Source organism: Pseudomonas sp. microsymbiont 2 (assembly GCF_054788395.1).
Genome location: NZ_CM139112.1, coordinates 5,141,827 through 5,256,463, shown reverse-complemented (window position 1 = coordinate 5,256,463; position 114,637 = coordinate 5,141,827). Strand labels below are relative to the sequence as shown.

Sequence of the window (114,637 nt, the reverse complement as noted above, 5' to 3'; positions counted from 1 at the left end):
GATCGTCGAGCGCGCCGAGGCCAAGGCCCTGTCGGAAAACGAGCTGATGCCGACCGAGCCGGTCACCGTGGTGCTGTCCGAGAAGGGCTGGGTGCGCTGCGCCAAGGGCCACGACATCGATGCCACGGGGCTGTCGTACAAGGCCGGTGACGGCTTCAAGGCCGCCGCCGCGGGGCGCTCCAACCAATTTGCCGTGCTCATCGACTCCACTGGCCGCAGCTATTCGCTGGCCGCCCACAGCCTGCCGTCGGCCCGTGGCCAGGGTGAGCCGTTGACCGGCCGGCTGACGCCGCCGCCGGGCGCCAGCTTCGAATGCGTGCTGTTGCCTGAGGACGATGCCCTGTACGTGATCGCCTCCGACGCCGGCTACGGTTTCGTGGTCAAGGGCGAGGACCTGCAGGCCAAGAACAAGGCCGGCAAGGGCCTGCTCAGCCTGCCCAACGGGGCCAAGGTCATGACCCCGCGTCCGGTGGCCGATCGTGAGCAGGACTGGCTGGCCGCGGTGACCACCGAAGGTCGCCTGCTGGTGTTCAAGGTGGCCGACCTGCCACAGCTGGGCAAGGGCAAGGGCAACAAGATCATCGGCGTGCCGGGGGACCGGGTGGCCAGCCGTGAAGAGTACGTCACCGACCTGGCGGTGATCAGCGAAGGGGCGACCCTTGTATTGCAGGCTGGCAAGCGTACCCTGTCTCTCAAGCCGGACGATCTGGAGCATTACAAGGGTGAGCGCGGTCGTCGTGGTAGCAAATTGCCACGCGGCTTCCAGCGCGTGGATGCCTTGCTGGTGGAGCCTGTCGCCTGAGGCGCTGGGCCGTCTGTCGCGGCGCTTTCGGCGCCGCTTCGGGCGGAAATGCTGGAGTCTGGCGGTTTTTTCGCGGATGATATCGCCCTTGCGGCGCCGGCGTGGCCGAGTGCCCGGACGAATCTACACGAGTATCACTGCGGTCAGTCTTGTGACGACCGCTTGGATGGGATGAATGAAATTTCTGCGCCTTCCATTTGCGCTGTTGATGACTGGCCTGCTGGGACTGAGCGGATGCAGCATGCATCAGCCGGTGGCCCTGTATCAGCTCGACAGCGGTGATCCCGGCCAGCCTAGCCAGGCTGCGGGCATGGCGGTGGTGCTTGGCCCGGTATCGGTGGCCGACTACCTGCAACGCGAAACCTTCCTGCAACGGCAGGCCGATGGCAGCCTGACCGCGGCGACCGACGGTCGTTGGGCCGGTAGCCTTTCGTCGGATATCGATCAGTTGCTGGTACGGCAGCTCGCCTGGCGCCTGGATAGCCAGCGCGTCGTGCTCGCCCCGGCCAGCGCCGGCTTCACGCCGGACGTGCAGGTGCTGCTGTCGATCACCCGCCTGGACTCGGGCAAGGACCAGCCCGCGATCCTGGATGCCCAATGGCGTGTGCTGGACCGTCGTGGCCAGGTGCGCGACAACCGCATCGTCCACCTCGAGCAGCCTCACGCAGGCAGCGAGTCGGCTCAGGTCCAGGCCCAGGGGCAGTTGCTGCAGAAGCTGGCCGAACAGCTGAGCTCCGCGGTAAAGCCGCTGGCCAACCAGCCGGCCATCGCCGAGGAGACACCGCGCAAGCCGGCGGCGCCGGTCCAGGTCAAGAAAGAGCCGGAGAAACCGAAGATTCCGATGGCTTCGCCGATCCGTACCGATATGGAAGTGTTCCGCTTCTGATGCTGTAGATGCGAAAAGGCCCGCGCAGACGCGGGCTTTTTTGTGTCTGCTGCCGGTGCTATCCAGTGGTTCTCTTCCTCGGCAGCCTATCGGACCGGCAGGCGTTATTTACTTACCGCAGGACACTTCCGACGCAGCACTACCTTGGTCTCTCACAGCCGAGATATAAGGATCCTGCGCATGAGCTACCACTTCGCTACACCGAAGTCCCCCAACTCTGGTGAGCCCTCCAGCCCTGAACCGGCCACGCACCCCGATAGCACCTTCGAGCTTGGCCAATACCATTTCGCATCAGTTGTCCCCGCCACCTCAGAACAGGATGAAGGCGTTGTACTGTCGATCCAGCAAGTCTTCGGGCGTGAGCAGATCAGTCTGCCGACGCCTCATGACTATGCGAGCGTCGTACTGCGCGAGTACCTGGCACAGCAGGGCATCGAGGACGACCCCGACGACCTCGTTCTCAGCACGCTGTTCCTGGAGCATGTCCATGTGACGGACGGCCCATGGGCTGCCCAGGTGGCACATTCGATGACCCTGACCCAGGCAATGGTCGCCAACTGGCAGCAGCAGGGCAGTGGTCAGTGGCAGGATCACCTGGGGCATCCGATGGATTGGCGTCGGGAGGGCTACGAAGTGAGCCGGACGGTGCAGCTATCGGCTGCTCAACTGGCCGACAGCGAGGCCTACGATGGCATCTACCGGCGCACCCAGCCGCAGACCTACGGAGCGGCCACCCAGGTCAATCTGGACCCCGCCGCTTTTCGCCAGCATGTCTGGGATGCGCAATTGCAGGGGCGCTACCTGGAATACTTGCGTCAGTTCTGGAGCAGCCAGGCGCATGACTACCATTTGCTGCTCAAGGGCAACCTGGTGCATGCGGCCTTGCTGCAGCGTGATGAGGGATCGCTCAGCGAAGAGCATGCGGCATTGGTGCTCGAGAGCCTGATGCTCAGCCGCGACACCCGTTGGGCGGGTACCTCGTTCCGTTACTTCGCCGACACTCCGGTATCCCGTACACGTACGATTTCGGCGTTCAGGATCCATGGGTACGAAGCCACCGACATCATGGTCTTCCAGGCGCATGGCCATGACGCCATCGTGCTTTACATTCCTGGCAATTCCTCGCCACTGCATGGCTTCAACGCTGCCAGGGAGCTGCGAGACTGGGTCGCCCAGCAATGCCGCGATCCACGCAAACGGGCATCCCTGGCCAGTCATTTCAGCAGCAAGGACAGGGGGGACGGGGTCATCTACAGTGGCGTCGATACGGCCCTGGCAGGCCTCGGCGCGCACCCTAGGCGGCTGAACGATGCCACGGGTCACTGGTACCCAGGCAGCACCATTACCTTCAGCGAAGCGATATACCCTTACCCCATGAGCTACTTCCGTGATCAGACCCGCTCCCGGTTGTTCTCGGATGCTGACTACGACATCGGTACACAAGGCCGGTATTACGCGAAGTTGACGGCTTACGGTGTGGAAGTGACGGCCAATGTCGTTGGTGCCATTGCCCTGGCGGTACCTGCGCTGGCACCCGTGGCGGTCGCACTTGGCGTCGGCCTGCTGGCAGTGGGGGCGGGCGAGATGATCACGGCCCACAACCAGGAGGAAGAGGCTGAAGGCGCGCAGCGCATCGTGTTCGGGCTGCTCAATGCCCTGCCGCTTGCCGGGGAGGTGTCGCAGCTTGGCAGGGTCACTGCGGCGCTCGGCGAAACGGAGCGCAGCGTCGCTGTCGCTGCGCAGGCCGAGCATGCGGCCCAGCAGGCGCTGGAGGATGCGGCGGTTGCAGGCGACGTTCCGGTGTCGCCCGAAGAGCTCAAGGCCGTGCGCCCTGTCCACGACAGCTTGCAGCACGATCTGCGGGCGCGCCTGCAAGACCTTGCCGTTACGCGGCCGCTACGGGTATTGGGTGGTGGCAAGGGAACGTTTCTCGATGAGGGCAAGCTGTATGTGAGGATCCGCCCACGGGTGTATCGGGTGCAGTGGCTGGAGCACGAGCAGCAATTGCGTATCCGCTCCGAGGCCGAGCCGGTGGCATGGGGGCCATTCCTGAGCAGCATGGAAGATGGCTACTGGGATCTGGATCTGCGCTTCGGCCTGCGAGGCGGGGCCCCGTTGCCGACCGTGCTGGAGCACCCCAGGCTGCCACTGGAGCTCATCGACTCGATCGAATGCCAGCCCATGGTGCCCAAGGTGGAAGTGAGTTTTGCCGTCGATGACCTGATCTGGAACCACGAGGCGTCTTGCTATGAGGCCGACATCGTTTTTCGTCATGACGATTTCGGCGAGAAGCTCGACGTCAAGCAGGTCTCCCGGCAGCCGGTCTGGTATGACGCCGATGCCGCTGCCTGGCGCCGCGGCCAGCAATACATTTGGCGGGAGCGGCATGGTGGCAAGAACAGCTACCGTTGGCGGGCCGGCGAGGCGCGAGATTTCGAGCGCGTGCGACACAAGCTGCCGCACGAGCAGAACATCACGACCTATCGCTTTCCAGACCTGCCGCAACTGCCGGTCGGCATGTCGCCGATCACCCAGCAGGTCCATATGATCTGGGTGGGAGAGCGCGAGCTGGATTTCATGATCAAGCGCACCATCGTCAAGAACCTGCGCAACAAAGGCTATCGCTTCATCCTGCACCTGGACAACGACAGCGCAGCGCTGACGGCTAACCAAGCCTGGTGCGGGCAGGTGGGCATCGAGGCGAGAAACCTGCGAGAGCAGGCGTTTTTCCAGCGGTTCACCGCAGGCCGCGAGGGTATTGCCTACAACTATTTCCGCAATCCGGCCGCAGAGTCGCGCAACTATGCGGCGGCGTCGGATTTTCTGCGCCTGCGTCTGCTCGATGAGTACGGCGGCTTCTACATGGACATCGATGACACATTGTATTCACCGGATGCCAGGCCGCTGCCAGCCGCACCCAACGATGTGCTGGTCGGTGGACTGTACAAGATGCCGTGGAACAGGAAGGAACTGGTGAATACCTCGCACTTTGCCAGTCACCCTGGCAACCCAGTGCTCAAGCGCTTGCTGCAGCGCGCCAATGCGCGTTTCGAGGCGCTCCCCGAGGCATTCAAGTCAACGCCGCGGCCGGTGGTCACAGCATTCAAGGACAAGGCCGAGGCCGAGCGGACGATGAATGCCTACATGCAGACCATCGCCAGCCTGGCGGGGCCCGATGCCTTCAACAAGGACCTGCGAGCGCTTCGGCCTGACTACTTCGGGTTGATTGGCAACAAGCCATCGGACTCGTGGGTCGTGTCGACGGTGTATGAAGCATTCTACGACGAAGCCATCGCGCACTGGTTCCCAATGCGCATGGGGGGCGCGGTGTCGATGCAGCCAGGTAGCGCACACACCTGGATGAGAACCTGAGGGGCGCGGCCCCGCCTGGGCGGGGCCTTCGCAGGAGAAACTCGCTTCAGGCCCTGCGCTCGTGCATCCGCGCCAGTTGGCGCTCCAGCATCGATGGGTACGGCTCCATCAACCGCTCCACGCAGCAGGCGCCTTCAGGGCTGGCGATCGGGCGGATACGCGCGCGCTGGCGCACCAGCGCATCATCGCTGATGCGGCGCTCGACCAGCAGCAGGTTGCGGCTGTGCTGCGACAGGGCCAGGGCGTCCTGGGCCTGCTCGGTCATCAGCAGGTCCGCTTGGTCCATGCCATGCAGGTCGTCGGCCAGCACCAGGCCCAGCTGCAGTTGCAGGGTGATGCCGCTGTCGGCGACCTCGATCTGCAGGGCGTGGCCCAGGGCGCGCAGCAGCTCGCCACAGCAGATGGCGTTGGTCAGGTAGTCCTCGCCGCTGTCGCGGCTGTGGAACAGCAGCAGGGTGCTGCCGTCGTTCAGCGTATGGACTTCACCTTCGTACAGCGATGCGGCTTGATCCAGGCAGTCGCGGTAGCGTTCCAGCAGCTCGGTAAGACGGCTGCGTGGGAGGCGTCGCAGCTGCTCCTGGGAGCCCAGTTGCACGGCCAGCACGGCACTGCTGCGAGGCTCGTCGGATTCGACGGCGAGGGCTTTGGCCGGGGCGCTTTCCTCGTCCATCAGGCCGGCGAAGGCGTCGTCGTCCTCGTCATGCTGCTCCTGCGCGTGCGCAGCCACTTTCGGCCGTGCGGCAGCCTTGGGGATGGGAGCTTCTTCGAAATCGTCCGCCTCGTCCTCTTCCTCAGGTTCCGGTGGCGGTGGCGGAGCCAGGCGGGCGTGCAGCTGGCGCGCCAGGTCACCGATCTCGTCCTGGCGGTCGGTGGCTGGGGTATAGGGGTGCGGGTCGCGCAGCCATACACGCAGTTGCAGCAGCGGCAAGGAGATGAACCGCCCCAGGCGCAGGCTGAGGGTCAGAGCCAGGGCCAGCAGGATCGCCGCGAGGATGCCCATGCTCTGCAGGCTGATCAGCATCGGCTGCTGGAACTGGTTCATGTCCAGGCTGATGCGCAACTGGCCGGCGGTCACGTCCTGGAAGGTGATCTTGGTCTGGTAAACCCCTTCGGCTTCGCCCAGCAGGCTGTTGCGCGGGCGCTGGCCGGCCTCGGCGAGGATGCGGTTGTCCACGCTGTAGATCGCCGCGTGGGCCACCAGCGGGTTCTTCACCAGGTTGCCCAGCAGCACGTTGAGGCTGAGGATGTCGTTGGACACCAGCAGCTCGGTCGCCGACGTGGCTGTCTGCGTGGTCAGGCTCTGGCCGACGGCATCGGCCTGCTCGTGCATGGCCTGCTTGAACTGCAGGCCCATCACGCAGGCATAGATCACCAGGGCCAGGGCTACCAGGAAAATGTTGTAGCTGGCGATGCGCAGGGCCAGTGGAATCCGGCGCTGGCTCAGGGCTCGGTAGATCATCAGGAAGAAGTTATCGGATTTTACGGGCGTGGGCCGGTTCACAGAGCGCGGCTCTTCATGGCGAGAAAGTTGCTGCGCAGTATAGCGATCCGTGTTTTGTCGGCAAAGTATCGTTGGCGCCCGATGGTCATGGAAAATCGGTAGAATGCGCATTTTTCATCGAGTTGGAGCCCCGGTCTTGCGCGAAATCGTCCTGATCAACATCACTGGTGAAGACCGTCCAGGTCTCACCGCGGCCATCACCGGCGTCCTGCTCCAGGGCGGTGTGAACATTCTCGACATCGGCCTGGCGGTGATGCACGGTACCCTGTCGTTCGGCATCCTGGTCGACATTCCCGACAACGAAGTGGCCACCGCGCTGCTGCAGAGCGTGCAGTCCAAGGCTCACGAGCTGAACCTGCAGGCGCGCTACACGCCGATCTCCGAAACCGATTATCAGCACTGGGCCGACAGCCAGGGCGAGGCGCGCCATATCGTCACCCTGCTCAGCCGTCGGATCACCCCGGAGCAGTTGCAGCGGGTCAGCGCGATCATCAGCCAGGCCGGCCTGACCATCGAGCGCATCGAGCGCCTGTCGGCCCGCGTGGTGCTGGACGCGCCGAGCGAAAAGGGCAAGTCTGCCCTGGAGATCTCCGTGCGCGGCGAGCCGAGCGATGCCCAGGCCCTGCGCGCGGCGTTCTTCGCGCTGTCCGAGGAACAGAACATCGACATCGCCTTCCAGCGTGACGACCTGTTCCGCCGCAACCGCCGCCTGGCGGTGTTCGACATGGACTCGACGCTGATCGAGGCCGAAGTGATCGATGAGCTGGCCAAGGCCGCCGGTGTCGGCGAGCAGGTGGCGGCGATTACCGAGCGCGCCATGCGCGGCGAACTGGATTTTCGTGCCAGCTTCAAGGAACGCATGGCGCTGCTCAAGGGCCTGGATGTGGGCGTGCTCGACCAGATCGGTGCCTCGCTGCGCCTGACCGAAGGCGCCGAGCATCTGTTCGCCGAGCTCAAGCGCCTGGGTTACAAGACCGCGATCCTGTCTGGCGGTTTCACTTACTTCGCCAAGCAGGTCCAGGCGCGCCTGGGCATCGACTACGTGTTCGCCAACGAACTGGAGGTGGTCGACGGCAAGGTGACCGGTGTGGCCGTCGAGCCTATCGTCGATGCCCAGCGCAAGGCCGAGTTGCTGCAGAAGCTGGCCAATGACGAGGGCCTTCAGCTGGAGCAGACCATCGCGGTCGGTGATGGCGCCAACGACCTGCCGATGCTGTCCCTGGCCGGCCTGGGCGTGGCCTTCCGTGCCAAGCCGCTGGTGCGCCAGTCGGCCAAGCAGGCGATTTCCACCCTGGGGCTTGATGGTGTGTTGTACCTGCTGGGCCTGCGTGACCGCGACGCGCGCGGTTGATCTTGAGCCCTAGCGACCCTTCGCGGCGCAAGGAGGGCGAAGCCCTCCCTGCAACCTCAAGGCAAAAAAAAGGCCCTGCATGACGTTAACCATGCAGGGCCTTTTGCTTACCGGGTGGTCAGGCCTGGTTCGGCTGCGCCAGCAGCTCACCCATGCGCACCGCGGAGCCGGCGCCCAGGCTCTCGGCCCACTTCACCTGCTCCGGCCCGAATAGCACGATGGCGGTGGAGCCCAGCTTGAAGCGGCCCAGCTCGGCGCCTTTTTCCAGGTGGATCGGCGCACGGCTGGCTTCGTCGTAGCGGAAGGTCTTCAGCTCGCGCTTCGGCGGCGTGACCAGGCCGGCCCAGACGGTCTCGATCGAGGCGACGATCATCGCGCCGACCAGCACCACGGCCATCGGCCCACGCTCGGTGTCGAACAGACAGACCACACGCTCGTTGCGGGCGAACAGCTCAGGCACGTTTTCCGCGGTGGTCTGGTTGACCGAGAACAGCCGACCCGGCACATAGACCATCTCGCGCAGGGTGCCGGCCAACGGCATGTGCACGCGGTGGTAGTCCTTGGGCGACAGGTAGATGGTGGCGAACTCGCCGCCCATGAACGGTGCGGCCAGGGCCGGATCGCCGCCCAGCAGTTCCAGGGCGCTGTAGCCGTGGCCCTTGGCCTGGAAGATGCGACCGTGCTCGATCGGGCCGAGCTGGCTGACCGCGCCGTCGGCCGGGCAGAGGATCGCGCCGGGTGTTTCGTCCAGCGGGCGGGCGCCAGGCTTGAGGGCGCGGGTGAAGAATGCGTTGAAGTGCTCGTAGGCGCTGAGGTCTTCGACCAGGGCCTCGGACATGTTCACCTGGTAGCGCTTGGCGAACCAGGCGGTGAAGGCATTCTTGAACCAGCGCGCGCGGCACTCGGCGACGCAGCCGGCCAGCCGCGAGAGCAGGTGGTGCGGCAGCAGGTACTGGCTGATGATGAACAAGCGGGATTTCATTGAGCGTCCTTAAACTTCGACGGGCGTATCGGGGTGGTTGCCCCATTCGCCCCAGGAACCGGCATAGCCCTTCACTCGTGGATAGCCGAGGGCCTTGGCCACGAGGTAGGTGAAGCCGGAGCGGTGGTGGGTCTGGCAGTGGGTGATCACTTCCTTGTCCGGGGTGATGCCCAGGTTCTGCAGGACCTCCTTGATATCCTTGCGGATGCGCAGGTGGTCGTTGAGGTCCATGCCGGCGGTCCACTCGAAGTTGATCGCGCCGGGAATATGCCCGCCTTTGGCGGCCAGTACTTTCTCGCCACTGTATTCCAGTGGCCCGCGGGCGTCCCAGATGACCAGGTCGGCGGCGCCCAGGCGGCTTTGCAGGTACTCGCGGGTGGCGGTGGGTTCACCATGCAGCTGCAGGCTCACCGGGCCGCCGGCGACTTCAGGCGTTGCGGTGGACAGCTTGTCCGCCGGCCAGGCCTGGATGCCGCCATTCAAGTAGTGGTAGCCCTTGTGACCGATCACGTCGAGCAGCCAGATGAACCGTCCGGCCCAGCCTCCACCCTCGTCGTCGTAGACCACGTAGACCGCATCGTCGCGGTGACCGAGCTCACCGAACAGTTTCTCCAGGTCGGCACGGGCCGGCAGCAGGCCGGGTGCCGGGGGCTGGCCCAACTGGGTTCGCTTCGGGTCGACGAAACGGGCCCCGGGAATATGCCCACTGCCATAACGGTTGGCGCTGGTCAGGTCGACCAGGATCAGCCTTGGCGAATCCAGGCGCGGCTGCAGGTCCTCGGCTTCGATCACCAGGGGCAGGCCGGAAAAGTCAGTCATCCACGTTCTCCAGGGTGGAAAGAGGGGCGATTGTAGCGCAAGGGTCAGGCATTGCGGGTGGCAAACACGGCCAGGGCGCGCTCCACGCATTGCGCGGTCTTGCCGAACGCCTGCACGCTGACATCGGCCAGTGGTTTGCCGCTCTGGTCGGCCACCGCCAGCATCAGCACCTGGTCGCCTACCGCCAGCGAGCGCAGCAGCAGGTGCTCGCTGCGGAAGAAGGCGCGCAGCGGTGCTGGCAGCAGGGCGCTGAACTGGGCGTGGTTGTCGGGCGTCAGGCGCAGTTGCCCGGCTTTTGCCATCAACTTTTGCAACAATTTGTTCTGTACGACGGGCAATGCCATCGCGGCGGCCTCTCGCGGCAGGCCGGCGGTCTGCTGCACGCGCAGGTAGTCGGTGGCCTTGTCCAGGCTCAGCAGCATGATGCGCTGCATGCCGCAGGCCAGCAGGGCGTCGCGGGCCTGGGTGGCCAGGTGCACGGCGTTGCTGAACGGGCTGGGCTGTACCAGCAACTCCTGGCACAGCGCGCGCCAGCGACCGAGGTCTTCGGTGCTGGGGGGGGGCGGCGTGAGCATGTCCGGGTGCGGTCGGCGCTGGTGCCAGGGCCAGATCAATGCCTCGGCCGGGTGGAACAGCGCATGGCGGGCGTGGTGGCGGGCACTGGCCGCGGCCTGCTGGTGGACCTGTTGCTGGACGTCGTCCAGGGTGGTCTGCAGGTACAGCGCAGTGAGCAATTGCCAGCGCAGCAGGTGCGGGTTGTCCCAGCCCACCTGGGCGGCCAGGGCCAGGCCGTTGGCCAGCAGCACGGTGTTGGGGGGCTGGTTGAACCAGCGGCGCAGGGCCGGTGCGTCGTCCAGGCGCTGCTGCTGGACCAGCGGGTCCTGTTCACGGGCAATGCTCAATACCTGGGCCAGTTGCTCGCGTTCGTCCATCAGCAGTCGGTAGCCTTGGGTCACCCACTCGGGCAAGCGCCAGTGCTCGGCCATGGCCTGGCACAGTTGCATGAGGCGCACGCCGAACAGTTCCCGTTCGACCTCGGCGGCTTCCTCGCCCTTGTGGATGACCCGCAGCTCCCAGGTGTCCAGCAGCCTGGGGTAGGCCAGGGCCAGCGGCCACAGCGGCGAGAGGAACAGCAGGCTCCCCCAGTGGATTTCCTGCCACAGCCGCGCCAGGCGGTTGGCGAACAGACCGTTGGCCTGCTGGGTGGCGTGCTGGCTGATCAGCAGGAACTGGCGCAGCACCGGTGGGATCTCGTCGGCGGGTATCGACGGCAGGCGCGCCAGCAACTGGCTGGTGCGGGTCAGCCCCAGACGGTTGAGGGCGATTTCCAGGCTTTCGGCAGGCTCCGCCAGGCTGGCGTTGGCCGGGTGGTTGGCCTCGCGCAGCACACAGAGCACCAGCGCAGGGCTGTCCTGCATCAGTTCGGCGATGTCGCGCAGGGAGCGGCGGCTGTCGTTGATGGCCTGTAGAACACGGTCGTGGCTGTCTTTCGGCACGGGTACTCGAATCCCGTCGAGCAGCTTTACCCAGGCCTCTAGACTCGACGGAACCTGACTTGGCACCTTGGTTTCAATTGGCATATTGACATCAGTCCGAACTGGCTTTTCGCAATGAGTGGCTATAGTCTGGCGCAGTTCTGCCGATAAGTAGAAGAAGAGTTTAAAGGCTCTCGTTCCCTACCCTGACCACGACAGCAAGTGCTTCCAACTTATGGCTAAAATTATCGGCATCATCGTCGTATTCGCGAGCGTGCTCGGCGGCTACGTGCTTTCCCACGGCAAGATCGCGGCACTGATCCAGCCGTTCGAAGTGCTGATCATCGGTGGTGCGGCCTTCGGTGCGTTCCTCCAGGCCAACCCTGGCTACATGACCATGCATGTGGTCAAGAAGTCGCTGAAGATGTTCGGCACCCGCTTCACCCACACCTTCTACCTGGAAGTGCTGGGTCTGGTCTACGAGATCCTCAACAAGAGCCGTCGCGAAGGCATGATGGCCATCGAGGGCGACATCGAGGACGCCGCGGCCAGCCCGATCTTCGCCAAATATCCCGCGGTGCTGAACGACGAGCGCATGACCGCGTTCATCTGCGACTACCTGCGCATCATGTCCACCGGCAACATGGCGCCCCATGAGCTCGAAGGCCTGTTCGACATGGAGCTGCTGAGCATGAAGGAAGAGCTGGAGCACCCTTCCCATGCGGTGACCGGCATCGCCGACGGCATGCCCGGGTTCGGTATCGTCGCGGCGGTGCTGGGCATCGTGGTGACCATGGCCTCGCTGGGCGACGGCGACCAGAAGTCCATCGGCCTGCACGTGGGTGCGGCACTGGTCGGCACCTTCTTCGGTATTCTTGCCGCCTATGGCTTCTTTGGCCCGCTGGCCAACGCCCTGCGCCATGACGCCAAGGAAGAGCTGAACGTCTACGAGGCCATCAAGGCGTCGCTGGTGGCCTCGGCCTCGGGCATGCCGCCATCGCTGGCGGTGGAGTTCGGTCGCAAGGTGCTGTATCCGAAGCACCGTCCGAGCTTCGCCGAGCTGGAACAAGCAGTACGCGGTCGCTAAGCCATGGAGAACAATCAGCCCATCATCGTCAAGCGCGTCAAGCGCTTTGGCGACGGCCACCATGGCGGGGCCTGGAAGATCGCCTTCGCCGACTTCGCCACGGCGATGATGGCGTTCTTCCTCGTGCTGTGGCTGCTTTCCACCGCCACGCCCGAGCAGAAGATCGCCATCGCCGGCTATTTCAAGGACCCGATCGGTTTCTCCGAGAGCGGCACGCCCTACATCATCGACCTTGGCGGCTCGCCTGAGCTGGCGCCAGAGAAGACCATCAACCCGGAAGTGAAGTCCGAACCGACCCCTGACACCAGCATTCAGCTGGACAAGGACAAGGTCGAGACCATGGCCGAGCAGGTCGAGCGCGAGCGCCTGGAGCTGCTGTTGCAGGAACTGCAGAACAAGGTCGAGGAAAACCCGCAGCTGCAGAAGTTCAAGGACCAGATCCTGTTCGAGATCACCCAGGACGGCCTGCGCATCCAGATCATGGACGCCGAGAACCGGCCGATGTTCGACCTCGGCAGCGCGCGCCTGCAGCCGTACTTCGAGGACATCCTGCTGGCCATGGCCGACACCATCAAGGCGGTGCCGAACAAGATCAGCATCAGCGGCCACACCGATGCCAAGCCGTACTCCGGCACTGGCGACTTCGGCAACTGGGAGCTGTCGGCCAACCGCGCCAACGCCGCGCGCCGGGCCCTGGTCGCCGGTGGCTACCCGGACGAGCAGGTGGCGCGGGTGGTCGGTTATGCCTCGTCGTCGCTGTTCGACCGGGCGAATCCGTTCAATCCGGTCAACCGCCGCATCGACATCATCGTCCTGACCAAGAAGGCGCAGCGCACCATCGAAGGTGAGCAAGGCACGCCGGAGCAGGCGCCGCCGGCCGAGTCCACGCCGCCTGCGGGTGCCGCGCCCGGTGCTGGCGCGGCGCCGGCCGATACGCCGATGCAGCCGCGCGAGCTGCGCCAGAAGCTGAATATCTTCGAGGATGGCGTGCTGAAGATGGACGAGGCCAAGGACCAGTAAGCGCCAGGGGCCGCCCTGCGGCCCTTTCGCCGGGCCTATGGCCGCTGGCTTGCCGGCGAAAGGCATTCAGAAGCCCCGTCGGATCTTGGCCTTGAGGTCGGCGTGGAAGAAGTCGGCGTTGTCCCTGTCCGATACCGTCCCGCGTCTGCTCATCGAGGCCATGGCCCGGCCAAAGGTCTGCTCGTCATGATAGGCCCGCACGAACAGGTCGATATGCTCACGCTTGCTCATCGTCGGCCATTTGCCCAGGTATCCCGGCAATTCGCCGGGGCCTGCGTGATAGAAACTCACCCGTCGATGCGCCATGGCCGCGGCCCCCAGCAGCCAGGCGGTCCACCAGTCGTCGCCATGGTTGCGTGGCAGTATCCCGACCCAGTGGGTGGCGTCGGTCATCTGCTGGCAGAAGCTGCCGTGCAGGTCGTCGAAGGTCTGTCCTTCGTCGTCGAAGCGCACCAGTTGCGTGGGAATGCCCTCGAGCAGCAGACGCTCGTTGAGAATGAAGGCGTCGAGTCGCTCGTCGTGGCGGTAACTGATGAAAACCGGCATGTGCATTGTCCTCCCTGATCCTCGCCGGCAGGACCTGCCAGGCTGAAGCACGACCTTCGAGGAAAGCCGAGGGTGGGGCAATGGGCGACCGAAAAACCAGATGGTTCCTACTTGAGCGGGTTAGGCATTCCTACAGCCATATCTGGTCAATAGGTGTCTTCCGGCAGGCTGGCGATGATCGAGCGATAGCTGTTCATCCGCTGCTGGGTGACGCTGCCATCTTCCAGCGCCTTGAGCAATGCGCAGCCGGGCTCGCGGTCGTGCTTGCAGTCGCGGAAGCGGCAGTTGCCGATCAGCTCGCGAAACTCGATGAAACCGTCTTCGACATCGTCGCGGCTGACATGCACCAGGCCGAACTCGCGAATGCCCGGCGAGTCGATCAGGTCGCCGCCATTGGGGAAGTGGTACAGGCGGGCGGTGGTGGTGGTGTGCGTGCCCTGGCCGGACCATTCCGACAGGCCGCCGACGCGGGTGTCTGCCTCCGGCAACAGGCTGTTGACCAGCGAGGACTTGCCCACGCCCGACTGGCCGACGAACACGCTGATATGGCCATCGAGCGTCTGCTGCAGACGTTGCATGCCATCGCCGTGGTGGGCGGATACTTCCAGCAGTGGATAACCCAGGCCGCGGTACACCTCCAGCATCGCCTGGAGGGTCGGGCCATTCTCGTCATCGATCAGGTCGGCCTTGTTCAGTAACAGCAGCGGTCGGATGCCGGCATGCTCGGCGGCGACCAGGTAGCGGTCGATCAGGTTGGGGTGCGGTTCGGGGGCAGGGGCGAAGACGATGACGATCAGATCGACGTTGGCCGCCACCGGCTTGAGCTGGCCGTGGTTATTCGGGCGGCACAGCTCGGTGCTGCGCGGCATCTGCGCGACGATCACGCCGATCCCCTGGTTGCCGGCGCGCCAGACCACTCGATCGCCGGTGACCAGGGCCGGCAGGTTGGCCCGCAAGTGGCAGCGGAACACCTGGCCGGCCACCTCGCCGTCCTGGGCTTCGACTTCGACCTGAACGCCGAAGTGGGCGATCACCAGGCCCAGTTGTTCCGGCCCCAGGTCGCCGCCCTCCAGCTCTTGCAGGACGTGCTGCTCGCGTTTGGCGGCGCGGGCGGCGCGTTCGCCCTGGATCTTTTCGATGCGCCAGTTCTGGCGGCGGTTGAGCTGGCGTTTGGCCATGAGGGTTCCGTGTCGGCGGGGCAGAAGGAAAACGGCGGGCAGTTTAGCACGGCGCGCCCACGAGCCGCCCCGCTAGGCTAATATGACGGGCTATTCGAGGAGCCTTTTCATGCAGAACCCACAGAACCTGATCTGGATCGATCTGGAAATGACCGGCCTGGATCCGGACAACGACGTCATCATCGAGATGGCCACCATCGTCACCGACAGCGAGCTGAACACTCTGGCCGAAGGCCCGGTGATCGCTATTCATCACAGCGACGAGGTGCTGGCGCGGATGGACGAGTGGAACACTCGCACCCACGGCGCCTCGGGCCTGACCCAGCGCGTGCGCGAGAGCAAGGTGAGCATGGCCGAGGCGGAGGCGCAGACCATCGCTTTCCTCGAGCAGTGGGTGCCGAAGGGCAAGTCGCCGATCTGTGGCAATAGCATCTGCCAGGATCGCCGTTTCCTCTATCGCCATATGCGCGAGCTGGAAAACTATTTCCACTATCGCAACCTCGATGTCTCGACCCTCAAGGAGCTGGCTGCACGCTGGGCGCCGGACGTGCGTGACAGTTTCAAGAAGGGCAGCACTCACCTGGCCCTGGACGACATCCGCGAGTCGATTGGCGAGCTGCGTCACTACCGCGAGCATTTCATCAAGGTCTGACCTTGCCGTGCGCCGACGATCGTCGGCGCGCCCCCTTTTGGCGCCCGGCGCGACTGGGTAGACTGCGCGCCTTTCCCGCACGGACCTGCGCCATGTTGCTGATGCTCTATCTCGTCGCCATTACCGCCGAAGCCATGACCGGCGCCCTGTCTGCCGGCCGTCGCGGCATGGACTGGTTCGGCGTGGTGCTGATCGCCTGTGTCACCGCGCTGGGTGGCGGCTCGGTGCGCGACGTGCTGCTTGGGCACTATCCGCTGACGTGGGTGAAGCATCCGGAGTACCTGGTGCTCACCAGCTTCGCGGCGCTGCTGACCATCTTCATCGCGCCCTTGATGCGTCACTTGCGTTCGCTGTTCCTGGTACTCGATGCGCTGGGGTTGGTGGCGTTTACCCTGATTGGCTGCATGACAGCGCTGGAAATGGGGCAAGGATTCCTGGTCGCTTCGATCAGTGGCGTGATCACCGGGGTGTTTGGTGGCATCTTGCGGGATATCTTCTGCAACGACATTCCATTGGTGTTTCGGCGTGAGTTGTATGCCAGTGTTTCGTTCGCGGCGGCGTGGTTCTACCTGGGGTGTGTTTACTTCAAGGTGCCTGCGGAGCAGGCGATGCTGTTGACCTTGTTCGGTGGTTTTCTGGTGCGGTTGTTGGCGATTCGGTTTCATTGGGAGATGCCGAAGTTTCACTACAACGATCAACACTGAGTATAACGCTGCGCTTTGAGGTATTTAGTTATTCCTGTGAGAGCCGATTTTCCGGCGAGAGCATATAACTAGAGCTACACTGCCAGTGGCCCGATAATCTGCTCATGTCTGTTGATCTTGATCTTGATCTTGATCTTGATCTTGATCTTGATCTTGATCTTGATCTTGCTTCTAGGTGCGCGATAGTTCAGGCGCCGCCAATTGCGACTTCAGGAGGCCGAGCGGAGTTCTTGCGAAGGGAGGTGACGGGCATGGATGCCCGTCAAGCGCTGCGCCCCAGGATGGGGCGTTCAGCGCGGTCCTCCCGGGAGCAAGAACGGAGCGAGGGAACCCCGGAGCGAAGCGTAGGGGCCGGATGAATGGAGCGAGGATTTTTTGGTGACTTTTTGATCCTTCAAAAAGTTACCCGCCGTAAGGGCGGAAAGGTGACTATGCGTCGGCATCGCAAATGAATGCGCATATAACTTTCAAAACGCACGACTCTAAAAGTCAAAGTCAAAGTCAAAGTCAAAGTCAAAGTCAAAGACGGTCGGCGTCGGTTTCTATAGTTGTAAGCGCATTCATTTACGATGTCGACGCATAGTCACCTTTCCGCCCTTACGGCGGGTCACTTTTTGTCAAACGCGACAAAAAGTAACCAAAAAACGCTGCGCTCCATTCATCCGGCCCTCCGCTTCGCTCCGGGTCCCCTCACTCCGGCCTTGCTCCCGGGAGGACCGCGCTGAACGGCCCATCCTGGGCCGCAGCGCTTGACGGGCATCCATGCCCGTCACCTCCCTCCGCAAGGCCTGCGTTCGGCCTCCTGAAGTCGCGAAGTTACGGGCGGCGCCTGGGCTGACGCAGCTGTCGCTAGTGGGCTATGGGGGTAGACTTCTGATCGCCAAAGACAAAGACAAAGACAAAGCCGGAGGCGGCAAGCGTCAGAGGGCGTCGTGGCGAGCCAGCGCCCACTCCACGTGCTCGCGTACCAGCTCCGAAGGATCATCCCGCCGCGCGTTGAGCGCTTCCAGCACGGGAATGGTCGAAGGGGCATTCCCCAGCCCCACCGCCAGGTTACGCAAAAACCGCTCATACCCCGCCCGCCGCAGGGGCGACCCCTCGGTGCAGCCGAGAAAACGCTTTTCATCCCACAGGAACAGCTCGGCCAGCTCGATATTGTCCAGCCCCCGGCGGGGCATGAAGTCGTCTTCGCTAGTGGTCTTGGCGAAACGGTTCCAAGGACAGACGATCTGGCAATCGTCGCAACCGAACACCCGGTTACCGATCAATGGACGCAGTTCCAGTGGAATGGCGCCGCGCAATTCGATGGTCAGGTACGAGATGCAGCGTCGGGCATCAAGCTGGTAGGCCCCGACGAATGCCTGGGTCGGGCAGATGTCCAGGCATGCCTGGCAGCGCCCGCAATGATCGCTGCCCTGCACACCGTCGATCGGCAGCGGCAGGTCGACGAACAGCTCGGCCAGGAAGAAGTAGCTGCCGGCCTTGCGATTGAGCAGCAAGGTGTTCTTGCCGATCCAGCCCAGGCCGGCCTCCTGCGCCAGGGCCTTCTCCAGCACCGGGGCGCTGTCGACGAAGGCGCGGTAGCCAAAGGGGCCGATGGCCTCCTGGATGCGGTCGGCGAAGTGCTGCACGCGCTTGCGCACCAGCTTGTGGTAATCGCGACCCAGGGCATAACGCGAGATATAGGCCTTTTCCGGCTCAGCCAGGCGCTTGGCCATCTGCGTGTCGCCGGGCAGGTAGTCCATGCGCAACGAGATCACCCGCAGCGTGCCGGGGATCAGCTCGGCCGGGCGCGAGCGCTTGTGGCCATGGTCGCCCATGTACTCCATCTCGCCGTTGTAGCCAGCGGCCAGCCAGCGCTGCAGGTGCTGTTCGTGCTCGCCAAGGTCGACGCCGGCGATGCCGACATGGGCAAAACCGAGTTCGCGGCCCCAATCCTTGATCGATTGGGCCAGTGTGGCGATGTCTGGAGTCGTGGCGGGCATGGACGGATAAGGCATTACAGGCACAGGTGCGTATAATTCTGCCAGACATCAGAGCCTTTGACCCCATGCCTCAGACCAAACACCTCCCATTACCGCTCAGCAGCCTGACATTGGCCAGGCTGCCGCCGCGTGCCGCCGATGCCCACAAGGGCGACTTCGGCCATGTGCTGGTGATCGGCGGTGACCTGGGTACCGGCGGCGCGGTGATGCTCAGCGGCGAGGCCGCGCTGCGTTGCGGCGCCGGCCTGGTCAGCGTGGCGACCCGCCCCGAACATGTCGTCGCCGGCCTGGCGCGGCTGCCGGAGATCATGTGGCTGGGCATGAGTTCGGCCAACCAATTGATCGGCCCGCTCGCCCGCGCCTCGGTGCTGGTGGTCGGGCCAGGTCTGGGCCAGGCGGCCTGGGGACGCAGCCTGCTGTCGGCGGTCACGCATGCGCACCTGCCGCAGGTCTGGGACGCCGACGCCCTCAACCTGCTGGCCGGTGCGCCATTGGCCTTGCCCAGTGGCAGCATCCTTACCCCGCATCCGGGGGAGGCCGCTCGGCTGCTGGGCATCTCCACCGAGGCGGTGCAGGCCGACCGACAAGGCGCCGCGCGCAAGCTCGCCCGTCGCTACGCCAGTGTCTGCGTGCTCAAGGGCGCCGGCACGCTGGTGGCTGACCCGCTTGGCCAACTGGCGCTGTGCGGGCGCGGGCATCCGGCCATGGCCGGGGCGGGACTGGGTGACGTGCTGACCGGTGTGCTGGCGGCGTTGCTGGCCCAGGGGCTGGATGCCTGGCAGGCTGCGTGCCTGGGGGTATGGCTGCACGCCTGCGCGGGCGAGCACCTGGGCGTTCAAGGTAGAGGGCTGGCGGCCAGCGATCTGGTTCCGGTCATAAGAAAGTTGTTGGAGGAGCATTCAGCGTGTCAGGCATAACCCTGTTTCTGGCCGACGAGCCAGCCACCGTCGCCTTTGGCGCCAAGCTGGCCGAAGTGACCAAAGGTCACGGCGTGATCTTTCTCGAAGGCGACCTGGGCGCCGGCAAGACCACGCTGTCGCGTGGCCTGATCCGCGGCCTGGGCCATGAAGGGCCGGTGAAAAGCCCGACCTTCACCGTGGTCGAGCCCTACGAAATCGGCGAGATCCGCGCCTTCCATTTCGACCTGTACCGCCTGGTCGATCCGGAGGAACTCGAGTTCATGGGCATTCGCGACTATTTCGAGGGCGATGCCCTGTGCCTGTTCGAATGGCCGGACAACGGCGCAGGCGTTTTGCCAAAGCCCGACCTGACCATTACCATAAGCCCGCAAGCGGGCGGACGTTCGCTGAACCTGTCGCCGCAGGGGGCACGCGGCGAAGCCTGGTGTGCCGTTCTGGCCAAAGAATTCAAACAGTAAGTGGGGAAAGGTATGCGCATACGCGCACTGGTCGCCGTCGTTGGGCTGCTGCTGACCGCGGTGACCGTTGACGCTCTGGCCGTCACTCAAGTCAAGAGCATGCGCCTGTGGCGCGCTCCGGACAACACGCGGCTGGTCTTCGACCTGTCCGGGCCTGTGCAGCACAGCGTCTTCACCCTGACCGCACCCGATCGCCTGGTGATCGACATCAACGGCGCGACCCTGGGCGCGCCGCTGAACGTTTCCACCTCGAACACACCGATCACCAGCGTGCGCTCGGCGCAGCGCACGCCTACCGACCTGCGTGTGGTGGTCGATCTGAAAAAGGCCGTCTCGCCCAAGAGTTTCACCTTGGCGCCGAACGCCCAGTACGGCAACCGCCTGGTGGTTGACCTGTACGACCAGGAAGCCGACGCCATCGCGGCCAGCAACCCGACGCCGCCCCCTGTCCCGCAGCCACCGGCCACCACCCCGGCGGTGCCGGTGACCCCGGCGCAACCGGCGATCAAGCTGCCGCCTGCGCCGTCCGGCAAGCGCGACATCGTCATCGCCATCGACGCCGGTCACGGCGGCGAAGACCCAGGTGCATCGGGCTCGCGTGGCCAGCACGAGAAAGACATCGTGCTGGATATCGCCAAGGAGCTGCAGCGTCAGATCAACTCCGAGAAGGGCTACCGCGCCGAGCTGACCCGCACCGGCGACTACTTCATCCCGTTGCGCAAGCGCACCGAGATCGCCCGCAAGAAAGGCGCCGACCTGTTCGTCTCGATCCATGCCGACGCCGCGCCGTCCAAGGCTGCCTTCGGCGCCTCGGTGTTCGCCCTGTCCGACCGTGGCGCCACCTCCGAAACCGCGCGCTGGCTGGCTGATACCGAGAACCGCTCCGACCTGATCGGCGGCGCCGGCAATGTCAGCCTCGACGACAAGGACCGCATGCTGGCCGGCGTGCTGCTTGACCTGTCGATGACCGCCACGCTCAGTTCCAGCCTCAATGTCGGGCAGAAGGTGCTGGGCAACATGGGCCGGGTCACGCCGCTGCACAAGCGACGGGTGGAGCAAGCTGGCTTCATGGTGCTGAAATCGCCGGACATCCCGTCGATCCTGGTCGAAACCGGATTCATCTCCAATGCCAACGAAGCCGCCAAGCTGGCCACGCGCAGCCACCAGCAAGCCCTGGCGCGCTCGATCCATACCGGTGTGCGCCAGTTCTTCCAGCAGAATCCGCCACCGGGCACCTACATCGCCTGGCTGCGCGACAGCGGCAAGATCGCCCAGGGGCCGCGTGAGCACTCGGTGCGCCCCGGTGAGACACTGGCCATGATCGCGGTGCGCTACCAGGTCAGCGTCGCCAGCCTGCGCAGCAGCAACAACCTGAAGACCGATGAGCTGAAGGTTGGCCAGCACCTGGACATCCCCACCACCGCCCTGGCGTCCCAGCAATGAGTGGCGGTTCGCGTATCGAGCTGCTCAGCCCGCGGCTGGCCAACCAGATCGCCGCGGGCGAGGTGGTCGAGCGTCCCGCGTCGGTGGCCAAGGAATTGCTGGAGAACAGCCTCGATTCCGGTGCCCGGCGCATCGAGGTCGAGGTTGAGCAGGGCGGTGTGAAGCTGTTGCGGGTGCGTGACAACGGCGGCGGCATCGCTGCGGACGACCTGCCCCTGGCCCTGGCGCGTCACGCCACCAGCAAGATCCGTGAGCTGGAAGACCTCGAAGGCGTGCTCAGCCTGGGGTTTCGCGGCGAGGCCTTGGCGTCGATCAGCTCGGTGGCGCGGCTGACCCTGACGTCGCGCACCGCCGAAGCCGGCGAGGCCTGGCAGGTGGAGACCGAGGGTCGCGACATGACCCCGCGGGTGCAGCCGGCGGCGCACCCGGTCGGTACTTCCGTCGAAGTGCGCGACCTGTTCTTCAACACCCCGGCCCGACGCAAGTTCCTCAAGGCCGAGAAGACCGAATTCGATCACCTGCAGGAAGTCATCCGGCGCCTGGCGCTGGCGCGCTTCGACGTGGCCTTCCATCTGCGCCACAACGGCAAGACCATCTTCAGCTTGCACGAGGCCGCCGACGAGATGGCTCGGGCTCGGCGTGTCGGCACCATCTGCGGCCCGGGTTTCCTGGAGCAGGCGCTGCCGATCGATGTCGAGCGCAACGGCCTGCGCCTGTGGGGCTGGGTCGGCCTGCCGACCTTCTCGCGCAGCCAGGCCGACCTGCAGTACTTCTTCGTCAACGGCCGCGCCGTGCGCGACAAGCTGGTCGCCCACGCGGTGCGCCAGGCCTATCGCGACGTGCTGTTCAACGGCCGGCACCCGACCTTCGTGCTGTTCCTGGAGTGCGACCCGACCGGCGTGGACGTCAACGTGCATCCGACCAAACACGAAGTGCGCTTCCGTGAAGGGCGGATGGTCCACGACTTCCTGTATGGCACCTTGCACCGTGCCCTGGCCGATGTGCGCCCGGAGGATCAGCTCGCCGCGCCCGCCGCGACCAGCGAACTGGTGCGCCCGAGCGGGATCCAGGCGGGGGAGTTCGGCCCGCAGGGCGAGATGCGCCTGGCTTCGCCGGTGCTGGAGCAACCCCAGGGCGAGGCGCGCCAGTCGTTCTCCGCGGGCGGTTCCGGCGCGGGCTATCAGTATCAGTACACGCCTCGGCCGTCGCAGCCGCTGAATGTCGGCGAGACGCAAGCGGTCTACCGCGAGTTCTATGCGCCGCTGGACAATGCCCCCGCCGCGCCTGCCGCCCTGCCGGAAAGCCAGGGGGACATCCCGCCGCTCGGTTACGCGCTGGCCCAGCTCAAAGGCATCTATATCCTGGCCGAGAACGCTGTCGGCCTGGTGTTGGTGGACATGCACGCGGCCCATGAGCGGATCATGTACGAACGGCTCAAGGTGGCCATGGCCAGCGAAGGTCTCAGCGGCCAGCCGCTGCTGGTGCCCGAGTCGCTGGCGCTGAGCCAGCGCGAGGCCGATTGCGCCGAGGAGCACGCCCAGTGGTTCCAGCGCCTGGGCTTCGAACTGCAGCGCCTGGGTCCGGAGACCCTGGCGATTCGCCAGATCCCGGCGCTGCTCAAGCAGGCCGAGGCCAATCGCCTGGTACAGGATGTGCTCGCCGATCTCATGGAGTACGGCACCAGCGATCGTATCCAGGCACACCTGAACGAACTGCTCGGGACCATGGCCTGCCACGGTGCGGTGCGCGCCAATCGGCGCCTGGCCATCCCCGAGATGAATGCGCTGCTGCGCGACATGGAGAACACCGAGCGTAGCGGCCAGTGCAACCATGGCCGGCCGACCTGGACCCAGATGGGGCTGGACGACCTGGACAAGCTGTTCCTGCGGGGGCGATGACATGCCTGGCAAGCCTCCGGCGATATTCCTCATGGGCCCGACCGCGGCCGGCAAGACCGATCTGGCCATCGAGCTGACCAAGGTGCTGCCGTGCGAACTGATCAGCGTCGATTCGGCGCTGGTCTATCGCGGCATGGACATCGGCACCGCGAAGCCCTCCAAAGAGGTGCTGGCCGCCCACCCGCACCGTTTGATCGACATCCTCGACCCTGCCGAAAGCTACTCGGCCAAGCGGTTCTGCACCGATGCCCTCGAGGCCATGGCCGAGATCACCGCGCGCGGCAAGGTCCCGCTGCTGGTCGGCGGCACCATGCTCTATTACAAGGCGCTGATCGATGGCCTGGCCGACATGCCGGCGGCCGACCCGGCGGTGCGCGCCGAACTCGAGGCCCAGGCCGCCACGCTGGGCCTGGCCGAGCTGCACCGGCAGCTGGCTGAGGTGGACCCGGAATCAGCGGCGCGCATCCATCCGAATGACCCGCAACGGCTGATCCGTGCGCTCGAAGTGTATCGGGTCAGCGGTCAGACCATGACCGCCCACCGTCAGCGTCAATTCGCGGAAAGTAGCGCTGCAGACGCAGGCGCGGGCGGGCATTTGCCCTATACTGTCGCGAGTTTGGCGATTGCTCCTACAGATCGTCACATTTTGCATCAGCGAATTGCGTTACGATTTTCGCAGATGCTGGAACAGGGCTTCGTCGACGAGGTCCGATCGCTGCGGGCCAGAAGTGACTTGCACGCGGAACTGCCGTCTATACGGGCAGTGGGCTATCGACAGGTCTGGGATTATCTCGACGGTCAGCTGACTGAGAATGAGATGCGTGAACGCGGTATCATTGCCACGCGTCAGCTGGCCAAGCGGCAGTTCACCTGGTTGCGCGGCTGGGAAGGCGTGCACTGGCTGGATAGCCTGGCCTGCGACAATCTGTCCCGCACCTTGAAATACCTGGGGGCCGTCTCCATATTGAGCTGAGTCCCTGCCAAATGCCGTCTATTCTTGCGGACGGGCGGCATAATTTATCGATTTTCTTGATTTTCTACTATTGATCCTTACAGGAGTGCGGCATATGTCAAAAGGGCATTCGCTACAAGACCCTTACTTGAACACCTTGAGAAAAGAAAAAGTCCCGGTTTCGATCTATCTGGTCAACGGGATCAAGCTGCAGGGCCAGATCGAATCCTTCGACCAGTTCGTTGTGCTGCTGAAGAACACCGTCAGCCAGATGGTCTACAAGCACGCCATTTCGACTGTCGTACCTGCCCGTCCGGTTCGCCTGCCAAGCCCGTCCGATGCCGATCACGGCGACAGCGAGCCAGGCAACGCTTGAAAAAAGTAGGAGCCTGCATTGTTCTTTGAGCGCCACGGTGGTGGTGAGCGAGCGCTGCTCGTTCACTTGGAAGGTCAGAACCCTGAGGCGCGCGAAGACCCGCAGGAGTTTCAGGAGCTGGCGCTGTCGGCCGGCGCCGATATCGTCTCGCTGGTAACAGTGGCGCGGCATCAGCCCACCGCCAAGTTTCTGATCGGCAGTGGCAAGGTCGAGGAATTGCGCGACCTGGTCCAATCGGCCGAAGCCGACCTGGTGATTTTCAATCACACCCTCACGCCCAGCCAGGAACGCAACCTCGAGCGCGTCTTCGAGTGTCGCGTGCTGGACCGTACCGGGCTGATTCTCGATATCTTCGCCCAGCGGGCGCGTACTCACGAAGGCAAGCTGCAGGTCGAACTGGCCCAGCTCGAGCACATGAGCACGCGGCTGGTGCGCGGCTGGACCCACCTTGAGCGGCAAAAAGGCGGTATCGGCCTGCGCGGCCCGGGCGAGACCCAGCTGGAAACCGACCGCCGTCTGCTGCGGGTGCGCCTGCGCCAGATCAAGGCGCGCCTGGAGAAGGTACGCAGCCAGCGCGAGCAGGCCCGCCGCGGGCGCAAGCGCGCGGACATCCCGTCGGTGTCGCTGGTCGGCTACACCAACGCCGGCAAGTCGACCCTGTTCAACGCCTTGACGCAATCGGAGGTGTACGCCGCGGACCAGCTGTTCGCCACCCTCGATCCCACGCTGCGCCGGCTCGAGCTGGCCGACCTGGGGCCGATCGTGCTGGCCGACACCGTGGGCTTCATCCGCCACCTGCCGCACAAGCTGGTCGAGGCATTTCGGGCTACGCTCGAAGAGTCGAGCAACTCCGACCTGCTGCTGCACGTGATCGACGCCCATGAGCCCGAGCGCATGGAGCAGATCGAGCAGGTGCTGGCGGTATTGGGCGAGATCGGGGCCGAGAGCTTGCCGATCCTCGAGGTCTATAACAAACTCGACCTGCTTGAAGATGTCGAGCCGCAGATCCAGCGTGATGCCGATGGCAAGCCGCAGCGGGTCTGGGTATCGGCACGTGATGGACGCGGCCTGGAGCTGGTTGGCCAGGCGATTGCCGAGTTGCTGGGGGACGACCTGTATGTCGGAACCCTGTGCCTGGAGCAACGGTTTGCCCGCCTGCGCGCGCAATTCTTTGCCCTGGGTGCCGTGCAGAGTGAAGAGCATGATGAAGAAGGGCGCAGCCTGCTGAGTGTGCGACTGCCCAGGGTCGAGCTGAATCGCCTGGTCAGCCGTGAAGGCATGGAGCCGCAAGTGTTTGTCGAGCAACACACTTTGCAATAAATGCTCGACGAGGTCGTCGGGCAGCGGTGACAGGCATTCTGTAGCATTGGACGGCGCGCCGTGGGCGCGTCTTTGCTTTATCAGATGGAGAGCGCTATGGCTTGGAACGAGCCGGGTGGCAACTCGAACAATCAGGATCCCTGGGGCGGTCGTCGTAACGGCGGCGGCGGTGGTGGCGACAAGAAAGGTCCACCGGATCTGGACGAGGCCTTCCGCAAGCTGCAGGACAGCCTGAACGGCATGTTCGGCAGTGGCAAGAAACGCGGTGGCAGTGGCGACCGCAATATCGGCAAGGGTGGCGGCTATGGGCTGCTGGGCATCGGCCTGGCGGTGCTGGCGGCGATCTGGCTGTACAACGCCGTGTACGTGGTGGACGAGCAGGAGCAGGCCGTGGTGCTGCGCTTCGGCAAGTACTACGAGACCGTCGGTCCCGGCCTGAACATCTACTTCCCGCCGATCGACCGCAAGTACATGGAAAACGTGACCCGCGAGCGGGCCTACACCAAGCAGGGCCAGATGCTCACCGAAGACGAGAACATCGTCGAGGTGCCGCTGACCGTGCAGTACCGCATCAGCAACCTGCAGGACTTCGTGCTCAACGTCGACCAGCCGGAAGTCAGCCTGCAGCATGCCACCGACAGCGCCCTGCGCCACGTGGTGGGCTCCACCTCGATGGACCAGGTGCTGACCGAAGGTCGTGAGCAGATGGCCGTGGATATCCGCGAGCGCCTGCAGCGTTTCCTCGACACCTACCGCACCGGTATCACCGTCACCCAGGTCAACGTGCAGAGCGCGGCAGCCCCGCGTGAAGTGCAAGAGGCCTTCGACGACGTGATCCGTGCCCGTGAAGACGAGCAGCGTGCGCGCAACCAGGCCGAATCCTACGCCAACGGTGTGGTGCCCGAGGCCCGTGGTCAGGCGCAACGCATCATCGAGGACGCCAACGGCTACCGCGATGAAGTCATCGCCCGCGCCAAGGGTGAGGCCGACCGCTTCGGCAAGCTGGTCGTCGAGTACCGCAAGGCGCCGGAAGTCACTCGCCAGCGTCTGTACATCGACACCATGCAGGAGGTGTACAGCAACTCCAGCAAGGTCCTGGTGGCGACCAAGGATGGGCAGAACAACCTGCTCTACCTGCCACTGGACAAGATGGTCGAAGGCAGCCGCAACAACAGCGCAGCTCCGGTCAGCGTATCGCCGTCGGTCAATGACGCCGCAGCGCGCGCCGCGCAGGACCTGCAACAGCAACAACCGCCGCTGCGTTCCAGGGAGAGCCGCTGATGAGCAATAAATCGCTGTTCGCCCTGATCGGCGCCGTGGTACTGGCGATCGTCGCCTGGAACTGCTTCTACATCGTTGCGCAAACCGAACGCGCGGTACTGCTGCAGTTCGGCCGTGTGGTCAAGGCGGATGTCCAGCCTGGCCTGCACGTGAAGGTGCCGTACGTGAACCAGGTGCGCAAGTTCGACGCCCGCCTGATGACCCTCGACGCCCCGACCCAGCGTTTCCTGACGCTGGAGAAGAAAGCGGTGATGGTCGATGCCTACGCCAAGTGGCGGGTCAAGGACGCCGAGCGCTTCTACACCGCGACCTCGGGCATGAAGCAGATCGCCGACGAGCGCTTGTCGCGTCGTCTGGAAAGTGGCCTGCGTGACCAGTTCGGTAAACGTACCCTGCACGAAGTGGTGTCCGGTGAGCGTGACGCGCTGATGGCCGACATCACCGCCTCGCTGAACCGCATGGCCAGCAAGGAGCTGGGTATCGAAGTGGTCGACGTTCGCGTCAAGGCCATCGACCTGCCCAAGGAAGTCAACCGCAGTGTGTTCGACCGCATGAGCACCGAGCGTGAGCGTGAAGCTCGCGAGCACCGCGCCAAGGGTAACGAGCTGGCCGAAGGTATTCGTGCCGACGCCGACCGTCAGCGCCGCGTGCTGCTGGCCGAGGCGTATCGTGAAGCGGAGGAGACCCGCGGTGACGGCGACGCCCAGGCGGCTGCCATCTACGCCAAGGCCTACACCCAGGACGCCGATTTCTATGCGTTCTACCGTAGCTTGCAGGCGTACCGCGAAAGCTTCTCCAGCAAGAGCGATGTACTGGTCCTGGACCCGAAGAACGAGTTCTTCCGCTTCCTGGACAAGAGCAAGCCCTGATGTCGCTCTCATGAAGGATGCACCCCGTCTGGCAGCTAAAATGCCAGGCGGGGTGCATCCTGAATGAAAAGGGGTGTATGATGCGGCAGCCGGGAAATTCCCGGCTTTTTTGCGTCTGCAAGGTTGGTTGGCCGAACGCCAGTTGACGGTTTGGTCAGGACGCAAGGCAATTCGAGGGTGTTGGCTACGGTGGTTGCGCTGGGATCGGTGCTGCCCGCTATTGTGCGCCAATGCCTGCTTTACTCACGGCTCGCCTGCGGGCAGGCCGCCCGGACCAGAGGGGAAATGGCGTAATGGCAACGGTAGACCGCTGGCTGCTGCCAGATGGCATCGAGGAAGTACTGCCACCTGAGGCGGCGCGCATCGAGATCGCGCGGCGTCAGGTGTTGGACCTGTTCCAGAGTTGGGGTTACGAACTGGTCGTCACGCCGCATATCGAGTACCTGGAGTCGCTGCTCACCGGCGCCGGCCAGGACCTGGACCAGCGCACCTTCAAGGTGGTCGACCCGCAGTCCGGCCGCCTGATGGGCTTCCGTGCCGACTTCACCCCGCAGGTGGCGCGCATCGACGCCCACACCCTGCGCCGTGAGGGCCCGAGCCGCCTGTGCTACGCCGGCAGCGTGCTGCACGCGCAACCGCGTGCCCTGTCCACCTCGCGCAGCCCGATCCAGCTGGGCGCCGAGTTGTACGGCGACGCCAGCCCCACCAGCGATGTCGAGATCATCAGCCTGATGCTCGCCACGCTGCAGCTGACCGATGTGCCGGATGTGCACATGGACCTTGGCCATGTCGGTATCTACCGCGGCCTGGCCCGTGCCGCCAACCTGTCCGGCGACGTGGAGCAGCAGCTGTTCGACGCCCTGCAGCGCAAGGCGGTCGACGAAGTGCAGGCGCTCACCGCCGACCTGCCTAAGGACCTGGGCAACATGCTGCGCGCCCTGGTCGAGCTGTGCGGTGGCCGCGAAGTGCTGGCTGAAGCCCGCGTGCGCCTGGGTCGTGCCCCGGCCAGCGTGCTGGCGGCGCTGGACGACCTGCTGGCGATCGCCGATCGCCTGGCGGCGCGTTACCCGGACTTGCCGTTGTACTTCGACCTCGGCGAGTTGCGCGGCTACAACTATCACACCGGCGTGGTGTTCGCGGTGTTCGTGCCGGGCGAAGGTCAGTCGATCGCCCAGGGCGGCCGCTACGACGACATCGGCGCCGATTTCGGCCGGGCACGCCCGGCCACCGGATTCTCCACGGATTTGAAGACCCTGGTCACACTGGGGCGAGCGGAGGTCGTATTGCCTGCTGGCGGCATCTGGATGCCCGACAGCAGCGATGCGGCCCTCTGGCAGCAAGTCTGCCAGTTGCGCAACGAAGGCCAGCGTGTGGTCCAGGCCCTGCCTGGCCAGCCGTTGAGTGCTGCCTTCGAAGCGGATTGTGATCGGCAATTGATTCAGCAAGACGGGCGCTGGCAGGTTCTGCCGCTGACCCATTGAGATTCTTCGCCGGCAATGGGCCGGCAACCAAGTTTGCGTGAATGAGGACAAGTGTTATGGGTAAGAATGTCGTCGTCCTGGGCACCCAGTGGGGTGATGAGGGCAAAGGCAAGATCGTCGATCTGCTGACCGAACATGCTGCCGCCGTAGTGCGCTACCAAGGTGGCCACAACGCGGGCCACACCCTGGTGATCAACGGTGAGAAGACCGTTCTGCACCTGATTCCCTCGGGCATCCTGCGTGAAGGCGTGCAGTGCCTGATCGGCAACGGCGTGGTCGTTGCTCCCGACGCGCTGATGCGTGAAATCACCAAGCTGGAAGAGAAGGGCGTGCCAGTGCGCGAGCGCCTGCGCATCAGCCCGGCCGCCCCGCTGATCCTGTCGTACCACGTGGCCCTCGACCAGGCCCGTGAGAAGGCCCGTGGCGAAGCCAAGATCGGCACCACTGGTCGTGGCATCGGCCCGGCCTACGAAGACAAGGTGGCCCGTCGCGGCCTGCGCGTCGGCGACCTGTTCCACCGCGAGCGTTTCGCCGCCAAGCTCGGTGAGCTGCTGGACTACCACAACTTCCAGCTGGTGAACTACTACAAAGAGCCGGCCATCGACTTCCAGCAGACCCTGGACGAGTGCATGGCCTACGCCGAGCAGCTCAAGCCGATGATGCTCGACGTCACCGCCGAACTGCACAACCTGCGCCGCGCCGGCAAGGACATCATGTTCGAAGGCGCCCAGGGCTCGCTGCTGGACATCGACCACGGTACCTATCCGTACGTCACCAGCTCCAACACCACCGCTGGCGGCATCTCCACCGGCTCCGGCGTTGGCCCGATGTACCTGGACTACATCCTCGGCATCACCAAGGCGTACACCACTCGCGTCGGTTCCGGTCCGTTCCCGACCGAGCTGTTCGACGAGACCGGTGCCACCCTGGCCAAGCGTGGCCACGAGTTCGGCTCGACCACCGGTCGTGCCCGTCGTTGCGGCTGGTTCGACGCCGTCATCCTGCGTCGCGCCATCGACGTCAACAGCATCTCGGGCATCTGCCTGACCAAGCTGGACGTGCTGGACGGCCTGGAAACCATCAACATCTGCGTTGGCTACAAGAACGAGAACGGTGCCGTCATCGACGCGCCGTCCGATGCCGACAGCTACATCGGCCTGGAGCCGGTGTACGAAGAGATGCCGGGCTGGAGCGAGTCGACCCTGGGCGTGAAAACCCTGGAAGAGCTGCCGCAAGCCGCGCGCAACTACATCAAGCGCATCGAGGAGCTGGTCGGCGCGCCGATCGACATCATCTCGACTGGCCCGGACCGCAACGAGACCATCGTGCTGCGTCATCCGTTCGCCTGATCCGCAGCTTCGCTAGCTGATCGAACGCCGCGCTCCTGCAAGGGAGCGCGGCGTTTCTGTTTCTGTGTGGCATCCCTGTGGGAGCGGGTTCACCCGCGAATGCGATGCTGGACTCACCGCCTTGTTCGCGGGTAAACCCGCTCCCACAGACGTGGTGCATTCTTGCAACTCTGCCGCAGGTACGGATGCCGCTCGACCTGGCATTTTTACCTGCTGCCTCCGGCACAACCCTTGCTGTAAGAAGTTTCTGTAGATGCCATCAAAGTAATGGCGCCAGAAACACGAGGGTTACAACGTGTCTGCCATCCTTTCACTGTTACGAAGCCGCCTCTTGCGGCCTGTGTTTGTTGCGCTTGGTATCGCTCTTCTGGTGCAGGTGCTGGTTGCCGTTGCACTGACTCGGAGCACGGTTACCGCCCTGGAAGCCGATCTGGGGGCGCGTCTGGGTCACGACAGCCAGCAGCTGGCCGCCGAACTGGAGCAGGCCGGGCAGGATGTTCGCGCCGGGCTCGACAGCCTGTCGGCCAGTACCCGCCAGCGCCTCAGCGCTGGGCTTTCCGAGCGGTTGCAGGACGAGCAGCAGCAACTGCGCGCCACCTTGGAGAAGAACCTCAAGGACTCGGCCAACGACATGGCCGAGCTGCTGGCATCCGTTGCGCCTCGGGCGATCTGGGACAACGACGTGCCGACGCTGTCGGATTTCGCTCGGCGTGCCCAGCGCAACCCCAACGTGCTGTTCGTGATCTACGACGATGCCCAGGGTCAGCACCTGACTCGCTATCTCAACCGGCAGAACCCGATCAACCAGGCGTTGATCGAGAAGGGGCAGGGCGAGCGAGCGCTGGACAAGGTGCTGGACGCGGCGCGCAAGGATCCGTCGGTGTACTTTGTCGAAGCCTCGATCAGCCCCAACGGGGCCGAGATCGGCAAGGTGCTGATGGGAGTCTCCACGGCCGGTGTCGATCACGAGCTCAAGGCCTTGGACCAGCGCTTCGCGGCACTGATCGCCAGCGGTGAACAGCTGGTCGGCGACAGCCTGGTGGCCGCCGCTGCCGACAGCGGCAAGGCGTTGCGGGCGCGTCTTGAAACCGCGCAGAACAGCGCCACGGCCATGCAGGCCAACACGGCGCAGACCGTGCGCGACGCTGCTGCCGAGCTGCGCTGGCGCATCGGCCTTGGCCTGGTGCTGGTGGGCCTGGGCGTGTTGCTGGTGGTCGCGGTAGTGCTCGGGCGTCGTGTGGTGAACAAGCTCCGACTGCTGATCGGCGCGCTGAACGATCTCGCCGCCGGGGATGGCGACCTGACCAAGCGCGTCACCCTGGACAGTCGCGACGAGATCGGCGACATGGCCTCGGCGGTCAATCGCTTTGTCGACAAGCTGCAGCCGATCGTGCGTGAAGCTGGCGAAGTGGCGCAGCGCACTGGCGTCGAGATCGATGCGATGGCCCGGCGCAATGCCGGTGCCGATGCCGCCGCCGCCCTGCAGCGTGACGAAGTGGCCGCCAGCCTGCGCGACCTGTCGGGCATGGCCGACGAGGCTCAGGCCGAGAGTCATGCCATGCAGGCGGCATTGCAGCAGGTGGTGGACATCCGTCAGGCCACCGACGAGAACAGTCGTGCCTCGACGCAGCTGGCGCGGTTGATCGAGAACCTGGCGGGCGAGGTGCAGGCCGGCTCCCAGGTGATCGAGCGGCTGGCCATGCAGAGCGAACAGATCGAAGTGGTGCTGACGGTGATCCATGGTATTGCCGAGCAGACCAACCTGTTGGCGCTCAATGCCGCCATCGAGGCGGCGCGGGCAGGGGAGACTGGCCGTGGTTTCGCCGTGGTGGCCGACGAAGTGCGGGCACTGGCGAGCAAGACGCAGAGCTCGACCGGGGATATCCAGTCGCATATCGCGGCGTTGCAGCAGGGGGCCAAGGAGGCCGTGGCGACCATCAGCCAGGCCGGGCGCCAGGCCAGCGAAGGCTTGCTGGTGCTGCGTGACAACGAACGGCGTCAGCAGTCGGTGCAGGCGGCGGTGGAGCAGGTGCATGCGGCGATCGGCCTGGCTACCCGCGCAGCAGAACAGCAGGCCAATGGCGCGCAGGCGGTACGTGGGCGGGTGGAGAACATCCATGCCCAGGCCGAGCGCTCGGCCGAGGTGGTGATGCAGACCACCGCCAGCAGCAAGGTGCTGGATGACCTGGCGGCGCAGTTGCGCGCCAGCCTGGGCCAGTTCAGGGCCTGAAACGCATCGCGGGGCAAGTCGGGTCGCCGCACCGCCGCTCCCATGCGGCCTGCAAACGGCGGCGTGGGAGCGGGCTTGCCCCGCGATAGGGCCTCAAGCCTTGTTCAGATACATCCGCGTGGTCAGCAGATACACCGGCAACCCCGATACCAGAATCAACAGCGCCGCATAAGGCGCCGCCGCCGCAAACTCGACGTTGGCGGTATGCGCCCACACCTCGGTTGCCAGCGTGGTCATCCCGGTCGGGCTGAGCAGCAAGGTTGCGGTCAGCTCCTTCATGGCATCCAGGAATACCAGCGCAAACGCCGCTGCCATGGCTGGGAAGATGATGGGCAAGGTCACCCGGCAGAACGCCGCGAAGCTGCTCGCGCCCAGGGTCCGCGCGGCCTCTTCCAGGGTCGGCGAGGCCTTGTTCAGTGCCGTGCGCACCGGCGATTGCGCCAGGGGCAGGAACAGCAGGGCGTAGGCCAGGATCAGCAGTGCCGTGGTCTGGTACAGCGCCGGCACGTAGTGCAAGGCGAAGAACACCAGGGTCAGGGCGATGACCAGGCCCGGCAGGGCATGCAGCAGATACGGCAGGCGCTCGGCCCAGATCGCCAGGCGCCCCTTGTAGCGCACCACCAGGAAGCTGATCGGCAGCGCCAGCAATACGCAGAAGCCCGCGCCGCCCAGGGACACCGACAGCGAGGTGGCCAGGGCCTTGCCGATCGCCGCGACCGGGAATGCCGCCGACGAGCCGACGCTCAGCCAGTAGCCGAGCATGGCCAGCGGAATGCCACTGCCCAAAACCGCCAAGGCCAGGCAGAGCAGTTGCCCCAGCGGCATCCAGGCGCGTAGGCGCACTGGTTGCGCGCGGCGCGCCACGCCCTGGCCGATACGTACATGGCGAGCCTTGCCGCGTACCCGCAGTTCCAGCCACAGCATCATCAGGCACAGCGCCAGCAGTACCGCCGAGAGCATGGCGGCGTTGGCGTTGCTGAATTCCAGCTCGAACTGCTGGTAGATCGCCGTGGTGAACGTCTGCAGGCCGAGGATCGACAGGGCGCCGAACTCCACCAGCATGTGCAGGGCGATCAGCAGCGCGCCGCCGAGCATCGACGGCCACAGCAGCGGCAGGGTGATCTTGCCGAACACGCCCCAGCGGCTGCAGCCCAGGGTGCGGGCCGACTCTTCCAGCGACGTGTCGAGGTTACGCAGGGTGGCGGCCACCGGCAGGAACACCAGTGGGTACTTGGACAGCGCCATGACCAGGATCGCCCCGCCCAGCCCTTCGAAGTCGGAACTCAGCGACACCCAGGTGAAGCTGCTGACGAACGACGGCACGGCGAAGGGCAGGCACAGCACCACGCCCCACAGGCGCCGTCCGGGCAGGTCGCTACGCTCCAGCAGCCAGGCCAGTGCCACGCCGACCACCAGGCACAGCACGGTGACGCCGACCATCAGCAGCAGGGTGTTGCGCAGCAAGCCCCAGACGAACGGGCGCCAGAGCAGGCGCAAGGCCTCGTGCCAACCGGCTTCCCAGGCCTTGAGCCCGACGTACAGCAGTGGCAGCAGGCTCATCGCCACCAGGAACAGCACCGGCAGTACCACCCAGATGGACGGGCGCTTGGCTTTCGGGATGAAGCGCGACAAGGCGGGCGAGGGCAGGGCGGCAGTCATCAGAGCAGGCCAACCTCACGCTCGAGCTCGATGGCTTCCTCGGCATTGCCCAGGTCGGCTGGCGAGATCTTCGGCGGGCGCAGTTCGTCGAACGGCTTCAGGCCACGGTCGGAGACCATGCCCTTGTGCAGTGGATACTCGGCGGTGGTCTGGGTGATCACGCGCTGGCCTTCTTCGCTGGCCATCCAGTTGAGCAGGGCCTGGGCTTCCTTGGGATGCTTGCTGGCCTTGACCACCGCGGCACCGGAAATGGTGACCAGGTTGCCGGCATCGCCATCGGCCAGGTAGTAAAGCTTGGAGTCGAGCTTGCCGCGTTCACGCTCGAGCGCATACCAGTAGTAGTTGTTCACCAGTACCGCGGCCACTTCGCCTTTTTCCACGGCCTTGAGGGCGACCATGTTGTTGGTGTAGGTCTTGCCGAAGGCTTTCAGGCCGGTCAGCCATTCTTCGGTGGCTTCACGCCCGTGCATCTTCAGGATGGCCACGGCCTGTTCCTGGAAGGCGCCGCTGGTGGGGACATAGCCGACGCGCCCTTCCCATTCGGGGTTGGCGAAGTCCATTACCGTGGTCGGCAGGTCCTTCTCGTCGATCTTCTTCGGGTTGAACACCACGATGCGGGTGCGGGCGGTGATGCCCATCCAGGTGCCGTTGGCGCCTACGTACTCCTTGGGCATCATGTTCGCGGTGGCGTCGTCGATCTTCGCCAGCAGGCCCAGTTCGCCGAGGTTGTTCAGCGGCGGGGATTCTTCGGTGTAGATGATGTCGGCCGGCGAGCGCGCGCCTTCTTCGATGATCTGGCTGGCCAGTTGGTTGCTGCTGCCCTTGCGGATATTGATATGGATGCCGGTCTTGGCCTCGTAGGCCTTGGCGATGGCATCGCCGATTTCCTTGTGCTGGCCGTTGTACATGGTCAGCGTGACCGGTTCGTCTGCCAGGGCGGCCGGAGCGCCGATCACCAGGCTCAGAACTGCGGCGGCCAGGGTGCGCATCAGCGGTTGCGGGCGGATCGTCATGCGGGTATTTCCTCGCTTACGGCTACATATTTGGAAACAATGGTAAACGAAATCGTTTCTCAAGTGGCCGCATGACGGGAAATTCATGAGGTCGCGCAGGGCACTATTCGCCTGCGGGAGCGGCCTTGCCGAGGCGTCGGACCGGTCGGAAAGGGCTGCGCAGCAGCCCCGGCAATTTCGATGGTGGCTCGCAATCTGGGGCCGCTGCGTTCACGCCAAGATCGCCGGGGTCGCTGTGCGACCCTTTCGCGACACAAGGCCGCTCCTACAGGGGGGCGTCGGGTGGCTGCAAAAATCACAGGCAAGAAAAAACCCACTAGCAAGCTAGTGGGTTTTTGTATGGTGCCCAGGAGAAGACTCGAACTTCCACGACCGTTAAGTCACTGATACCTGAAACCAGCGCGTCTACCAATTCCGCCACCTGGGCAAAGCTTTGCATCATCTGTCGAAAACGACCATCGTTCGCTTTCACACAGTGGTAATAGATCCTTGGTCATCTATTACCGGAAAATCTTGGTGCCCAGGAGAAGACTCGAACTTCCACGACCGTTAAGTCACTGATACCTGAAACCAGCGCGTCTACCAATTCCGCCACCTGGGCACACATTCGAGATTAAAAGATGCTTTACAGCGCCGTTCATCTCTACTACAACTTCGGGGTTGTCCGTCGTTGTGGTGCGCACTATACGGACGCTCCCGCAGGCTGTAAAGCCCCCGATCGAAAAAAAATTCAAAAAATTCAACTTGTTGATTCTGCAGGGCGATTGCCGTTCACCGGACACGCCGTCAGGGCTGTCCAAGGCTGACATTTCCGGTTTCAATACGCCTATGCCAGAATTCCACTCTATATACCCCAAGGTGAATCCTTTCTGATGGCCGATTGGCAATCCCTCGATCCCGAGGCCGCTCGCGAAGCGGAAAAATACGACAACCCCATCCCCAGCCGTGAGCTGATCCTGCAGCGCCTCGCCGACCGTGGCGAGCCGGCTGCCCGTGAACAGTTGGCCGAGGAGTTCGGTCTTTACGAAGAAGACCAGATCGAAGCCCTGCGTCGCCGTCTGCGTGCTATGGAGCGCGATGGTCAGCTTATCTATACCCGGCGCGGCACCTATGCCCCGGTGGACAAGCTCGACCTGATCTGCGGCCGCGTATCCGGTCACCGTGATGGTTTCGGCTTCCTGATCCCCGACGACGGCAGCGAGGACCTGTTCCTCAGCCCGGCGCAGATGCGCCTGGTGTTCGACGGCGACCGCGGCCTGGCCCGGGTGTCCGGCGTCGACCGCCGTGGCCGCCGCGAAGGCGTGCTGGTCGAAGTCATTTCCCGCGCCCATGAAAGCGTGGTCGGCCGCTACTTCGAAGAAGGCGGCATCGGCTACGTGACCCCGGACAACCCGAAGATCCAGCAGGAAGTGCTGGTCACCGCCGGGCGCAACGGCGGCGCCAAGATTGGCCAGTTCGTCTCGATCAAGATCACCCACTGGCCGACCCCGCGCTTCCAGCCCCAGGGTGATGTGGTCGAGGTGATCGGCAACTACATGGCGCCGGGCATGGAGATCGACATTGCCCTGCGCAGCTATGACATCCCGCATGTCTGGCCGCAGGACGTGATCAAGGAAGCGCGCAAGTTCCGCTCCGAAGTCGAGGAGAAGGACAAGGAGAAGCGCGTCGACCTGCGCCATCTGCCGTTCGTCACCATCGACGGTGAGGATGCCCGCGACTTCGACGACGCCGTCTATTGCGAACCGCTGGGCAAGCTGCGCCTGTTCTCTGGCGGCTGGCGCCTGTACGTGGCGATCGCCGACGTCTCCAGCTATGTGCGCCTGGGTTCGGCCCTGGACGTCGAGGCCCAGCAGCGCGGTAACTCGGTGTACTTCCCCGAGCGCGTGGTGCCGATGCTCCCCGAGGAGCTGTCCAACGGCCTGTGCTCGCTGAACCCGCACGTCGATCGCCTGGCCATGGTCTGCGAAATGACCATGAACAAGGCCGGCCAGATGGTCGACTACCAGTTCTACGAAGGGGTGATCCACTCCCATGCGCGCCTGACCTACAACAAGGTCAGCAGCATGCTCGAGCATGCCCGCACCCGCGAGGGCAAGGCGCTGCGCGAGGAGTACAAGGAAGTCCTGCCGGACCTGAAGAACCTGTACAACCTGTACAAGGTGCTGGTCGATGCCCGTCACACCCGCGGCGCGATCGACTTCGAAACCCAGGAAACCCGGATTATCTTCGGCGAAGACCGCAAGATCGACGAAATTCGTCCGACCGTGCGCAACGATGCCCACAAGCTGATCGAGGAATGCATGCTGGCGGCCAACGTCGCCACCGCCGAGTTCCTGCAGAAGCACAACGTGCCTGCGCTGTACCGCGTGCACGACGGTCCGCCGCCGGAGCGCCTGGAAAAACTGCGCGCCTTCCTCGGCGAACTGGGCCTGACCCTGCACAAGGGCAAGGACCCATCGCCCAAGGACTACCAGCAACTGCTGGCGAGCATCGCCGGGCGCCCGGATTTCCACCTGATCCAGACCGTCATGCTGCGCTCGCTGAGCCAGGCGGTGTACAGCGTCGAGAACAACGGCCACTTCGGCCTGAACTACGAGGCCTACACTCACTTCACCTCGCCGATCCGCCGCTACCCGGACCTGTTGGTGCACCGTGCCATTCGCAGTGTGATCCGCTCGAAAGTCGATACCCCGCACGTCAAACGTGCCGGTGCCATGAGCATTCCCAAGGCGCGCATCTACCCGTACGACGAGAACACCCTCGATCAGATGGGCGAGCAGTGCTCGATGACCGAGCGTCGTGCCGACGAGGCCACCCGCGACGTGGTCAACTGGCTCAAGTGCGAGTACATGCGTGATCGTGTCGGCGAGACCTTCCCGGGCGTGATCACCGCGGTGACCGGCTTCGGTCTGTTCATCGAGCTGACCGACATCTATGTCGAGGGGCTGGTGCACGTCAGCGCGCTGCCGGGTGACTACTACCACTTCGACCCGGTGCACCACCGCCTGTCGGGCGAGCGCAGCGGTCGCAGCTTCCGCCTGGGCGACACGGTCGAGGTCAAGGTCATGCGCGTCGATCTCGAACAGCGCAAGATCGATTTCGAGATGTCCGAGGCCACCGTCAACGCCCCGGTAGGCCGCAAGTCTGCCGCCGCCGCGGGTAAAGGCACGACGGAGCCGGCGCCGGCGCCCGAGGCGAAGATCTCGCCCAAGCCGCGCAGCCGCAAGAGCGAGACCGCCGAGGCGTACTTCCCGAAAGACGCCGTGCAGCGCAACGCCGAGGTGCGCAAGAGCCGCGAGATGAAAAAGGCGCTGATGAGCGACGCCAAGCACAGCGCTCACGCTGGCGGCAAGGCGGAGAAGGGCGCCAAGGCGTCGGGCAAGACCAAGCATCGCAAGGGGCCGTCGAAGTCCGGCGCGCCACGTAAGGGCAAGAGCAAGTCATGAGCCAGCTGGAAAAGATCTACGGCGTGCATGCCGTCCAGGCGCTGCTGCAACACCACCCCAAGCGGGTCAAGCAGATCTGGCTGTCGGAAGGGCGCAGCGAGCCGCGTATTCAGGCCCTGCTGGAGCTGGCCGCGCAGAATCGCGTGCAGGTCGGCCAGGCCGAGCGTCGCGAGCTCGATTGCTGGGTCGAGGGCGTGCACCAGGGCGTGGTCGCCGAGGTGAGCCCGAGCCAGGTGTGGGGTGAATTGATGCTCGAGGAGTTGCTCGAGCGCACCGAAACGCCGCCACTGATCCTGGTGCTGGACGGTGTCACCGACCCGCACAACCTGGGCGCCTGCCTGCGCACCGCCGATGCCGCCGGCGCCACGGCGGTGGTGGTACCCAAGGACAAGTCGGCGACCCTCACACCGGTCGTGCGCAAGGTGGCTTGCGGCGCCGCGGAAGTGATTCCCCTGGTGGCCGTGACCAACCTGGCCCGGACCCTGGAGAAGCTCCAGCAGCGCGGGTTGTGGGTGGTCGGCACGGCTGGCGAGGCCGAGCAGGAGGTCTACCAGCAGGACCTGACCGGGCCGCTGGTGATGATCATGGGCGCCGAAGGCAAGGGCATGCGCCGGCTGACTCGCGAGCACTGCGATTTCCTGGTCAAGCTGCCGATGGCCGGCAGCGTCAGCAGCCTGAACGTCTCGGTGGCGACCGGAGTGTGCCTGTTCGAGGCCGTGAGGCAGCGTCAGGCCAAGCGCTGATGGCTTGATATCGGGTGGCGTGGGAGCGGGCTTGCCCCGCGATGGTGGTGGATTCGACATCGCATCGCGGGGCAAGCCCGCTCCCACGTTCCATGATTGCCCGCGAAATATGTTTCCGGCTGTTCAAATATTCGCCAACCGCCTTGCTTGTCCCCCCGGCCTTCTCTACAATTGCGCCCCTTGCCAGCTGGCCGGTGCGCATGCGCCTACACGCCGGGGCAAGACTTACAGTGTCATTCACTCCTTGTCTGACCAGATTCGCTGGCAGACTACTAACCCGTAAGGAGCATTCATGCGTCATTACGAAATCATCTTCCTGGTTCACCCGGACCAGAGCGAGCAAGTCGGCGGCATGGTTGAGCGTTACACCAAGCTGATCGAAGAAGATGGTGGCAAGATCCACCGCCTGGAAGACTGGGGCCGTCGTCAGCTGGCCTATGCAATCAACAATGTTCACAAGGCTCACTACGTGATGCTGAACGTTGAGTGCACCGGCAAGGCCCTGGCCGAGCTGGAAGACAACTTCCGCTACAACGATGCCGTGATCCGTAACCTGGTCATCCGTCGTGACGAAGCCGTTACCGGCCCGTCCGAGATGCTCAAGGCCGAAGAGAACCGCAGCGAGCGCCGTGAGCGTCGTGAACGTCCTGAGCATGCTGATGGCGCCGAAGGCGACGACAGCAATGACAGCGACAACAGCGATAACGCTGACGAGTAATCCACGGACCTTTTGAGGAGCCAATCACATGGCACGTTTCTTCCGTCGTCGTAAATTCTGCCGCTTCACTGCTGAAGACGTGAAAGAGATCGACTTCAAAGATCTCAACACCCTGAAAGCTTACGTATCCGAAACCGGCAAGATCGTTCCAAGCCGCATCACCGGTACCAAAGCTCGTTATCAGCGTCAGCTGGCTACCGCTATCAAGCGCGCCCGCTTCCTGGCCCTGCTGCCCTACACCGACAGCCACGGCCGCTGAGACCGGGTCGTCGACTAAGTAGCAAGGGATACGCATGCGAGCGTTGGCAAGTTTCATCATGCGCGGTCGTGTGCAGGCCACCCTGGTGGTGGTCATCAGCGCGGTGTTGCCGCTGCTGTTCTGGTTGAGTGCCGCCGCCGGGAGCCTGGTGTTCCTGCGGCGCGGGTTCAAGGATGCGTCATCGGTCATCGCCTGGGGCTTGCTGCCTGGCGTGGCCATGTGGGCATTCGGCGAGCCGAGCACCTTGCTGGTGTTCCTGGGGACGCTGGGGCTGGCCGCGCTGTTGCGCGCCGAGCACAGCTGGACCCGGGTGCTGCTGTCGAGCATCGTGCTGGGCCTGCTGTACAGCCTGATCCTTGATGCGGTGCTGCGCGAAACCTTCGAGGTGCTGGCCAAGGCGCTTGAAAAAGCCCTGCCGCAGTTCGAAGGCAAGCCGGTACTGCCCGGTGAGCTGATCGGCCCGCTGCTGATCGCTTCCAGTGCGGTGATGCTGCAGTTGTTCAGCCTGCTGGCGTTGATGCTGGCGCGCTATTGGCAGGCTGCGTTGTACAACCCCGGTGGTTTCGGTCGCGAATTCCGCGAGCTGAGGCTGCCGAAGGTACCGATGCTGGTACTGGTGTCGCTGATGGTGCTGGGTCCGTTCCTCGGGCCACAGTCCGTCGTGCTGGCATCGGCGTCCAGCCTGGTACTGCTGCTGTGCGGCATCGCCCTGGTTCATGGGCTGGTGGCACAGGGGCGACTGGCCGGGTTCTGGCTGGTGGGGATGTACGTGACGCTGCCGTTGCTGATGCAGTTGATGTATCCGTTGCTCGTGGTCCTGGCCATAGTCGACAGCCTGATTGATTTTCGCGGTCGCAAGTCCCCTTCACAGGGTGACGATTCCGCGAACGGTGAAGGTTAAAAGTTAAGAGGTTTTACCAAATGGAACTGATCCTGCTGGAAAAAGTCGCTAACCTGGGCAACCTGGGCGACAAAGTAAATGTTAAGGCTGGTTACGGCCGTAACTACCTGCTGCCGTTCGGCAAGGCCACCGTTGCCAACGCCGCCAACCTGGCCGCGTTCGAAGAGCGCCGCGCCGAGCTGGAAAAAGCTGCTGCAGACAAGAAAGCTTCGGCTGAAAGCCGCGCTGCCCAACTGGCCGAGCTGGAAGTGACCATCACTGCCACCGCTGGCGACGAAGGCAAGCTGTTCGGTTCGATCGGCACCCACGACATCGCTGACGCCCTGACCGCCTCCGGCGTCGAAGTGGCCAAGGCTGAAGTTCGTCTGCCGAACGGCACCATCCGTCAGGTTGGCGAATACGACGTAGCCGTGCACCTGCACAGCGACGTTGAAGCCACCGTACGTGTGGTCGTCGTAGCTGCCTAAGCTGCGCTGACCGGCTGGCTCCCTGTGGGTCAGACGGTTAACATCGGGCACGGTCCTGTGTTGAACAGGCCGTGCCCTTTGTCTTTTTCATCCCCCAGAATTCTTTCGTGGCCATGAACGAGATCACCACTCCCGAACAGCTCGACCTGCAAACCGCCGCCCTGAAGGTGCCGCCGCATTCCATCGAGGCCGAACAGGCCGTGCTCGGTGGCCTGATGCTGGACAACAACGCCTGGGAGCGAGTGCTGGACCAGGTGTCGGACGGCGATTTCTACCGGCATGACCACCGCCTGATCTTCCGCGCCATCCACAAGCTGGTGGATGCGAACCAGCCGTTCGATGTGGTGACCCTGCATGAGCAGCTGGACAAGGAAGGCGTATCCACCCAGGTCGGCGGCCTGGCGTATCTGGCCGAGCTGGCCAAGAACACCCCGTCGGTGGCCAACATCAAGGCCTACGCCGCGATCATCCGCGAGCGCGCGACGCTGCGTCAGCTGATCAGCATCAGCACCGACATCGCCGACAACGCCTTCAACCCGCAGGGGCGCAACGCCGAGGAGATCCTCGACGACGCCGAACGGCAGATCTTCCAGATCGCCGAGGCGCGTCCGAAGACCGGTGGCCCGGTGGGCGTCAACGAGCTGTTGACCATGGCCATCGACCGCATCGACACGCTGTTCAACTCCGACAGCGACATCACCGGTGTCTCCACCGGCTTCACCGACCTGGACGAGAAGACCAGCGGCCTGCAGGCCGCCGACCTGATCATCGTTGCCGGCCGTCCGTCGATGGGCAAGACCACCTTCGCCATGAACCTGGTGGAAAACGCCGTGTTGCGCAGCGACAAGGTGGTGCTGGTGTTCTCCCTCGAGATGCCTGGTGAATCGCTGATCATGCGTATGCTCTCGTCGCTCGGGCGGATCGACCAGACCAAGGTGCGTTCCGGTCAGCTGGACGACGACGACTGGCCGCGGCTGACCTCGGCGGTCAACCTGCTCAACGACCGCAAGCTGTTCATCGACGATACCGCGGGTATCAGCCCCTCGGAGATGCGTGCGCGTACTCGCCGGTTGGCGCGCGAGCATGGCGAGATCGCCATGATCATGGTCGACTACCTGCAGCTGATGCAGATTCCCGGTTCGGCCGGTGACAACCGGACCAACGAGATTTCCGAGATCTCCCGCTCGCTCAAGGCGCTGGCCAAGGAATTCAACTGCCCGGTGATTGCCCTGTCGCAGCTCAACCGCTCCCTGGAGCAGCGCCCCAACAAGCGCCCGGTCAACTCCGACCTTCGTGAATCGGGTGCGATCGAGCAGGACGCCGACGTGATCATGTTCGTCTACCGCGACGAGGTGTATCACCCCGAGACCGAGCACAAGGGCGTGGCCGAGATCATCATCGGCAAGCAGCGTAACGGCCCCATCGGCTTCGTGCGCCTGGCGTTCATCGGCAAGTACACGCGCTTCGAGAACCTCGCGCCGGGCATGTACAACTTCGACGACGACGAATAAATCTCCTGGGATCTGACTGGCCCCTGTGGGAGCGGATCGTGGGAGCGGGCTTGCCCCGCGATGGCGATGGTGAATTCACCGATGTCATCGCGAGGCAAGCTCGCTCCCACAGTGATATTTGTTCGCACGCTGGAATCCGACCACTACCGTCGGATTTGGTCAAAATTTGTGCTATATTCCGCGCCCGCGATTTTCCTGCACATTAGAACCGGTCACTGACATGCAAGCAGCCAAACCACTCTACGACTATCCCAAGTACTGGGCCGAATGCTTCGGGCCAGCGCCTTTCCTGCCGATGAGCAGGGAGGAGATGGATCAGCTCGGCTGGGACTCCTGCGACATCATCATCGTGACCGGTGACGCCTACGTCGACCATGCGTCGTTCGGCATGGCCATCATTGGCCGCCTGCTCGAGGCCCAGGGCTTCCGGGTGGGCATCATCGCCCAGCCGAATTGGCAGTCGAAGGACGACTTCATGAAGCTCGGCGAGCCGAACCTGTTCTTCGGCGTCGCGGCGGGCAACATGGACTCGATGATCAACCGCTACACCGCGGACAAGAAGATCCGTTCCGACGACGCCTATACCCCAGGCGGCCTGGCCGGCAAACGTCCGGACCGCGCCAGCCTGGTGTACAGCCAGCGCTGCAAGGAAGCCTACAAGCACGTGCCGATCGTGCTCGGCGGCATCGAGGCCTCGCTGCGCCGCATCGCCCACTACGACTACTGGCAGGACAAGGTCCGCCATTCGATCCTGGTCGATGCCAGCGCCGACATCCTGCTGTACGGCAACGCCGAGCGGGCGATCGTCGAGGTCGCCCAGCGCCTGTCCCAGGGTGAAAGCATCGAGCACATCACCGACGTGCGTGGCACCGCGTTCATTCGCCGCGACACCCCGCAGGGCTGGTTCGAGATCGACTCCACCCGCATCGACCGTCCGGGCCGGGTCGACAAGATCATCAACCCGTACGTCAATACCCAGGACACCCAGGCCTGCGCCATCGAGCAGGCCAAGGGCGAGCAGGAAGATCCGAACGAAGCCAAGGTGGTGCAGATCCTCGACAGTCCGAGCGTCACCCGCGAGAAGTCGGTGATCCGCCTGCCGTCGTTCGAAAAGGTGCGCAACGACCCGGTGCTCTATGCCCACGCCAACCGCGTGCTGCACCTGGAGACCAACCCGGGCAACGCCCGCGCCCTGGTGCAGAAGCATGGCGAGGTGGATGTGTGGTTCAACCCGCCACCCATCCCCATGACTACCGAGGAAATGGACTATGTGTTCGGCATGCCCTATGCGCGCATTCCGCACCCGGCCTATGGCAAGGAGCGCATCCCGGCCTACGAGATGATCCGTTTCTCGGTGAACATCATGCGTGGCTGCTTCGGCGGCTGTACCTTCTGCTCGATCACCGAGCACGAAGGCCGGATCATCCAGAACCGCTCCCACGAATCGATCCTGCACGAGATCGAGGAGATGCGTGACAAGGTGCCGGGCTTCACCGGCGTGGTCTCCGACCTCGGCGGCCCGACCGCCAACATGTACCGCATCGCTTGCAAGAGCCACGACATCGAGAAGCACTGCCGCAAGCCGTCGTGCGTGTTCCCGGGTATCTGCGAGAACCTCAACACCGACCACAGCTCGCTGATCGAGTTGTACCGCAAGGCTCGCGCCCTGCCGGGGGTGAAGAAGATCCTGATCGCCTCGGGCCTGCGCTACGACCTGGCGGTCGAGTCGCCGGAATACGTGCGCGAACTGGTGACCCACCACGTCGGCGGCTACCTGAAGATCGCGCCGGAGCATACCGAGCGTGGTCCGCTGGACAAGATGATGAAGCCGGGCATCGGCACCTACGACCGCTTCAAGCGCATGTTCGAGAAGTTCTCGAAGGAAGCGGGCAAGGAGCAGTACCTGATCCCGTACTTCATCGCCGCGCACCCGGGCACCACCGACGAAGACATGATGAACCTGGCCCTGTGGCTCAAAGGCAATGGCTTCCGCGCCGACCAGGTGCAGGCGTTCTACCCCTCGCCGATGGCCTCGGCCACCGCGATGTACCACTCGGGCAAGAACCCGCTGCGCAAGGTCACCTACAAGAGCGAAGGCGTGGAGATCGTCAAGAGCGAGGAGCAGCGCCGGTTGCACAAGGCGTTCCTGCGCTACCACGATCCGAAGGGCTGGCCGATGCTGCGTGAAGCGCTGCAGCGCATGGGCCGCGCCGACCTGATCGGGCCGGGCAAGCACCAGCTGATCCCGCTGCACCAGCCGCAGACCGACACCTACCAGAGCGCCCGGCGCAAGAACTCGACCCCGGCCGGCAGCCACAAGGTGGGCAAGGAGCAGAAGATCCTGACCCAGCACACCGGCCTGCCACCGCGCGCCAGCGACGGCAGCAAGCCGTGGGACAAGCGCGAGAAGGCCAAGGCCGAGGCATTCGCCCGCAACCAGCAAGCGGCCAAGGAGCGCAAGGAAGCGGCCAAGGGCGGCAAGGGCAAGAAGCCGCGCCAGCCGGTCATTCCGCGCTAACGCCAGTGGCAGGATAGTCCTTTGTGGGAGCGGGCTTGCCCCGCGATTGCAATGTTGGATTCACCATCGCAATCGCGGGGCAAGCCCGCTCCCACAAGGTCGATGATTGCCGGGGTCAATCCGGCTGCTTGTCGACCCACTTCGGCAACACCGGCGATTCGAACCGATCCATCCCGTCCAGCAGCTCATCCGGCTGCTGTCCAAGCAACAGCATCGCCCGGTGCTGCGGCCGTACGAAGCCCTCTTCGACGATATGGTCGAGGAACCCGCCCAGTTTTTCATAGAAGCCGTTCACATCCAGCAGCCCCAGCGGCTTGGCGTGATAGCCCAGTTGCCCCCAGGTCCACACCTCGAACAGCTCCTCCAGCGTGCCCAGCCCGCCCGGCAGGGCGATGAAGGCGTCGCTGAGCTCGGCCATGCGCGCCTTGCGGGCATGCATGCCGTCCACCACTTCCAGGCGGCTCAGGCCCTTGTGGCCGATTTCGGCGTTCATCAGGCTCTGGGGAATGATGCCGACCACTTCGCCACCGGCGGCCAGGGCGGCGTCGGCGACGGTGCCCATCAGGCCGACCGCACCGCCGCCGTAGACCAGGGTCAGGCCACGGCGGGCGATGGCCTGGCCGAGGGCCACGGCGGCTTCGCGATAGGCAGGGTTGGCGCCGATGCTGGCACCGCAGAAGACACAAACGGAACGTACAGGCATTGCTTATCTCCCTTTACATGCGCGCACAGGGTAAGGCGCATGCCTGTCGCTTCCAAGGGGATTCATTCCGGGCGGGAGAACTCGCGGACTGAACCGCTGGCGCCATGGGCGTAGGCGGCGAGCAGGCTGTTCATGAAACTGGACAGGGACATTTCATTCGACTCCTAAATGAGAGGTTGTCCCATCGTCTATCAAGAGGGCATGATGTGCACTTTGATTGGTTGTATACAATCCATTGAACAAATCTACTGGCTGGCCACTTGACACCCCTTGACCCACATCAGGTACGGGCGTCCTGTTTTCAGGCAGTCTCGCAATTGATAAAACCCTGCCAAGGAGATTCATGATGTTTGCGAAAGCTGTAGCGGTATCCCTGCTGACCCTCGCCAGCGCCTCTGTCTTCGCTGCCGACAAGTGCTCGGTGACTGTCGACTCGACCGACCAGATGTCCTTCAACACCAAGGAAATCACCGTCGACAAGAGCTGCAAGGAGTTCACCGTCAAACTGACCCACTCCGGCAGCCTGCCGAAGAACGTCATGGGCCACAACCTGGTGATCAGCAAGACCGCCGACATGCAGGGCATCGCCACCGAGGGCATGTCGCAAGGTCTGGAGAAGGACTACATCAAGGCTGACAACGCCGCGATCATCGCTCACACCAAGATGATCGGCGCGCCTGAGAAGGAAACCGAGGTCAAGTTCGATGCGACCAAGCTGGAAGCCGGCGGCGACTACAGCTTCTTCTGCACCTTCCCGGGCCACATCTCGATGATGAAGGGCAAGGTCATCGTCAAGTAATCAAAGCCTGACGCCGTACCCTGTGGGAGCGGGTTCACCCGCGAATGCAATGGTGAAGCCACCGCCGCATTCGCGGGTGAACCCGCTCCCACAGGTCCTTCTATGGCCTGCTCAAGGCGCGAACGGCAGCTCGCGCTTGTGCTGGGTCTTGCTGTAGGTGGCGACGATGATGTCGAACGCTGCCTGATCGACCGGTTGCCCGTGCAGGAACGCATCGATCTGCTGGTAGGTCACGCCATGTGATGCCTCGTCCGGCTTGCCCGGCTCAAGGTCCTCGAGGTCCGCGGTCGGCACCTTCTCCACCAGCGACTCTGGCGCGCCGAAGCTGCGCGCGATGGCCCGCACCTGGTTCTTCACCAGCCCGCTCAGCGGCGCCAGGTCGCACGCCCCGTCACCGAACTTGGTGAAGAAGCCCATCACCGCCTCGGCGGCGTGGTCGGTGCCGATCACCAGGCCCGCGCGGGCGCCGGCGATGGTGTACTGGGCAACCATGCGCATGCGCGCCTTGGTGTTGCCGACGACGAAGTCCACCAGGCTCGGCGAGCCACCTTCCAATGCTTTCACTTCAGTGGCTAGCGCGCGTACCGCCGGGGCGATGTCGACGGTATGCACCTCGTCGGCCTTGATCACGTCCAGGCAGGCCTGGGCGTCGTGCTCGTCGTGCTGCACCTGGTACGGCAGGCGCACGGCGATGAAGGTGTACGCCTTGTCGCCGGTCTCGGCGCGCAGCTCGTTGATGGCGCGTTGGGCGAGCAGGGCGGCGGTCAGCGAGTCGACACCGCCGCTGATGCCCAGCACCAGGGTCTTGAGCCGGGCATTGGCCAGACAGTCCTTGATGAAGGCCACGCGCCGGGCGACTTCCTGCTCGAGCGCGGCGGCGTCTGCGAACGGCGGCTGCACCTTGAGCGCCTGGGCAATCTCTTGCTGGACGGCTTGCATGGGTTACTCCTTGCTGGGGACTTTGAATACGTGACGCAGGTAGGCGACGAAGTTCGCGTCGCGGCATTGGGTCTTGGCGGCCTCGTCGGAGATTTTCGCCACCGGCGAGCCGTTGCAGTCGGTCATTTTAAGCACGATGTTCATCGGTGCCACGCCTGGGATATCGCAGGTCAGGTTGGTGCCGATGCCAAAGCTGACGTTGATGCGCCCGCGCAGCGCGCGGAAGATCTCCAGCGAACGGGTCAGGTTCAGGCCATCGGAGAACACCAGGGTCTTGGTCATCGGGTCGATTCCCAGCTTCTGATAGTGAGCGATGGCCTTTTCGGCCCATTGCACCGGGTCGCCCGAGTCGTGGCGCAGGCCATCGAACAGCTTGGCGAAATACAGATCGAAGTCGTTGAGGAAGGCATCCATGGTGATGCAGTCCGTCAGGGCGATGCCCAGCAGGCCACGGTACTCACGGACCCAGCAATCCAGCGCGGCGATCTGGCTGTCGATCAGCCGTGGGCCTAGCTGCTGGTGGGCCATGATCCACTCGTGGGCCATGGTGCCCAAGGGCTTGATATCCAGTTTCCATGCCAGGTCGACGTTGCTGGTGCCGACGAAGCGGGCCGGGAAGTCATCGCGCAGCACCCGCACCACTTCCTCCTGCACGCGACCGGAGAAGCGCCGCCGGGTGCCGAAATCGGCGACCTGCAAGTGGGCCAGCTCGTCGTCGCTGGCATGGGCGCGCAGCCAGTCGAACTTGCGGTACAGCTGGTCGCGGGCCTCGGCCAGGCGCATGCGGGGGTGCAGGTGGCGATTGCGCACCTCGCTGATGATGGCCAGCACTGGCACCTCGAAGAGAATCACGTGCAGCCAGGGGCCGCGCAGGCGCAGGCACAGCTGGTCGTGCTCGATGCCCAGATGCACGTAGCGCAGGTTGAAGCGGAACAGGCGCAGGAAGCGCAGGAAGTCCGGCTTGAGGAAGCTGATGCGCTCGAGGAACGCCAGCTGCCCGTCGTCCAGGGTGAGCTCGCTGAGCAGTTCGAGCTGACGGCGAATCTCGCCCAGGTAAGGGCGCAGGTCCTCGCCGTTGCGACAGCGGAATTCCCATTCGACGTCGGCGTCCGGGTAGTTGTGCAGTACCGCCTGCATCATCGTCAGCTTGTAGAAGTCGGTGTCGAGCAGGTTATGCACGATGCGCTCGGCGAATGCGCTTTCGCTCATCAGGGAAGGCTCCAGGGCGGGCAATGACGGCTATTGTGCCAGTCTTTACGCTGTTGTTGCGCCTGTGCTGGCCGCTTCGCGGGCAAGCCCGCTCCCACAGGGACCGCGGCGCGCCCGCGAAGAGGTCGTTCCAGACAAAACAGGTGTTTTTTCGCACACCGGCTAGCCTTCAGACAGTGCCGCCTGTAGCAGTCACGCACCAGCGGTGTGCAGTTCGGTGACGTCGGCTGTTACAGGGTGGTTGCACGTAAACACTTGCAAGGGTTGCAATGATGGCGCTCGATGGTTGCTCCTTGTCTAGGCGTGTCGGTGGCGCTTGCCTTATGGCAGACGGTTGCACGCTCAATAAAGAAAAGGCCGTCGGTCGCCTCGTCACAACCTCCACAGTGTGTTTTCCCGGAAGACAAAACCAATGGCACGGCCCTTGCTCGGAGCACAGGGCTGAGAAGTTGTAGTGCCAACCAAAAAAATACTCTAGGAGCACCACCTCATGTCGCAGACGTTTTACAAGAAAGGTTTCCTGGCACTGGCCGTAGCCACGGCACTGGGTGTTTCTTCGTATGTTCAGGCCGACATCAAGATCGGCGTCGCGGGCCCGATGACCGGGGCCAACGCAGCGTTTGGCGAGCAGTACATGAAAGGTGCCCAGGCGGCGGCCGACAAGATCAACGCCGCCGGTGGGGTGAACGGCGAGAAGATCGTCCTGGTAAAGGGTGACGATGCCTGCGAACCCAAGCAGGCCGTGGCCGTGGCCAACCGCCTGGTCGACCAGGACAAGGTCATTGGCGTGGTCGGCCACTTCTGCTCCTCCAACACCATTCCGGCCTCCGAGGTCTACGACGAGGCCGGGGTGATCGCCATCACCCCGGGCTCGACCAACCCGCAGGTCACCGAGCGCGGCCTGGGCGCGATGTTCCGCATGTGCGGCCGTGACGACCAGCAGGGCATCGTCGCCGGCAATTACATCGTCGATGTGCTCAAGGGCAAGAAGGTGGTCGTGCTGCACGACAAGGACACCTACGGCCAGGGCCTGGCCGACGCGACCAAGGCGCAGCTGATCAAGCGTGGCGTCACCCCGGTGCTGTACGAGGGGCTGACCCGTGGCGAGAAGGACTTCAGCGCCGTGGTCACCAAGATCCGCGCCGCTGGCGCCGATGTCGTCTACTTCGGCGGCCTGCATCCGGAGGCCGGCCCGCTGGTACGCCAGTTGCGCGAGCAGGGTCTGAAGGACGTGGCGTTCATGTCCGATGACGGCATCGTCACCGACGAGCTGGTGGCCACCGCGGGCGGTGCGCAATACACCAATGGCGTGTACATGACCTTCGGCGCCGACCCGCGCCTGCTGCCCGACAGCAAGGTCGTGGTCGAGGAGTTCCGCAAGGCTGGCACCGAGCCTGAAGGCTACACCCTGTACGCCTACGCTTCGGTCCAGGCACTGGCAGCCGCCTTCAACGGCGCCAAGTCCAACAAGGGCGAAGACGCCGCCAAATGGCTCAAGGCCAACCCGGTGCAGACCGTCATGGGCGAGAAGAAGTGGGACAGCAAGGGTGACCTGACCGTCTCCGACTATGTGGTCTACCAGTGGGATGCCAACGGCAAGTACCACCAGCTGGAAAAACAAAAATAACAACGGCCAACGGCCCGGGTGCGTTTCGCACCGGGCCGTAGCCCCGCTGTACCTGTCCTTGTCCGTAGATATGCACAGTTCTGCGCTGCGAAGGCCGCTTCATCCGTGGCCCTGCGTGGTCGGCGCTCGTGCAATCTCAATCAGGTGAGATTGCGTTATGGATGGTATTTTCCTGCAGCAACTGGTCAACGGCCTGACCCTAGGGTCGGTCTATGGCCTGATCGCCATCGGCTACACAATGGTCTATGGCATTATCGGCATGATCAACTTCGCGCACGGCGAGGTGTACATGATCTCCGCGTACCTCGCGGCGATCAGCCTGGCATTGCTGGCCTACTTCGGTATCGAATCCTTCCCGCTGCTGATGCTGGGCACGTTGTTGTTCACCATCGTCGTCACCGGCGTCTATGGCTTCACCATCGAACGCATCGCCTACAAACCCCTGCGCAACTCCACCCGCCTGGCCCCGCTGATCAGCGCCATCGGCATCTCGCTGATCCTGCAGAACTACGCGCAGATCAGCCAGGGCGCCCGCCAGCAAGGCGTGCCGACCCTGCTCGAAGGCGCCGTGCGTGTCGAAGTAGGCACGGGCTTCGTGCAGCTGACCTACACCAAGATCTTCATCCTGGTGGCCGCCTTCCTCGGCATGGCGCTGCTCACCTACGTCATCAAGTACACCAAGCTCGGCCGCATGTGCCGCGCCACCCAGCAAGACCGCAAGATGGCTTCGATCCTGGGCATCAACACCGACCGGGTGATCTCCTACGTGTTCGTCATCGGTGCGGTGATGGCCGCGCTGGCCGGCGTGCTGATCACCATGAACTACGGCACCTTCGACTTCTACGCCGGCTTCATCATCGGCATCAAGGCGTTCACCGCCGCGGTGCTCGGCGGCATCGGCTCGCTGCCGGGGGCCATGCTCGGCGGGATCATCCTGGGGATTTCCGAGTCGTTGTTCTCCGGCCTGATCAACTCCGACTACAAGGACGTGTTCAGCTTCTCGCTGCTGGTGATGATCCTCATCTTCCGTCCCCAGGGCCTGCTGGGCCGCCCGCTCGTGGCTAAGGTGTGAACATGTCCGCTGCCAATACTGCCTCAGTTGTTCAGTCCAAAGGTTTCGATTTCAAACGCAGCTTGCTGGAGACGATCGTCGCCGGGCTGCTGGCCCTTATCGTCTTCGGTCCGGTCGTCGGCGTGGTGCTCGACGGCTACAGTTTCAACGCCGAGCCCAAACGCGTCGCCTGGCTGGTCGGCGGGGTGATGGTCGGGCGCTTCATCCTCAGCCTGTTCCTGCAGACGGCCACCGGCCAGCGCATGCTCCAGGGCTTCGACAGCGGTGGCTCGGGCGTGCATGTGCTGGCGCCGGACTACAAGTCGCGACTGCGCTACATCATCCCGGCGCTGATCGTCATCGCCATCGTGTTTCCGATCTTCGCCAACAAGTACCTGCTGACCGTGGTCATTCTCGGCCTGATCTACGTGCTGCTGGGGTTGGGCCTGAACATCGTGGTCGGCCTGGCCGGCCTGCTCGACCTGGGCTACGTGGCGTTCTACGCCATTGGCGCCTACGGCCTGGCGCTGGGCTACCAGTACCTGGGCCTGGGCTTCTGGAGCGTGCTGCCGCTGGCGGCGATCGCTGCCGCGCTGGCCGGGTGCATCCTCGGCTTCCCGGTGTTGCGAATGCACGGTGACTACCTGGCCATCGTCACCCTGGGCTTCGGCGAGATCATTCGCCTGGTGCTGAACAACTGGCTGTCGTTCACCGGCGGCCCGAACGGCATGCCGGCGCCGTCGCCGACCTTCCTGGGGCTGGAGTTCGGCCGTCGGGCGAAGGACGGCGGAGTGCCGATCCATGAGTTCTTCGGCTTCGATTACAACCCCAACCTGAAGTTCGTGTTCATCTACGCCGTGCTGTTCCTGGTGGTGCTGGCGGTGCTGTACATCAAGCACCGGCTGACCCGCATGCCGGTCGGGCGCGCCTGGGAGGCCCTGCGCGAGGACGAGATCGCCTGCCGCTCCATGGGCCTGAACCATGTGCTGGTCAAGCTCTCGGCGTTCACCCTGGGCGCTTCCACCGCCGGCTTGGCCGGGGTGTTCTTCGCCACCTACCAGGGCTTCGTCAACCCGTCGTCGTTCACCTTCTTCGAGTCGGCGCTGATCCTGGCCATCGTCGTGCTGGGTGGCATGGGCTCGACCGTGGGCGTGGTGATCGCCGCCTTCGTGCTGACCGTGGCACCGGAGCTGCTGCGCAGCTTCTCCGAGTATCGGGTACTGCTGTTCGGTGTGCTGATGGTGCTGATGATGATCTGGCGACCGCGAGGACTGATCCGCATCAGCCGAACCGGTGTGGTCCCGCGTAAAGGAGTGGCGCCATGAGCGACGAAATCATTCTGTCGGTCGACAACCTGATGATGCAGTTCGGCGGCATCAAGGCGCTCAGCGATGTCAGCCTGAAGGTCAAGCGCAACCAGATCTTCGCCCTGATCGGCCCCAACGGCGCCGGCAAGACCACCGTGTTCAACTGCCTCACCGGCTTCTACAAGGCCAGCGGCGGACGTATCGAGCTGAACGTGCGCGGCAGCCACACCAACGTCATCCAGCTGCTCGGCGAGCGCTTCCAGGCGGCGGACTTCGTCTCGCCGGCGCGCTTCGCCAACCGCCTGTACTACAAGATGTTCGGCGGTACCCACCTGGTCAACCGCGCCGGGCTGGCGCGCACCTTCCAGAACATTCGCCTGTTCAAGGAAATGTCGGTGGTGGAAAACCTGCTGGTGGCCCAGCACATGTGGGTCAACCGCAATCTGCTGGCCGGCGTGCTCAATACCCCGGGCTACCGCAAGGCCGAGAGCGACGCGCTGGACCATGCGTTCTACTGGCTGGAGGTGGTCGACCTGGTCGATTGCGCCAACCGCCTGGCTGGCGAACTGTCGTACGGGCAGCAGCGGCGCCTGGAAATCGCCCGGGCCATGTGCACGCGGCCGAAGATCATCTGCCTGGACGAGCCGGCCGCCGGTCTCAACCCCCAGGAGACCGAGGCCCTGAGCCGCATGATCCGCGTGCTGCGCGACGAGCACGACATCACCGTGGTGCTGATCGAGCACGACATGGGCATGGTGATGAGCATCTCCGACCATATCGTCGTGCTCGACCATGGCAACGTGATCGCCGAGGGCACCCCGCAGGACATCCGCCACAACCCGACGGTGATCGCCGCCTACCTGGGTGCAGACGAAGAGGAGCTGATATGAGTGCGCCCATTCTCGAGTTGAAGGACCTGGATGTGTTCTACGGGCCGATCCAGGCCCTGAAGAAAGTCTCGATGCACATCAACGAAGGCGAGACGGTGAGCCTGATCGGCGCCAACGGCGCGGGCAAGTCGACGTTGCTGATGTCGATCTTCGGCCAGCCGCGGGCGGCCTCGGGGCAGATCGTCTATCGCGGCACCGACATCACCCGCAAGTCGTCTCACTTCATCGCCTCCAACGGCATCGCCCAGTCCCCGGAAGGGCGCCGGGTGTTCCCCGACATGACCGTCGAGGAGAACCTGATGATGGGCACCATCCCGATTGGCGACAAGCATGCCAACGAGGATATGCAGCGCATGTACGAGCTGTTTCCACGGCTCAAGGAGCGGCGCAACCAGCGGGCGATGACCATGTCCGGCGGCGAACAGCAGATGCTGGCGATTGCCCGGGCGCTGATGAGCCGGCCCAAGCTGCTGCTGCTCGACGAGCCATCGCTGGGGCTGGCGCCGATCGTGGTCAAGCAGATCTTCGCGACCTTGCGCGAGCTGGCGCAGACCGGCATGACCATCTTCCTCGTCGAGCAGAATGCCAACCATGCGCTGAAGCTGTCGGACCGGGCCTATGTAATGGTCAACGGGCAGATCCGCATGAGCGGGACGGGGCAGGAGTTGCTGGTCAACGAGGAGGTGCGCAACGCCTATCTGGGCGGGCACTGATTTACGTTCCACAGATCGCGGGGCAAGCCCGCTCCCACAAATGCCATTTAGGTCTGTGGGAGCGGGCTTGCCCCGCGATGCGTTTTATGCCAGACAGCAGATGTGGACAACTTGTCGCATATCTTTCTTGAAACACTCCACAACCCCACTGCAAACCCTTGTTTCCACAAGTGGAAAACTTTCCACGGATTATGTGGAACCGCCTGTGGAAAACATGGTGGCACCTCGCTCCAGCCCAGATAAATCAGTACGTGCAAGTATTTGGTCGTTTTTTGATCAAGTGCTGCTTGTGCATGATTTTGCGTGGGTTTTACCCAGCCAATGGATCCGCCTACAGCGTGGGATTTTCTGTGGATAACTCTGTGGGAAAACCTTGGACAGACCGCCGCAGGCGGCATGGTTGAAAGCGTTGCGCCATCATGCGCGAATGTCCACAGCCGCAATGGGTTGCTCCGACCCGACGAGTTGCCCCCAATCCGTGGGGAAAGCCTTGTGGATAAGGTGCGCATAGCCTTGCCAAACCCACCTATCACAGGGGTTTGACGCTGTTGTTCGTTTTTTGAACAGTCGTTGAAACAGTTGTCGGCGAGCCGTGTGCCGGGCATGCTGCTAAGCCTGCAAACGGCAATCCACTGCTAAGGAGAAGAGCATGACGTCCACCGTATTCATCACTGGCGCGACTTCCGGTTTCGGTGAGGCTACCGCCCGCCGTTTCGCCGATGCGGGTTGGAAGCTGGTGCTCACCGGTCGGCGCAAGGAGCGCCTGGACGCGCTGTGCCAGGAACTGTCGGCCAAGACCGAAGTGCACGGTCTGGTGGTCGATGTGCGTGACCGCCAGGCGATGGAAGCTGCCATTGCCAGCTTGCCGCCGAGCTTCGACAAGCTTCAGGGCCTGGTCAACAACGCTGGGTTGGCGCTGGGTGTGGACGCCGCGCAGAACTGCAGCCTGGACGACTGGGAAACCATGGTCGACACCAACATCAAGGGGCTGATGTACACCACCCGCCTGTTGTTGCCTCGCCTGATTGCCCATGGCCGCGGGGCGTCGATCCTCAACGTCGGTTCGGTGGCGGGCAACTACCCGTACCCAGGCGCCAACGTGTATGGCGGTACCAAGGCGTTCGTCGGTCAGTTCTCGCTGAGCTTGCGTTGCGACCTGCGAGGCACCGGCGTGCGGGTGAGCAATATCGAACCGGGGCTATGCGAAAGCGAGTTCTCGCTGGTGCGCTTCGGCGGTGACCAGGCCAAGTATGACGCCACCTATGCCGGCGCCGAGCCAATCCAGCCGCAGGACATCGCCGAGACTATCTTCTGGATTCTGAACCAGCCGGCGCATATCAACATCAACAGCCTTGAGCTGATGCCAGTGAGCCAGGACTGGGCAGGGTTCTCGATCGATCGGTCGGCCAAGGGCTGATACGCCAATGATCGCGGGGCAAGCCCGCTCCCACGATGGCGTGGGAGCGGGCTTGCCCCGCGATTGCGTCAGATCAGGCGCTGCAAGCCTTCCAGGCAGGTTGCCAGGTGATACGGCGTAGTCGATGGCATGTCGTGGCGGCTGACCGCGCCATTACCATCACGGCACTCATGCCAGCCACCGTCATGCAGGAATCGCGACTCCAGCGCCTGTAGCTGCGCCAGCAACCTCGCCTCGCTTCCTGGCCGCAAGGCCAGCGCCCGCAGGTACTCGGCCTGGGCCCAGATCCGTTGGGTCGCATCGATGACCTTGCCGTCCACATCGAGCATCGCCAGCACCGCCGTATCTTTCACACCGCACTGCTCGGCGTAGTCGAAGGCGCGGGTGATGGAGGCGTGCAGCGCTGTCCCGCGCAGCAGCGGCGAGGTATCCAGCAGATAGAACCATTCGAACTGATGGCCTGGCTCGAACCAGTTATCCACAGCCCCGCGCGGCTTCTCCAGCATCAGGCCATGGCTCGGTTCGATGAACTGCGCCTGCAGCGCTTCGCACAGCTGCAGCAGCGAATGACGTACCTCGTCGTCCTCGCGCACGGCCAGCACCTGGAGGAAGGCCTCGGCCAGGTGCATCTGCGGGTTCTGCAGCGGGCCGCTGCCCAGGTCCGACCAGTCCTCGCCGAGGCTGGCCTCGTACAGGCCATCGTCGCGGGCGAACTGCTCGGCAACGACTTCGAGGGCGCCGTTGAGCGTGGCCTCGACCAGGCCTTCGCCGACCTTGCCCCAGTAATGGGCGCAGGCGAACACGATGAAGGCGTGGGTGTAGAGGTCCTTGCGCCGGTCCAGCGGCTTGCCCTGGGCGTCGATGCTGTAGAACCAGCCGCCGTGTTCGGCGTCGTGGAAGTGCTTCTGCAACGAGCGGAACAGCGCGGCGGCGCGCTCGGCGGCGCCTGGCTGGTCGATGCGGCTGCTGAACAGGTACAACTGGCGGGCGCAGGCCATGGCCCGGTAGCGCTGCACCGGCAGTGGATGGTGCTGGGCGTCGAGGGCTTCGTACGGCAGGGCCATGTCGGCGTTCCAGCCCGGGCCTTGCCACAGCGGCACGATGCGTTCGGCGAAGTGCTGTTGGAAACGGGTCAATGCAGGACGGGGGTCGGACATGGTGGCGCTCGTGGACGGTCGGGCAGGGCGCCATGGTAGCAGAAGTGGCAAGTGCTTCGTGCGCGCGGGCAGCGTGGGAGCGGGCTTGCCCCGCGATAGCGCCATCGCGGGGCAAGCCCGCTCCCACGCTGCCCGCGCACACGATCCGATCTGGGCGAAAGCGTCAGCCTGGATTGCCCAACCCTTGCCAGTGCCGCGCGCCGACGAAGATGAAGCGCAGTTGCTGGGTGATCTTTTCCTGTGGCGTCAGCGCCTGTGGATGACCGGGCTCGGGGCTGTCGATAAGCTCGGGCAGGGTGGCGAACACGGTCTTGACCACCAGGTCGGCCATCACCGCCAGGGCGGCGCCGTCCAGATGCTGCCAGCGCGGCATGCGCGCAAGATCAGTGGCCAGGTCGCTGCTGATGTCCTGGCGCAGCCTGGCAATGGCCTGACGCACCGGCTGCGAGCCGCCGTATTGTTCGCGAGCAAGGAACAGGAACTGTGCCCGGTGGGCGATGACCACGTCGAGGAAGATGCGTACCGAGGCGTCGGTGATACCGCCCAGCTCGAATTCGTTGTGGCGCACCAGGCGGATGGTCTGGCGGAAGGTGGTATCGACCTCGGCGACCAAGGCCAGGCCCAGGGCGTCCATGTCGGGGAAATGGCGATAGAAGCCGGTGGGCACGATGCCCGCGGCCTTGGCTACCTCGCGCAGGCTGATGCTGCCGAAGCCACGGCCGCTCTCCATGAGCAGGCAGGCGGCATCCAGCAGGGCCTGGCGGGTCTGTAGCTTCTGTTCGGCGCGCGGCAGCATGGGGCAGGATTCTGTGACTGGACGGCTGGGGATTGTGGATAAAAAAACGAAGCCCGGTCAATGGACCGGGCTTGGAGGGGAGCAGGTGCAGCGGGTCGGCTTGTTGTGTATGGCCATGGCGATCAGCTCACGCGGCTGAGTTCGACCAGACGATCCGAGCCACCTTCGGCCACACGGTTGTTGCGTTCATTCAGGCGATCGGAGCCACCTTCGGCGACGCGGTCGTTGCGCTGGATCAGGCGATCGGAGCCACCTTCGGCGACGCGGTCGTTGCGTTGGATCAGGCGGTCGGAGCCACCTTCGGCGACGCGGTCGTTGCGTTGGATCAGGCGATCGGAACCACCTTCGGCAACGCGGTTGTTGCGTTCGAGCAGGCGATCGGAGCCACCTTCGGCGACGCGACCGGCGCGCTCTTGCAGACGTTCGGCGCCACCTTCGGCCAGAGTGTTCAGTGGCTGGCTGACGGTCACGGCGCCAGAGCGCGATTCGGCGGTCAGGTGCTGGTCGTCGGCCGGCAGGGCGAAGGCGTTGGCGGCAAGTACGGACAGGGTCAGGCTCAGCAGCAGATGGCGTTTCATGATTCGGTGCTCCTCTCGGGGGCTGGAAAGTGGTTACGGAGCCAATGCTACGCTCGGTAACTTCAGAGAGAAGTTCATCAGGATAATGGTAACAATCGATGCAATTGATACTGAGTGGCGGCGGCTCTGGCTCAGTGTTTTCAGGGGCTACTGCAAAAGAAGTGGCACGTTGTTCCCCCGGTAACATCTCGCCCCCGATCGACGAAAAGCTGAGAAAGGTGTCAGGAAAAACTTCGCTATCATGCCGTCCGGATTAAACCCGGCGACGTTTCATCAGTCCGACATAATGAGTGCCATCGCCGCCACGCAGTCAGGAGAATCACGCATGACGCGCCCCGCCAGAATCCTCATCTGGACCTTCGCCACCCTCGCCACGCTGCTGGCGATCCTGGTAGTGGTGATCGCCACCTTCGACTGGAACCGCGTCAAGCCACTGCTCAACGAGAAAGTCTCCGAGGCCCTGCACCGCCCCTTCGCGATCAACGGCAACCTTGCCGTGCATTGGCGCACCGAGCCTGAGGAAGGCGGCTGGCGGGCCTTCGTGCCCTGGCCGCATTTCACCGCCGAAGACCTCACCCTGGGCAACCCTGAGTGGCTCAAGGAGCCGCGCATGGTCGGGCTGGAGCGTGTGGATTTCCGTCTGGCGCCGCTGCCGCTGATCGTCCAGCGCATCAGCATCCCGCGCATCGACCTGGTCAAGCCCAGCGCCAGCCTCACCCGCCTGGCCGATGGCCGGGCCAACTGGGTGTTCGACTTCGCGCCCAAGGATGAGAACGAGGCCCCTTCGAAGTGGGTGCTGGACATCGGCGCCATCGGTTTCGACCAGGGCAGCGTCAGCTTCGATGATCAGACCCTGAAAACCAGCATGAAGGTGCAAGTCGATCCGCTGGGCAAGCCGATCCCGTTCAGCGACATCGTCGGCAAGGCCCGCGCCGAAAAGGCCGGCAATGCCCAGGACTATGCGTTCGCCTTCAAGGCCCAGGGCCGCTACAAAGGCCAGGCCGTGGCCGGCAGCGGCAAGATCGGCGGCCTGCTGGCGCTGCAGGATGCCAGCCAGCCGTTCCCGCTGCAGGCCGACGTGCGCATCGGCGACACCCAGGTCGCGCTCGCCGGTACCCTGACCGATCCGCGCAACCTGGGCGCCCTCGACCTGCGCCTGAAGCTTTCCGGCAGCAGCCTGGGCAACCTCTACCCGCTGACCGGCGTGACCCTGCCCGACACCCCGGCCTACGCCACCGATGGTCGCCTGAACGCCAACCTGCATGACCCCCTGGGCGCGCAATTCCGTTACGAGGGCTTCAACGGCAAGATCGGCGACAGCGATATCCACGGCGACCTGGCCTTCGTCGCCAGCCAGCCTCGGCCCAGACTGTCGGGCAACCTGGTGTCCAACCAGCTGCTGTTCAAGGACCTGGCACCGCTGATCGGCGCCGATTCCAACAGCGCGCAGAAGGCCCGCGGCGGCGCCAGCAAACAGCCGGCCGGCAAGGTCCTGCCGGTCGAGGAGTTTCGCACCGAGCGCTGGCGGGCCATGGATGCCGACGTGACCTTCGCCGGCAAACGCATCGTGCACAGCGAGAAGCTGCCGTTCAACGACCTGTCCGCCCATGTGATCCTCGAGGACGGCCTGCTGCGTCTGGAGCCGCTGCGCTTCGGCGTGGCCGGCGGCAACCTCGATTCCAATATCCGCCTGGACGGGCGCAGCACGCCGATGCAGGGCCGCGCCCGGCTGACCGCGCGTGGCTTCAAGCTCAAGCAGCTGTTCCCCAGCTTCGCGCCGATGCAGACCAGCTTCGGCGAACTCAATGGCGATGCCGATATCAGTGGCCGGGGCAACTCGGTGGCGGCACTGCTGGGTACTTCCAGCGGGGATCTGCGCCTGCTGATCAACGATGGCGCGATCAGCCGCAGCCTGATGGAGATCGCCGGGCTCAATGTAGGTAACTACGTGGTAGGCAAGTTGTTCGGTGATGAAGATGTAAAGATCAACTGCGCCGCGGCGGATGTCGGGATCAAGAATGGCCTGGCCACTACCCGGTTGTTCGTCTTCGACACCGAGAACGCGATCATCTACATCAACGGCACGGCCAACTTCGCCAGCGAGCAACTGGACCTGAAGATCACCCCGGAGTCCAAGGGCCTGCGCCTGTTCTCGCTACGTTCACCGTTGTATGTGCGCGGACCGTTCGCCAAGCCGAGTGCCGGCGTGCAGGCGGTGCCGCTGGCGCTGCGTGGTGCGGGGATGGTGGCGCTTGGCGTGGTGGCCGGGCCGGCGGCGGGGCTGCTGGCGCTGATCGCGCCGAGCAGCGGGGATGAACCGAACCAGTGCACGCCGTTATTGCAGCAGATGCGTGCCGGCAAGGCGCCAGCAGCGGCCGGCAAAGGTCATTGAGGTTCGTGGGAGCGGGCTTGCCCCGCGATGGCATCGACGCCATCGCGGGGCAAGCCCGCTCCCACGTAAACCTTGGGATCAGAGGCCTTTCAACAGATCGGACATATCGTCCGCGTGCTCTTCTTCCTGCGCCAGGATGTCCTCGAAGATGCGTCGGGTGGTCGGGTCCTTGTCGCCAATGTACTGGATGATCTCGCGGTAGCTGTCGATGGCGATGCGTTCTGCCACCAGGTCCTCCAGCACCATCTCCTTCAACGAACTGCCCGCCACGTACTGGGCGTGGGAATTCTTTGTCAGGTTGTCCGGGTCGAAGTCGGGCTCGCCGCCCAGCTGCACGATGCGCTCGGCCAGCCTGTCGGCATGCTCGGCTTCCTGGGTGGCGTGCTCGAGGAACTCGGCGGCGGCGACGCTGGCCTTGATGCCGCTGGCCATGAAGTAGTGACGCTTGTAGCGCAGGACGCAGACCAGCTCGGTGGCCAGCGACTCGTTGAGCAGGCGCAGGATTTTCTCGCGGTCGGCCTGGTAGCCCTCGGTCACCGCGCCTTGCTCGACATGCTGGCGGGCACGTTCGCGCAGGGTCTGCACATCGGTCAGTTCAACGCTCATGTTCATCTCCGTAACGGTCAGGGTGGTCATGCGCCGGGTACGGCATCACTGTCTTCCTGGCGCTGCTTGCAGGTCTTGAAGCCCTTGGCGTCGACGTGGCCGGTGGCGTCGAAGCGCACGTAGTAGGGCTGCTGGTGGCCATCGCGGTTGAGGATGTAGTCGTTGCAGGTGCCGCCGTGGGGCAGGTCGATGGCATTCGATGGGCGACCGCCGATGGCGATGACCTTCTGCATGGTCATGCCGTGTTCCACCTGCTTGACCAGCGGCTCGTCGCGGTAGGTGACGTAGTCCACCGGGTTTTCCGGGCGACTGCCGCAGGCGGCGAGGGTGGCGCTTGCCAGAAGGATGGCCAGGGTTCGCTTGTGCATGGTCCCGCTCCTTGCTCAGGGTCTGTTCTGCTTGGAACCGCAGCGCGCGCCGGGAGTTCGATTGCGCTTGTCTTCGATCGCGCTGTAGGGTGGACCGGTCTGTTCACGGATGAGGGCAAGGGTGATGAGTCAGGAGCTGGCCACGCGCTATCCACTGGTGCTGGTGCCGGGCATGCTCGGGTTCGTGCGGGCGCTGGTGTATCCCTACTGGTTCGGCATCGTTCCGGCATTGCGCCGGGGCGGCGCGCAAGTGTTCCCGGTGCAGGTGTCGCCGCTGCATTCCAGCGAGGTGCGGGGCGAGCAATTGCTGTTGATCATCGAGGACATCTGCCAGCGCACGGGGGCCGAGAGGGTCAACTTGGTCGGCCATAGCCAGGGCGCCCTCAGTGCCCGCTATGCGGCGGCGAAGTGGCCTGATCGGGTGGCTTCGGTGACGTCGGTGGCCGGCCCCAACCAGGGTTCGGAACTGGCCGATCACCTTGAGCGCACGGCACCGGGCGACTCAGCCCGGGGGCGCATCCTCAAGGCCGTACTGTATGGCTTTGCCGTATTGCTGGGTTGGCTGGAGACCGGCTGGCGCCGCGATCCTCTGCCGATCGATGTGCACGCCTCGCACCAGTCGCTGACCAGCGCCGGGGTAGCGCTGTTCAACCAGGCTTATCCACAGGGGCTGCCCGAGGCCTGGGGTGGCGAGGGGCCACCGGAAGTGAACGGGGTGCGCTATTACTCATGGTCCGGAACCCTGCAACCTGGGCGTACCGACCAGGGCCTGAACCGTTTTGACGGCAGCAACCGATTTTGCCGGCTGTTCGCCCGTAGTTTCGTCAGGGAGAAGGGGCAATGCGACGGCATGGTCGGGCGGTTCAGTTCGCACCTTGGGCAGGTGATCGGTGATGACTATCCGCTCGATCACCTGGATATCGTCAACCAGTCGCTGGGCGCGGTAGGCAAGGGGGCCGAGCCGGTGCGGCTGTTTACCGAGCATGCCGCACGGCTCAAGGCTGCGGGGTTGTGAGAAGCCTGGGGCTGCTTCGCAGCCCTTTCGCGACACAAGGCCGCTCCTACAGGGGATTGCGTTCGTCTGTAGGAGCGGCCTTGCGTCGCGAAAGGAGCGCGCAGCGCTCCCCAGCAGTCAACGCCGTACTGGCGTGGTCCAACGCTCGGCCAGCAGCACGCCAACCAGTGTCAGCATACCGCCGACCAGGTGATAACTGGCCAGTTGCTCATCCAGCACTACCGCAGCGATCACCGCCGTGACCACCGGCAGCAGGTTGAAGAACAGCGTGGTACGGCTTGGCCCCAGACGGTGCACAGCCTGCATCCACACCCGCGGCGCAACCATCGAGGCCAGCAGGCCGGCATACAGCACCAGGCCAATGTTGTGACCGTTCAGGCCGGTCTTGGGCGACAGCAGGAACAGCGGCAGCAACACCAGGATCGCCACCAGCACCTGCAGGTACAGCAGCTGCAGCGGTGGCAGGCGCAGCTGCCATTTCTTCAGCAGGAAGCTGTACAGCGCATAGGCGAGCGTGGCCACCAGCATCATCAGGTCGCCACTGTTCAGTCCCTGGTGCAGCAGCACGCCGGGTTGCCCGGCCGAGACCACCTCCAGCACGCCGAAGAACGACACCAGCGCGCCCAGCAGCGCGCCATAGCTCAGGCGCTGGCCGAGCCAGGCGATGGACAGGGCCAGCGACATCAGCGGCATCAGCGAGAGGATGATGCCCATGTTGGTGGCGCTGGTGATGGCCGCGGCGAAGTACGCCAGGCTTTGGTAGATGGCCATGCCCAGCACGCCCAGCACGAAGATCTTGCCCAGGTGCGGGCGGATGGCCGCGCGGTTGCGCCAGACCTGCGGCAGCAGGAAGGGGGTGAACAGCAGGCCGGCCAGCAGCCAGCGGTAGAAGCCGATCTCGGCGGGGAAGATGGCCCCGGCGGACATCTTGGTGACCACGGTGTTGCCGGCCCAGATGAGGATGGCGATAAGGGGGAATAGGTAGTTCATGAGGTATCTCGGATAACAGTGAAACGCTGTGGGAGCGGGCTTGCCCCGCGATGGCGTCAGTCGGGCCGACATCGTTGCCTGGTCGGTCGCCATCGCGGGGCAAGCCCGCTCCCACAGGGAGGGTGTGATGCCTGCCATTATCGCTTGTCTGTTCAAATGCCTATACTCCCATCCAGACAACCCGTCCCGTGAAGCAGACAGCATGGCCCGCAAATACCTCGACATCCCCCAATTCGACCAACTCCCCGCGCCGGTCTACTTCCGCTACGACGAGTTCGGCGCCGATACCCACAGCCCACCGCACCGCCACCCCTGGGGCCAGCTCAACTATGCCTCCCACGGCCTGATGCACCTGGACGTCGAGGGCCAGCGCTTCATCTCGCCGCCGCACTACGCCGTCTGGGTGCCGCCGGACACCGAGCACGGCTGCTACAACCCCCAGGCCATCATCTACCGTTCGGTCTACCTGGAGCGCCGCCTGTGCGCCGAACTGCCCGCGCAGCCCTGCAGCCTGGTGATCAGCGACATCCTCAAGGCGATCCTCGGCGACTTCGCCCGCCGTGACCTGCACATCGCCCAGGACGAGCGCGACCAGCGCCTGGTCCAAGTACTGGTCGACCAGCTGCACCTGGCGCCGGCCCAGACCTGCTACCTGCCGTTCGCTCGCAGCGACGGCCTGCGCCAGGTGCTCGAGACCCTGCACGCCGAGCCGGGCGACAACCAGCCGCTCGCCCATTGGGCGGCGCAGGTGCATGTCAGCGAGCGCACCCTGGCCCGGCAGTTCCTGCGCGAGCTGGGCATGAGCTTCGGCGAATGGCGCCTGCGCCTGCGTTTTCTGCGGGCGATCGAGGCGCTCGAAGCAGGCTCGTCGATCCAGGCGATTGCCTTCGATCTCGGCTACAGCAGCGCGTCGGCCTTCATCGCCATGTTCCAGCGCCAGGCCCACTGCACGCCGGAACAGTACCGGCGGCGGGCGCGCACGGAGATGTAAGAAAACTTGTCTACACTCTGCTCGACGAGCGCGCATCCGGCGCGCGGACAAGGAGACCACTCCATGAAGCTGCTGCACGTACCCCTGCTGGTGTTGGGCATGTTGATCGCAGGGCAAGGATTCGCCGCCACCGCGCAACAGGAAAAGATGAAGACCTGCAACGCCGACGCCACTGCCAAGGCGCTCAAGGGCGATGAGCGCAAGGCCTTCATGAGCACCTGCCTGAAGAAGGACGTGCCGCAGACCCAGCAGGAGAAGATGAAGACCTGCAACGCCGACGCCACCACCAAGGCGCTCAAGGGCGACGAACGCAAGAGCTTCATGAGCGACTGCCTGAAGAAGAAATGACCTGTGCCTATGCCTCTGTCGTGAACGCTGGCAGACTGCGGGACTTTCCGCTGTCTGCCGTTGAGGCTGTATGACTTTCACTCCCCGCCAGGTCACCCTGGCCAGCTGGATCATCGTCATGGCGGGCCTGTTGCTGGCGCTGCCGTTGAAGCTGCTGCCGAGCCTGCTGGCCGGCCTGCTGGTCTACGAGTTGGTCAATATGCTCACCCCCAGGTTGCAGCCGCTGATCGCCGGGCAGCGCGCGCGCTGGCTGGCGGTGGCGCTGCTCGGCACGCTGGTGGTGAGCACGCTGACGTTGCTGATCGCTGGTGCCTTCAGCTTCCTGTTGCACGAGGCCGAGAACCCCGGCGCCTCGTTGGACAAGTTCATGGGCCTGGTCGAGCGCGCCCGTGGTCAGCTGCCGCCGTTCATCGAAGGCTACCTGCCGGCCAGCGCGGCGGAGTTCAAGGTGGCCATCGGCGACTGGATCAAGAGCCACCTGAGCGACCTGCAACTGGTGGGCAAGGGCATGGCGCACATGTTCGTGACCCTGCTGATCGGCATGATCCTCGGTGCCATCGTCGCCCTGCAGCGTCTGCCCGACCTGTCCCGGCGCAAGCCCCTGGCGGCGGCGCTGTTCGAGCGCCTGAGCCTGCTGGTGCAGGCGTTTCGCAACATCGTTTTTGCGCAGATCAAGATCTCCCTGCTCAACACCGTGTTCACCGGGATCTTCCTGGCGGTGGTGCTGCCGCTGTTCGGCGTGCACCTGCCGCTGACCAAGACGCTGATCGTGCTGACCTTCCTGCTTGGGCTGCTGCCGGTGATCGGCAACCTGATGTCCAACACCCTGATCACCATCGTCGGCTTGTCGCTGTCGATCTGGGTGGCGGCGGCGGCGCTGGGGTACCTGATCGTGATCCACAAGGTCGAGTACTTCCTCAACGCGCGGATCGTCGGCGGGCAGATCAGTGCCAAGGCCTGGGAGCTGTTGCTGGCGATGCTGGTGTTCGAGGCGGCGTTCGGGTTGCCGGGGGTGGTGGCGGGGCCGATCTATTACGCCTACCTGAAGAGTGAGTTGAAGCGGGCGGAGTTGGTCTGATCATCGCGGGGCAAGCCCGCTCCCACAAAGCAGTCATGAATCTGGCGTGGGAGCGGGCTTGCCCCGCGATGAGGCCTTCGAATCAAACCGCGCCGTAACGCTTGCGCGCCTCGATCGCCAGGCCGCTGCCGATGCTGCCGAAGATGTTGCCTTCCACATGCCGCGCATTGGGCAGCATCGCCGCCACGCTGTTGCGCAGCGCCGGGATGCCGCTGGAACCGCCGGTGAAGAAAACCGTGTCCACCTGGCCTTCGCTGACGCCGGCCTTGGCCAGCAATTCGGTCACGCTGCCGCGCACCCGCTCCAGCAGCCCGCCGATGGCGTCTTCGAACAGCGCCCGGGTCAGCTCCACCGACAGTTCAGGCTCGATGCGGCCAAAGTCGATACGGCGGCTGTCGCGCTCGGTCAGCTCGATCTTGCTGGCCTCCACCTCCATCGCCAGCCAGTGCCCGGCGCGCTGCTCGATCAGGTTGAACAGGCGATCGATGCCCAGCGTGTCCTCGATGTCATAACGCATGCTGCCCAGGGCCAGCTGCGACTTCTGCGAGTAGAGGGCGTTGATGGTGTGCCAGGTGGCCAGGTTGAGGTGGTAGCTGGTGGGCATCAGCGCGCCGCTCTTCATCCGGCTGCCGTAGCCGAACAGCGGCATCACACCCTGCAGGCTCAGCTGCTTGTCGAAGTCGGTACCGCCGATATGCACGCCGCCGGTGGCAAGGATGTCGTCCTGGCGCTCGGCCACCAGGTGGCGCTCCGGCGACAGGCGGATCAGGGTAAAGTCCGAGGTACCACCGCCGATATCGACGATCAGTACCAGCTCTTCACGGCTGATGCCCGACTCGTAGTCGAATGCAGCGGCGATCGGTTCGTACTGGAACGACACGTCCTTGAAGCCGATCTTGCGCGCAACCTCCGCCAGGGTGTCTTCGGCCTCCTGGTCGGCGGCTGGGTCTTCGTCGACGAAGAATACCGGGCGGCCCAGCACCACCTGGTCGAATTCACGGCCGGCATCGGCTTCGGCGCGCTTTTTCAACTCGCCGATGTACATGCCCAGCAGGTCCTTGAACGGCAGGGCGCTGCCCAGCACGCTGGTGTCGTGCTTGATCAGCTTGGAACCCAGCAGGCTCTTGAGCGAGCGCATCAGGCGGCCTTCGTAGCCCTCCAGGTACTCGTGCAGCGCCAGGCGGCCATACACCGGGCGACGCTCCTCGATGTTGAAGAAGACCACCGACGGCAGGGTGATCTTGCCGTCTTCCAGGGCGATCAGCGATTCGACGCCCGGGCGGTGCCAGCCGACCGTGGAGTTGGAGGTGCCGAAGTCGATGCCGAGGGCGCGGGCCGGGGATACGTCAGACATGGGGGAGAGCTTCCGGAGGCAAAACGGCCGCGCAGTTTATGCCAGTCTGCGGCTAAATCAAGACCGGCCGTCTGCGATAGCGCAACCCCGGGTGAACCTTGAAAGGCTATGCTTGACCCCAATCTTCAGTAGCAATACGTACATTCACATCGGTGACCCCCAGATGGACTTCAAAGACTACTACAAGATACTCGGCGTCGAGGCGAGCGCGGACGAGAAGGCGATCAAGGCCGCGTACCGCAAGCTCGCGCGCAAGTATCACCCCGACGTCAGCAAGGAGCGCGACGCCGAGGACAAATTCAAGGAGGCCAACGAGGCCTACGAAGTGCTGGGCGACAAGGAAAAACGCGCCGAGTACGACGAGATCCGCAAGTACGGTGGCCAGCATGGCCGGCCCTTCCAGGCGCCGCCTGGCTGGGAGTCCCGCGGCGGTGGCGGCGGTGGCTTCGAGGGCGGCGACTTTTCCGATTTCTTCAGCTCGATCTTCGGCGCCCGGGGCGGCAATCCCTTCGGTGGCGGTGGCCGGCAACAACACAGCGCTGGCAGGCGAGGGCAGGACGTGGAACTGGAACTGGCGGTCTTCCTTGAGGAAACCCTCAACAAGGAATCCAAGCAGATCAGCTTCCAGGTGCCGCAGACCAACGGTGCCGGGCAGCGCACCGGGTTTACCACCAAGACTCTGAACGTGAAGATCCCCGCCGGGGTGACCGACGGCGAGCGCATTCGCCTCAAGGGCCAGGGCGCGCCGGGCGTGGGCGGTGGTGCCAATGGCGACCTGTTCCTGACCATCCGCATGGCACCGCACCCGCTGTTCGATGTTGAAGGCCATGACCTGATCATCACCGTGCCCCTGGCACCGTGGGAAGCGGCGCTCGGCGCCAAGGTGGCCGTGCCGACCCTGACCGGCAAGATCAACCTGACCATCCGCCCCGACAGCCAGAGCGGCCAGCGCCTGCGGGTCAAGGGCATGGGCCTGTTGAACAAGCAGGGCGAGCGCGGCGACCTGTACGCCCAGCTCAAGGTAGTGATGCCTGCCCAATCCGATGACGCAGCTCGCGCATTGTGGACCCAGCTCTCCGAGAAAGCCGCGTTCAACCCGAGGACTCAATGGAGTAAGTGATCATGAGCAGCACCCTGATCGTTCAACTGGACATGCGTACCCTGTGCCAGGAAGCCGATGTATCGGCCGACTGGGTGATCGAGATCGTCGAACACGGCATTGTCGAACCGTCGGGGCGAACGCCCGAAGAGTGGGTGTTCGACGACCGCGCGCCGGTGACGTTGAAGCGCGCGGTGAAGCTGCATCAGGAGCTGGAACTGGAGTGGGAAGGGGTGGCGCTGGCGTTGGAACTGTTGGAAGAGGTGCAGCAGCTGCGCAGTGAGAACAGCATGTTGAAGCAGCGGTTGGGCAGGTTTACCCAGATGTGATGGGTATGACCTGTTAGATCCTGGGGCTGCTGCGCAGCCCTATCGCGACACAAGGCCGCTCCTACAAGGGATCGCGGTCGCCTGTAGGAGCGGCCTTGTGTCGCGAAAGGGGCGCAAAGCGCCCCCAGGTTCACGAGACTTTCGCGATGACTTTGAAGTACAGCACTGTTGCCCGGTACACGCCTTCAGGCCCGCAGGCATAATCCGGAATCTCCCCCGCCTTGCTGTACCCCAGCGCCCGATAGAACGCTTCAGCTCCAGACCCGGCCTCGGTATCAAGAAACAGCATCCCCCGCCCGATCCGCCGCGCCTCGGCCTCCAGCGCGTTCATCAACTGCTGCCCCAGCCCACGCCGCCGAGCATCGCTGTGCACCAGCAGCTTCTGCACCTCGGCCCGGTTCAAACCATTGGGTTTCAGGCACAAGCCCAGTTGCACGCTACCCAGCACTTCCTGCCCCTGGGCAATGACCCAGAGCAGTTGCTCGCCACCGGCCAGCTTTGCCTTCACCTCATCGAAGTAGGCCTTGGCCTGCGGCTCGTCGATATCGGCCAGAAACCCCACCGACGCACCCTGGCGCACCGCATCGAGCAAAAGGGCCACCAGCCCGTCGCGGTAGTACGCCAGGCCTTCGTGGGTGACGCGGTGCAACTGGGCGGTATTCATGGGCTTCAGGTCCTTGAAGGGGGAAGGGTGTTGTCATCCAGGTAAAGCTGCATGAAGGTCAGGTCCAGCCAGCGCCCGAACTTCACCCCCACCTGCGGCATCTGCCCGGTGATGCTGAAACCCAGGCGTTCGTGCAGGCGAATCGACGCGGCATTGCCGCTCTCGATGGCGGCGACCATCACATGCTTGTCGCAGTGGCGCGCGCGCTCGATCAGCGCTTCCATCAATACAGGCCCCAGGCCCTTGCCTCGTTGGTCGCCACGTACATACACCGAATGCTCGACGGTATGCCGGAAGCCTTCGAACGGCCGCCAGTCGCCAAATGAGGCATAGCCCAGCACGCCGCTGTCGTCCACCGCCACCAGGATCGGATAGCCCTGCTGCGCGCGGGCCTCGAACCAGGCCAGGCGGTTGCCCAGGTCCACCGGGGTTTCGTTCCAGATCGCCGTGGTATTGGCCACGGCGTCGTTGTAGATGTCGAGGATGCCCGGTACGTCGTCGATCAGGGCGTCGCGGATCTGGTAACTCATGACAGCGTCTCGCAAGGGAAGTGGTTGCAGATTAAATGGTAACCAGGCCGCGCACACCTTCGGCCTGCATGTTTTCACCCCGGCCGCGCTGGACGATCTCGCCGCGGGCCATGACCAGGTACTGGTCGGCCAGCTCCTCGGCGAAGTCGTAGAACTGCTCCACCAGCAGGATGGCCATGTCGCCCCGGTCGGCCAGCTTGCGGATCACCGCGCCGATCTCCTTGATCACCGACGGCTGGATGCCTTCGGTGGGTTCGTCGAGGATCAGCAGGCGCGGGCGGCTGGCCAGGGCGCGGCCGATGGCCAGCTGTTGCTGCTGGCCACCGGAGAGGTCGCCGCCACGGCGTTGCTTCATCTGCTCCAGCACCGGGAACAGTTCGTAGATGAAGGCCGGCACTTCCCGTGCCTCGCGGGCGGGGAAGCGCGACAGGCCCATCAGCAGGTTTTCCTCGACGGTCAGGCGCGGGAAGATCTCGCGGCCCTGGGGCACGTAGGCGATGCCGGCGTGGACCCGTTGCTGGGGCTTGAGCGTGGTGATCGGCTTGCCTTCCCATTCCACGCGGCCCTCGCGGGCCGGCAGCAGGCCCATCAGGCAGCGCAGCAGGGTGGTCTTGCCCACGCCGTTGCGACCGAGCAGGCAGGTGACCTCGCCGACCTTGGCCTCGAAGGACAGGCCGCGCAGGATGTGGCTGCCGCCGTAGTATTGGTGCAGGGTGTCGATTTTCAGCATGTTCTGCCCTTGAGTCGTTCAATTCGTGGGAGCGGGCTTGCCCCGCGATAGCGTCAGGCCTGGGAATGATGTTGGCCGGGCTGGTGCAATCGCGGGGCAAGCCCGCTCCCACGCCACCCTCACAGGCCTATCTACCGAGATACACCTCGACCACCCGCTCATCCTCCTGCACCTGCGCCAGCGATCCTTCCGCCAGCACACTCCCCTGGTGCAGCACCGTCACATGGTCGGCAATGCTGCCGACGAAGCCCATGTCATGCTCCACCACCATCAGCGAATGCCTGCCCGCCAATGAGCGGAACAGCTCGGCGGTGAACTCGGTCTCGGCATCGGTCATCCCCGCCACCGGCTCGTCGAGCAGCAGCAACCTCGGCTCCTGCACCAGCAGCATGCCGATCTCCAGGAACTGCTTTTGCCCATGGGACAACAACCCCGCCTGGCGCTGTGCCAGGGGCAGCAGGCGCAGGGTGGTCAGCACCTCCTCGATGCGCTGGCGTTGCTCGCCGGACAACCGCGCCACCAAACTGGCCCACACCGACTTGTCGGCCTTGAGCGCCAGCTCCAGGTTTTCGAACACCGTCAGCGCCTCGAACACCGTGGGTTTCTGGAACTTGCGGCCGATGCCGGCCTGGGCGATCTGGTACTCGCTCATGCGGGTCAGGTCGAGGGTGTCGCCGAAAAACGCGGTACCCGTATCGGGGCGGGTCTTGCCGGTGATCACGTCCATCATCGTGGTCTTGCCGGCGCCGTTGGGGCCGATGATGCAGCGCAGCTCGCCGACGCCGATGTACAGGTTAAGGTCGTTGAGCGCCCTGAAACCATCGAAGCTGACGCTGATGCCCTCCAGGCTCAGCACCGTGCCGTGGCGGGTGTCGAGCCCGGCCTCGCGGCGCCGACCGAGGCCGATGGCCTCGCGACCGCTGCCGATCTGGTCGAAGATCGGTTCCAGCATGAATTCCGGATGCACCGGGGGTACGCTTCTCATGGCTGGCTCCTTTTCTTCACAAGGCCGACCACGCCCTTGGGCAGGTACAGGGTGACGAGGATGAACAGCGCGCCGAGGAAGAACAGCCAGAACTCGGGGAACGCCACGGTGAACCAGCTCTTCATGCCATTGACCAGCCCGGCACCGAGCAGCGGCCCGATGAGTGTGCCGCGCCCGCCCAGCGCCACCCACACGGCGGCCTCGATGGAGTTGGTCGGCGACATCTCGCTGGGGTTGATGATGCCCACCTGCGGCACGTACAGCGCCCCGGCCAGGCCGCACAGCACGGCGCTGAGCACCCACACCAGCAGCTTGAAGCCGCGCGGGTCGTAGCCGCAGAACATCAGGCGATTCTCGGCGTCACGCACGGCAGTGAGCAGGCGCCCGAACTTGCTCTGGGTCAGGCGCCAGCATAGGAACAGGCTGCCCAGCAGCAGGCCCACGGTGAGCAGGAACAGCACGGCCCGGGTGCCTTGGGAGGCGATGTCGAAGCCGAGGATGGTGCGAAAACTGGTGAAACCGTTGTTGCCGCCAAAGCCAGTCTCGTTGCGGAAGAACAGCAGCATCCCGGCGAAGGTCAGGGCCTGGGTCATGATCGAGAAGTACACGCCCTTGATCCGTGAGCGGAAGGCGAAGAAGCCGAACACCAGGGCCAGCAGCCCCGGCGCCAGCACCACCAGGCACAGCGCCCAGGCGAAGTGCTGGGTGCCGGCCCAGTACCAGGGCAGCTCGCTCCACGACAGGAAGGTCATGAACCCCGGCAAGCCATCGCCGGCCGCCTGGCGCATCAGGTACATGCCCATGGCATAGCCGCCCAGGGCGAAGAACAGGCCGTGGCCCAAAGACAGTAACCCTGCGTAGCCCCACACCAGGTCCAGGGCCAGGGCGACGATGGCGTAGCAGAGGATCTTGCCGACCAGGGTCAGGGTATAGGCCGAGACCTGCAAGGCATGCCCGTCGGGCAGCAGCGACAGCAGCGGCAGGGCCAGCAGCACCAGGACGACAACGGCGCCGATGGCCAGCGACACTCGTGTGCCGACCTTGCGCGAGGCAGTGACAATCAATGGCTGGTTCATCAGTCGATTACCCGTCCCTTGAGGGCGAACAGGCCTTGCGGGCGCTTCTGGATGAACAGAATGATCAGCGCAAGGATGAGTATCTTGCCCAGCACCGCACCGATCTGCGGCTCCAGCAGTTTGTTGGCGATGCCCAGCCCGAAGGCCGCCCACAGGCTACCGGCCAACTGGCCGACGCCGCCGAGCACCACCACCAGGAACGAGTCGATGATGTAGCTCTGGCCCAGGTCAGGCCCCACGTTGCCGACCTGGCTCAGGGCCACGCCGCCGAGCCCTGCAATGCCTGAGCCGAGGCCGAAGGCGAGCATGTCGACGCGACCGGTGGACACCCCGCAGCAGGCCGCCATGTTGCGGTTCTGGGTGACGGCGCGCACGTTCAGGCCCAGCCGGGTGCGGTTGAGCAGCAGCCAGGTGAGCAGCACCACCGCCAGGGCGAAGCCGATGATCACCAGGCGGTTGTACGGCAGCACCAGGTTGGGCAGCACCTGGATGCCGCCGGACAGCCAGGCCGGGTTGCTCACCTCGACGTTCTGCGCGCCGAAGATCAGGCGCACGGCCTGGATCAGGATCAGGCTGATGCCCCAGGTGGCCAGCAGGGTTTCCAGCGGGCGGCCATACAAGTGGCGGATCACTGTGCGCTCCAGGGCCATGCCGACCCCGGCGCTGACGGCGAAGGCCACCGGCAGGGCTATCAGCGGGTAGAACTCGATGGCGCTGGGGGCATAGCGTTGCAGCAGCACCTGGACCATGTAGGTGCTGTAGGCGCCGAGCATCAACATTTCGCCGTGAGCCATGTTGATCACCCCGAGCAGGCCGAAGGTGATCGCCAGACCCAGCGCCGCCAGCAGCAGGATCGAACCCAGCGACAGGCCGCTGAAGGCTTGGCCGAGCAATTCACCGACCAGCAGCTTGCGCTGTACCTGGGCCAGGCTGGTTTCGGCGGCGGTGCGCACGGCGGCGTCGGTCTCGGCGTCGGGTTGTAGTAGCGCTTCGAGGCGGGTGCGGGCCAGCGGGTCGCCGGTTTCGCCGAGCAGGCGCACGGCGGCCAGGCGTACCGCGGGCTCGCTGGCGCCCAGTTGCAGGTTGGCCAGGGCCAGGCCGAGAGCCGCGTGCACGGCGGCGTCCGGTTCGCTGGCGAAGCGGCGGTCGAGGAAGGCCATCTGCGCCGGTTGCGCGGTTTTCTGCAGTTGCTGAGCTGCGGCCAGGCGCACGTTGGCTTGGTCGCTGAGTAATTGATGGCTAGCCAATGCGTTGTCGATCAGGCCGCGCAGGCGGTTGTTCAGGCGCAGTTTGCGGGTGTCGCCTTCGGCGATGCGGCCTTGGCGCAGGTTTTCCAGCAGCGGCAGGCGGGCCGGGTCCGGTTGCGCGGCCCAGGTTTCGAGCAGGTTGGCCTGTTCGGCGGGTTTGGCGCTGAGGAAGAATTCGCCCTCGCTGGCTTGGGTGGCCAGGGGTAGAAGCAGCAATAGTGTGAGCAGGAGTCTGAGCATGCGGGCCATCCTGGAAATCGGCGGTGGATTCATCGCGGGGCAAGCCCGCTCCCACGCCGCCCCCCATCCAGAGGTGAGTGCAGCGTGGGAGCGGGCTTGCCCCGCGATGGCGTCAGTTGCCCTTCACTGCATAGTCAGGCCGCTTGTCATTCCCCGGAATGAACGGGCTCCAAGGCTGCGCCCGCAGCGGCTCCTCGGTCTGCCACACCACGCTGAACTGCCCGTCATCCTGGATCTCGCCGATCATCACCGGCTTGTGCAGGTGGTGGTTGCTCTTGTCCATGGTCAGGGTGAAGCCCGACGGCGCCTTGAAGCTCTGCCCGGCCAGCGCCTCGCGCACTTTGTCCACATCGGTGCTGCCGGCCTTCTGCGCCGCCTGCGCCCACATGTGAATGCCTACGTAGGTGGCCTCCATCGGGTCGTTGGTCACCGCCTTGTCGGCCCCCGGCAGGTTCTTGGCCTTGGCGTAGGCCTTCCAGTCGGCGACGAACTTCTGGTTCACCGGGTTATCCACCGACTCGAAGTAGTTCCACGCGGCCAGGTGCCCCACCAACGGCTTGGTGTCGATGCCGCGCAGCTCCTCTTCGCCCACCGAGAACGCCACCACCGGCACGTCGGTAGCCTTCAGCCCCTGGTTGGCCAGCTCCTTGTAGAACGGCACGTTGGAGTCGCCGTTGACGGTGGATATGACCGCCGTCTTGCCGCCGGCCGAGAACTTCTTGATGTTGGCGACGATGGTCTGGTAATCGCTGTGGCCGAACGGCGTGTAGACCTCTTCGATGTCCTTGTCGGCCACGCCCTTGCTGTGCAGGAAGGCGCGCAGGATCTTGTTGGTGGTGCGCGGGTAGACGTAGTCGGTGCCCAGCAGGAAGAAGCGCTTGGCGCCGCCGCCGTCCTCGCTCATCAGGTATTCCACTGCCGGGATTGCCTGCTGGTTAGGCGCGGCGCCGGTGTAGAACACGTTCGGCGACATCTCTTCACCCTCGTATTGCACCGGGTAGAACAGCAGGCCATTGAGCTCCTCGAACACCGGCAGCACCGACTTGCGCGACACCGAGGTCCAGCAGCCGAACACCACCGCCACCTTGTCCTGGGTCAGCAACTGGCGGCTTTTTTCGGCGAACAGCGGCCAGTTGGACGCCGGGTCCACCACCACCGCCTCGAGCTGCTTGCCGTTGACCCCGCCCTTGGCGTTGATCTCGTCGATGGTCATCAGCGCCATGTCCTTGAGCGAGGTCTCGGAAATCGCCATGGTCCCCGACAGCGAATGCAGGATGCCGACCTTGATGGTCTCGGCGGCCTGGATGCTCCAGCTCAGGCCCATCGCGGCGATCGATGCGCTGAGGGTGAAGGCCTTGATCAGACTGCGTCGCTTCATGTGCTCACTCCGATGTGATGGTGGGTGTTGGCCTAGTCGGAGAGTGCAAAGGCTGTGCCGAGCGATGGAAGGTGCGCGATAGAGCGGTTGTGCGACGAATCGGGGCGCGGGGTGGGGCCAGGATGGTGCTTGCAGGTTGGGCCTGCACAGGATTGGGGCCGAGGGCGATGAACACTTTTGACACATAAGCACTACTTGAGTACCGTGCCGCACCGCAGTAGTTTCTGCGGTTCGGGATTGGCGTCCCGCTGTCAGAACCGGGCACATCGCACCTGCGATAGCGTGTCCTGCATGGTTGCACCCGTTATGGGCGGAGCCGTGTGTGGGAGCCTTCGGGCTCACCGGACCTTCTGACCGGCAACGCCAACCCGCACGGCTCCGTCCACCCATATTGGCGTATGGGCACGGAGATACACTTCAGAAGGCTGCAAGGAGTCGCACCATGCTCAAGAAGATCGTTCCAGATCCACCGTTCGCATTTGTCGAGATCGCCACCTTTCATCGAGAGGTGCAGCCATGAACCAGGAATCGCTGGTCAACCACAGTCCCCGCAAATCCCGTCCCGTCACCGCTTGTTCCCACTTCGGCACCTGCAATCACGCCCATGATCCGATTCTCTCGGTACGTGCTGGCGTTGATAGCGAGGATGCGCTGGTGTGCGCGGTGGCGGCGTTGAAGGCGGCGTATGAGACCAATGCTGCCGCGTTGGAGAAGGCGGGGGAGCCGTTGCGCAGCTTGCTGACGGCGACGGAGAACTCGCTGGAGAAAGGCCTGGCGCTGGCCGAAGCCGTGCTTGAAGGGTTGGAGCAAGGCTAGCGGGCCTCATCGCGGGGCAAGCCCGCTCCCACGCCGACCTCACACGGCAGGCGTGGGAGCGGGCTTGCCCCGCGATGGGTTCAGGATCAGTTGTTCGACGCCCCACGCACGGCGGTACGCGGCTGGCGCCTGCTGCGCACGAACTGATAGGTCACCGCCAGAATCACGAACCAGATCGGCGTCACCACCAGCGCCGAGCGGGTATCCGCCTCCAGGCTCAACAGCACCAGAATGCCGGCAAAGAACACCAGGCACACATAGCACATGAAACGCCCGCCGGGCATCTTGTAGGTGGACTGCTCATGCAGCGCCGCGCGCTGTTTGCGGTAGCTCAGGTACGACAGCAGGATCAGCGTCCACACGAACATGAACAGCACCGCCGACACCGTCGTCACCAGGGTGAAAGCTTCGATCACATTGGGTACCAGGTAGATCAGCACCGCGCCCAGCAGCAGGCAGGTGCAGGAGAAGTACAGGCCGTTGGCCGGCACCGCGCGGCGCGAGAGTTTCTCGAACGCCTTGGGCGCATCGCCCTCCTGGGCCAGGCCGAACAGCATGCGGCTGGTGGAGAACACGCCGCTGTTGGCCGACGAGGCCGCCGAGGTGAGCACCACGAAGTTGATGATGCTCGCCGCCGCCGGCAGGCCGGCCAGCACGAACAGCTCGACGAACGGGCTCTTGCCCGGCACCACGTCGCGCCAAGGGGTGACCGCCATGATGGCGATCAGCGCCAGCACGTAGAACACGATGATGCGGACCGGGATTGAGTTGATCGCCCGCGACAGAGTGCGCTCGGGGTTCTTCGCCTCGGCGGCGGTGGTGCCTACCAGCTCGATACCGACGAAGGCGAACACGGCGATCTGGAAGCCGGCGAAGAAACCCAGCAGGCCGTTGGGGAACATGCCGCCGTCATTCCACAGGTTGGCCAGGGTGGCGGTGTGGCCGCTCGGCGACTGGAAGCCGGTGATGACCATGTACAGGCCGGTGGCGACCAGGCCCATGATGGCGATGATCTTGATCAGGGCGAACCAGAACTCCATCTCGCCGAACATCTTCACCGTGACCAGGTTCAGCGACAGCAGCAGGGCCACGCAGCTCAGCGCCGGTATCCACTGCGGAAGGTCCGGGAACCAGAATTGCGTGTAGGCGGCGATCGCCACCACGTCGGCGATGCCGGTGACCACCCAGCAGAACCAGTAGGTCCAGCCGGTGAAGTAGCCGGCCCAGGGGCCGAGCAGGTCGGCGGAGAAGTCGATGAACGACTTGTAGTTGAGGTTCGACAGCAGCAGCTCGCCCATGGCGCGCATGACGAAGAACAGCATGAAGCCGATGATCATGTAGACGAAGATGATCGACGGGCCGGCCAGGCTGATGGTCTTGCCCGAGCCCATGAACAGGCCGGTGCCGATGGCGCCGCCAATGGCGATGAGCTGGATGTGGCGGTTGGTCAGGTTGCGTTGCAGGTGCTGCTCTTCAGAGGGTGTCTGGGAGGTCCGGGTCATGGGCTGCATTCCATTGAGGGTCAGTCTTTTTGTGAGCGAAAGCCGGTTAGGCTATCACGTCGCGTTCCGATCGCGGGTGCGGCAGATCGGCACGATCTTGGCGGTGCAGCGCGGTGCTCGACATGACGGGAATCAATGGTTGTTGGTGCCGGCCTCATCGCGGGGCAAGCCCGCTCCCACGCTGATCTCACAGGGCAGGCGTGGGAGCGGGCTTGCCCCGCGATTGCGATATCAGGCCCTGACCATGATCTGGCGTCTCATCACCAGGCTATCCACCCCCCACATCACCACCATCGAAATCCCCACCAGCGGGAAGGCAACGCCCAGCACCACCATCACCCCCACCGCCATCTTCCAGCGCGGCAGGTCATGACGCAGCGGCGGCACCCCCAGCCCACCGGCCGGCTTGCGCTTCCACCACATCACCAGCCCGCTCACCGAGCCCAGCAGGATCATCAGGCACACCAGCAGGATGACGATCTGGTTCAACGGCCCGAACATCTTGCCCTCATGCAGCATCACCCCCAGCTCCGTGGCACGCGCCACTGGGCTGTAGTCCTGCCAGCGCACATCGGCCAGCACCTGCCCGGTGTACTGGTCCACATGCAGGGTGGCATCGTTGCGCGGATCGTCGGCGAATACCGCGATGGTGAACACGCCGTCGGCACTGGTCGGCAGGGTGATGCTGTAGCCCGGCTCGACCTCGCGCAGATCGGCGATGTTCTCGACCTGCTGCAGGCTGACCTGCGGCGCGGCGGGGGCGTGATCCATCATGTGATGCCCGGCATGCTCGGCATGGGCACCGGACACCGGCATCGGGGTGTTCTCCATGGCCCACGGCACGGTCTGGCGATGAGCACTGTTGAGGTCGCGTGCTTCTTCATCGGACTTGGGCACGTCATTCCACATGGCCGCCGGGAAGCGGTTCCACAGGTCGGCGTACTGCTTGCCCCACAGCCCGGTCCAGGTCATGCCGCTGATCAGCATCAACAGCAGCAATGCCGAACCCCAGAAGCCGGTGACGGCATGCAGGTCGCGCCACAGCACACGGCCGCGTGCGCTCAGGCGTGGCCACAGCACCCCGGCGCTGCTGCGCCCGCGTGGCCACCATAAATAGAGGCCGGACACGACCAGGACGATGCCCCAGCCGGCCGCCAGTTCCACCAGCCGGTCGCCGACCGTGCCGACCATCAGTTCGCCATGCAGGGCACGGGCGATGGCTTGCAGGTTCTGCTTGCCGTCCTGTTCGCCCAGCACCTTGCCGCTGTACGGATCGACGAACACGTTCAGCTCGCGCCCGCCGTCATGCACGACGAACTGCGCGCTGCGTTCGGCATTCAGCGGCGGTAGGTACTGGCCTACGTGGCCCTGTGGATAAGCCTGGCGCACGTTGGCCAGCAGCGTATCGGCACTCTGTCGGTGATGGCCGGCCTCGACCACCATCAGCTCGCGGTACATCAACGGATCGAGCTGCGGCTTGAACAGGTAGATGATCCCGGTGATTGCCAGCAGGATCATGAACGGCGCCACGAACAGCCCGGCATAGAAATGCCAGCGCCACGCAAGGTTGTAGAAGGAAACGTTTGGTTTGCTCATTAGAGCCTCCCGTAGACCTTAAGTGGGCGCGGTCAGGCCCCGCGCCCGTTTGTTGTTGTCAGAAGCTGAAGTCGACCTTGGTCCAGAAGGTCCTGCCTGGCTCGTTCACCGGGTCCGTGGCGTTGGCCGGGTAGCCGAACCCGGCGTTCCCGGCCAGGTTCAGGTGCTCGGCGTAGGCCTTGTCGAACAGGTTGTCGACGCCCGCGCTGAGCTTGAGGTTGTTGTTGACCTTGTAGGCGCCGTTGAGCGAGAACACGCCGAAGCCTGAGCTGGTGTCATAGTCCTTGCCGACCACATTGCCTTGGTTCTGGGCGATGCGGTTCTGCTCGGCCACCAGGCGCCACAGGGCGCCGACGCTCCAGGTGTCGCGGCTGTAGGTCAGGCCCAGGCGGCTTTCCAGCGGTGGCATCTGTGGCAGGGCCTTGCCGTCGCTGCTGTTCTTGCCCCAGGCGTAGGCCAGGGTGGCGTCGGCCTTCCAGTTTTCGGTCAGTTTGTAGGCCGCGCCCAGTTCGCCGCCCATGATGCGCGCATCGATGTTCTGTGCCTGGGAGGTGAGCGAACCCATCATGTTGCGCTGGTAGTCGAACAGGATGTAGTCGCGGACCTGACCGACGTAACCCGAGGCCCAGGCTTCCAGGCGCTCGTCACGGTACTGGATGCCAAAGTCGAGCTGGGTGGTCTTCTCTGGCTTGATGCCGTCGAAGGCGTTGACCGAGCCGGCCGGGGCGCGCTTGGGCGAGAACAGCTCCCAGTAGTCGGGGAAGCGTTGGGTGTGGCCGAGGCCGATGTAGGTGGTGGCCGGAATCGCCGCCAGGTCGTGCTCGTAGCGCACGAAGCCGCTGGGCAGGGTGTCGGCGCGGGTGTCGCCTTCGGTGGCGCTGCCCTTGCGGAAGTCGCGGGCCGAGGCACGGTCCAGGCGGGCGCCGGTGACCAGGCGGTCCTCGCCGGTCGCATACCAGGTGAGCTCGCCGAAGGCGCCGTAGTTGTGGAAGTCGGCGTCCTTGGTCCAAGGCTGGCCCTTGTGTGCGTTGACGCCCATGCCGCCGCGCTGGCGATGCTCGTTGGTCTGCGCGTCGATGCCGCTGATCAGTTGCACGTCGGCCCAGCGCCAGGTGGCCTTGATCCGCGCGCCCATGGTGCGGCGGTCGACGTTACTGACCATGGGCATGCCCATCATGCCGGTGCCCGACGGGGTGCGCAGGGTGTAGTTGTCCATTACATGGTCGGCGTAGTTGTAGTAGAGCTGCGCCTCGACCTTGTCGAGCACCTCGCCGAGGTTGGACTTCTCGAAGCGCAGGCCCAGGCTTTCGCGCTTGAACTGCGAGCCGTCCATGCCGCGCCCGGCGGAGCGGGCTTCGCCATCGCCCTTGCCGGCGGTCAGTTCCAGCAGGGTGTCGGCGTCCGGGGTCCAGCCGAGGCTGACGTCGCCGTTCCACTTGTCCCAGCGCGAAGGCACGGTGTCGCCGTTGCCGTCCTCGAAGTCGTCGGAGTGCGACTGGTTGCCGATGAAGCGCACGTAGCCGAGCTGGTTGCCGGCCGCGGCGTCGAGCACCTTGTCGAAGCGGCCGTTGGAGCCGGCCAGCACGCTGCCGTTGACCCGGCTGCCCAGCTCGCCGAACTTCTCCGGCTCACGCTCGAACAGGATGGTGCCAGCGGAGCCGCCCGGGCCCCAGATCACGCTCTGCGGGCCTTTGATCACGGTGAGGCGGTCGTAGGTCTCCGGCGAGATGTACGAGGTCGGGGCGTCCATGCGGCCAGGGCAGGCACCGAGCATCATGCCGCCGTTGGTGAGGATGTTCAGGCGCGAGCCGAACATGCCGCGCAGCACGGGGTCGCCGTTGGTGCCGCCGGCGCGGATCACCGAGAAGCCGGGGATGGTCTTGAGATAGTCGCCGCCGTCGCTGGCCGGCACGGGCTGGCGCGGGTCCTTGGGGTTGGTGACCACGGTCAGCGGCGAGCTGGGGGCGATGGCGGTGATCACCGTCGGGCTCAGCTCGGCCGGGTCGTGCACATGGCCTTCATGGCCGGTTTCGGCGGCAAGGGCCAGTGGCGCGAGCAGCGAGCCGCAGAGCACGGCGACGGTGCCGCGCAGGGAAAGGGCAAAAACAGGGGTGCAGCCGGACATAATGATTCCAGTCGATCAGTCATGAGTCAGCGCGAAGCCTCCTGGCTTCGGGCGTTTAGCGTGTGGTGTTCAGGCGACGATCGAACGGGGCGGCGCGCGGCTGCGGGCGCCGGGGAATACAGCCTGCCGGGCATGGCCCTGGCGCGTGGCGACGGTGAGGTGGCTGGGTGGGGTGATGCTATCCGCGCTGAGCGGGCTGAGGGTCTGGGGCAGGGCTGGGCAGTTGAACAGCAGGCTGCAGTAGCCGCACTTCTCCCACATCACATGCAGTTGGCCGTCGTTGCCGTGGCCGTGGTGCTCGTCGTGACCGTGCGCCATGGGCATGCTCATCGACATGTCCATGGGCATGGACATGCCGGCGTGGTGCTCCATCGGCATCGACTGGGAAACCAGCGGGCCGATGAAGATCATCCACATGGCGAACAGGCTCAGCCAGCCGCCACCGACGCGCCTGCGATCAGGGCGGGTAGTGCGGACGGAGCTGTAGCGCGGCAGGCTCATGGTGAGCGCCAGTCAGTCGATCAGGTCAGTGCGCGTGCTCGTGCGCGGCCTGCTCGGCCGGTGGCTGCTTCTGCACGGCGACTTCGACGGTGATGTCACCGGCCTTCTCGAAGTGCAGGGTCAGCGGGAAGCGCTTGCCGTCGGTCAGCAGGCTGCGGTCCTTGGGCTGCATGATCATCACGTGGTAGGCGCTGGGGGCGAAGGTCAGGTCCTTGCCGGCGGGCACCACCACGCTTTGCACCTGCTGCATCTTCATGGCGCCGGCGGCGCTCATCGCATGCTCGTGCAGCTGGGCGTCGGCGCTGATCGGCGTGTCCGCCGAGAGCAGGCGGTCGTCGGTCTTGCCGTTGTTGTGCACGACGAAATAGGCCGCGACGTTGGGCGCATTCGGCGGCAGCTCCAGCGACCAGGGGTGGGCGATGTGCAGGTCGCCTTTGCTGTATTCGTGGGCGTTGGCATAGGCGCCGGGCAGCAGCAGGGCGGCCAGGACGAGGGCTTGCTTGAGCATGGGTGAGTCTCCGATCTGTTGAGGTTCAGGCAGACAGCGTAGTGAACTCAGGCCAGGGGAGAGGCACGGGGGTTGAGCGCGGGCCATAGCTGGCGCGGCGTGGGTTGGTAGTCGGCGAGTTGCGGCGAGTACCCCGCCGGCAGCACGGGCGGGTTGTGCAACTGCGGCGGGTAGCCTGGCAGGGCCAGCAAGGGCGCGGCGCCCAGGCAGCACCAGCAGTTCATCATGCTGGCGCTGTCGTCGCTTTGCGTCCCTAGGTCGATCTTGGCCAGGGCCTGGACATCGACCTTGGCCTTGCCGGCCATGCTGGAACAGAAAGCCCCCCACAGCAGCTGCTCGGCCGGGCCTTTCGGCGCGGCGGAGGACAGCGGCATGGCCAGCAGGTTGAACAGCACTGCGAAGCAGGCTATCCAGGCAATGTGCCGACGTGGGGGCATGGAGAGATCCGGTCAGGAATCGTGATGGCTATTGTACGGCGGAGTATAGGTAAAAATGCCAGGGTGCGGTGAAGTGCCGCACCTGAAGTAGAGCATGTCGCGCCAGAGACGCGGGTTCGTGGGAGCGGGCTTGCCCCGCGATAGGGCCAGGCCTGGGAATGATTTTGCTTGGGCGGGCCTCATCGCGGGGCAAGCCCGCTCCCACGAACCCGCTCCCGCAGCGCTGGTGATATCAGACCTTGCCACGCCCCAGCAGCCCGCGCACGGTCTCCTGCAGGTCGGCCGGCAGCACCACGACCTTGGCGTTGTCGCTACCCGCCAGATTCTCCATCGCCCCAATGTAACGCTCACCCAGCAGGTACATGGCCGGCACAGTTTCGCTGCCTACCGCTTCCTTGACCAGGGTGATCGCCCGCGCCGACGCCTCGGCCAGGTTGACCTGGGCTTCTGCGTCGAGCTTGGCCGCCTGCAGGCGCGCCTCGGCTTCGAGAATCGCCGCCTGCTTGTTGCCTTCGGCGCGGGTCACATCAGCTTTACGCTCACGTTCGGCGGCGGCCTGGCGCTCCATGGCCGTCTGCATGCTTGGCGAGGGCTTGATGTCCTGGATCTCCACCGAGCGCACGGTCACGCCCCAGTCTTCGGTCTGCTCGGACATCGCTTCGCGCAGGCGCGCCTTGATCTGCTCGCGGCTGGACAGCGCTTCGTCCAGGTCCATGGCACCGACGATGGCGCGCAGCGAGGTCATGGTCAGGCTGGTGACGGCGAACGAGAAGTTCTGCACGCCATACGAGGCCTTCTGCGGGTCGACCACCTTGGCGAAGCACAGGGCGTTGGCGACGATCACCGCGTTGTCCTTGGTGATGATCTCCTGCTGCTGCACGTCGAGGATGATGTCCTTGGTCGGCAGGCGGTAGGCGACCACGTCCATGTACGGGATGACGATGTTCAGGCCCGGCTTGAGGGTGCTGTGGTAGCGGCCCAGGCGCTCGACGATCCACTCCTCGCCCTGGGGCACGATGCGCACCCCCTTGAACACGGTGATAAGAACGAATGCGGCGAGGGTGCCGACGACGATGAGGCTGGTCATGCTGCGAACTTCCTTTTAGTGCGGATTCAGGCCCGGGTGACCCGGGCGGTGTTGCCTTCGATGGCGGCCAGGCGCACGCGCTCGCCGGCGGGGATGTCGTTGTCGGCGACGCAGGTCCATTCCTCGTTGCCGAGGATGGGCTTCTGAAAGCGCACCCGGCCTTTCTGGAACTGCGAGACATTGGCGGTCAGCAGGCCGACCTCGCCGATCACGCTGTCGGCGGTCCAGCGCACGTCCGGCTTCTTGCGGCGGAACACCTTGAACCAGAGCACGGTGGTGATCGATGAGAACACCACCCACAGCAGGCCCTGCATATCGAGTTGCAGGCTGGGGGCGAGCAGCGAGACGAGCGACACCAGCACGGCACCGACGCCGAACCAGAGGATGAAGAAGGTGGGGAGCACCAGTTCCAGCAGGATCAGGGCCACGCCGAAGACGAGCCAGATCCACCATTGCATTTCCATATGGGTGGAGCCTTCCAGAAGGGGAGAGGTGATTCTACGGCAGGATCAAGGCACAGGGCCATCTCGTGACCGTCAGCGTGGGTATGTTACCCAGTCTTCCACACGCAGCCCCGGCACACGCTGGAACTCGCGCAGGTTGTTGGTCACCAGTGTGAGGCCGCGAGCGCGGGCGTGGCCGGCAATCATTCTGTCGTAGGGGCCGATGGGCGTGCCGGCCTTGGCCAGCTCCGCACGTAGCTGTGCGGTGTGAGCGGCGCCCTGAATGTCGTAGTCAAGCACATCGAGCCGTGCGGCGAACCCCTCGACAATGGCCAGGTTGCGTTCCGGCGCGGCGGATTTTTCCGCACCGTAGATCAACTCCATCAGGGTTACCGTGCTGATGGCCAGCTGGCCGTGATGGCGATTGAATGCCTCGCGCACTACCTGTGGCTTGTTCTTGATGGTGAAAATGCAGATGTTGGTATCGAGCATGTACCTGAGCATCAGAATCCTTCGCGCTCCTGGTCGGCTGGCTGTTCCCTGCTTGCCATGAAGTCCGCACTCACATCGTCACCCTCGAACCAGCTGTCCCAGCTTTCGCCGGCAGGCGAGATGATACGGGAACGGCCCACCGCAACGATGTCCACGCGGGTGACGTCTTCTGGAAGGGCGAGGGCTTTTGGCATGCGGATAGCCTGGCTGCGGTTACTTTTGAAGACTGCACCTTGCTCCATGATGGGCCTCCTTGAAAGCGCAAATGTATGACCGGAGTTTAATTCCGGAGATGGATATGTCAATGGGATATACAGGGTGCCGATCAGGCCTTGGGCAGGTGGAGCGCCTCCAGCAGCCGCCTCGCATCCTGGAATTCCCGATCCACTTCCGGCAGTACTGGCCGCTTGAGTACCAGCACCGGCACCCTGCGCGCCCGTGCCACCTCCAGCTTCGGCTCGGTGGCCGTGCTGCCGCTGTTCTTGCTCACCAGCACGTCGATCTGCCGACGTTCGAACAGGGCACGTTCATCGTCGATGAGGAAGGGCCCGCGAGCACCGATCACCTCGCAGCGTTCATTACCGGGGCACGCCTCGAGGGCGCGCAGGGTCCAGAACTGGTGTGGTGGGATTTCGTCCAGATGTTGCAGGGGTTCGCGACCAAGGGTGAACAAGGGACGTTGGAACGGGGCCAGCGCCTCGATCAGCCCGGCCCAGTCCTCGACTTCGCGCCAGTCATCGCCGGGCTGCACCTGCCACGCCGGGCGGCGCAGGGCCCAGCAGGGAATGCCGGCGCTGCGTGCGGCGAGGGCGGCGTTGCGGCTGATCTGCGCGGCATAGGGATGGGTGGCGTCGATCAGCAGGTCGATGCCTGCTTCGCGCAGGTACTCGGCCAGGCCTTCGGCGCCGCCATAGCCGCCGACCCGCACCTGGCAGGCCAGGTCCTGGGGAATGCGGCCGATACCGGCGAGGCTGTAGACATGTTGCGGACCCAGCTGGCGAGCGATGGCCAGGGCTTCGGTGACGCCGCCGAGCAGCAGGATGCGGCCATTCATGCCACGCCCGCCTTGCCGACGATGCCGCCCTGGCGGTCGATGGCGAACACTTCCACTTGCACCTGGGCCGGCACCACGCTGCGGGCGAAGTCCAGGGCATGGCGGCACACCTCATCGCCCAGGGCGATGCCGGCGGCATGCGCGAGGGCGAGGGCCTGCTGGCTGGTGTTGGCGGCGATGATCGCCTGTTGCAGCGCCGTATCCGCGCCAATGGCCGCCGCCCAGCCCGCCAACTGCGGCAGGTCGATGCTCGAATGGCGGCTGTGCAGGTCCATGTGCCCGGCGGCCAGTTTGCTGATCTTGCCGAAGCCGCCGCACAGCGTGAGGCGCGGCACGGGTACCTTGCGCAGGTGCTTGAGCACGGCGCCGACGAAGTCGCCCATCTCGATCAGGGCGATCTCCGGCAGGTCGTAGACCCGGCGCATGGTGTCTTCGCTGGCGTTGCCGGTGCAAGCGGCGATGTGGGTGTAGCCATTGGTGTGGGCGACGTCGATGCCCTGGTGGATCGAGGCGATGTAGGCCGAGCAGGAAAACGGCCGGACGATACCGCTGGTGCCCAGGATCGACAGCCCGCCGAGGATGCCCAGGCGTGGGTTCATGGTCTTGAGGGCCAGCTGTTCGCCGCCCTGCACGTTGACCGTCACCTCGAAACCGCCGTGGTAGCCGCTATCGCCCGCCAGTTGCAGCAGATGGTCGCTGATCATCTTGCGTGGCACCGGGTTGATGGCCGGTTCACCGACTGCCAGCACCAGCCCCGGGCGAGTCACGGTCCCCACGCCCGCGCCCGCGACGAAGCGAACGCCAGGTTCGGCGCACAAGCGCACCTGGCTGAAGAGCAGGGCGCCGTGGGTGACATCGGGATCGTCGCCGGCATCCTTCAAGGTGCCGGCCTCGGCCATGTCGCCCTTGAGGTGGCAGAACTCCAGGCGCATCTGCACCACCTTGCCCTTGGGCAGGGTAATTTCCACCGCGTCGTGCCGTTGCCCGGTCAGCAGCAGGCGTGCTGCGGCCAGGCTGGTGGCGGTGGCGCAGCTGCCGGTGGTCAGGCCGCTGCGCAGTGGCGCGGCCTGTTCGCGGGTTTCTTCACGCATCGAGAGGCTTCACCACGTCGAGCAGGGTGATCGGCAGGGCCTGGCGCCAGGTGTCGAAGCTGCCCAGGGGCTGGGTGTGGGCGATGTGGATGCGGGTCAGCTCGCCGCCGTGCTGCTCGCGGAACTGTGCCAGGGCGACCTCGCTTTGCAGCGTGACCGCATTGGCAACAAGGCGTCCGCCTGGCAGCAGGCGCTCCCAGCACAGATCAAGCACACCTTCGCGGGTGACGCCACCGCCGATGAAGATCGCATCCGGACGTTCCAGCCCGGCCAACGCTTCGGGGGCCTTGCCGCGAATCAGTTGCAGGCCGGGCACGCCGAGGGTGTCGCGGTTGTGTTCGATGAAGCCCTGGCGGCCTTCGTCAGCCTCGATCGCAAGCGTGCGGCAGCTGGGGTGGGCGCGCATCCATTCGATGCCGATGGAACCGCAACCGGCACCTACATCCCACAGCAGCTCGCCGGGTTGTGGTGCCAGGCGGGCCAGGGTGATGGCGCGCACGTCGCGCTTGGTCAGTTGGCCGTCATGACGGAAGGCGCTGTCGGGCAGGCCGGCCACGCGAGGCAGGCGCGGGGTGTCAGGCGAGGCCTGGCATTCGATGGCGACCAGGTTGAGCGTGGCGATATCGGCGTGTGGCCAGTCATCGGCGGTGCCGCTCAGCGTTCGCTCCTGCGGGCCACCGAGGTGTTCGAACACCTGGAGACGGCTGGGGCCGAAGCCACGTTCGCGCAGCTGCGCGGCAATGGCCGCCGGGCTGCTTTCGTCGTTGCTCAGCACCAGCAGGCGCACGCCACTGTGCAGATGGCCATTGAGCGCGGCCAGCGGGCGGGCGACCACCGAGACCACCTGCACATCCTGCAACGGCCAGCCCAGGCGGGCGGCAGCGAGGGCGCAGGAGGAGGGCATCGACAGCACCCGCAGTTCTTCGGCGGGCAGCTGGCGCGCCAGGCTGGCGCCGACGCCATAGAACATCGGGTCGCCGCTGGCCAGCACGCATACCGGCTCGCCGCGCAAGGCCATGACCGGGGCCAGGGAGAACGGGCTGGGCCAGTGCAATTGCTCGGCGGTCACGCAGCGGGGCAGCAGCGCCAGCTGGCGTGGGGCGCCGATGATTCGCGTGGCCGACAGCAGGGCGCGGCGGGCCTGTTTGCCCAGGCCGCTGAAGCCGTCTTCGCCGATGCCTATTACTGTCAGCCAGGGGGCCATCTGTTCCTCGTACCAATCATTGATCGCGGGGCAAGCCCGCTCCCACGTGGGCGCGTGGGAGCGGGCTTGCCCCGCGATTCGTCTAAACGTTCGACCACCGGTTTTTCATGCCGCCGGACAAAGCAGGCATAATACCGCGCCTTCTACACTGAAGCGCACTTTCACGATTGCCGGATGCCCCCTTGACGCAGCCCCCGCCCCCCGAAGTTTCGCCCCGCCCCTCGGCCTGTCCGGGGTTGTGGCGCATCGTTACCGCGCGCGACGGCGGCATTTGCCGGATCAAGCTGCCCGGCGGCCTGCTGCTGGCCGACCAGGCCGATGCCGTGGCCGATGCCGCCGAGCGTTTCGCTGGTGGAGTGATCGAGGCTACCAATCGGGCCAACCTGCAGATCCGTGGCATCGGTGACGACCATCTGGGCCTGGTCGAGCATCTGCTGGCCGCAGGGCTCGGCCCGCGTGACGCGGCGGGCGATGATGTACGCAACCTCATGCTCAGCCCACTGGCCGGGCTCGATCCGGCCATGCTGTTCGACACCCGGCCATTGGCAGGGCAGATCCTCGACCTGCTGGAGAGCACACCCAGGTTCCACAAGCTCTCGGCCAAGTTCGCCGTGCAGCTCGATGGCGGCGAAGCGCTGGCGATGCGCGAACACGCCCATGATCTGTGGCTGTCCGCGATGCAAGGCGAAGGACGCATCTGGTTGCGGTTCGGCCTCGCGAGCAGCCTGTCGAATGGCCAGGCGCTGGGTGCGGTACCGATGGAGCAGGGGCTGGTGCTGGTGCGCGCGGTGTTGGAGCGCTTCCTTGATCTGGCGACGCCCGAGCAGTCGCGCATGCGTCAATTGCTGCAGGTGTGCCCGGTGAGGCACTTCCTTGAAGGGCTGCCCCTGCAGATCGACACAGTATCGATGGCCTGGCAGCTCCCGGTGGTGACAAGCCCCTGGCTGGGCGTGCTGCCACAGCGCCAGGGCGTGGCCCTGGGCGTCGCACCACCCCTCGGGCGCCTGACGCCCGCAATGCTCCGCTGTGCCGCGCATATCGCCCGGCAATCGGGTGATGGCAGCTTACGCCTGACGCCTTGGCAGAGCCTGGTGCTGACCTCCCTCGAACCGACCGAGCTGGAAAACGCACGCGCGCAACTGACGGCATCCGGCATGCTCTGTCACAACGAGCATCCGCTGGCGCGGGTCGTCGCCTGCACCGGCTCCAGTGGTTGCGCCAAGGCCCAGGCCGACACCAAGGCCGACGCCATTGCCCTGGCCGCCCTGCTGCACCACGGTGCCCCGGGCAGCGTGCACCTTTCCGCCTGCCCACGTTCCTGCGCCATGGCCCACGTCGCCCCGGCTACCCTGCTGGCCCGTGCCCCGGGCCGCTATGACCTTTACTTGCGCGATGCGCGCCTGCCGGGATTCGGCAGGCTGCGCGGCGCCGACCTTACCCCAGAAGAAGCAGGCGCCATGCTCGACCTGCCGACGGAGCACCTTGATGATTGACTACATCCGCGATGGTCAGGAGATCTATCGCAATTCCTTCCGGATCATCCGCGAGGAAGCCCGGCTCGAGCGGATCCCCGCCGATCTTGAAAAGCTCGCCGTGCGCGTGATCCATGCCTGCGGCATGGTCGAGGCCATCGATGGCCTGCAGTTCTCCGAAGGCGCCGGCACCGCCGGCCGCGAGGCCCTGGCCAAGGGCGCGCCGATCCTCTGTGACGCGCACATGGTCGCCGAAGGCATCACCCGCGCCCGCCTGCCAGCCAACAACCCGGTGATCTGCACCCTGCGCGACCCGAGCGTGCCGGACCTGGCCAAGGCCGAGGGCAACACCCGCTCCGCGGTGGCCCTGGAACTGTGGCGCCCGCACCTGGAAGGCAGCGTGGTGGTGATCGGTAACGCGCCGACCGCATTGTTCTACCTGCTGGAAATGCTCGATGCCGGCGCGCCGAAACCGGCGCTGATCCTCGGTTTCCCGGTCGGCTTCGTCGGCGCCGCCGAATCCAAGGCCATGCTCGCCGCCGACAGCCGCGGCGTGCCGTTCGTGATCATGCAGGGCCGCCTGGGCGGCAGCGCGATGGCCGCCGCCGCGGTCAACGCGCTGGCCACGGAGGTGGAATGATGCACGCACGCGGACGACTGCTGGGCCTGGGCGTGGGCCCGGGCGATCCCGAGCTGATCACGGTCAAGGCCCTGCGCCTGCTGCGCGAGGCACCGGTGGTGGCGTACTTCGTGGCCAAGGGCAAGCGCGGCAACGCCTTCGGTATCATCGAAGCGCACCTGCAATCCGAACAGACCCTGCTGCCGCTGGTGTATCCGGTAACCACCGAGGCGCTGCCCGCGCCGCTCTCCTACGAGCAGGTGATCAGCGACTTCTACGACGAGGCGAGCGTACAGGTGGCCGAACACCTCGACGCCGGGCGCGACGTGGCGGTGATCTGCGAGGGCGACCCGTTCTTCTACGGCTCCTACATGTACTTGCATGATCGCCTCGCGTCGCGTTACGAGGCCCAGGTGATCCCCGGTGTGTGCTCGATGCTCGGCGGCGCCTCGGTGCTCGGTGCGCCGCTGGTGTATCGCAACCAGACCCTCACCGTACTGTCCGGTGTATTGCCTCATGAAGAGCTCAAGCAGCGCCTGGCCGCCGCCGACGCGGCAGTGATCATGAAGCTGGGGCGCAACTTCCCCAAGGTGCGCCAGGTGCTCGGCGAACTGGGCCTGGATAGCCGTGCGCTGTACGTGGAGCGGGCAACCATGGCCAACCAGAAGATCGTCGCGCTGGATGAGGTCGACCCACAGTCCTCGCCTTACTTCTCGCTGATCATCGTGCCGGGTGAGAAATGGCAGGGATGATCAAGGCACCGGCAATCGTCATTCTCGGCCCAGGCAGCCTGGTCACCGCGCAGCGTATCCAGCAGCGTTATCCACAGGCCGTGATTCATGGCCTGCAAGGGCGAGTGGAGGGGGCCGACCGTTACTACGCGGCCTTCGGCGACACCCTGCGCGAGCTGTATCAACAAGACGCGCCGATCATTGCTTTGTGCGCGGCGGGTATCGTCATTCGCACCTTGGCGCCGCTGTTGAGCGAAAAAGGCGTCGAGCCGCCGGTGCTGGCCGTGGCCGAGGATGGCAGCGCCGTGGTGCCGCTGCTCGGTGGCCTGGGCGGGGTCAACGTCATGGCCCGAGACATTGGTGAAGCGTTGGGTGTAAGCGCGGCGATCACCACCAGTGGCGAGCTGCGCTTCGGCACCTGTCTGCTGAACCCGCCCGAGGGGTACGCGCTGGCAGACCTGGAACAGGGCAAGCGCTTCGTCTCCGACCTGCTGGCGGGCGAAACCGTGCGTGTCGAAGGCGAGGCGCCGTGGCTCGAGCACGTGCAGTTGCCCGCCAGTGACGATGCGCAACGCATCATCCACGTGGGCAGCGCACTGCGTCCGGCCAGCCGTGACGAACTGGTGATCCATGCGCGTTGCGTGGTGGTGGCGGTCACCGCCGGTTGCGCTGACCTGGTGCAACAGGTGCGCGAGGAACTGCTGCAAGCGAACATCGCCGAGCCCGCGCTGGCCTGCCTGCTGGCGAGCGAAACCGAGATGGCGGAGCCGGCCCTGCACGAGGCTGCACAGGCACTGAATGTCGCCCTGCGCTTTGCCCCGGCTGCCGAGAGCCTGGAGCGGATGCTGGCTGATGCATTGCCGCAAGCGCGTGTGGGGTCGTCCGTGGGGCTCGCCCACGCGGTTGCCGCGGCACCGGTCGACATCGACCGGGTTGGCCGTCGCCGGGGTCGCCTGGCCGTGATCGGCCTGGGGCCTGGTGCCGCCGAGCTGATGGTGCCGGCGGTCAAGGCGGAATTGGCGCGTGCGCAGGATGTGCTCGGCTACGAAACCTACGTGCGCATGGCCGGCCCCTTCCGCGACGATCAAGTGCTGCACTGCACCGACAACCGCGAAGAGATGCAGCGCGCCCGCCATGCCTTCGAGCTGGCGGCCCAGGGCCGTTCGGTGGTGGTGGTGTCGTCCGGTGATCCGGGCGTATTCGCCATGGCCGCCGCAGTGCTCGAAGCGTTGCACGAGTCCAGCGACCCGGCCTGGCAACGCGTCGAGTTGCAGATCCTGCCCGGTGTCTCGGCCTCGCTGGCCACCGCCGCGCAAGCGGGGGCGCCGCTGGGGCATGATTTCTGCGTGATGTCGCTGTCGGACAACCTCAAGCCCTGGTCGATCATCGAAAAACGCCTCGACCTGGCGGCCCAGGCGGATCTGGTGTTGGCGTTCTACAACCCGATCTCCAAGGCCCGGCCTCATCAGTTGGGCGTGGCGCTGGAGGTGGTACGTCGTCATCGCGACGCAGGCACCCCCGTGGTGCTGGGCCGTGATATCGGCCGGCCGGGGCAGACCCTGCGGGTGGTGACCCTGGGCGAGCTGCTGCCGGAGATGGTCGACATGCGCACCATGGTGCTGGTCGGCTCCTCGACCACCTGCGCCTTCCCCCGTGCCGATGGCGGCCAGTGGGTGTACACGCCGCGCTGGTACCCCGCCAAGCCCTGAGCGCAGCCGGGGTCAGGGCAGCAGGTAGCCCTTGATCCCGGTGAAGATGATCTGCGCCGCCAGGGCGCAGACGAACAGCCCCATCAGGCGGCTGACGATCTGCAGGCCCTGGTCGCCGAGCAGCCGCTCGATACGGTGCGAGAGGTACAGCACCAGGCCGACAGTGAAGCTGGCCAGGGCGATGCTGACGATGGCCAGCAGCTTGTCGTCCCAGTGCGGCTGGCCCACCCCCATCACCAGCAGCGCACCGATGGTGCCGGGGCCGACCGTCAGCGGAATGGTCAGCGGCACGATGGTCACGTCCTGCTGCACGTTGTCGGTCTGCACCGCCGACTTGCCCTGGGCCATGCCCAGCGCCGAGATGAACAGCACCGAGCCCGCGCCGATGCGGAAGGCGTCGGCGGTGATGCCGAACACGCCGAAGATCACTCGCCCGAACAGATACAGCAGCACGCTGGCGATCAGCGTGGCGATGGCCACGCGCCAGGCCAGTTGCTTGCGCTCCTTGCTGGAGTGACCGCGGGTCAGCCCGATGAAGCACGACAGGACGAAGAACGGGCTGTAGAGCACGAGCATTTTCAGATAGACACTGAACAACTCATGGAGCATGGGGGCGGGTCCAGGCGGAGAAGAGTGGCATCTGTATAGCACGGAACCTGTAGGAGCGGCCTTGCCGAGGCGTCGGACCGGTCGGAAAGGGCCGCAGAGCGGCCCCAGGATCTCAGCTATAGCAGAAATGGTCGGGGGCTGCTGTGCAGCCCATTCGCGACGCAAGGCCGCTCCTACACCGATAGCGCTGCCCGCGGCGTTTCAGTCGAGGGGCGCGGTGACCACCTGCCGCTGCCCCGCCCAGAACTGCACCAGATCGCGCAGTTGCGACAGCTCCACTGGCTTGGCCATGTGCCCGTCCATGCCTGCCAGGCGCGCGCGCTCCTTGTGCTCGCTGAGAATATGCGCGGTCAGTGCCACCACCGGCGTGCGCGGGCGCTGGTTTGCGGTTTCCCAGGCGCGCAGCTGCTGGGTCGCGGAGAAACCGTCGAGCACCGGCATCTCGCAGTCCATCAGCACCAGGTCGTACTGTTTGGCCTTCATCGCCTGCAGGGCTTCTTCGCCGTTGCTGGCGGTGTCCGGCTCGAGGTTGAGCTTGCCGAGCATGCCGCGGATGACCTTGGTGGAGATGCTGTTGTCCTCGGCTACCAGGATGCGGAAGTCGCCGGGCAGGTCGAGCGGTGGCGGCGTGCCGACCGGCTGCGGCGGTGTCGCCTGTTCACGGCCGCGCAAGGCGAGCTCTTCGGCCAGGGTGGTCTTGAGGGTATAGCCGGCCACCGGCTTGGCAAGGATGCGCTTGACCCCGGCATTGCGGGCGATGACCTTGCTCGGCGCGTTGCTGATGCCGGTGAGCATGACCACCAGGATGTCGTGGTTCAGGCTCGGGTCTTCCTTGATCTTGGCCGCCAGTTGCATGCCGGTCATGCCAGGCATGTTCTGGTCCAGCAACACGGCGTCGAAGTAGTCGCGCAGGTGTGCCTTGGTGCGCAGCAGGGCCAGGGCTTCCTTGCCGGACGGCACCGCGCTGACATTCATGCCCCAGGCACTGCACTGTTGCACCAGTACCTTGCGACAGGTGTCGTTGTCGTCCACCACGAGCACCCGCGCGTCGCGCAGCGGGCCATCGAGGTCGGTCGGCGGCTGCTCGAGGCGCTGCGGGTCCAGCGGCAGGGTGAGCCACAGGGTGTTGCCCAGGCTGGTGCTGGTCTTGATCCCGAATTCGCCCTGCATCAGGCCGATCAGCTGCTTGGCGATCACCAGCCCCAGGTGGCCGCCGAGCTTGTTGCTGGAGAGGAAATGGCGGCTGTGCAGTTCGGCCTGCAGCAGGGCGTCGCGCTCGGCGGGGGGCATGGGCTCGCCGCTGTCCTGCACGGCGATGCGCAGGCGCGGTCCAGCGCCGCGCTGCTCCAGCGCCACCACCAGCAGGATCTCGCCCTGTGTGGTGTTTTTCAGGGCGTTGTCCAGCAGGCTCGACAGCGCCTGGCGCAGGCGTGTCGGGTCGCCACTGATCACCCGCGGCACCTGGGGCTGGGTGAAGCTGATCAGTTCGATGTTCTGCTGTTCGGCCTTGGCCCGGAAGATGTTCAGGCAGTCCTCGATCAGTGCATTGAGGTCGAACTGTACGTCGTCCAGCTCGATCTGTCGGGACTCGAGCTTGGAGATGTCGAGGATCTCGTTGATCAGGGTGAGCAGTTCGTTGCCGGCACTGTGGATGGTCTGCACATAGTCACGCTGCTTGACCGACAACGGCGTGCCCAGCAGCAGTTCGGTCATGCCCAGCACGCCGTTCATCGGGGTGCGGATCTCGTGGCTGATCTTGGCCAGGAACTCGGCCTTGGCGTTGATCTCGGCGTCGCTGGCGGCCAGGGCGCGACTGGCGCGGAAACGTTCCTCGCTGATCCGCCGCAGGCGTTCGCTGACGGCGAGGTTGAGCAACAGGCCGCTGACCACGGTCAGCGTCATGAGAATGCACAGCAGCCAGGGGGTGGCGGTCCGTGTCAGGCCGAGCAGGGCCGGGAGCAGTACCAGGCCGCCGAGGTTGAACACCAGCATGGCCAGGGTGAACAGGCGCGCTGGGGTGTAGCCCTTGTACCAGTGATAGCTGCTGACCAGCAGCATGCTTACGCTACCCAGGGCGAGCAGGGCGTAGGTCATCAGGTTCAGCGGGAGCGTGTCGACGAACAGCACCACCAGGCCGCTGACGGCGGCTACCAGCATCTCCATGTGCAGCAGTCGGTTGAGTCGCGCCGAGCTGCAAGGGGAGAAGAAGTGCAGGGTGAAATACAGCCCGGCCAGGCCGGCCAGCACCAGGGTGAGGTAGGCGGCCGGGGTCTGGGCGCTGTACCACAGGTGCCACCAGGGGCCGCTGAGGTTGAGGAGAATCAGGGCGCTGAGCAGCATCAGGGCGTGATACAGCGCCAGGGACAATGTGGTGTAGGAGCGGGTGTAGGCGAAGCGAATCAGGTTGTGCAGGATCAGCATCACCAGGCCGCCGAACAGCAAGCCGAACAGCAGGGGCTGGCGCTGATCGGCGGCGGCTTGAGCCGAGGGCTCCAGGCTGATGGCCGGGCGCAACTGATGCTCCGAGATCAGGCGCAGGTAGATATCCACCGGCTGGCTGCTGCGTGGCAGAGGCAGTACATGGTCGCTGCCGTGCAGGCTGGAGTCGTTGCTTTCGTTCTGGCCACCATGGTGCAGTTGGCGCAGCAACTTGTCGCCTTCGAGGGCGTAGAGGTCGATGCGTGAGAGGTCGGGGGCGAAGATGCGGACCAGTTGTTCCTGCTCGTCAGGGGCGAGGCGATAGTGCAGCCACAGGGCCTGGTCGGGCAGGGCGGCATCGAGCTGGTCGAGGGCCAGAGGGCTGAACTGGTTGCGGTAGCGCTCGGAGCGTACGTCGGAAAGCTGCAGGTTGGCTTGCTCGTCGAGCAGCGCGGACCAGCCCGCGCTCGGTTCGGCATGGGCTGGAACCAGGCAGAGCAGGGTCAGCAGGCTGACGATCTGGACAATGGCAATCCGAAGCCGACGCACGACGAAATCCCTTCTTAGCTGATGTGCCGAGTACCCACTATGCGCGGCGGGCCAAGGCGAAGGCAAGGCCCCGAGGGGCCTTGGCGACGAGGCGAGGACCGCACGCGCGAGGCGTGGCGGTCATGCGCTGCGTTTACTGCTGATGTTCACCGCGCTCGCGGGCGATGGCCCGGTAGCCAATGTCGGTACGGTAGAAGCTGCCATCCCACTTGACCTGCTCGGCCAGGCGATAGGCCTGCTGCTGGGCGGCCTCGACGGTGTCGCCCATGGCGGTGGCGCAGAGCACGCGGCCGCCAGCGGTGAGCACCTGGCCGTCCTTCAGCGCGGTGCCGGCATGGAAGACCTTGCCCTCGAGCTTGGCGGCGGCGTCCAGGCCGCTGATTGCCGCGCCCTTGGCATAGTCGCCGGGGTAGCCGCCGGCAGCCAGCACCACGCCCAGGCTCGGGCGCGGATCCCACTGCGCCTCGACCTTGTCCAGGGCCTTGGCGAAGGCGGCTTCGATCAACAGCACCAGGCTCGATTCCAGACGCAGCATGACCGGCTGGGTTTCCGGGTCGCCGAAGCGGCAGTTGAATTCGATGACCTTGGGGTTGCCGGCCTTGTCGATCATCAGGCCCGCATAGAGGAAGCCGGTGTAGACGTTGCCTTCCTCGGCCATGCCGCGCACGGTCGGCCAGATCACCTGATCCATCACGCGCTGGTGAACCTCGGCGGTCACCACCGGGGCGGGCGAGTAGGCGCCCATGCCGCCGGTGTTCGGGCCGGTGTCTTTGTCGCCGACGCGCTTGTGGTCCTGGCTGGTGGCCATTGGCAACACGTTGTGGCCGTCGACCATGACGATGAAGCTGGCTTCCTCGCCGTCGAGGAACTCTTCGATCACCACGCGCGAGCCCGCGTCGCCGAAGGCGTTGCCGGCGAGCATGTCGCGCACCGCGTCTTCGGCTTCCTGCAGGGTCATGGCGACGATCACGCCCTTGCCCGCTGCCAGGCCATCGGCCTTGATCACGATCGGCGCGCCTTTTTCACGCAGATAGGCCAGGGCCGGCTCGATCTCGGTGAAGTTCTGGTAGTCGGCGGTAGGGATCTTGTGGCGGGCCAGGAAGTCCTTGGTGAAGGCCTTGGAGCCTTCCAGCTGGGCCGCGCCCTTGGTCGGGCCGAAGCAGTCCAGGCCACGGCTGTGGAACAGGTCGACCACGCCGATGACCAGCGGCGCCTCGGGGCCGACGATGGTCAAGTCGACGTTCTTCTCGGCGAAGTCGGCCAGTTGCTCCAGGGCGGTGACGTCGATGGCGACGTTCTCGCACTTGGCTTCGGTGGCGGTGCCGGCGTTGCCGGGGGCAACGAAGACCTTCTCGACGCGTGGGTCCTGGGCGACTTTCCAGGCCAGGGCGTGTTCACGACCGCCGCTGCCGATGATCAAAACTTTCATGTCAAAACCTCGAATTCTGTATTACGGCGATCCGCGTTCCCTGTGTAGGAGCGGCCTTGTGTCGCGATAGGGCTGCGCAGCAGCCCCAGCAATTTCTGCTGCGAAGCTGAAACCTGGGGCCGCTTTGCGGCCCTTTCGCGACACAAGGCCGCTCCTACAGGGACCGGGATCGGCCCGGCATCTGATTAGTGGCGGAAGTGGCGCATGCCAGTGAAGACCATGGCGATACCGGCTTCGTCGGCTGCGGCGATGACTTCGGCGTCACGCATCGAGCCACCCGGCTGGATCACCGCGCTGATACCCACTTTAGCTGCGTTATCGATGCCATCGCGGAACGGGAAGAACGCATCCGAGGCCATCACCGCGCCCTGGACCTGCAGGCCGGCGTGCTCGGCCTTGATGGCGGCGATGCGCGCGGAGTTGACGCGGCTCATCTGGCCGGCGCCGACACCGATGGTCTGGCGGTTCTTGGCGTAGACGATGGCGTTGGACTTGACGAACTTGGCCACTTTCCAGGCGAACACCAGGTCGTGGATTTCCTGCTCGGTCGGCGCGCGCTTGGTGACGATCTTCAGGTCGTCGGCAGTGATCATGCCGATATCGCGGCTCTGCACCAGCAGGCCACCGTTGACGCGCTTGAAGTCCCAACCGGCGGCGCGCTCGGCTGGCCACTCGCCGCACTCCAGCAGACGCACGTTCTGCTTGGCGGCCACGACTTCGCGGGCGGCCTGGGAGATTTTCGGGGCGATGATCACTTCGACGAACTGACGCTCGACGATCGCCTTGGCGGTTTCGCCGTCCAGCTCGCGGTTGAAGGCGATGATGCCGCCGAAGGCCGACTCGGTGTCGGTGGCGTAGGCCAGGTCGTAGGCCTTGCGGATACCGCCTTCGTCTTCAGGCACCACGGCCACGCCGCACGGGTTGGCGTGCTTGACGATCACGCAGGCCGGCTTGACGAAGCTCTTCACGCACTCCAGCGCGGCGTCGGTGTCGGCCACGTTGTTGAACGACAGCTCCTTGCCTTGCAGCTGGATGGCGGTGGAGATGCTGGCCTCGCCCTTCTTCGCCTCGACGTAGAACGCCGCGCTCTGGTGCGGGTTCTCGCCGTAGCGCATTTCCTGGGCCTTGACGAACTGGCTGTTGAAGGTGCGTGGGAATTCGCTGCGGTCCGCGGTCGACAGGGTTTCTTTGGCCTGGTCGATGCTGCCCATGTAGTTGGCGATCATGCCGTCGTAGGCGGCGGTGTGCTCGAAGGCCTTGAGCATCAGGTCGAAGCGCTGGGCGTAGGTCAGGCCGCCGGCCTTGAGGTTTTCCAGCACGCCGGCGTAGTCGCTGGCATTGACCACGATGGCCACGTCCTTGTGGTTCTTCGCCGCCGAACGGACCATGGTCGGGCCGCCGATGTCGATGTTCTCGATGGCGGTCGGCAGGTCGCAACCCGGCTTGCTGATGGTGGCCTCGAACGGGTACAGGTTGACCGCGACCAGGTCGATCGGCTTGATGCCGTGTTCGTTCATGATGGCGTCGTCGGTGCCGCGACGGCCGAGGATGCCGCCATGGATCTTCGGATGCAGGGTCTTGACCCGGCCGTCCATCATTTCGGCGAAGCCGGTGTAGTCGGCCACTTCCACCGCGTTCACGCCATTGTCCTTGAGCAGCTTGTAGGTGCCGCCGGTGGACAGGATCTCGACACCGAGCTGTTGCAGCTCACGGGCGAACTCGAGGATCCCGGTCTTGTCGGAGACGCTGATCAAAGCGCGGCGGATCGGCAGGCGGGTAGTCTGGTCGGTCATTTCAGATTCCATAACGCGGTGGAGTCAGCAAAAAAGGCGCCTCGTCAAGAGCGCCTTTTTGGTTGGGGTTCTGGCCTTACAACAGATCGTACTGCTTGAGCTTCTTGCGCAGCGTGCCTCGGTTGAGCCCGAGCATCTCGCTGGCCTTGGTCTGGTTGCCCTTGACGTAGTTCATCACGCTTTCGAGCAGCGGTGCCTCGACTTCCGAGAGCACCAGGTTGTACACGTCCGTGACGGTGGCGCCTTCCAGGTGGGCGAAGTAGTTGTGCAGCGCCTTCTCGACGCTGCCGCGAAGGGTCTGGCCCTCTTCGCTCGGCGTGTTCAGGTGCTGCTTGAGGTTGACGTTGTCGCTCACGGGCGTTGTTCCACTCACTAATGTCTCGGTCATCATCGTCATGCGGCCACCCCTTGTTCGTCCTCTGTGCCAAGGCTCTGTCGACGTTCGGCGAAATAGGCCTGAACGTTGGCGCACTGCGCTTGTGTGTCTTGCAAAGCGTTGAACTGGCTGCGGAACTCCTTGCCGCCAGGTCGGGTCGCCAGGTACCAGCCAACGTGCTTGCGGGCGATACGCACGCCCATCACATCGCCATAGAAGGCATGCAACGCGGCCAGGTGCTCCAGCAGAATGCGTTCCACTTCGTCCAGCGCCGGTGCGGGCAGCTGCTCGCCCGTGCGCAGGTAATGCTCGATCTCGCGGAAGATCCACGGCCGCCCCTGGGCGGCACGGCCGATCAGCAGGCCGTCGACCCCGGTGGCGTCCAGCACCGCCTGGGCCTTTGCTGGCGAGGTGATGTCGCCGTTGGCGAACACCGGGATCGACACCGCCTGCTTGATGGCGGCGATGGTGTCGTACTCGGCTTCGCCGGTGTACAGGTCGGCGCGTGTGCGGCCGTGCACCGCCAGCGCCTGGATGCCGGCCTGTTCGGCGATTTTCGCCACATTCAGGCCGTTCTTGTTCGCCCGGTCCCAGCCGGTGCGGATCTTCAGCGTCACCGGAACCTCCACTGCGCCGACCACGGCATGAAGGATCTCGCTGACCAGGGCTTCGTCTTTCAATAAAGCAGAGCCGGCAGCTTTGTTGCAGACTTTTTTTGCCGGGCAGCCCATGTTGATGTCGATGATCTGGGCGCCGGCGTCCACGTTCGCGCGGGCCGCCTCGGCCATCATCTGCGCGTCGCCACCGGCGATCTGCACCGAGCGTGGCTCGGGATCGTCTTCGTGGATACGGCGCAGGCTCGACTTGCGGCTATTCCACAGGCGCATGTCGCTGGAAACCATCTCCGAGACCACCATGCCCGCCCCCAGGCGTTTGCACAGGGTACGGAAAGGCTGGTCCGTGACCCCGGCCATGGGTGCCAGGATCAGGTTGTTCTGCAGTGTGTAAGGGCCGATGCGTACCGCCGACATAGGTGTTCCCTGTTGTGGGGCCGAATCATTGGAGTTCGAAAAAGGGTTGGCATGATACCCGCTCTCGATGACCGGATAAAGATGAATCTGGATAAAATCTGAACAACGGGCGGTAGCCTCAAGCGGCAAGCTTCAAGCTGCAAGACAGATGCCGATCGGCTTTTTCTTGCCGCTTGCAGCTTGCAGCTTGCAGCTTGCAGCTGTTTCATTCCGGCGAGCGGAAGCTCAGGCTATAGTTCACGGCCTTGGGGCCCGGGTCGAGGATGTCCAGGGCTATGTGGATCGGGGTCTGGCTGGGCATCTCGCCGCGCCCGGCCAATTCGCCGGAAAGGTACTCGCTGGGTTTGAAGCGCCGGCTGGCGATCAGCTGGCCGTTGAGGTCGGCGAAGCGCAGTTCCAGCAGCGGGAAGGGCTGGGCGAAGGGGGCGCGGTTGTAGATGATCGCATCGACGATCAGCGCGCCCTTGAAGTCAGGGTGGCTGCGCACCACCAGGTTGCTGCTCTTGATCCGCGAGATGTCCACGCGGGTCGGCACCTGGCAACCAAGTACCGGGCACAGTTGCTGGAACCATGGACGGTACTGGTCCTGGCGGGCCATTTCGTCGAAGTGGAACCATACGTACTGGAAGGCCAGTACCCCGGCGGCCAGGAATGTCAGCAAGCCCCACAGCAGGCGCTTGCCCCAGTTTGGCGCGGGCTTTTCCCAATCCAGTTGCAACGGATCGTCGACCACGTCGACCAGCGGCTCCTTGCGCGGGCGCTCGGGCTTGATGCCCAGGCTCGGCTCCAGGCGCTGCTCTTCGGACACGCCGTCGCGCGCCGAGAAATGCTCGTCGCGGCTTTCGTCATCGAGTGCCGACAGGCCCTTTTCCGGCACCGGCTCGTCCTCGGCGGACAGGCGCTCGATTGGCGCGTCGAGGTCTTCGGCATGGGGTTGACGGCGTACCGGCGGCTCGTCGTCCAGGTCGAGGTCGGCGTTGCCGAGGGTAGGCTCGGTGCGTTCACCGTCGACAGGCTCGAGGTCCAGCGGTTCCTGCTCGACCAGCACCGGCGCTTCCTTGCGTTCCGGCGCGGGCTCCAGGGGCGCGTCGGTGGCGGTGCCGAACAGTTCGTCGGCGTGTTCGTCGGTGCCTTGGTGGTCGTCACGGCTGGCCTGCAGCACGCCCTTCTGTCCGGCGCTACGGCGATCGCCCGGGCTGCGCCGTTCGAGGCGTGCCAGTTCCTGGTCGAGGTCCAGCGCGTCCAGCTCTTCGGCGGTCACGGCCCAGCTGTCTTCGCCGGGTGGCGGCTGCTCGGCGTCGGGTAGCGTCGCCGCGGCTGGCTCCGGCGCGCTGGTGCTGGCCTCTGCGCTGGCAGCGCGGTTCTGCTCCAGCAGCTGTTTCGCCGCGTTGAACACCTGCAGGCAATTGCCGCAGCGCACCACGCCACGGGCCAGGCTCAGCTGGTGGTGGGTGACGCGAAAGCTGGTCTGGCAATGCGGACACTGGGTGACGAAACTGTCGGTCATGCGGCGATCCGGAGAACTGGGCAAGAGTTGATTCTAGGCGCGCTTAGCGGCGGCGACCACTGATGCGCACCCAGCCGTCGCGCACGACGATCGGGTCCAGATCGAAGTCGCCGGCATAGGCGGCGGCCACTTCCTCACCCTGTTCGGCGAGGATGCCCGACAGTGCCAGCAGGCCACCTGGGCGAACCAGACCGGACAGTTGCGTAGCCAGCGATACCAATGGGCCAGCGAGGATGTTGGCGACCAGCACGTCGGCCTGCATGGCTGGCATATGTTCTGGCAGGTACAGCGCCAGTTTCTCATCGGCGATGCCATTGCGCTGAGCGTTGTCACGCGAGGCTTCGATGGCCTGCACGTCGATGTCGGTACCGACTGCCTCGCGGGCGCCCAGCAGCAGGGCAGCGATGGCGAGGATGCCCGAGCCGCAGCCGAAGTCCAGTACCTGGGCACCTTCGAGCTGTTGGCCGTCGAGCCATTCCAGGCACAGCGCGGTGGTGGGGTGGGTGCCTGTGCCGAAGGCCAGGCCCGGGTCGAGCAGCAGGTTGACCGCGTCCTTCTCCGGGGCCTCGTGCCAGCTGGGCACGATCCACAGGCGCCGACCGAAGCGCATGGGCTGGAAGTTGTCCATCCAGCTGCGTTCCCAGTCCTGGTCCTCGATCACCTCGGCGTGGTGCTCGGGCAGCGCGGCGCCGGTCAGCAGCGCCAGATGGGCGAATACCGCCTCAGGCTCGGCGTCGGCCTCGAACAGGGCCAAAAGGTGGGTGTGCGACCACAGCGGAGTGGTGTTGAGGTCCGGCTCGAAGATCGGCTGATCTTCGGCGTCCATGAAAGTCACCGAGACGGCACCCACTTCCAGCAGGGCGTCTTCGTAGGTCTCGGCTTGTTCCGGGCTGATGGCCAGGCGTACTTGCAGCCAGGGCATGGCGGGCACCTTTGGGAAATCGACAGGGGCAGCGCGAGGCTGCGCAAAGGGCGCCAGTTTACGCCAGGCGGGCGGTAAAAGGGAGGCCGGTTGATGTTCCGACCCGCACCGCGACGCGCAATGTCGTGGCGAATAGTCATATGTAACGCCGCCTCGGCTGGCGACATTCGAAACTACCTGCTCCAACACTTCAGGAGCAGCAAAGATGAGTACGCAGGCAGGGACAGCCGTTCCCGAAGTATCGCTCAAGCAACTTATGGATAAGCTGGAGGGCTGGGCGCAAGCGTTCGATCAGCGCCTGAAGTCGCAGCCGACCTGGCTGGATACGCTCGCGGAAAACATCCACGTCGAACTGCGGGTCTACTTTGCACAGGGGCAGTATGCCGACGGCTTTCTCGACAATCTGCTGGATACCATCCTGCAAGCCTCGATCGACGGACGAGCGCCCGTTTATGACGAGGCGCTCGATGCGCCTCATCGCTGGGGGCAGCAGGTAGTCCAGGAGATCCCGCAGGAGCGTCGAGACACCCTTGTCCAACTGATCGAGGGCATGCTCGATCGCTTGGTCGGTATCTACGACGACGCGCTTCGTCGGCACTGGCAGACACCGCCGATGGTCGTAGACGATGCCGTGGATTTTCGTGTGCGGCTGCAGGCGTGCCTGGATAAGCATATCGAGGCATGCAAGGCGCTGGTCGATGGCAAGGATCGGGAAGGGAAGACGGCGCAGGGCCTGCGCGCGGAGATCGAGGAACTGCAGCGTGAGTGGCATGGCCAAGTCGCGATCCAGGCCCTGTCGACCGACGCGGAGACACTGAGGCTGCAGCGCTTTGCCAATGCTTCTCGGCCCGAGTGGATGAAAGCGCTCGAGGACAGCGAAGAAACCGCATTGCGTGAATCCCATTCACGGCTGGAGGACGCATTGCTGTTGCAACAGCTCCAGCTGGAGGATTTCGAGACGCTCGAGGCTTACGCTCGGGAGCGGGCCAGGCAATTCCTGCTCGAGGAGACCGGCTATCGCATGGACCCGGACCAGATCAAGCTTCACCGGCGTTTCACGGTCGACCCGGGGCACCCTGTCGAGACCTCGAGCCTGACGTCGCAGGTCATGCTTGGGCCGCTCAAGGCGGGCATGCTCCAGGTCATCAGCAAGTTCGAAGCCCCAGCGCGCCATGAGGGCGCCCTTTCCGTGCCGTTGTTGGAGCGGCTGCTCGAATCGGTCGATGCGCCGGCGGACTACTACCCAGCCTTGCTTGGGCATTACGCACAGGATGACGTGATGGGGGTAATGAAGGATGCCTATCAGGTCCGATTGCAGCACAGTCTGCTGGTCGCAATCCACGCAGGCCATATCGACCAGCGGATGGCGGAGCGTGTCACTTCGACGGTCAGCGCCAAGGGGGAAGCGTTGCAGGTTCGCACCCTTGGGGTCACGGCAACCAGCAGCTGGTATGGCCTGATGCTGTTTTACAGCGAGAACGATCGCGGTGAGCTGGACGAAGTGGTGCTCTATGCACCGGAAAAGCCCGATGGGCAGGAGTGGGTGGTGCTGCACGGGCCTGGAGCCATTGCAATTGAAATCGGCGGCTGGCTGTCACGGGACTGGGGGCAGGCCTATCTTCGATCGTTGACCCCGGTGGTTATCCGCGCGCATGCGCATGAACTTTACTCACAGGTGATCGCCAATCCCGCGAGGTCGAGCCTAGGCAGTGATCTGCGCGGGCTGGCCACTGGCTATGCGGCATGTCTCGAGGAGCATGTCGTGGCCCGCCAGAGCGTACACCTGGAGCACGTGGGGCGCGTCGATTCACCTGGCTGGTATCGCGGCCTGTCGCTCGAGATGCGCAGGACCTATTGCTACAACCGGGCGCTGGCTGGCTGGCATGAACAGAAGTTCGACGGCCTGATGGCCGGTCATGAAACCTTTCTGGAGTTCGCCCGCCGGAAGGTCCGCGAGGATATCGCGCCTTACCTGAGCACGGTCGGTGTGACCGAGGCAGTGGACCCGGAAACGGTGCTGATCGATTACCACCCCGAAGGCGATGGTCAGCCCGCCAGCGTCATGACGTTGCTGGACATGAGCATCTTCGGTTACGACCACAATTGGGGGATCGACAATCCCGCTCGCGGTGTGCGCTCCTCTGTCGGGCAGGACTTGGGGCGAGTGCGTAGCGCGGACCTCGCGGACTATGCCCGGCGAGCCTACCTGGGGCAGAAGTACGTAGAGGCGATCGAGGCCGACTACCTGGATGTCGCCTCGGACGACTACACCTCTCGGCGCGAAGCGTTCGGTCAGATGCTGAGTTGGATCTTCGATCGGGACTTGTGCCAGGCCCTGGGGCAGCAGCAGATCACCGTGAGTCAGTACAACCAGCTGCTCAAGCTGGTGAGCGAGGCCTTTGGTCGCGATGCTCCCCGCGAGCAGAAGGTCTTGCCCGAGACTGTCGCCAGCACCGAAGGTATCTTCCAGTTGACGCTGGCTGGCCACCCGATACGTGGTGCCTACGTCCTGCGGTTGATCGAGGGCGGTGTGGCACGCGAGTGGCTGTATGTGCCGGACGCTCCCGACCAAACTGTGCTGCGTCTTTATGCAGACCTGCGAAGCACTGCCGGCGAGGTGCTGCATGAGGAACTGGCCGCTCGGGCCACGCAGGCCACGGCCAAGGAAGTGAGGCTGTTTCTCAAGCAGTTGGTGACCGGTTCCGAGCATCTCGATTCGCTGCGTGAAGCACAGCGCGTCGATGCCCTGCGCACAGAGTTCGATGTCTACATCCGACACAGCCTCAACGAGGTCAGCCAGATCACCAGCACTCGTAAGCAGGTGATAATGACACTGGCAATTAGGGGCCTGATCTTCGCATCGATCCCCGTGGCGCTCGTTTGCCCACCCTTCGCCTTGCTGATGGACGTCGTTTTCCTGCTTGTTAGCGTGCGCAAAGCGATCATTGCGCACTCCAAGGGCGATACCGAGCAAGCGTTGCTGGAGTGGCTGCATGCCTCCTGGGCGTTGCTCGGCGCGTTCACGCATGCGTCTCGGGTGTTGGGTGCCCTGCGCACGGTGACTGGTGTGCGAGGGCAGGTGGGCTCGGCTGCGCGCAATCCTGCGCCGGCGATCGAGCAGAAGGTGCGCCTGGACAAGCAGTGGGCCGTGAGCAATAGCCCATCGGGCTTGACGAAGGCCCCTCGTGACGGGGTCTGGAGCGGCACTCGGCTCGGTAGCGACGGCAAGTACTACGTGCAACATAAAGGTCGCTATTTCCAGGTGCGCCATGAGCCTGGCGAAGACTTCCTGCGCGTGGTCAATGCGCGTCGTCCCGATGCGTATTTCAAGATGCCGGTGCGGGTGTCCGCTGATGGTCGCCTGCAGCCGGTCCGGCCAGGCCTCGTGGGTGGCACTCCCGTGCAGGACCTGGGCAGGGTGCGCACTCCTGCCGAGGCGTTTTCCGGTAACAGTCCTGACGTGGCGCGTGGAGCGCTGCAGGGCGAAGCTGTCATCGGTCGGTTCGGTGCCGCAGTCAACGACAACTACCTGTTCACCCTCAATGTGCAGAGCTGTGTGGCGGTGACGCTCTACAACCCTGTGACCAAGGCCGGTGCGGTGATCCACTTCGACCACAACATCAGCCTGTTGATCACGCGTGCGATCAATGAGGTGCTGCCTGCGATCCAGGGGGCGACGCCAGTCAGCAGGATACGCACGGTGATGGTGGGCGGAGACTGGCTGACACAGGCGAGTATCGGTGTACCAGTGGCGAGAATCCTGCGGCGTGCTGGGCTGCGCCCCAGCTGGGATCATTGGTCGTACTCGTCATGTTTCGGCAGGACCTATGGCGTGCGACTGGACCTGAATGGGGGCGCGGTCAAGGTATTCCAGACCTCGCAGGATTTCGTCGCAGGCATCTATGACCCGGTCCTGGCCGCGGCCAGGTTCAATGCGCGAGGTCTGCCAGGCAGAGCGCACCGTTTCATGCGCAGATTCCAGGCCGAGCCGCTGCGAGAGGGCGGCAACGGGGCGGTGGTCGACGCGCTGGGGCGTCCCGCCGACGCGGCGGCGACCAACCAGCAGGCCATCAGCGTGATCGACCTGGGTTGAAGCCAGGCGAAAAAAACAACCCCGGCTCCAGGCCGGGGTTGTTGTTCATCTCACCTCACGATCACTCCTGGCTGGCCAGTTTGTGCTCGAGGTAGTGGATGTTGACGCCGCCTTTGCAGAAACCTTCATCACGCACCAGGTCGCGGTGCAGCGGGATGTTGGTCTTGATGCCGTCGACGACGATCTCGTCCAGGGCATTGCGCATGCGCGCCATGGCTTCGTCGCGGTCCTTGCCGTAGGTGATCAGCTTGCCGATCAGCGAATCGTAGTTCGGCGGAACCGAGTAGCCGCTGTACAGGTGCGAGTCGACGCGAACGCCGTTGCCGCCCGGGGCGTGGAAGTGCTTCACCTTGCCTGGGCTCGGGATGAACTTCTTCGGGTCTTCGGCGTTGATCCGGCACTCCAGCGAGTGGCCGCGGATGACCACGTCTTCCTGGCGGAACGACAGCTTGTTGCCAGCGGCGATGCTGAGCATCTCCTTGACGATGTCGATGCCGGTGACCATTTCCGAGACCGGGTGCTCGACCTGGACGCGGGTGTTCATCTCGATGAAGTAGAAGCGGCCGTTCTCGTACAGGAACTCGAAGGTACCGGCACCGCGGTAGCCGATCTCGATGCAGGCGTCGACGCAACGCTTGAAGACTTCCTGGCGGGCCTTCTCGTCGATGCCCGGGGCCGGGGCTTCTTCCAGGACCTTCTGGTGACGGCGCTGCAGCGAGCAGTCACGGTCGCCCAGGTGCACGGCGTTGCCCTGGCCGTCGGACAGGACCTGCACTTCCACGTGACGTGGGTTGGTCAGGAACTTCTCCAGGTAGACCATCGGGTTGCCGAACGCGGCACCAGCTTCGGTGCGGGTCAGCTTGGCCGATTCGATCAGGTCTTCTTCCTTGTGCACCACGCGCATGCCGCGACCACCACCGCCACCGGCGGCCTTGATGATCACCGGGTAGCCGACGTCACGGGCGATTGCCAGGGCAACCTCTTCGTCTTCCGGCAGCGGGCCATCGGAACCTGGCACGGTCGGTACGCCCGACTTGATCATCGCGTCCTTGGCCGAAACCTTGTCGCCCATCAGGCGAATGGTGTCGGCTTTCGGGCCGATGAAGGCGAAGCCGGACTTTTCCACCTGCTCGGCGAAATCGGCGTTTTCCGCGAGGAAGCCGTAGCCCGGGTGGATGGCGGTGGCGCCTGTCACTTCGGCGGCGGCGATGATCGCCGGAATGTGCAGGTACGATTCCTTGGACGATGCAGGGCCGATGCAGACCGACTCGTCTGCCAGGCCCAGGTGCATCAGTTCACGGTCGGCCGTGGAGTGCACGGCGACGGTCTTGATACCCAGCTCTTTGCAGGCACGCAGGATCCGCAGGGCAATTTCCCCGCGGTTGGCGATCAGAACTTTTTCGAGCTTCCCAGACATCGTTGGCTCTCCGCGAATCAAACGATGGTGAACAGCGGCTGGTCGAATTCAACCGGCTGGCCGTCTTCCACCAGGATGGCGTCGATCACACCGCCGATCTCGGCTTCGATGTGGTTCATCATCTTCATGGCTTCGACGATGCACAGGGTGTCGCCCTTCTTCACGGCCTGGCCGACTTCCGCGTAGTTCGGCGAAGTTGGCGAAGGCTTGCGGTAGAAGGTGCCGACCATTGGCGAACGGATCACGGTGCCTTTCAGGGCCGGCGCGGCGGCAGCGGCTTCAGCGGCCGGGGCGGCAGCGGCAACAGGTGCTGCGGCGGCAACCGGAGCGGCCATCGGAGCCGGAGCGGCGAAGTACTGGGCGCCGGCCGGGGTCTTGCTGTGACGGCTGATGCGAACGGACTCTTCGCCTTCCTTGATCTCCAGTTCGTCGATGCCAGACTCTTCCAGCAGTTCGATCAGCTTCTTGACTTTACGGATATCCATTAATCATCAACTCCCAAGGTTCGGTCGGGGACGTATTTTTAAAACGTGTCGAAAACGTTTCTTCATGAGCCTCGGCCCGAAGGGGCCAAAGCCTTGTGTCATCAGGGCTGTGCGTTGGCAGCCAGGTGTTCCAGCGCGGACTCCAGGGCCAGCCGGTAACCGGTGGCACCGAGGCCGCAGATCACCCCTACGGCAACATCGGAAAAGTAGGAGTGGTGGCGGAACGGTTCACGCTTGTGCACGTTGGAGAGGTGCACTTCGATGAATGGGATGCTCACCGCGAGCAATGCGTCACGTAATGCGACGCTGGTGTGGGTGAAAGCGGCCGGATTGATCAGGATGAAGTCCACGCCTTCGTTGCGCGCGGCATGGATGCGGTCGATCAATTCGTATTCGGCATTGCTCTGCAGGTATTGCAGATGGTGGCCGGCGGCGCGGGCGCGCTGCTCCAGGTCCTGATTGATCTGCGCCAGGGTGGCGGCGCCGTAGTGGCCCGGTTCGCGGGTGCCGAGCAGGTTCAGGTTGGGGCCGTGCAGCACCAGTAGGGTTGCCATCTGCGATTCCTTGGTTTTGTAGGGCAATTCGACATAGCGCGGCGACTATGCCGTAACAAGTGATGAGTGTCCAGTTCCCGGCAATAGCCAGCACGATGTCCGAGGTTCGCGCAAAGTATGTGACCAGATGATTAAGTCTGGTCACTTGTAGCGAGATTTTTCACAGGTAGCGGGAAGTTATAGACCCAGTTGGCCACGCACGCGCGCCAAAGTCTTCGCGAAATCGCCGGCGTTTGTCTCGCCGATGACCCGATCGGCGGTCATTTCGCTGCCGTTCGCCGCAAAGAACATCAGCGCGGGCGGGCCGAACAGGCGGTAGCGGTCGAGCAGGGCACGCTGCTCGGCATTGCTCTCGGTGATGTCGACGCGCAGCAGACGGAAGGCGGCCAGTTGTGGCTGGACCTGCGGCGCATTGAGCACTTCGTGCTCGATCACCTTGCAGCTGATGCACCAGTCGGCGTACCAGTCGAGCAGCACCGGCTGGCCGGCGGCCTTGGCCTCGGCCAGGGCGGCGTCGAGAGCGGCGGGGGTGGTGAGGGTCTGCCAGGCGTCGGCTTGGGTCGCGGCGGTGTTGCTGGCCACGACTGGTGGCGGCAGCGGGCGCAGCGGGTCTCCCTGGCCGCTCAGGGCGCCATACCAGCAGGCCAGGGCGTACACCAGCAGCGCCAGACCAAGCAGTTGCGCCAGGCGTTGGCGCGGTGTCTTGACCACGAATTCCAGCGCGCCGAGGAACAGCGCCACGCCAGCAGCCAGCAGACCAACCAGCAGCAGAGTGACCGGCCCTGGCAGCACGCGGCTGAGCAGGCCGATGGCCAGGCCCAGCAGCAGCACGCCGATGGCGTTCTTCACGGTGTTCATCCAGGGGCCGCTCTTCGGCAGCCAGGCCGCGCCGCCGGTGGCCACCAGCAACAGCGGCGCGCCCATGCCCAGGCCGAGGGCGAAAAGCTTCAGCGCGCCGCCCAAGGCGTCGCCGCTGGCGCTGATGTACAGCAAGGCGCCGGCCAGAGGCGCCGAGACGCAAGGCGAAACCAGCAGGCTGGAGAGCACGCCGAGCACCGCCGCGCCGAGCAGCGAACCGCCCTTGGTGCGGTGCGCGAGGTTGTCCAGGCGGCTGCTCAGTGCCTGTGGCAGCTTGAGGTCGAACAAGCCGAACATGGCCAGGGCGAACAGCACGAAGAATGCGGCGAACGGCACCAGCACCCAGGCCGACTGCAGGCGCGCCTGCAGGTTCAGGCCGGCGCCGAACAGCCCCATCAGCGCGCCGAGCACGGCGAAGCTCGCCGCCATCGGCAGCACATAGGCCAGCGACAGCGACAGCCCGCGCAGGCCGCCGACCTGGCCGCGCAGGACCACGCCGGAGAGGATCGGCAGCATCGGCAGTACGCAGGGAGTGAAGGTCAGGCCGACCCCGGCGAGGAAGAACAGCAGCAGCGATTTCCAGGTCCAGCCCTGCTCGGCGGTTGCCGGCAGCGGGGCGCCTTGGCCGTCGATGCTCAGCCGTTCGGTTTCCGGCGGATAGCACAGGCCCTTGTCGGCGCAGCCCTGGTAGCCCACCAGCAGGGTGAAGGCGCGCGGGTCATTGCGTGGCAGCTCGATGTCGAGCACGCCGTGATAGACCTCGACGTCGCCGAAGAACTCGTCGTGCTTGGCCTCGCCCTTGGGGATGTTCGGTACGCCCAGGCGAATGTCCGCGGGCTCGGCGCGGAACTGGAAGCGATGGCGGTAGAGGTAGTAGCCGTCGGTGGCGACGAAGCGCAGCTTGATGGTCTGGGCGTCGGCCTGGACCAGGCTGAGCTTGAAGGCTTCATGCACCGGCAGGAAGTCGGCGCTGTTGGACGCGGCGCCGAGGGTGGCGCTGGGGCGGTTGTCGAGCAGGCCCGTGGCGAAGGCGGGGCTGGCCAGCAGCAGGAACAGCAGGAAAAACAGGCGGCGCATGGCGGACTCGCGAGGTGGAACGTGGCGGGCATGATAGCGGAGTTGGCGCGGCCATGGGCCATCGCGGGGCAAGCCCGCTCCCACGCTGGTGATGCTTGCCACTCTGCTCCTGCCTACCAGAGTGGCGTGGGAGCGGGCTTGCCCCGCGATGCTTTCAGAGCCGGAACGCCCGCACCGCCGTATTCAACTCGCCGCCCAGCTTGAGCAACTGCTCGCCCTGCTCACGCCCTTCACCAATGCGCTGCAGGTTGTCCTCGCCCAGCTCGTGAATCCGCTCGCTGTGATCGCGGATCTCGCTTACTGCTCCGCTCTGTTGCGCGGTCACGTCGGCAATGCGCACCGCCGTGTCGGAGATGGTGCGGATGGCGCTGACGATCGCGTCCAGCGCGCCATCGGCCGATTGTGCCTGGTTGGCCGTGGCCTCGGCGTGTTCCAGCTGGGCACGCATGCCCTCCACCGATTCACGAGCGGCCTGCTGCAGGCGGTCGATCAGCGCCTGGATCTCGCCGGTGGCGCCGGTGGTGCGCTGGGCCAGCGAGCGCACCTCATCGGCAACCACGGCGAAACCGCGTCCCATCTCCCCGGCCCGGGCCGCTTCGATGGCAGCGTTGAGGGCCAGCAGGTTGGTCTGCTCGGCGATCGCCCGGATCACCGTGAGCACGCTGCCGATGGTGGCCGACTCTTGCGCCAATTGCTCGATCATCCGGGCGTTGCCCTGCACCTCGTCGACCAGCGAACGCAGGCCGGACAGGCTCTGGCCGATCACCGTCTGGCCCTGCTCCACGGCCCGGCCGGCATCGCGGCTGGCCTCGGCGGCGGCGCTGGCATCGCCGGCCACCTGCTGGATCGTCGCCTCCAGTTCACCCAGGGCGTCGCGGATCTGCGCGGTGTCGCCGGCCTGGCGTTCGGCGCCGTCGTGCAGGGCGCTGCTCATGCCGGCCAGCGCGTGACTGCTGCCGGCCACCTGTTCGGCGTTGTGGCGGATGGTGCCGACCAGCCCCACCAGGTACTGGCGCAGGCGGTTGAGCGATTCCTGGATGTCGTGCAGCTCGCGATTGGTGCGGCCCAGGGCGATGGCCTGGGCGAAGTCGCCCTCGGCCCAGCGCGACAGCGCCGGCGCCAGGCTGGTCAGGGTGCGCGCCAGGCGGCGCTGCAGGGTATCGATGAGCAGGGCGATCAGCAGAATCAGGCCGATCATCAGGCCCTGGATGAGGCGTACCTCGCTGGCGATGGTCGCGTGCAGACCGCGCACCTCGGGCTCCAGGCCGGCGATGGCCTGTTGCACCGCATCCAGGCGTTCGCCGGTGCTGGCGGCCAGCGCGGCGCGGCGCTCGATCTGCTCGCGGGTGCGCTG

Annotated in this window: 100 protein-coding genes, 2 tRNA genes and 1 pseudogene (1 of these 103 cut by a window edge); 49 read left to right on the top strand and 54 right to left on the bottom strand. The window is 64.8% G+C overall.

Annotated elements, in window-relative coordinates:
* The 3 genes from parC to ACYUME_RS23670 all read left to right on the top strand — a co-directional run.
* Positions 1–802, top strand: partial view of a DNA topoisomerase IV subunit A gene (gene parC, locus ACYUME_RS23680; RefSeq protein WP_279886998.1) — the final stretch only. The gene continues 1,454 nt to the left of window position 1, outside the view; only the last 802 of its 2,256 coding nucleotides appear in the window; its start codon lies off the left edge, out of view; it ends in the stop codon at positions 800–802.
* Positions 803–977: 175 nt separating this feature from the next.
* Positions 978–1,688, top strand: a complete 711-nt coding sequence (locus tag ACYUME_RS23675) for a PqiC family protein (protein WP_279886999.1) — start codon at positions 978–980, stop codon at positions 1,686–1,688.
* A gap of 180 nt (positions 1,689–1,868) precedes the next feature.
* Positions 1,869–5,060 (top strand): dermonecrotic toxin domain-containing protein, encoded by a 3,192-nt coding sequence (locus ACYUME_RS23670; RefSeq protein WP_460417177.1) that lies wholly within the window; start codon positions 1,869–1,871, stop codon positions 5,058–5,060.
* A 46-nt stretch (positions 5,061–5,106) separates the two neighbouring features.
* Here the strand turns inward: ACYUME_RS23670 and ACYUME_RS23665 are convergent, their stop codons facing one another.
* On the bottom strand, positions 5,107–6,561 hold the full coding sequence (locus ACYUME_RS23665; RefSeq protein WP_460417175.1) for a histidine kinase: 1,455 nt from the start codon (positions 6,559–6,561) through the stop codon (positions 5,107–5,109).
* Between the two features lie 136 nt (positions 6,562–6,697).
* Between ACYUME_RS23665 and serB the strand changes: the two genes are divergently transcribed.
* Complete coding sequence (gene serB, locus ACYUME_RS23660) at positions 6,698–7,912, top strand: phosphoserine phosphatase SerB (RefSeq protein ID WP_279888602.1); 1,215 nt, start codon at positions 6,698–6,700, stop codon at positions 7,910–7,912.
* A 118-nt stretch (positions 7,913–8,030) separates the two neighbouring features.
* Here serB and asd read toward each other — a convergent pair whose 3' ends face one another.
* From asd to ACYUME_RS23645, 3 genes are read right to left on the bottom strand one after another with little or no spacing between them, the layout of a single operon-like run.
* Positions 8,031–8,894, bottom strand: coding sequence for an archaetidylserine decarboxylase (gene asd, locus ACYUME_RS23655; protein ID WP_232856319.1), 864 nt, complete (start codon positions 8,892–8,894; stop codon positions 8,031–8,033).
* A 9-nt stretch (positions 8,895–8,903) separates the two neighbouring features.
* Positions 8,904–9,713, bottom strand: coding sequence for a rhodanese-like domain-containing protein (locus tag ACYUME_RS23650; protein ID WP_460417173.1), 810 nt, complete (start codon positions 9,711–9,713; stop codon positions 8,904–8,906).
* A 44-nt stretch (positions 9,714–9,757) separates the two neighbouring features.
* The gene (locus ACYUME_RS23645) at positions 9,758–11,293 is read right to left on the bottom strand and encodes an HDOD domain-containing protein (protein ID WP_460417172.1); all 1,536 of its coding nucleotides are present in this window, start codon (positions 11,291–11,293) and stop codon (positions 9,758–9,760) included.
* 130 nt (positions 11,294–11,423) lie between these two features.
* Here ACYUME_RS23645 and motA point away from each other — a divergent pair, with 130 nt between their 5' ends.
* On the top strand, positions 11,424–12,275 hold the full coding sequence (gene motA, locus ACYUME_RS23640; RefSeq protein WP_279888608.1) for a flagellar motor stator protein MotA: 852 nt from the start codon (positions 11,424–11,426) through the stop codon (positions 12,273–12,275).
* A gap of 3 nt (positions 12,276–12,278) precedes the next feature.
* Positions 12,279–13,295, top strand: coding sequence for a flagellar motor protein MotB (gene motB, locus ACYUME_RS23635; protein ID WP_460417171.1), 1,017 nt, complete (start codon positions 12,279–12,281; stop codon positions 13,293–13,295).
* Positions 13,296–13,361: 66 nt separating this feature from the next.
* Here the strand turns inward: motB and ACYUME_RS23630 are convergent, their stop codons facing one another.
* Positions 13,362–13,841 carry a molecular chaperone Tir gene (locus tag ACYUME_RS23630; RefSeq protein WP_279888611.1) on the bottom strand — a complete coding sequence of 160 codons (480 nt, stop codon included), beginning with the start codon at positions 13,839–13,841 and terminating at the stop codon, positions 13,362–13,364.
* A gap of 146 nt (positions 13,842–13,987) precedes the next feature.
* Positions 13,988–15,019, bottom strand: a complete 1,032-nt coding sequence (rsgA, locus tag ACYUME_RS23625) for a small ribosomal subunit biogenesis GTPase RsgA (protein WP_279888612.1) — start codon at positions 15,017–15,019, stop codon at positions 13,988–13,990.
* A gap of 109 nt (positions 15,020–15,128) precedes the next feature.
* Here rsgA and orn point away from each other — a divergent pair, with 109 nt between their 5' ends.
* On the top strand, positions 15,129–15,671 hold the full coding sequence (orn, locus tag ACYUME_RS23620; RefSeq protein ID WP_186716211.1) for an oligoribonuclease: 543 nt from the start codon (positions 15,129–15,131) through the stop codon (positions 15,669–15,671).
* A gap of 92 nt (positions 15,672–15,763) precedes the next feature.
* Positions 15,764–16,375 carry a trimeric intracellular cation channel family protein gene (locus ACYUME_RS23615; protein WP_213658536.1) on the top strand — a complete coding sequence of 204 codons (612 nt, stop codon included), beginning with the start codon at positions 15,764–15,766 and terminating at the stop codon, positions 16,373–16,375.
* Between the two features lie 920 nt (positions 16,376–17,295).
* On the opposite strand, the gene queG is transcribed toward ACYUME_RS23615, so the two are convergent.
* Positions 17,296–18,360, bottom strand: a complete 1,065-nt coding sequence (gene queG, locus ACYUME_RS23610) for a tRNA epoxyqueuosine(34) reductase QueG (RefSeq protein ID WP_279888394.1) — start codon at positions 18,358–18,360, stop codon at positions 17,296–17,298.
* A 65-nt stretch (positions 18,361–18,425) separates the two neighbouring features.
* On the opposite strand from queG, the gene ACYUME_RS23605 reads away from it, so the two are divergent.
* The 13 genes and pseudogenes from ACYUME_RS23605 (at position 18,426) to ACYUME_RS23545 (ending at position 32,937) form a co-directional block, all read left to right on the top strand.
* Complete coding sequence (locus tag ACYUME_RS23605; protein WP_279888393.1) at positions 18,426–19,277, top strand: NAD(P)H-hydrate dehydratase; 852 nt, start codon at positions 18,426–18,428, stop codon at positions 19,275–19,277.
* Between the two features lie 8 nt (positions 19,278–19,285).
* Complete coding sequence (gene tsaE, locus ACYUME_RS23600) at positions 19,286–19,738, top strand: tRNA (adenosine(37)-N6)-threonylcarbamoyltransferase complex ATPase subunit type 1 TsaE (protein WP_460419438.1); 453 nt, start codon at positions 19,286–19,288, stop codon at positions 19,736–19,738.
* 12 nt (positions 19,739–19,750) lie between these two features.
* A complete protein-coding gene (locus ACYUME_RS23595; RefSeq protein WP_279888389.1) occupies positions 19,751–21,181 on the top strand; it encodes an N-acetylmuramoyl-L-alanine amidase in 1,431 nt (476 codons plus the stop codon).
* Positions 21,178–23,079: a DNA mismatch repair endonuclease MutL gene (gene mutL / locus ACYUME_RS23590; protein ID WP_460417168.1), complete on the top strand. Its 1,902-nt coding sequence runs from the start codon at positions 21,178–21,180 to the stop codon at positions 23,077–23,079. Before ACYUME_RS23595 ends, mutL begins: the two co-directional genes overlap by 4 nt.
* 1 nt (position 23,080) lies before the next feature.
* Positions 23,081–24,052, top strand: a complete 972-nt coding sequence (gene miaA / locus ACYUME_RS23585; RefSeq protein WP_460417166.1) for a tRNA (adenosine(37)-N6)-dimethylallyltransferase MiaA — start codon at positions 23,081–23,083, stop codon at positions 24,050–24,052.
* Between the two features lie 94 nt (positions 24,053–24,146).
* The gene (hfq, locus tag ACYUME_RS23580) at positions 24,147–24,407 is read left to right on the top strand and encodes an RNA chaperone Hfq (RefSeq protein WP_279888382.1); all 261 of its coding nucleotides are present in this window, start codon (positions 24,147–24,149) and stop codon (positions 24,405–24,407) included.
* A gap of 18 nt (positions 24,408–24,425) precedes the next feature.
* Positions 24,426–25,727 (top strand): ribosome rescue GTPase HflX, encoded by a 1,302-nt coding sequence (gene hflX, locus ACYUME_RS23575; protein WP_050707076.1) that lies wholly within the window; start codon positions 24,426–24,428, stop codon positions 25,725–25,727.
* Between the two features lie 96 nt (positions 25,728–25,823).
* Entirely contained in the window at positions 25,824–27,008 is a 1,185-nt protein-coding gene (hflK, locus tag ACYUME_RS23570; protein ID WP_460417163.1) for an FtsH protease activity modulator HflK, read from the top strand.
* The gene (gene hflC, locus ACYUME_RS23565; protein ID WP_279888377.1) at positions 27,008–27,877 is read left to right on the top strand and encodes a protease modulator HflC; all 870 of its coding nucleotides are present in this window, start codon (positions 27,008–27,010) and stop codon (positions 27,875–27,877) included. The genes hflK and hflC overlap by 1 nt, the downstream gene beginning before the upstream one ends.
* Positions 27,878–28,170: 293 nt before the next feature.
* Positions 28,171–29,358, top strand: coding sequence for an ATP phosphoribosyltransferase regulatory subunit (locus ACYUME_RS23560; protein WP_279888376.1), 1,188 nt, complete (start codon positions 28,171–28,173; stop codon positions 29,356–29,358).
* 56 nt (positions 29,359–29,414) lie between these two features.
* On the top strand, positions 29,415–30,707 hold the full coding sequence (locus ACYUME_RS23555) for an adenylosuccinate synthase (RefSeq protein ID WP_028688256.1): 1,293 nt from the start codon (positions 29,415–29,417) through the stop codon (positions 30,705–30,707).
* Between the two features lie 631 nt (positions 30,708–31,338).
* Positions 31,339–32,031: pseudogene (locus ACYUME_RS23550) on the top strand (methyl-accepting chemotaxis protein); the annotation flags it as partial.
* Positions 32,032–32,052: 21 nt separating this feature from the next.
* The gene (locus tag ACYUME_RS23545; RefSeq protein ID WP_460419437.1) at positions 32,053–32,937 is read left to right on the top strand and encodes a methyl-accepting chemotaxis protein; all 885 of its coding nucleotides are present in this window, start codon (positions 32,053–32,055) and stop codon (positions 32,935–32,937) included.
* Positions 32,938–33,030: 93 nt separating this feature from the next.
* Here ACYUME_RS23545 and ACYUME_RS23540 read toward each other — a convergent pair whose 3' ends face one another.
* The 4 genes from ACYUME_RS23540 to ACYUME_RS23525 form a co-directional block, all read right to left on the bottom strand.
* Positions 33,031–34,596: an ABC transporter permease gene (locus ACYUME_RS23540; RefSeq protein ID WP_460417160.1), complete on the bottom strand. Its 1,566-nt coding sequence runs from the start codon at positions 34,594–34,596 to the stop codon at positions 33,031–33,033.
* Positions 34,596–35,609 (bottom strand): extracellular solute-binding protein, encoded by a 1,014-nt coding sequence (locus ACYUME_RS23535; protein WP_330105645.1) that lies wholly within the window; start codon positions 35,607–35,609, stop codon positions 34,596–34,598. The genes ACYUME_RS23540 and ACYUME_RS23535 overlap by 1 nt, the downstream gene beginning before the upstream one ends.
* A gap of 340 nt (positions 35,610–35,949) precedes the next feature.
* Positions 35,950–36,036, bottom strand: a tRNA-Leu gene (locus tag ACYUME_RS23530).
* Positions 36,037–36,123: 87 nt separating this feature from the next.
* Positions 36,124–36,210: transfer RNA gene (locus ACYUME_RS23525), tRNA-Leu, on the bottom strand.
* A 271-nt stretch (positions 36,211–36,481) separates the two neighbouring features.
* Between ACYUME_RS23525 and rnr the strand changes: the two genes are divergently transcribed.
* From rnr to ACYUME_RS23485, 8 genes are all read left to right on the top strand, one after another.
* Entirely contained in the window at positions 36,482–39,055 is a 2,574-nt protein-coding gene (rnr, locus tag ACYUME_RS23520) for a ribonuclease R (protein ID WP_279888528.1), read from the top strand.
* The gene (rlmB, locus tag ACYUME_RS23515) at positions 39,052–39,798 is read left to right on the top strand and encodes a 23S rRNA (guanosine(2251)-2'-O)-methyltransferase RlmB (RefSeq protein WP_460417158.1); all 747 of its coding nucleotides are present in this window, start codon (positions 39,052–39,054) and stop codon (positions 39,796–39,798) included. The genes rnr and rlmB overlap by 4 nt, the downstream gene beginning before the upstream one ends.
* Positions 39,799–40,090: 292 nt before the next feature.
* Entirely contained in the window at positions 40,091–40,516 is a 426-nt protein-coding gene (gene rpsF, locus ACYUME_RS23510; protein ID WP_011535936.1) for a 30S ribosomal protein S6, read from the top strand.
* Between the two features lie 28 nt (positions 40,517–40,544).
* On the top strand, positions 40,545–40,775 hold the full coding sequence (rpsR, locus tag ACYUME_RS23505; RefSeq protein ID WP_003249563.1) for a 30S ribosomal protein S18: 231 nt from the start codon (positions 40,545–40,547) through the stop codon (positions 40,773–40,775).
* 34 nt (positions 40,776–40,809) lie between these two features.
* Complete coding sequence (locus ACYUME_RS23500) at positions 40,810–41,676, top strand: hypothetical protein (protein WP_279888526.1); 867 nt, start codon at positions 40,810–40,812, stop codon at positions 41,674–41,676.
* Between the two features lie 20 nt (positions 41,677–41,696).
* Entirely contained in the window at positions 41,697–42,143 is a 447-nt protein-coding gene (gene rplI, locus ACYUME_RS23495) for a 50S ribosomal protein L9 (protein ID WP_134690280.1), read from the top strand.
* Between the two features lie 113 nt (positions 42,144–42,256).
* Positions 42,257–43,654: a replicative DNA helicase gene (dnaB, locus tag ACYUME_RS23490; protein WP_023629368.1), complete on the top strand. Its 1,398-nt coding sequence runs from the start codon at positions 42,257–42,259 to the stop codon at positions 43,652–43,654.
* 220 nt (positions 43,655–43,874) lie between these two features.
* Entirely contained in the window at positions 43,875–46,172 is a 2,298-nt protein-coding gene (locus ACYUME_RS23485) for a YgiQ family radical SAM protein (RefSeq protein WP_460417154.1), read from the top strand.
* A 115-nt stretch (positions 46,173–46,287) separates the two neighbouring features.
* Here ACYUME_RS23485 and ACYUME_RS23480 read toward each other — a convergent pair whose 3' ends face one another.
* The gene (locus ACYUME_RS23480; RefSeq protein ID WP_460417152.1) at positions 46,288–46,875 is read right to left on the bottom strand and encodes an LOG family protein; all 588 of its coding nucleotides are present in this window, start codon (positions 46,873–46,875) and stop codon (positions 46,288–46,290) included.
* Between the two features lie 346 nt (positions 46,876–47,221).
* On the opposite strand from ACYUME_RS23480, the gene azu reads away from it, so the two are divergent.
* Positions 47,222–47,674 (top strand): azurin, encoded by a 453-nt coding sequence (gene azu / locus ACYUME_RS23475; protein ID WP_460417150.1) that lies wholly within the window; start codon positions 47,222–47,224, stop codon positions 47,672–47,674.
* Positions 47,675–47,785: 111 nt separating this feature from the next.
* Here azu and nadE read toward each other — a convergent pair whose 3' ends face one another.
* Both nadE and pncB read right to left on the bottom strand, forming a co-directional pair.
* Positions 47,786–48,613, bottom strand: a complete 828-nt coding sequence (gene nadE / locus ACYUME_RS23470; RefSeq protein ID WP_460417148.1) for an ammonia-dependent NAD(+) synthetase — start codon at positions 48,611–48,613, stop codon at positions 47,786–47,788.
* Positions 48,614–48,616: 3 nt separating this feature from the next.
* Positions 48,617–49,822 (bottom strand): nicotinate phosphoribosyltransferase, encoded by a 1,206-nt coding sequence (pncB, locus tag ACYUME_RS23465; protein ID WP_460417146.1) that lies wholly within the window; start codon positions 49,820–49,822, stop codon positions 48,617–48,619.
* A gap of 490 nt (positions 49,823–50,312) precedes the next feature.
* Between pncB and ACYUME_RS23460 the strand changes: the two genes are divergently transcribed.
* The 6 genes from ACYUME_RS23460 to ACYUME_RS23435 all read left to right on the top strand — a co-directional run bounded on the left by ACYUME_RS23460 (position 50,313) and on the right by ACYUME_RS23435 (position 56,827).
* On the top strand, positions 50,313–51,449 hold the full coding sequence (locus ACYUME_RS23460) for a branched-chain amino acid ABC transporter substrate-binding protein (RefSeq protein ID WP_279888745.1): 1,137 nt from the start codon (positions 50,313–50,315) through the stop codon (positions 51,447–51,449).
* A gap of 157 nt (positions 51,450–51,606) precedes the next feature.
* Complete coding sequence (locus tag ACYUME_RS23455) at positions 51,607–52,521, top strand: ABC transporter permease subunit (protein ID WP_279888747.1); 915 nt, start codon at positions 51,607–51,609, stop codon at positions 52,519–52,521.
* 2 nt (positions 52,522–52,523) lie between these two features.
* The gene (gene livM / locus ACYUME_RS23450; RefSeq protein ID WP_279888748.1) at positions 52,524–53,825 is read left to right on the top strand and encodes a high-affinity branched-chain amino acid ABC transporter permease LivM; all 1,302 of its coding nucleotides are present in this window, start codon (positions 52,524–52,526) and stop codon (positions 53,823–53,825) included.
* Positions 53,822–54,697, top strand: a complete 876-nt coding sequence (locus tag ACYUME_RS23445; protein ID WP_050707124.1) for an ATP-binding cassette domain-containing protein — start codon at positions 53,822–53,824, stop codon at positions 54,695–54,697. Before livM ends, ACYUME_RS23445 begins: the two co-directional genes overlap by 4 nt.
* Complete coding sequence (locus ACYUME_RS23440; RefSeq protein ID WP_279888751.1) at positions 54,694–55,410, top strand: ABC transporter ATP-binding protein; 717 nt, start codon at positions 54,694–54,696, stop codon at positions 55,408–55,410. The genes ACYUME_RS23445 and ACYUME_RS23440 overlap by 4 nt, the downstream gene beginning before the upstream one ends.
* Positions 55,411–56,059: 649 nt before the next feature.
* Positions 56,060–56,827: an SDR family oxidoreductase gene (locus tag ACYUME_RS23435; protein WP_023629361.1), complete on the top strand. Its 768-nt coding sequence runs from the start codon at positions 56,060–56,062 to the stop codon at positions 56,825–56,827.
* Between the two features lie 68 nt (positions 56,828–56,895).
* Here ACYUME_RS23435 and ACYUME_RS23430 read toward each other — a convergent pair whose 3' ends face one another.
* The 3 genes from ACYUME_RS23430 to ACYUME_RS23420 form a co-directional block, all read right to left on the bottom strand.
* On the bottom strand, positions 56,896–57,984 hold the full coding sequence (locus ACYUME_RS23430; RefSeq protein ID WP_460417143.1) for an AGE family epimerase/isomerase: 1,089 nt from the start codon (positions 57,982–57,984) through the stop codon (positions 56,896–56,898).
* Positions 57,985–58,147: 163 nt separating this feature from the next.
* Positions 58,148–58,780: a TetR family transcriptional regulator gene (locus tag ACYUME_RS23425; RefSeq protein WP_050707121.1), complete on the bottom strand. Its 633-nt coding sequence runs from the start codon at positions 58,778–58,780 to the stop codon at positions 58,148–58,150.
* A 122-nt stretch (positions 58,781–58,902) separates the two neighbouring features.
* Positions 58,903–59,358, bottom strand: coding sequence for a phage infection protein (locus ACYUME_RS23420; protein ID WP_460417141.1), 456 nt, complete (start codon positions 59,356–59,358; stop codon positions 58,903–58,905).
* 325 nt (positions 59,359–59,683) lie between these two features.
* Between ACYUME_RS23420 and ACYUME_RS23415 the strand changes: the two genes are divergently transcribed.
* Entirely contained in the window at positions 59,684–61,750 is a 2,067-nt protein-coding gene (locus tag ACYUME_RS23415; RefSeq protein ID WP_460417139.1) for an AsmA family protein, read from the top strand.
* Positions 61,751–61,828: 78 nt separating this feature from the next.
* Here ACYUME_RS23415 and ACYUME_RS23410 read toward each other — a convergent pair whose 3' ends face one another.
* The gene (locus ACYUME_RS23410; protein WP_460417138.1) at positions 61,829–62,356 is read right to left on the bottom strand and encodes a ferritin-like domain-containing protein; all 528 of its coding nucleotides are present in this window, start codon (positions 62,354–62,356) and stop codon (positions 61,829–61,831) included.
* Between the two features lie 26 nt (positions 62,357–62,382).
* Complete coding sequence (osmE, locus tag ACYUME_RS23405; protein WP_460417136.1) at positions 62,383–62,724, bottom strand: osmotically-inducible lipoprotein OsmE; 342 nt, start codon at positions 62,722–62,724, stop codon at positions 62,383–62,385.
* 124 nt (positions 62,725–62,848) lie between these two features.
* Here osmE and ACYUME_RS23400 point away from each other — a divergent pair, with 124 nt between their 5' ends.
* Complete coding sequence (locus ACYUME_RS23400) at positions 62,849–63,739, top strand: lipase family alpha/beta hydrolase (protein WP_460417135.1); 891 nt, start codon at positions 62,849–62,851, stop codon at positions 63,737–63,739.
* 117 nt (positions 63,740–63,856) lie between these two features.
* Here the strand turns inward: ACYUME_RS23400 and ACYUME_RS23395 are convergent, their stop codons facing one another.
* A complete protein-coding gene (locus tag ACYUME_RS23395) occupies positions 63,857–64,729 on the bottom strand; it encodes a DMT family transporter (RefSeq protein WP_460417133.1) in 873 nt (290 codons plus the stop codon).
* 202 nt (positions 64,730–64,931) lie between these two features.
* Between ACYUME_RS23395 and ACYUME_RS23390 the strand changes: the two genes are divergently transcribed.
* The 3 genes from ACYUME_RS23390 (at position 64,932) to ACYUME_RS23380 (ending at position 67,146) form a co-directional block, all read left to right on the top strand.
* A complete protein-coding gene (locus ACYUME_RS23390) occupies positions 64,932–65,720 on the top strand; it encodes an AraC family transcriptional regulator (protein ID WP_460417131.1) in 789 nt (262 codons plus the stop codon).
* 63 nt (positions 65,721–65,783) lie between these two features.
* Positions 65,784–66,068 carry a PsiF family protein gene (locus ACYUME_RS23385; RefSeq protein WP_279882717.1) on the top strand — a complete coding sequence of 95 codons (285 nt, stop codon included), beginning with the start codon at positions 65,784–65,786 and terminating at the stop codon, positions 66,066–66,068.
* Between the two features lie 70 nt (positions 66,069–66,138).
* Positions 66,139–67,146: an AI-2E family transporter gene (locus ACYUME_RS23380; RefSeq protein ID WP_279882715.1), complete on the top strand. Its 1,008-nt coding sequence runs from the start codon at positions 66,139–66,141 to the stop codon at positions 67,144–67,146.
* Positions 67,147–67,228: 82 nt separating this feature from the next.
* On the opposite strand, the gene ACYUME_RS23375 is transcribed toward ACYUME_RS23380, so the two are convergent.
* Positions 67,229–68,500 carry an Hsp70 family protein gene (locus ACYUME_RS23375; RefSeq protein ID WP_460417128.1) on the bottom strand — a complete coding sequence of 424 codons (1,272 nt, stop codon included), beginning with the start codon at positions 68,498–68,500 and terminating at the stop codon, positions 67,229–67,231.
* Positions 68,501–68,663: 163 nt separating this feature from the next.
* Here ACYUME_RS23375 and cbpA point away from each other — a divergent pair, with 163 nt between their 5' ends.
* On the top strand, positions 68,664–69,620 hold the full coding sequence (gene cbpA, locus ACYUME_RS23370; protein WP_279882711.1) for a curved DNA-binding protein: 957 nt from the start codon (positions 68,664–68,666) through the stop codon (positions 69,618–69,620).
* Between the two features lie 2 nt (positions 69,621–69,622).
* A complete protein-coding gene (locus ACYUME_RS23365; protein ID WP_011535907.1) occupies positions 69,623–69,928 on the top strand; it encodes a chaperone modulator CbpM in 306 nt (101 codons plus the stop codon).
* A gap of 130 nt (positions 69,929–70,058) precedes the next feature.
* Here the strand turns inward: ACYUME_RS23365 and ACYUME_RS23360 are convergent, their stop codons facing one another.
* The 7 genes from ACYUME_RS23360 to urtA all read right to left on the bottom strand — a co-directional run bounded on the left by ACYUME_RS23360 (position 70,059) and on the right by urtA (position 76,778).
* Positions 70,059–70,592 (bottom strand): GNAT family N-acetyltransferase, encoded by a 534-nt coding sequence (locus ACYUME_RS23360; RefSeq protein ID WP_460417125.1) that lies wholly within the window; start codon positions 70,590–70,592, stop codon positions 70,059–70,061.
* A 5-nt stretch (positions 70,593–70,597) separates the two neighbouring features.
* Complete coding sequence (locus tag ACYUME_RS23355) at positions 70,598–71,122, bottom strand: GNAT family N-acetyltransferase (protein WP_460417124.1); 525 nt, start codon at positions 71,120–71,122, stop codon at positions 70,598–70,600.
* 31 nt (positions 71,123–71,153) lie between these two features.
* Positions 71,154–71,852 (bottom strand): urea ABC transporter ATP-binding subunit UrtE, encoded by a 699-nt coding sequence (urtE, locus tag ACYUME_RS23350; protein WP_050707108.1) that lies wholly within the window; start codon positions 71,850–71,852, stop codon positions 71,154–71,156.
* A gap of 127 nt (positions 71,853–71,979) precedes the next feature.
* Positions 71,980–72,837: an urea ABC transporter ATP-binding protein UrtD gene (gene urtD / locus ACYUME_RS23345; protein WP_460417121.1), complete on the bottom strand. Its 858-nt coding sequence runs from the start codon at positions 72,835–72,837 to the stop codon at positions 71,980–71,982.
* Positions 72,834–73,913 carry an urea ABC transporter permease subunit UrtC gene (gene urtC, locus ACYUME_RS23340; protein ID WP_460417119.1) on the bottom strand — a complete coding sequence of 360 codons (1,080 nt, stop codon included), beginning with the start codon at positions 73,911–73,913 and terminating at the stop codon, positions 72,834–72,836. Before urtC ends, urtD begins: the two co-directional genes overlap by 4 nt.
* Entirely contained in the window at positions 73,913–75,433 is a 1,521-nt protein-coding gene (urtB, locus tag ACYUME_RS23335) for an urea ABC transporter permease subunit UrtB (protein WP_460417117.1), read from the bottom strand. The genes urtC and urtB overlap by 1 nt, the downstream gene beginning before the upstream one ends.
* A gap of 79 nt (positions 75,434–75,512) precedes the next feature.
* Positions 75,513–76,778, bottom strand: coding sequence for an urea ABC transporter substrate-binding protein (urtA, locus tag ACYUME_RS23330; protein ID WP_460417116.1), 1,266 nt, complete (start codon positions 76,776–76,778; stop codon positions 75,513–75,515).
* 516 nt (positions 76,779–77,294) lie between these two features.
* On the opposite strand from urtA, the gene ACYUME_RS23325 reads away from it, so the two are divergent.
* On the top strand, positions 77,295–77,594 hold the full coding sequence (locus tag ACYUME_RS23325) for a hypothetical protein (protein ID WP_186713780.1): 300 nt from the start codon (positions 77,295–77,297) through the stop codon (positions 77,592–77,594).
* Positions 77,595–77,680: 86 nt separating this feature from the next.
* Here ACYUME_RS23325 and cycA read toward each other — a convergent pair whose 3' ends face one another.
* The 13 genes from cycA to cbiE all read right to left on the bottom strand — a co-directional run bounded on the left by cycA (position 77,681) and on the right by cbiE (position 89,634).
* Positions 77,681–79,096: a D-serine/D-alanine/glycine transporter gene (gene cycA, locus ACYUME_RS23320; protein ID WP_460417113.1), complete on the bottom strand. Its 1,416-nt coding sequence runs from the start codon at positions 79,094–79,096 to the stop codon at positions 77,681–77,683.
* A gap of 231 nt (positions 79,097–79,327) precedes the next feature.
* Positions 79,328–80,692 carry a PepSY-associated TM helix domain-containing protein gene (locus ACYUME_RS23315; protein WP_460417112.1) on the bottom strand — a complete coding sequence of 455 codons (1,365 nt, stop codon included), beginning with the start codon at positions 80,690–80,692 and terminating at the stop codon, positions 79,328–79,330.
* Positions 80,693–80,750: 58 nt separating this feature from the next.
* Complete coding sequence (locus tag ACYUME_RS23310) at positions 80,751–82,817, bottom strand: TonB-dependent copper receptor (RefSeq protein ID WP_460417111.1); 2,067 nt, start codon at positions 82,815–82,817, stop codon at positions 80,751–80,753.
* A gap of 69 nt (positions 82,818–82,886) precedes the next feature.
* Positions 82,887–83,318: a DUF2946 domain-containing protein gene (locus ACYUME_RS23305; RefSeq protein ID WP_279882688.1), complete on the bottom strand. Its 432-nt coding sequence runs from the start codon at positions 83,316–83,318 to the stop codon at positions 82,887–82,889.
* A gap of 25 nt (positions 83,319–83,343) precedes the next feature.
* Complete coding sequence (locus tag ACYUME_RS23300; RefSeq protein ID WP_028691292.1) at positions 83,344–83,826, bottom strand: copper chaperone PCu(A)C; 483 nt, start codon at positions 83,824–83,826, stop codon at positions 83,344–83,346.
* Between the two features lie 47 nt (positions 83,827–83,873).
* Positions 83,874–84,263 (bottom strand): DUF2946 domain-containing protein, encoded by a 390-nt coding sequence (locus tag ACYUME_RS23295; protein ID WP_460417108.1) that lies wholly within the window; start codon positions 84,261–84,263, stop codon positions 83,874–83,876.
* Positions 84,264–84,495: 232 nt separating this feature from the next.
* Entirely contained in the window at positions 84,496–85,350 is an 855-nt protein-coding gene (locus tag ACYUME_RS23290; protein WP_262952530.1) for an SPFH domain-containing protein, read from the bottom strand.
* Positions 85,351–85,376: 26 nt separating this feature from the next.
* A complete protein-coding gene (locus ACYUME_RS23285; protein ID WP_460417106.1) occupies positions 85,377–85,814 on the bottom strand; it encodes an NfeD family protein in 438 nt (145 codons plus the stop codon).
* Between the two features lie 72 nt (positions 85,815–85,886).
* On the bottom strand, positions 85,887–86,297 hold the full coding sequence (vapC, locus tag ACYUME_RS23280; protein WP_279882676.1) for a type II toxin-antitoxin system tRNA(fMet)-specific endonuclease VapC: 411 nt from the start codon (positions 86,295–86,297) through the stop codon (positions 85,887–85,889).
* Entirely contained in the window at positions 86,297–86,527 is a 231-nt protein-coding gene (gene vapB, locus ACYUME_RS23275) for a type II toxin-antitoxin system VapB family antitoxin (RefSeq protein WP_011535889.1), read from the bottom strand. The genes vapC and vapB overlap by 1 nt, the downstream gene beginning before the upstream one ends.
* 83 nt (positions 86,528–86,610) lie before the next feature.
* Positions 86,611–87,339: a cobalt-precorrin-6A reductase gene (locus ACYUME_RS23270; protein ID WP_460417104.1), complete on the bottom strand. Its 729-nt coding sequence runs from the start codon at positions 87,337–87,339 to the stop codon at positions 86,611–86,613.
* Positions 87,336–88,430, bottom strand: a complete 1,095-nt coding sequence (locus ACYUME_RS23265; protein ID WP_460417102.1) for a cobalt-precorrin-5B (C(1))-methyltransferase — start codon at positions 88,428–88,430, stop codon at positions 87,336–87,338. The genes ACYUME_RS23270 and ACYUME_RS23265 overlap by 4 nt, the downstream gene beginning before the upstream one ends.
* On the bottom strand, positions 88,423–89,634 hold the full coding sequence (gene cbiE / locus ACYUME_RS23260) for a precorrin-6y C5,15-methyltransferase (decarboxylating) subunit CbiE (RefSeq protein WP_460417101.1): 1,212 nt from the start codon (positions 89,632–89,634) through the stop codon (positions 88,423–88,425). The genes ACYUME_RS23265 and cbiE overlap by 8 nt, the downstream gene beginning before the upstream one ends.
* A gap of 167 nt (positions 89,635–89,801) precedes the next feature.
* Between cbiE and cobG the strand changes: the two genes are divergently transcribed.
* Genes cobG through cobJ form a run of 4 tightly spaced genes read left to right on the top strand, consistent with a single transcriptional unit; the run spans position 89,802 to position 94,165 of the window.
* Positions 89,802–91,127: a precorrin-3B synthase gene (gene cobG / locus ACYUME_RS23255; protein WP_460417099.1), complete on the top strand. Its 1,326-nt coding sequence runs from the start codon at positions 89,802–89,804 to the stop codon at positions 91,125–91,127.
* Complete coding sequence (locus ACYUME_RS23250; protein WP_011535884.1) at positions 91,120–91,746, top strand: precorrin-8X methylmutase; 627 nt, start codon at positions 91,120–91,122, stop codon at positions 91,744–91,746. Before cobG ends, ACYUME_RS23250 begins: the two co-directional genes overlap by 8 nt.
* Complete coding sequence (locus ACYUME_RS23245; RefSeq protein WP_460417097.1) at positions 91,743–92,477, top strand: precorrin-2 C(20)-methyltransferase; 735 nt, start codon at positions 91,743–91,745, stop codon at positions 92,475–92,477. The genes ACYUME_RS23250 and ACYUME_RS23245 overlap by 4 nt, the downstream gene beginning before the upstream one ends.
* Positions 92,474–94,165 (top strand): precorrin-3B C(17)-methyltransferase, encoded by a 1,692-nt coding sequence (gene cobJ, locus ACYUME_RS23240; RefSeq protein ID WP_460417095.1) that lies wholly within the window; start codon positions 92,474–92,476, stop codon positions 94,163–94,165. Before ACYUME_RS23245 ends, cobJ begins: the two co-directional genes overlap by 4 nt.
* 12 nt (positions 94,166–94,177) lie before the next feature.
* Here the strand turns inward: cobJ and ACYUME_RS23235 are convergent, their stop codons facing one another.
* The 8 genes from ACYUME_RS23235 to prmA form a co-directional block, all read right to left on the bottom strand.
* Positions 94,178–94,774, bottom strand: a complete 597-nt coding sequence (locus ACYUME_RS23235) for a MarC family protein (RefSeq protein WP_279882661.1) — start codon at positions 94,772–94,774, stop codon at positions 94,178–94,180.
* 201 nt (positions 94,775–94,975) lie between these two features.
* Positions 94,976–97,741, bottom strand: coding sequence for a hybrid sensor histidine kinase/response regulator (locus ACYUME_RS23230; protein ID WP_460417093.1), 2,766 nt, complete (start codon positions 97,739–97,741; stop codon positions 94,976–94,978).
* 133 nt (positions 97,742–97,874) lie between these two features.
* Complete coding sequence (purD, locus tag ACYUME_RS23225; RefSeq protein WP_460417091.1) at positions 97,875–99,170, bottom strand: phosphoribosylamine--glycine ligase; 1,296 nt, start codon at positions 99,168–99,170, stop codon at positions 97,875–97,877.
* Between the two features lie 185 nt (positions 99,171–99,355).
* Positions 99,356–100,963, bottom strand: coding sequence for a bifunctional phosphoribosylaminoimidazolecarboxamide formyltransferase/IMP cyclohydrolase (gene purH, locus ACYUME_RS23220; protein WP_279882655.1), 1,608 nt, complete (start codon positions 100,961–100,963; stop codon positions 99,356–99,358).
* Positions 100,964–101,039: 76 nt separating this feature from the next.
* Positions 101,040–101,360, bottom strand: a complete 321-nt coding sequence (gene fis, locus ACYUME_RS23215; protein WP_134692528.1) for a DNA-binding transcriptional regulator Fis — start codon at positions 101,358–101,360, stop codon at positions 101,040–101,042.
* Positions 101,357–102,370: a tRNA dihydrouridine synthase DusB gene (gene dusB, locus ACYUME_RS23210; RefSeq protein WP_460417089.1), complete on the bottom strand. Its 1,014-nt coding sequence runs from the start codon at positions 102,368–102,370 to the stop codon at positions 101,357–101,359. The genes fis and dusB overlap by 4 nt, the downstream gene beginning before the upstream one ends.
* Positions 102,371–102,575: 205 nt before the next feature.
* Positions 102,576–103,877, bottom strand: a complete 1,302-nt coding sequence (locus ACYUME_RS23205) for a DUF3426 domain-containing protein (protein WP_460417088.1) — start codon at positions 103,875–103,877, stop codon at positions 102,576–102,578.
* A 43-nt stretch (positions 103,878–103,920) separates the two neighbouring features.
* Positions 103,921–104,799, bottom strand: coding sequence for a 50S ribosomal protein L11 methyltransferase (prmA, locus tag ACYUME_RS23200; protein WP_279882649.1), 879 nt, complete (start codon positions 104,797–104,799; stop codon positions 103,921–103,923).
* Between the two features lie 205 nt (positions 104,800–105,004).
* Between prmA and ACYUME_RS23195 the strand changes: the two genes are divergently transcribed.
* A complete protein-coding gene (locus ACYUME_RS23195; protein WP_460417086.1) occupies positions 105,005–108,892 on the top strand; it encodes a dermonecrotic toxin domain-containing protein in 3,888 nt (1,295 codons plus the stop codon).
* Between the two features lie 61 nt (positions 108,893–108,953).
* Here the strand turns inward: ACYUME_RS23195 and accC are convergent, their stop codons facing one another.
* From accC to ACYUME_RS23170, 5 genes are all read right to left on the bottom strand, one after another.
* A complete protein-coding gene (gene accC / locus ACYUME_RS23190; protein ID WP_460417084.1) occupies positions 108,954–110,309 on the bottom strand; it encodes an acetyl-CoA carboxylase biotin carboxylase subunit in 1,356 nt (451 codons plus the stop codon).
* Between the two features lie 17 nt (positions 110,310–110,326).
* The gene (accB, locus tag ACYUME_RS23185; RefSeq protein WP_186714982.1) at positions 110,327–110,794 is read right to left on the bottom strand and encodes an acetyl-CoA carboxylase biotin carboxyl carrier protein; all 468 of its coding nucleotides are present in this window, start codon (positions 110,792–110,794) and stop codon (positions 110,327–110,329) included.
* Positions 110,795–110,895: 101 nt separating this feature from the next.
* Positions 110,896–111,348 carry a type II 3-dehydroquinate dehydratase gene (gene aroQ / locus ACYUME_RS23180; protein ID WP_011535870.1) on the bottom strand — a complete coding sequence of 151 codons (453 nt, stop codon included), beginning with the start codon at positions 111,346–111,348 and terminating at the stop codon, positions 110,896–110,898.
* Between the two features lie 177 nt (positions 111,349–111,525).
* Complete coding sequence (locus ACYUME_RS23175; protein WP_460417082.1) at positions 111,526–113,283, bottom strand: protein-disulfide reductase DsbD; 1,758 nt, start codon at positions 113,281–113,283, stop codon at positions 111,526–111,528.
* 154 nt (positions 113,284–113,437) lie between these two features.
* Positions 113,438–114,217, bottom strand: coding sequence for a methyl-accepting chemotaxis protein (locus tag ACYUME_RS23170; protein WP_460419435.1), 780 nt, complete (start codon positions 114,215–114,217; stop codon positions 113,438–113,440).
* Positions 114,218–114,637: the final 420 nt, after the last annotated feature.

Coding starts and splice junctions, on each gene's coding strand:
- nadE (WP_460417148.1), bottom strand. CDS start 48,613: ATGCAAGCCGTCCAGCAAGAGATTGCCCAGGCGCTCAAGGTGCAGCCG.
- ACYUME_RS23300 (WP_028691292.1), bottom strand. CDS start 83,826: ATGCTCAAGCAAGCCCTCGTCCTGGCCGCCCTGCTGCTGCCCGGCGCC.
- osmE (WP_460417136.1), bottom strand. CDS start 62,724: ATGCACAAGCGAACCCTGGCCATCCTTCTGGCAAGCGCCACCCTCGCC.
- ACYUME_RS23375 (WP_460417128.1), bottom strand. CDS start 68,500: ATGTCTGACGTATCCCCGGCCCGCGCCCTCGGCATCGACTTCGGCACC.
- ACYUME_RS23455 (WP_279888747.1), top strand. CDS start 51,607: ATGGATGGTATTTTCCTGCAGCAACTGGTCAACGGCCTGACCCTAGGG.
- ACYUME_RS23205 (WP_460417088.1), bottom strand. CDS start 103,877: ATGACCGACAGTTTCGTCACCCAGTGTCCGCATTGCCAGACCAGCTTT.
- ACYUME_RS23440 (WP_279888751.1), top strand. CDS start 54,694: ATGAGTGCGCCCATTCTCGAGTTGAAGGACCTGGATGTGTTCTACGGG.
- motB (WP_460417171.1), top strand. CDS start 12,279: ATGGAGAACAATCAGCCCATCATCGTCAAGCGCGTCAAGCGCTTTGGC.
- ACYUME_RS23445 (WP_050707124.1), top strand. CDS start 53,822: ATGAGCGACGAAATCATTCTGTCGGTCGACAACCTGATGATGCAGTTC.
- ACYUME_RS23360 (WP_460417125.1), bottom strand. CDS start 70,592: ATGAATACCGCCCAGTTGCACCGCGTCACCCACGAAGGCCTGGCGTAC.
- urtB (WP_460417117.1), bottom strand. CDS start 75,433: ATGAATCCACCGCCGATTTCCAGGATGGCCCGCATGCTCAGACTCCTG.
- purD (WP_460417091.1), bottom strand. CDS start 99,170: ATGAAAGTTTTGATCATCGGCAGCGGCGGTCGTGAACACGCCCTGGCC.
- ACYUME_RS23645 (WP_460417172.1), bottom strand. CDS start 11,293: ATGCCAATTGAAACCAAGGTGCCAAGTCAGGTTCCGTCGAGTCTAGAG.
- ACYUME_RS23485 (WP_460417154.1), top strand. CDS start 43,875: ATGCAAGCAGCCAAACCACTCTACGACTATCCCAAGTACTGGGCCGAA.
- miaA (WP_460417166.1), top strand. CDS start 23,081: ATGCCTGGCAAGCCTCCGGCGATATTCCTCATGGGCCCGACCGCGGCC.
- ACYUME_RS23385 (WP_279882717.1), top strand. CDS start 65,784: ATGAAGCTGCTGCACGTACCCCTGCTGGTGTTGGGCATGTTGATCGCA.
- rsgA (WP_279888612.1), bottom strand. CDS start 15,019: ATGGCCAAACGCCAGCTCAACCGCCGCCAGAACTGGCGCATCGAAAAG.
- ACYUME_RS23285 (WP_460417106.1), bottom strand. CDS start 85,814: ATGGAAATGCAATGGTGGATCTGGCTCGTCTTCGGCGTGGCCCTGATC.
- ACYUME_RS23315 (WP_460417112.1), bottom strand. CDS start 80,692: ATGAGCAAACCAAACGTTTCCTTCTACAACCTTGCGTGGCGCTGGCAT.
- dusB (WP_460417089.1), bottom strand. CDS start 102,370: ATGTCGGCGGTACGCATCGGCCCTTACACACTGCAGAACAACCTGATC.
- ACYUME_RS23305 (WP_279882688.1), bottom strand. CDS start 83,318: ATGAGCCTGCCGCGCTACAGCTCCGTCCGCACTACCCGCCCTGATCGC.
- cobJ (WP_460417095.1), top strand. CDS start 92,474: ATGATCAAGGCACCGGCAATCGTCATTCTCGGCCCAGGCAGCCTGGTC.
- motA (WP_279888608.1), top strand. CDS start 11,424: ATGGCTAAAATTATCGGCATCATCGTCGTATTCGCGAGCGTGCTCGGC.
- ACYUME_RS23535 (WP_330105645.1), bottom strand. CDS start 35,609: ATGACGATCCGCCCGCAACCGCTGATGCGCACCCTGGCCGCCGCAGTT.
- ACYUME_RS23235 (WP_279882661.1), bottom strand. CDS start 94,774: ATGCTCCATGAGTTGTTCAGTGTCTATCTGAAAATGCTCGTGCTCTAC.
- ACYUME_RS23435 (WP_023629361.1), top strand. CDS start 56,060: ATGACGTCCACCGTATTCATCACTGGCGCGACTTCCGGTTTCGGTGAG.
- ACYUME_RS23425 (WP_050707121.1), bottom strand. CDS start 58,780: ATGCTGCCGCGCGCCGAACAGAAGCTACAGACCCGCCAGGCCCTGCTG.
- ACYUME_RS23250 (WP_011535884.1), top strand. CDS start 91,120: ATGATTGACTACATCCGCGATGGTCAGGAGATCTATCGCAATTCCTTC.
- ACYUME_RS23430 (WP_460417143.1), bottom strand. CDS start 57,984: ATGTCCGACCCCCGTCCTGCATTGACCCGTTTCCAACAGCACTTCGCC.
- cbpA (WP_279882711.1), top strand. CDS start 68,664: ATGGACTTCAAAGACTACTACAAGATACTCGGCGTCGAGGCGAGCGCG.
- rpsF (WP_011535936.1), top strand. CDS start 40,091: ATGCGTCATTACGAAATCATCTTCCTGGTTCACCCGGACCAGAGCGAG.
- ACYUME_RS23395 (WP_460417133.1), bottom strand. CDS start 64,729: ATGAACTACCTATTCCCCCTTATCGCCATCCTCATCTGGGCCGGCAAC.
- ACYUME_RS23500 (WP_279888526.1), top strand. CDS start 40,810: ATGCGAGCGTTGGCAAGTTTCATCATGCGCGGTCGTGTGCAGGCCACC.
- ACYUME_RS23170 (WP_460419435.1), bottom strand. CDS start 114,217: ATGAGCAGCGCCCTGCACGACGGCGCCGAACGCCAGGCCGGCGACACC.
- ACYUME_RS23560 (WP_279888376.1), top strand. CDS start 28,171: ATGGCAACGGTAGACCGCTGGCTGCTGCCAGATGGCATCGAGGAAGTA.
- ACYUME_RS23175 (WP_460417082.1), bottom strand. CDS start 113,283: ATGCGCCGCCTGTTTTTCCTGCTGTTCCTGCTGCTGGCCAGCCCCGCC.
- prmA (WP_279882649.1), bottom strand. CDS start 104,799: ATGCCCTGGCTGCAAGTACGCCTGGCCATCAGCCCGGAACAAGCCGAG.
- ACYUME_RS23310 (WP_460417111.1), bottom strand. CDS start 82,817: ATGTCCGGCTGCACCCCTGTTTTTGCCCTTTCCCTGCGCGGCACCGTC.
- cbiE (WP_460417101.1), bottom strand. CDS start 89,634: ATGGCCCCCTGGCTGACAGTAATAGGCATCGGCGAAGACGGCTTCAGC.
- ACYUME_RS23605 (WP_279888393.1), top strand. CDS start 18,426: ATGCCTCAGACCAAACACCTCCCATTACCGCTCAGCAGCCTGACATTG.
- accC (WP_460417084.1), bottom strand. CDS start 110,309: ATGTCTGGGAAGCTCGAAAAAGTTCTGATCGCCAACCGCGGGGAAATT.
- accB (WP_186714982.1), bottom strand. CDS start 110,794: ATGGATATCCGTAAAGTCAAGAAGCTGATCGAACTGCTGGAAGAGTCT.
- ACYUME_RS23595 (WP_279888389.1), top strand. CDS start 19,751: ATGCGCATACGCGCACTGGTCGCCGTCGTTGGGCTGCTGCTGACCGCG.
- hflK (WP_460417163.1), top strand. CDS start 25,824: ATGGCTTGGAACGAGCCGGGTGGCAACTCGAACAATCAGGATCCCTGG.
- ACYUME_RS23415 (WP_460417139.1), top strand. CDS start 59,684: ATGACGCGCCCCGCCAGAATCCTCATCTGGACCTTCGCCACCCTCGCC.
- ACYUME_RS23265 (WP_460417102.1), bottom strand. CDS start 88,430: ATGCGTGAAGAAACCCGCGAACAGGCCGCGCCACTGCGCAGCGGCCTG.
- hfq (WP_279888382.1), top strand. CDS start 24,147: ATGTCAAAAGGGCATTCGCTACAAGACCCTTACTTGAACACCTTGAGA.
- ACYUME_RS23245 (WP_460417097.1), top strand. CDS start 91,743: ATGATGCACGCACGCGGACGACTGCTGGGCCTGGGCGTGGGCCCGGGC.
- queG (WP_279888394.1), bottom strand. CDS start 18,360: ATGCCCGCCACGACTCCAGACATCGCCACACTGGCCCAATCGATCAAG.
- ACYUME_RS23630 (WP_279888611.1), bottom strand. CDS start 13,841: ATGCCGGTTTTCATCAGTTACCGCCACGACGAGCGACTCGACGCCTTC.
- ACYUME_RS23540 (WP_460417160.1), bottom strand. CDS start 34,596: ATGACTGCCGCCCTGCCCTCGCCCGCCTTGTCGCGCTTCATCCCGAAA.
- ACYUME_RS23380 (WP_279882715.1), top strand. CDS start 66,139: ATGACTTTCACTCCCCGCCAGGTCACCCTGGCCAGCTGGATCATCGTC.
- hflC (WP_279888377.1), top strand. CDS start 27,008: ATGAGCAATAAATCGCTGTTCGCCCTGATCGGCGCCGTGGTACTGGCG.
- asd (WP_232856319.1), bottom strand. CDS start 8,894: ATGAAATCCCGCTTGTTCATCATCAGCCAGTACCTGCTGCCGCACCAC.
- ACYUME_RS23195 (WP_460417086.1), top strand. CDS start 105,005: ATGAGTACGCAGGCAGGGACAGCCGTTCCCGAAGTATCGCTCAAGCAA.
- urtA (WP_460417116.1), bottom strand. CDS start 76,778: ATGAAGCGACGCAGTCTGATCAAGGCCTTCACCCTCAGCGCATCGATC.
- ACYUME_RS23555 (WP_028688256.1), top strand. CDS start 29,415: ATGGGTAAGAATGTCGTCGTCCTGGGCACCCAGTGGGGTGATGAGGGC.
- ACYUME_RS23675 (WP_279886999.1), top strand. CDS start 978: ATGAAATTTCTGCGCCTTCCATTTGCGCTGTTGATGACTGGCCTGCTG.
- orn (WP_186716211.1), top strand. CDS start 15,129: ATGCAGAACCCACAGAACCTGATCTGGATCGATCTGGAAATGACCGGC.
- rplI (WP_134690280.1), top strand. CDS start 41,697: ATGGAACTGATCCTGCTGGAAAAAGTCGCTAACCTGGGCAACCTGGGC.
- ACYUME_RS23365 (WP_011535907.1), top strand. CDS start 69,623: ATGAGCAGCACCCTGATCGTTCAACTGGACATGCGTACCCTGTGCCAG.
- ACYUME_RS23480 (WP_460417152.1), bottom strand. CDS start 46,875: ATGCCTGTACGTTCCGTTTGTGTCTTCTGCGGTGCCAGCATCGGCGCC.
- urtD (WP_460417121.1), bottom strand. CDS start 72,837: ATGAGAAGCGTACCCCCGGTGCATCCGGAATTCATGCTGGAACCGATC.
- livM (WP_279888748.1), top strand. CDS start 52,524: ATGTCCGCTGCCAATACTGCCTCAGTTGTTCAGTCCAAAGGTTTCGAT.
- urtC (WP_460417119.1), bottom strand. CDS start 73,913: ATGAACCAGCCATTGATTGTCACTGCCTCGCGCAAGGTCGGCACACGA.
- rpsR (WP_003249563.1), top strand. CDS start 40,545: ATGGCACGTTTCTTCCGTCGTCGTAAATTCTGCCGCTTCACTGCTGAA.
- rnr (WP_279888528.1), top strand. CDS start 36,482: ATGGCCGATTGGCAATCCCTCGATCCCGAGGCCGCTCGCGAAGCGGAA.
- ACYUME_RS23650 (WP_460417173.1), bottom strand. CDS start 9,713: ATGACTGACTTTTCCGGCCTGCCCCTGGTGATCGAAGCCGAGGACCTG.
- cycA (WP_460417113.1), bottom strand. CDS start 79,096: ATGACCCGGACCTCCCAGACACCCTCTGAAGAGCAGCACCTGCAACGC.
- ACYUME_RS23420 (WP_460417141.1), bottom strand. CDS start 59,358: ATGAAACGCCATCTGCTGCTGAGCCTGACCCTGTCCGTACTTGCCGCC.
- ACYUME_RS23290 (WP_262952530.1), bottom strand. CDS start 85,350: ATGACCAGCCTCATCGTCGTCGGCACCCTCGCCGCATTCGTTCTTATC.
- purH (WP_279882655.1), bottom strand. CDS start 100,963: ATGACCGACCAGACTACCCGCCTGCCGATCCGCCGCGCTTTGATCAGC.
- ACYUME_RS23295 (WP_460417108.1), bottom strand. CDS start 84,263: ATGCCCCCACGTCGGCACATTGCCTGGATAGCCTGCTTCGCAGTGCTG.
- ACYUME_RS23325 (WP_186713780.1), top strand. CDS start 77,295: ATGAACCAGGAATCGCTGGTCAACCACAGTCCCCGCAAATCCCGTCCC.
- ACYUME_RS23545 (WP_460419437.1), top strand. CDS start 32,053: ATGGCCTCGGCGGTCAATCGCTTTGTCGACAAGCTGCAGCCGATCGTG.
- urtE (WP_050707108.1), bottom strand. CDS start 71,852: ATGCTGAAAATCGACACCCTGCACCAATACTACGGCGGCAGCCACATC.
- ACYUME_RS23460 (WP_279888745.1), top strand. CDS start 50,313: ATGTCGCAGACGTTTTACAAGAAAGGTTTCCTGGCACTGGCCGTAGCC.
- ACYUME_RS23670 (WP_460417177.1), top strand. CDS start 1,869: ATGAGCTACCACTTCGCTACACCGAAGTCCCCCAACTCTGGTGAGCCC.
- fis (WP_134692528.1), bottom strand. CDS start 101,360: ATGACGATGATGACCGAGACATTAGTGAGTGGAACAACGCCCGTGAGC.
- rlmB (WP_460417158.1), top strand. CDS start 39,052: ATGAGCCAGCTGGAAAAGATCTACGGCGTGCATGCCGTCCAGGCGCTG.
- pncB (WP_460417146.1), bottom strand. CDS start 49,822: ATGAGCGAAAGCGCATTCGCCGAGCGCATCGTGCATAACCTGCTCGAC.
- ACYUME_RS23390 (WP_460417131.1), top strand. CDS start 64,932: ATGGCCCGCAAATACCTCGACATCCCCCAATTCGACCAACTCCCCGCG.
- ACYUME_RS23400 (WP_460417135.1), top strand. CDS start 62,849: ATGAGTCAGGAGCTGGCCACGCGCTATCCACTGGTGCTGGTGCCGGGC.
- aroQ (WP_011535870.1), bottom strand. CDS start 111,348: ATGGCAACCCTACTGGTGCTGCACGGCCCCAACCTGAACCTGCTCGGC.
- azu (WP_460417150.1), top strand. CDS start 47,222: ATGTTTGCGAAAGCTGTAGCGGTATCCCTGCTGACCCTCGCCAGCGCC.
- vapC (WP_279882676.1), bottom strand. CDS start 86,297: ATGCTCAGGTACATGCTCGATACCAACATCTGCATTTTCACCATCAAG.
- ACYUME_RS23355 (WP_460417124.1), bottom strand. CDS start 71,122: ATGAGTTACCAGATCCGCGACGCCCTGATCGACGACGTACCGGGCATC.
- mutL (WP_460417168.1), top strand. CDS start 21,178: ATGAGTGGCGGTTCGCGTATCGAGCTGCTCAGCCCGCGGCTGGCCAAC.
- ACYUME_RS23270 (WP_460417104.1), bottom strand. CDS start 87,339: ATGAATGGCCGCATCCTGCTGCTCGGCGGCGTCACCGAAGCCCTGGCC.
- ACYUME_RS23410 (WP_460417138.1), bottom strand. CDS start 62,356: ATGAGCGTTGAACTGACCGATGTGCAGACCCTGCGCGAACGTGCCCGC.
- vapB (WP_011535889.1), bottom strand. CDS start 86,527: ATGGAGCAAGGTGCAGTCTTCAAAAGTAACCGCAGCCAGGCTATCCGC.
- ACYUME_RS23615 (WP_213658536.1), top strand. CDS start 15,764: ATGTTGCTGATGCTCTATCTCGTCGCCATTACCGCCGAAGCCATGACC.
- dnaB (WP_023629368.1), top strand. CDS start 42,257: ATGAACGAGATCACCACTCCCGAACAGCTCGACCTGCAAACCGCCGCC.